Origin of the sequence: Stenotrophomonas sp. WED208 (genome assembly GCF_040984485.1) — a bacterium.
Taxonomy (GTDB): domain Bacteria; phylum Pseudomonadota; class Gammaproteobacteria; order Xanthomonadales; family Xanthomonadaceae; genus Stenotrophomonas; species Stenotrophomonas riyadhensis.
The window spans coordinates 3,045,225-3,158,139 of the sequence record NZ_JAZARB010000001.1 but is presented as its reverse complement, the minus strand read 5'-3'; the positions used below and the strand labels follow the sequence as shown (position 1 = coordinate 3,158,139).

The 112,915-nt window shown below is 66.7% G+C and carries 102 protein-coding genes and 3 tRNA genes (2 of these 105 only partly in view); 53 read left to right on the top strand and 52 right to left on the bottom strand.

Translation table 11 applies throughout. The features are described from left to right. Positions 1 to 463, top strand: partial view of an asparagine synthase B gene (gene asnB, locus VPH47_RS14300; protein WP_368851086.1) — the final stretch only. 1,229 nt of this gene lie to the left of the window's left edge; only the last 463 of its 1,692 coding nucleotides appear in the window; its start codon lies beyond the left edge, outside the window; the stop codon is at positions 461 to 463. Positions 464 to 563: 100 nt separating this feature from the next. Then, complete coding sequence (locus tag VPH47_RS14295; RefSeq protein ID WP_368851085.1) at positions 564 to 1,952, top strand: cation:proton antiporter; 1,389 nt, start codon at positions 564 to 566, stop codon at positions 1,950 to 1,952. A gap of 78 nt (positions 1,953 to 2,030) precedes the next feature. Here VPH47_RS14295 and VPH47_RS14290 read toward each other — a convergent pair whose 3' ends face one another. Next, positions 2,031 to 4,358, bottom strand: a complete 2,328-nt coding sequence (locus VPH47_RS14290; protein ID WP_368851083.1) for a penicillin acylase family protein — start codon at positions 4,356 to 4,358, stop codon at positions 2,031 to 2,033. A gap of 123 nt (positions 4,359 to 4,481) precedes the next feature. Between VPH47_RS14290 and bfr the strand changes: the two genes are divergently transcribed. After that, entirely contained in the window at positions 4,482 to 4,970 is a 489-nt protein-coding gene (gene bfr / locus VPH47_RS14285; RefSeq protein WP_368851082.1) for a bacterioferritin, read from the top strand. Between the two features lie 323 nt (positions 4,971 to 5,293). On the opposite strand, the gene parC is transcribed toward bfr, so the two are convergent. Beyond that, complete coding sequence (parC, locus tag VPH47_RS14280; RefSeq protein ID WP_110711726.1) at positions 5,294 to 7,537, bottom strand: DNA topoisomerase IV subunit A; 2,244 nt, start codon at positions 7,535 to 7,537, stop codon at positions 5,294 to 5,296. Between the two features lie 60 nt (positions 7,538 to 7,597). After that, on the bottom strand, positions 7,598 to 8,479 hold the full coding sequence (locus VPH47_RS14275) for a helix-turn-helix domain-containing protein (RefSeq protein WP_368851081.1): 882 nt from the start codon (positions 8,477 to 8,479) through the stop codon (positions 7,598 to 7,600). Positions 8,480 to 8,651: 172 nt separating this feature from the next. On the opposite strand from VPH47_RS14275, the gene emrR reads away from it, so the two are divergent. From emrR to emrB, 4 genes are read left to right on the top strand one after another with little or no spacing between them, the layout of a single operon-like run. Continuing rightward, positions 8,652 to 9,095, top strand: coding sequence for a multidrug efflux system transcriptional regulator EmrR (emrR, locus tag VPH47_RS14270; RefSeq protein ID WP_005415875.1), 444 nt, complete (start codon positions 8,652 to 8,654; stop codon positions 9,093 to 9,095). Next, the gene (gene emrC / locus VPH47_RS14265; protein ID WP_368851080.1) at positions 9,092 to 10,585 is read left to right on the top strand and encodes a multidrug efflux transporter outer membrane subunit EmrC; all 1,494 of its coding nucleotides are present in this window, start codon (positions 9,092 to 9,094) and stop codon (positions 10,583 to 10,585) included. Before emrR ends, emrC begins: the two co-directional genes overlap by 4 nt. Before the next feature lie 11 nt (positions 10,586 to 10,596). Further along, on the top strand, positions 10,597 to 11,775 hold the full coding sequence (gene emrA, locus VPH47_RS14260; RefSeq protein WP_014036529.1) for a multidrug efflux MFS transporter periplasmic adaptor subunit EmrA: 1,179 nt from the start codon (positions 10,597 to 10,599) through the stop codon (positions 11,773 to 11,775). A 7-nt stretch (positions 11,776 to 11,782) separates the two neighbouring features. Beyond that, on the top strand, positions 11,783 to 13,369 hold the full coding sequence (gene emrB / locus VPH47_RS14255) for a multidrug efflux MFS transporter permease subunit EmrB (protein ID WP_014036530.1): 1,587 nt from the start codon (positions 11,783 to 11,785) through the stop codon (positions 13,367 to 13,369). Between the two features lie 174 nt (positions 13,370 to 13,543). Here emrB and VPH47_RS14250 read toward each other — a convergent pair. Continuing rightward, positions 13,544 to 13,628 (bottom strand) — tRNA-Leu (locus VPH47_RS14250). A gap of 50 nt (positions 13,629 to 13,678) precedes the next feature. Further along, a complete protein-coding gene (locus VPH47_RS14245; RefSeq protein ID WP_180847693.1) occupies positions 13,679 to 14,578 on the bottom strand; it encodes a LysR family transcriptional regulator in 900 nt (299 codons plus the stop codon). 99 nt (positions 14,579 to 14,677) lie between these two features. Between VPH47_RS14245 and VPH47_RS14240 the strand changes: the two genes are divergently transcribed. Next, positions 14,678 to 15,424, top strand: coding sequence for a sulfite exporter TauE/SafE family protein (locus tag VPH47_RS14240; protein ID WP_368851079.1), 747 nt, complete (start codon positions 14,678 to 14,680; stop codon positions 15,422 to 15,424). Positions 15,425 to 15,480: 56 nt separating this feature from the next. Here VPH47_RS14240 and VPH47_RS14235 read toward each other — a convergent pair. After that, a tRNA-Leu gene (locus VPH47_RS14235) sits at positions 15,481 to 15,565 on the bottom strand. 204 nt (positions 15,566 to 15,769) lie between these two features. Further along, positions 15,770 to 15,854: transfer RNA gene (locus VPH47_RS14230), tRNA-Leu, on the bottom strand. A 128-nt stretch (positions 15,855 to 15,982) separates the two neighbouring features. On the opposite strand from VPH47_RS14230, the gene rnr reads away from it, so the two are divergent. From rnr to rlmB, 3 genes are all read left to right on the top strand, one after another. Continuing rightward, a complete protein-coding gene (gene rnr, locus VPH47_RS14225) occupies positions 15,983 to 18,448 on the top strand; it encodes a ribonuclease R (RefSeq protein WP_368851078.1) in 2,466 nt (821 codons plus the stop codon). A gap of 82 nt (positions 18,449 to 18,530) precedes the next feature. Further along, positions 18,531 to 19,013 (top strand): GFA family protein, encoded by a 483-nt coding sequence (locus tag VPH47_RS14220; protein WP_368851077.1) that lies wholly within the window; start codon positions 18,531 to 18,533, stop codon positions 19,011 to 19,013. Positions 19,014 to 19,167: 154 nt separating this feature from the next. After that, a complete protein-coding gene (rlmB, locus tag VPH47_RS14215; RefSeq protein ID WP_005408775.1) occupies positions 19,168 to 19,911 on the top strand; it encodes a 23S rRNA (guanosine(2251)-2'-O)-methyltransferase RlmB in 744 nt (247 codons plus the stop codon). A 76-nt stretch (positions 19,912 to 19,987) separates the two neighbouring features. Here the strand turns inward: rlmB and VPH47_RS14210 are convergent, their stop codons facing one another. From VPH47_RS14210 to VPH47_RS14200, 3 genes are read right to left on the bottom strand one after another with little or no spacing between them, the layout of a single operon-like run. Further along, entirely contained in the window at positions 19,988 to 21,427 is a 1,440-nt protein-coding gene (locus VPH47_RS14210; protein WP_153856904.1) for an efflux transporter outer membrane subunit, read from the bottom strand. Next, complete coding sequence (locus VPH47_RS14205; RefSeq protein WP_110711731.1) at positions 21,424 to 23,382, bottom strand: MacB family efflux pump subunit; 1,959 nt, start codon at positions 23,380 to 23,382, stop codon at positions 21,424 to 21,426. Before VPH47_RS14205 ends, VPH47_RS14210 begins: the two co-directional genes overlap by 4 nt. Continuing rightward, positions 23,379 to 24,620, bottom strand: a complete 1,242-nt coding sequence (locus VPH47_RS14200) for an efflux RND transporter periplasmic adaptor subunit (RefSeq protein ID WP_110711732.1) — start codon at positions 24,618 to 24,620, stop codon at positions 23,379 to 23,381. The genes VPH47_RS14205 and VPH47_RS14200 overlap by 4 nt, the downstream gene beginning before the upstream one ends. A 204-nt stretch (positions 24,621 to 24,824) precedes the next feature. Here VPH47_RS14200 and VPH47_RS14195 point away from each other — a divergent pair, with 204 nt between their 5' ends. The 4 genes from VPH47_RS14195 (at position 24,825) to VPH47_RS14180 (ending at position 30,836) form a co-directional block, all read left to right on the top strand. Beyond that, a complete protein-coding gene (locus VPH47_RS14195; protein WP_005408779.1) occupies positions 24,825 to 25,553 on the top strand; it encodes a response regulator in 729 nt (242 codons plus the stop codon). Positions 25,554 to 25,559: 6 nt separating this feature from the next. Then, positions 25,560 to 26,969: an ATP-binding protein gene (locus VPH47_RS14190; RefSeq protein ID WP_197610414.1), complete on the top strand. Its 1,410-nt coding sequence runs from the start codon at positions 25,560 to 25,562 to the stop codon at positions 26,967 to 26,969. 177 nt (positions 26,970 to 27,146) lie between these two features. Continuing rightward, the gene (locus tag VPH47_RS14185; RefSeq protein WP_368851076.1) at positions 27,147 to 30,173 is read left to right on the top strand and encodes a two-component regulator propeller domain-containing protein; all 3,027 of its coding nucleotides are present in this window, start codon (positions 27,147 to 27,149) and stop codon (positions 30,171 to 30,173) included. Between the two features lie 99 nt (positions 30,174 to 30,272). After that, entirely contained in the window at positions 30,273 to 30,836 is a 564-nt protein-coding gene (locus tag VPH47_RS14180; protein ID WP_368851075.1) for a hypothetical protein, read from the top strand. 305 nt (positions 30,837 to 31,141) lie between these two features. Here the strand turns inward: VPH47_RS14180 and rnt are convergent, their stop codons facing one another. The 11 genes from rnt to pstS (VPH47_RS14125) form a co-directional block, all read right to left on the bottom strand. Continuing rightward, positions 31,142 to 31,726, bottom strand: coding sequence for a ribonuclease T (gene rnt, locus VPH47_RS14175; RefSeq protein ID WP_005408782.1), 585 nt, complete (start codon positions 31,724 to 31,726; stop codon positions 31,142 to 31,144). 384 nt (positions 31,727 to 32,110) lie between these two features. Beyond that, a complete protein-coding gene (locus tag VPH47_RS14170) occupies positions 32,111 to 32,632 on the bottom strand; it encodes a DoxX family protein (protein ID WP_368851074.1) in 522 nt (173 codons plus the stop codon). Between the two features lie 24 nt (positions 32,633 to 32,656). Further along, a complete protein-coding gene (locus VPH47_RS14165; RefSeq protein WP_368851073.1) occupies positions 32,657 to 33,412 on the bottom strand; it encodes a DUF2063 domain-containing protein in 756 nt (251 codons plus the stop codon). After that, positions 33,405 to 34,280, bottom strand: a complete 876-nt coding sequence (locus VPH47_RS14160) for a DUF692 domain-containing protein (RefSeq protein ID WP_368851072.1) — start codon at positions 34,278 to 34,280, stop codon at positions 33,405 to 33,407. The genes VPH47_RS14165 and VPH47_RS14160 overlap by 8 nt, the downstream gene beginning before the upstream one ends. Further along, a complete protein-coding gene (locus VPH47_RS14155) occupies positions 34,267 to 34,623 on the bottom strand; it encodes a hypothetical protein (protein ID WP_368851071.1) in 357 nt (118 codons plus the stop codon). The genes VPH47_RS14160 and VPH47_RS14155 overlap by 14 nt, the downstream gene beginning before the upstream one ends. A 258-nt stretch (positions 34,624 to 34,881) precedes the next feature. Beyond that, on the bottom strand, positions 34,882 to 35,595 hold the full coding sequence (gene phoU / locus VPH47_RS14150) for a phosphate signaling complex protein PhoU (RefSeq protein WP_110711740.1): 714 nt from the start codon (positions 35,593 to 35,595) through the stop codon (positions 34,882 to 34,884). A gap of 91 nt (positions 35,596 to 35,686) precedes the next feature. Then, positions 35,687 to 36,517, bottom strand: a complete 831-nt coding sequence (pstB, locus tag VPH47_RS14145) for a phosphate ABC transporter ATP-binding protein PstB (protein WP_005408788.1) — start codon at positions 36,515 to 36,517, stop codon at positions 35,687 to 35,689. 19 nt (positions 36,518 to 36,536) lie between these two features. Next, positions 36,537 to 37,400 carry a phosphate ABC transporter permease PstA gene (pstA, locus tag VPH47_RS14140; protein WP_032127902.1) on the bottom strand — a complete coding sequence of 288 codons (864 nt, stop codon included), beginning with the start codon at positions 37,398 to 37,400 and terminating at the stop codon, positions 36,537 to 36,539. Further along, positions 37,400 to 38,368, bottom strand: a complete 969-nt coding sequence (gene pstC / locus VPH47_RS14135; RefSeq protein ID WP_049421601.1) for a phosphate ABC transporter permease subunit PstC — start codon at positions 38,366 to 38,368, stop codon at positions 37,400 to 37,402. The genes pstA and pstC overlap by 1 nt, the downstream gene beginning before the upstream one ends. A gap of 82 nt (positions 38,369 to 38,450) precedes the next feature. After that, a complete protein-coding gene (gene pstS, locus VPH47_RS14130; RefSeq protein ID WP_125895763.1) occupies positions 38,451 to 39,539 on the bottom strand; it encodes a phosphate ABC transporter substrate-binding protein PstS in 1,089 nt (362 codons plus the stop codon). Positions 39,540 to 40,116: 577 nt separating this feature from the next. Beyond that, positions 40,117 to 41,133 carry a phosphate ABC transporter substrate-binding protein PstS gene (gene pstS / locus VPH47_RS14125; protein WP_014646540.1) on the bottom strand — a complete coding sequence of 339 codons (1,017 nt, stop codon included), beginning with the start codon at positions 41,131 to 41,133 and terminating at the stop codon, positions 40,117 to 40,119. Between the two features lie 553 nt (positions 41,134 to 41,686). Here pstS (VPH47_RS14125) and VPH47_RS14120 point away from each other — a divergent pair. Then, a complete protein-coding gene (locus tag VPH47_RS14120) occupies positions 41,687 to 42,919 on the top strand; it encodes a porin (RefSeq protein WP_110711743.1) in 1,233 nt (410 codons plus the stop codon). Positions 42,920 to 43,000: 81 nt separating this feature from the next. Here the strand turns inward: VPH47_RS14120 and nth are convergent, their stop codons facing one another. The 3 genes from nth to VPH47_RS14105 are packed head-to-tail and all read right to left on the bottom strand — an operon-like array spanning position 43,001 to position 44,833. After that, complete coding sequence (nth, locus tag VPH47_RS14115) at positions 43,001 to 43,693, bottom strand: endonuclease III (RefSeq protein ID WP_110711744.1); 693 nt, start codon at positions 43,691 to 43,693, stop codon at positions 43,001 to 43,003. After that, the gene (locus tag VPH47_RS14110) at positions 43,693 to 44,046 is read right to left on the bottom strand and encodes a hypothetical protein (RefSeq protein WP_049399879.1); all 354 of its coding nucleotides are present in this window, start codon (positions 44,044 to 44,046) and stop codon (positions 43,693 to 43,695) included. The genes nth and VPH47_RS14110 overlap by 1 nt, the downstream gene beginning before the upstream one ends. A gap of 4 nt (positions 44,047 to 44,050) precedes the next feature. Beyond that, positions 44,051 to 44,833 (bottom strand): enoyl-CoA hydratase/isomerase family protein, encoded by a 783-nt coding sequence (locus tag VPH47_RS14105; protein ID WP_107432509.1) that lies wholly within the window; start codon positions 44,831 to 44,833, stop codon positions 44,051 to 44,053. 168 nt (positions 44,834 to 45,001) lie between these two features. Here VPH47_RS14105 and VPH47_RS14100 point away from each other — a divergent pair, with 168 nt between their 5' ends. The 3 genes from VPH47_RS14100 (at position 45,002) to VPH47_RS14090 (ending at position 47,542) form a co-directional block, all read left to right on the top strand. Then, positions 45,002 to 45,703 carry an FKBP-type peptidyl-prolyl cis-trans isomerase N-terminal domain-containing protein gene (locus VPH47_RS14100; RefSeq protein WP_005408797.1) on the top strand — a complete coding sequence of 234 codons (702 nt, stop codon included), beginning with the start codon at positions 45,002 to 45,004 and terminating at the stop codon, positions 45,701 to 45,703. A 136-nt stretch (positions 45,704 to 45,839) separates the two neighbouring features. Then, positions 45,840 to 46,643, top strand: coding sequence for a CoA pyrophosphatase (locus VPH47_RS14095; RefSeq protein ID WP_110711746.1), 804 nt, complete (start codon positions 45,840 to 45,842; stop codon positions 46,641 to 46,643). Continuing rightward, positions 46,640 to 47,542: a sulfurtransferase gene (locus VPH47_RS14090; protein ID WP_368851070.1), complete on the top strand. Its 903-nt coding sequence runs from the start codon at positions 46,640 to 46,642 to the stop codon at positions 47,540 to 47,542. The genes VPH47_RS14095 and VPH47_RS14090 overlap by 4 nt, the downstream gene beginning before the upstream one ends. Before the next feature lie 323 nt (positions 47,543 to 47,865). On the opposite strand, the gene VPH47_RS14085 is transcribed toward VPH47_RS14090, so the two are convergent. Then, positions 47,866 to 48,432, bottom strand: coding sequence for an N-acetylmuramoyl-L-alanine amidase (locus VPH47_RS14085; RefSeq protein WP_368851069.1), 567 nt, complete (start codon positions 48,430 to 48,432; stop codon positions 47,866 to 47,868). 72 nt (positions 48,433 to 48,504) lie between these two features. Between VPH47_RS14085 and VPH47_RS14080 the strand changes: the two genes are divergently transcribed. Then, the gene (locus VPH47_RS14080) at positions 48,505 to 49,032 is read left to right on the top strand and encodes an alpha/beta hydrolase (protein ID WP_014036558.1); all 528 of its coding nucleotides are present in this window, start codon (positions 48,505 to 48,507) and stop codon (positions 49,030 to 49,032) included. A 145-nt stretch (positions 49,033 to 49,177) separates the two neighbouring features. Then, a complete protein-coding gene (gene rlmKL / locus VPH47_RS14075; RefSeq protein WP_049423319.1) occupies positions 49,178 to 51,316 on the top strand; it encodes a bifunctional 23S rRNA (guanine(2069)-N(7))-methyltransferase RlmK/23S rRNA (guanine(2445)-N(2))-methyltransferase RlmL in 2,139 nt (712 codons plus the stop codon). Positions 51,317 to 51,436: 120 nt separating this feature from the next. Here the strand turns inward: rlmKL and VPH47_RS14070 are convergent, their stop codons facing one another. The 6 genes from VPH47_RS14070 to VPH47_RS14045 form a co-directional block, all read right to left on the bottom strand. Next, positions 51,437 to 51,766 carry a DUF3325 domain-containing protein gene (locus VPH47_RS14070; RefSeq protein WP_049463592.1) on the bottom strand — a complete coding sequence of 110 codons (330 nt, stop codon included), beginning with the start codon at positions 51,764 to 51,766 and terminating at the stop codon, positions 51,437 to 51,439. After that, entirely contained in the window at positions 51,763 to 53,400 is a 1,638-nt protein-coding gene (locus VPH47_RS14065; RefSeq protein WP_368851068.1) for a PepSY-associated TM helix domain-containing protein, read from the bottom strand. The genes VPH47_RS14070 and VPH47_RS14065 overlap by 4 nt, the downstream gene beginning before the upstream one ends. Further along, positions 53,397 to 53,711: a DUF3649 domain-containing protein gene (locus VPH47_RS14060; protein ID WP_164162308.1), complete on the bottom strand. Its 315-nt coding sequence runs from the start codon at positions 53,709 to 53,711 to the stop codon at positions 53,397 to 53,399. The genes VPH47_RS14065 and VPH47_RS14060 overlap by 4 nt, the downstream gene beginning before the upstream one ends. A 246-nt stretch (positions 53,712 to 53,957) precedes the next feature. Next, positions 53,958 to 55,244, bottom strand: a complete 1,287-nt coding sequence (locus VPH47_RS14055) for a DUF445 domain-containing protein (protein ID WP_368851067.1) — start codon at positions 55,242 to 55,244, stop codon at positions 53,958 to 53,960. Between the two features lie 118 nt (positions 55,245 to 55,362). Beyond that, a complete protein-coding gene (locus VPH47_RS14050) occupies positions 55,363 to 56,241 on the bottom strand; it encodes a plasmid replication/partition related protein (protein ID WP_153856915.1) in 879 nt (292 codons plus the stop codon). 63 nt (positions 56,242 to 56,304) lie between these two features. Next, a complete protein-coding gene (locus tag VPH47_RS14045) occupies positions 56,305 to 57,657 on the bottom strand; it encodes an aspartate aminotransferase family protein (protein ID WP_368851066.1) in 1,353 nt (450 codons plus the stop codon). Positions 57,658 to 57,761: 104 nt separating this feature from the next. Between VPH47_RS14045 and VPH47_RS14040 the strand changes: the two genes are divergently transcribed. Further along, positions 57,762 to 59,258 (top strand): aldehyde dehydrogenase, encoded by a 1,497-nt coding sequence (locus VPH47_RS14040; protein ID WP_368851065.1) that lies wholly within the window; start codon positions 57,762 to 57,764, stop codon positions 59,256 to 59,258. A 153-nt stretch (positions 59,259 to 59,411) separates the two neighbouring features. Here VPH47_RS14040 and VPH47_RS14035 read toward each other — a convergent pair whose 3' ends face one another. Continuing rightward, positions 59,412 to 60,053 (bottom strand): hypothetical protein, encoded by a 642-nt coding sequence (locus VPH47_RS14035; RefSeq protein ID WP_368851064.1) that lies wholly within the window; start codon positions 60,051 to 60,053, stop codon positions 59,412 to 59,414. A gap of 156 nt (positions 60,054 to 60,209) precedes the next feature. Between VPH47_RS14035 and VPH47_RS14030 the strand changes: the two genes are divergently transcribed. Next, positions 60,210 to 61,502, top strand: a complete 1,293-nt coding sequence (locus tag VPH47_RS14030) for an MFS transporter (RefSeq protein ID WP_180847697.1) — start codon at positions 60,210 to 60,212, stop codon at positions 61,500 to 61,502. On the opposite strand, the gene VPH47_RS14025 is transcribed toward VPH47_RS14030, so the two are convergent. The 3 genes from VPH47_RS14025 to VPH47_RS14015 form a co-directional block, all read right to left on the bottom strand. Beyond that, on the bottom strand, positions 61,483 to 61,944 hold the full coding sequence (locus VPH47_RS14025; RefSeq protein WP_004151683.1) for a bacteriohemerythrin: 462 nt from the start codon (positions 61,942 to 61,944) through the stop codon (positions 61,483 to 61,485). The two genes, VPH47_RS14030 and VPH47_RS14025, sit on opposite strands and share 20 nt — an antisense overlap. Positions 61,945 to 62,029: 85 nt before the next feature. Next, entirely contained in the window at positions 62,030 to 63,373 is a 1,344-nt protein-coding gene (locus VPH47_RS14020; RefSeq protein ID WP_368851063.1) for a diguanylate cyclase, read from the bottom strand. Positions 63,374 to 63,469: 96 nt separating this feature from the next. Next, positions 63,470 to 65,023 (bottom strand): MASE1 domain-containing protein, encoded by a 1,554-nt coding sequence (locus VPH47_RS14015; RefSeq protein ID WP_368851062.1) that lies wholly within the window; start codon positions 65,021 to 65,023, stop codon positions 63,470 to 63,472. Positions 65,024 to 65,262: 239 nt separating this feature from the next. Here VPH47_RS14015 and VPH47_RS14010 point away from each other — a divergent pair, with 239 nt between their 5' ends. Beyond that, a complete protein-coding gene (locus VPH47_RS14010) occupies positions 65,263 to 65,709 on the top strand; it encodes a hypothetical protein (RefSeq protein ID WP_368851061.1) in 447 nt (148 codons plus the stop codon). A 118-nt stretch (positions 65,710 to 65,827) separates the two neighbouring features. On the opposite strand, the gene VPH47_RS14005 is transcribed toward VPH47_RS14010, so the two are convergent. Both VPH47_RS14005 and VPH47_RS14000 read right to left on the bottom strand, forming a co-directional pair. After that, positions 65,828 to 67,438: an MASE1 domain-containing protein gene (locus VPH47_RS14005; protein WP_368851060.1), complete on the bottom strand. Its 1,611-nt coding sequence runs from the start codon at positions 67,436 to 67,438 to the stop codon at positions 65,828 to 65,830. A gap of 196 nt (positions 67,439 to 67,634) precedes the next feature. After that, a complete protein-coding gene (locus tag VPH47_RS14000) occupies positions 67,635 to 68,912 on the bottom strand; it encodes an NAD(P)/FAD-dependent oxidoreductase (protein ID WP_368851059.1) in 1,278 nt (425 codons plus the stop codon). Between the two features lie 161 nt (positions 68,913 to 69,073). Between VPH47_RS14000 and VPH47_RS13995 the strand changes: the two genes are divergently transcribed. From VPH47_RS13995 to VPH47_RS13985, 3 genes are all read left to right on the top strand, one after another. Continuing rightward, entirely contained in the window at positions 69,074 to 69,835 is a 762-nt protein-coding gene (locus VPH47_RS13995) for a gamma-glutamyl-gamma-aminobutyrate hydrolase family protein (protein ID WP_368851058.1), read from the top strand. Continuing rightward, on the top strand, positions 69,832 to 71,229 hold the full coding sequence (locus VPH47_RS13990; protein ID WP_099555094.1) for a glutamine synthetase family protein: 1,398 nt from the start codon (positions 69,832 to 69,834) through the stop codon (positions 71,227 to 71,229). Before VPH47_RS13995 ends, VPH47_RS13990 begins: the two co-directional genes overlap by 4 nt. 91 nt (positions 71,230 to 71,320) lie before the next feature. Then, positions 71,321 to 72,430, top strand: a complete 1,110-nt coding sequence (locus VPH47_RS13985) for a polyamine ABC transporter substrate-binding protein (protein WP_004151739.1) — start codon at positions 71,321 to 71,323, stop codon at positions 72,428 to 72,430. A 39-nt stretch (positions 72,431 to 72,469) separates the two neighbouring features. Here VPH47_RS13985 and VPH47_RS13980 read toward each other — a convergent pair whose 3' ends face one another. Then, on the bottom strand, positions 72,470 to 73,870 hold the full coding sequence (locus VPH47_RS13980) for a flavin-containing monooxygenase (protein ID WP_368851057.1): 1,401 nt from the start codon (positions 73,868 to 73,870) through the stop codon (positions 72,470 to 72,472). Positions 73,871 to 74,142: 272 nt separating this feature from the next. Here VPH47_RS13980 and VPH47_RS13975 point away from each other — a divergent pair, with 272 nt between their 5' ends. The 4 genes from VPH47_RS13975 to VPH47_RS13960 all read left to right on the top strand — a co-directional run bounded on the left by VPH47_RS13975 (position 74,143) and on the right by VPH47_RS13960 (position 78,495). Then, entirely contained in the window at positions 74,143 to 75,279 is a 1,137-nt protein-coding gene (locus VPH47_RS13975; protein WP_180837461.1) for an ABC transporter ATP-binding protein, read from the top strand. Next, positions 75,276 to 76,208 carry an ABC transporter permease subunit gene (locus VPH47_RS13970; RefSeq protein WP_032130238.1) on the top strand — a complete coding sequence of 311 codons (933 nt, stop codon included), beginning with the start codon at positions 75,276 to 75,278 and terminating at the stop codon, positions 76,206 to 76,208. Before VPH47_RS13975 ends, VPH47_RS13970 begins: the two co-directional genes overlap by 4 nt. Then, positions 76,205 to 77,047, top strand: coding sequence for an ABC transporter permease subunit (locus tag VPH47_RS13965; protein ID WP_049446123.1), 843 nt, complete (start codon positions 76,205 to 76,207; stop codon positions 77,045 to 77,047). The genes VPH47_RS13970 and VPH47_RS13965 overlap by 4 nt, the downstream gene beginning before the upstream one ends. An 83-nt stretch (positions 77,048 to 77,130) precedes the next feature. After that, a complete protein-coding gene (locus tag VPH47_RS13960; protein WP_368851056.1) occupies positions 77,131 to 78,495 on the top strand; it encodes an NAD-dependent succinate-semialdehyde dehydrogenase in 1,365 nt (454 codons plus the stop codon). Between the two features lie 74 nt (positions 78,496 to 78,569). Here the strand turns inward: VPH47_RS13960 and VPH47_RS13955 are convergent, their stop codons facing one another. The 7 genes from VPH47_RS13955 to VPH47_RS13925 all read right to left on the bottom strand — a co-directional run bounded on the left by VPH47_RS13955 (position 78,570) and on the right by VPH47_RS13925 (position 84,523). After that, positions 78,570 to 79,592 carry a magnesium and cobalt transport protein CorA gene (locus VPH47_RS13955; RefSeq protein WP_110711762.1) on the bottom strand — a complete coding sequence of 341 codons (1,023 nt, stop codon included), beginning with the start codon at positions 79,590 to 79,592 and terminating at the stop codon, positions 78,570 to 78,572. Between the two features lie 6 nt (positions 79,593 to 79,598). After that, positions 79,599 to 80,867 carry a DUF4105 domain-containing protein gene (locus tag VPH47_RS13950; protein ID WP_368851055.1) on the bottom strand — a complete coding sequence of 423 codons (1,269 nt, stop codon included), beginning with the start codon at positions 80,865 to 80,867 and terminating at the stop codon, positions 79,599 to 79,601. Further along, positions 80,864 to 81,745: an HlyC/CorC family transporter gene (locus tag VPH47_RS13945; protein ID WP_057495802.1), complete on the bottom strand. Its 882-nt coding sequence runs from the start codon at positions 81,743 to 81,745 to the stop codon at positions 80,864 to 80,866. Before VPH47_RS13945 ends, VPH47_RS13950 begins: the two co-directional genes overlap by 4 nt. A gap of 64 nt (positions 81,746 to 81,809) precedes the next feature. Continuing rightward, a complete protein-coding gene (locus tag VPH47_RS13940) occupies positions 81,810 to 82,367 on the bottom strand; it encodes a hypothetical protein (protein ID WP_368851054.1) in 558 nt (185 codons plus the stop codon). 27 nt (positions 82,368 to 82,394) lie between these two features. Beyond that, complete coding sequence (locus VPH47_RS13935; RefSeq protein WP_368851591.1) at positions 82,395 to 82,985, bottom strand: hypothetical protein; 591 nt, start codon at positions 82,983 to 82,985, stop codon at positions 82,395 to 82,397. Positions 82,986 to 83,054: 69 nt separating this feature from the next. Beyond that, on the bottom strand, positions 83,055 to 83,540 hold the full coding sequence (gene ybeY / locus VPH47_RS13930; RefSeq protein WP_110711766.1) for an rRNA maturation RNase YbeY: 486 nt from the start codon (positions 83,538 to 83,540) through the stop codon (positions 83,055 to 83,057). After that, positions 83,537 to 84,523, bottom strand: a complete 987-nt coding sequence (locus tag VPH47_RS13925) for a PhoH family protein (protein WP_005415936.1) — start codon at positions 84,521 to 84,523, stop codon at positions 83,537 to 83,539. Before VPH47_RS13925 ends, ybeY begins: the two co-directional genes overlap by 4 nt. 481 nt (positions 84,524 to 85,004) lie before the next feature. Here VPH47_RS13925 and VPH47_RS13920 point away from each other — a divergent pair, with 481 nt between their 5' ends. The 3 genes from VPH47_RS13920 to VPH47_RS13910 all read left to right on the top strand — a co-directional run bounded on the left by VPH47_RS13920 (position 85,005) and on the right by VPH47_RS13910 (position 88,014). Beyond that, positions 85,005 to 85,961, top strand: coding sequence for an HlyD family secretion protein (locus tag VPH47_RS13920; protein ID WP_110711768.1), 957 nt, complete (start codon positions 85,005 to 85,007; stop codon positions 85,959 to 85,961). Positions 85,962 to 86,026: 65 nt separating this feature from the next. After that, positions 86,027 to 86,905, top strand: a complete 879-nt coding sequence (locus VPH47_RS13915; RefSeq protein ID WP_368851053.1) for an ATP-binding cassette domain-containing protein — start codon at positions 86,027 to 86,029, stop codon at positions 86,903 to 86,905. Further along, positions 86,902 to 88,014 (top strand): ABC transporter permease, encoded by a 1,113-nt coding sequence (locus VPH47_RS13910; protein WP_049399908.1) that lies wholly within the window; start codon positions 86,902 to 86,904, stop codon positions 88,012 to 88,014. Before VPH47_RS13915 ends, VPH47_RS13910 begins: the two co-directional genes overlap by 4 nt. A gap of 48 nt (positions 88,015 to 88,062) precedes the next feature. Here the strand turns inward: VPH47_RS13910 and miaB are convergent, their stop codons facing one another. Next, the gene (gene miaB / locus VPH47_RS13905; RefSeq protein WP_049399909.1) at positions 88,063 to 89,481 is read right to left on the bottom strand and encodes a tRNA (N6-isopentenyl adenosine(37)-C2)-methylthiotransferase MiaB; all 1,419 of its coding nucleotides are present in this window, start codon (positions 89,479 to 89,481) and stop codon (positions 88,063 to 88,065) included. A 187-nt stretch (positions 89,482 to 89,668) separates the two neighbouring features. Beyond that, complete coding sequence (locus VPH47_RS13900; protein WP_197610450.1) at positions 89,669 to 90,289, bottom strand: glutathione S-transferase family protein; 621 nt, start codon at positions 90,287 to 90,289, stop codon at positions 89,669 to 89,671. A gap of 80 nt (positions 90,290 to 90,369) precedes the next feature. Between VPH47_RS13900 and VPH47_RS13895 the strand changes: the two genes are divergently transcribed. The 7 genes from VPH47_RS13895 (at position 90,370) to VPH47_RS13865 (ending at position 96,420) form a co-directional block, all read left to right on the top strand. After that, positions 90,370 to 91,338, top strand: a complete 969-nt coding sequence (locus VPH47_RS13895; RefSeq protein ID WP_164160582.1) for a YafY family protein — start codon at positions 90,370 to 90,372, stop codon at positions 91,336 to 91,338. Between the two features lie 46 nt (positions 91,339 to 91,384). Beyond that, entirely contained in the window at positions 91,385 to 92,305 is a 921-nt protein-coding gene (locus tag VPH47_RS13890) for a lytic transglycosylase domain-containing protein (protein ID WP_180854901.1), read from the top strand. Positions 92,306 to 92,491: 186 nt separating this feature from the next. Then, complete coding sequence (gene petA, locus VPH47_RS13885; protein WP_049423262.1) at positions 92,492 to 93,112, top strand: ubiquinol-cytochrome c reductase iron-sulfur subunit; 621 nt, start codon at positions 92,492 to 92,494, stop codon at positions 93,110 to 93,112. Beyond that, positions 93,112 to 94,371, top strand: a complete 1,260-nt coding sequence (locus tag VPH47_RS13880) for a cytochrome bc complex cytochrome b subunit (RefSeq protein ID WP_263469206.1) — start codon at positions 93,112 to 93,114, stop codon at positions 94,369 to 94,371. Before petA ends, VPH47_RS13880 begins: the two co-directional genes overlap by 1 nt. Next, positions 94,364 to 95,113: a cytochrome c1 gene (locus tag VPH47_RS13875; protein ID WP_049423258.1), complete on the top strand. Its 750-nt coding sequence runs from the start codon at positions 94,364 to 94,366 to the stop codon at positions 95,111 to 95,113. Before VPH47_RS13880 ends, VPH47_RS13875 begins: the two co-directional genes overlap by 8 nt. A gap of 134 nt (positions 95,114 to 95,247) precedes the next feature. Continuing rightward, complete coding sequence (locus VPH47_RS13870; RefSeq protein WP_005408842.1) at positions 95,248 to 95,883, top strand: glutathione S-transferase N-terminal domain-containing protein; 636 nt, start codon at positions 95,248 to 95,250, stop codon at positions 95,881 to 95,883. An 84-nt stretch (positions 95,884 to 95,967) separates the two neighbouring features. Then, entirely contained in the window at positions 95,968 to 96,420 is a 453-nt protein-coding gene (locus VPH47_RS13865; RefSeq protein ID WP_049399914.1) for a ClpXP protease specificity-enhancing factor, read from the top strand. A 118-nt stretch (positions 96,421 to 96,538) separates the two neighbouring features. On the opposite strand, the gene VPH47_RS13860 is transcribed toward VPH47_RS13865, so the two are convergent. From VPH47_RS13860 to VPH47_RS13845, 4 genes are all read right to left on the bottom strand, one after another. Continuing rightward, positions 96,539 to 96,889: a DUF3301 domain-containing protein gene (locus VPH47_RS13860; RefSeq protein WP_012510594.1), complete on the bottom strand. Its 351-nt coding sequence runs from the start codon at positions 96,887 to 96,889 to the stop codon at positions 96,539 to 96,541. A 67-nt stretch (positions 96,890 to 96,956) separates the two neighbouring features. Continuing rightward, positions 96,957 to 97,958 carry a DUF2272 domain-containing protein gene (locus tag VPH47_RS13855; RefSeq protein WP_110711775.1) on the bottom strand — a complete coding sequence of 334 codons (1,002 nt, stop codon included), beginning with the start codon at positions 97,956 to 97,958 and terminating at the stop codon, positions 96,957 to 96,959. A gap of 161 nt (positions 97,959 to 98,119) precedes the next feature. Then, positions 98,120 to 98,971: a carboxylating nicotinate-nucleotide diphosphorylase gene (nadC, locus tag VPH47_RS13850; RefSeq protein WP_153856938.1), complete on the bottom strand. Its 852-nt coding sequence runs from the start codon at positions 98,969 to 98,971 to the stop codon at positions 98,120 to 98,122. Further along, the gene (locus VPH47_RS13845; protein ID WP_005408847.1) at positions 98,968 to 99,237 is read right to left on the bottom strand and encodes a Trm112 family protein; all 270 of its coding nucleotides are present in this window, start codon (positions 99,235 to 99,237) and stop codon (positions 98,968 to 98,970) included. Before VPH47_RS13845 ends, nadC begins: the two co-directional genes overlap by 4 nt. A 58-nt stretch (positions 99,238 to 99,295) precedes the next feature. Between VPH47_RS13845 and purE the strand changes: the two genes are divergently transcribed. From purE to VPH47_RS13830, 3 genes are all read left to right on the top strand, one after another. After that, on the top strand, positions 99,296 to 99,799 hold the full coding sequence (gene purE, locus VPH47_RS13840) for a 5-(carboxyamino)imidazole ribonucleotide mutase (RefSeq protein ID WP_005412808.1): 504 nt from the start codon (positions 99,296 to 99,298) through the stop codon (positions 99,797 to 99,799). Then, a complete protein-coding gene (locus VPH47_RS13835; protein ID WP_368851052.1) occupies positions 99,796 to 100,944 on the top strand; it encodes a 5-(carboxyamino)imidazole ribonucleotide synthase in 1,149 nt (382 codons plus the stop codon). The genes purE and VPH47_RS13835 overlap by 4 nt, the downstream gene beginning before the upstream one ends. 125 nt (positions 100,945 to 101,069) lie before the next feature. Further along, complete coding sequence (locus tag VPH47_RS13830; RefSeq protein WP_019659022.1) at positions 101,070 to 101,411, top strand: carboxymuconolactone decarboxylase family protein; 342 nt, start codon at positions 101,070 to 101,072, stop codon at positions 101,409 to 101,411. Positions 101,412 to 101,522: 111 nt separating this feature from the next. On the opposite strand, the gene VPH47_RS13825 is transcribed toward VPH47_RS13830, so the two are convergent. Then, on the bottom strand, positions 101,523 to 102,101 hold the full coding sequence (locus VPH47_RS13825; protein ID WP_110714287.1) for a superoxide dismutase: 579 nt from the start codon (positions 102,099 to 102,101) through the stop codon (positions 101,523 to 101,525). A 121-nt stretch (positions 102,102 to 102,222) separates the two neighbouring features. Between VPH47_RS13825 and grxD the strand changes: the two genes are divergently transcribed. From grxD to VPH47_RS13780, 9 genes are all read left to right on the top strand, one after another. Further along, positions 102,223 to 102,543: a Grx4 family monothiol glutaredoxin gene (gene grxD, locus VPH47_RS13820; protein ID WP_005408852.1), complete on the top strand. Its 321-nt coding sequence runs from the start codon at positions 102,223 to 102,225 to the stop codon at positions 102,541 to 102,543. Continuing rightward, complete coding sequence (locus VPH47_RS13815) at positions 102,540 to 103,316, top strand: SDR family NAD(P)-dependent oxidoreductase (protein WP_110711778.1); 777 nt, start codon at positions 102,540 to 102,542, stop codon at positions 103,314 to 103,316. The genes grxD and VPH47_RS13815 overlap by 4 nt, the downstream gene beginning before the upstream one ends. A gap of 232 nt (positions 103,317 to 103,548) precedes the next feature. After that, the gene (locus VPH47_RS13810; RefSeq protein WP_368851051.1) at positions 103,549 to 106,794 is read left to right on the top strand and encodes a carboxypeptidase regulatory-like domain-containing protein; all 3,246 of its coding nucleotides are present in this window, start codon (positions 103,549 to 103,551) and stop codon (positions 106,792 to 106,794) included. 252 nt (positions 106,795 to 107,046) lie between these two features. Further along, positions 107,047 to 108,435: a nucleotide 5'-monophosphate nucleosidase PpnN gene (gene ppnN, locus VPH47_RS13805; RefSeq protein ID WP_005408855.1), complete on the top strand. Its 1,389-nt coding sequence runs from the start codon at positions 107,047 to 107,049 to the stop codon at positions 108,433 to 108,435. Positions 108,436 to 108,596: 161 nt separating this feature from the next. Continuing rightward, positions 108,597 to 109,109, top strand: a complete 513-nt coding sequence (locus VPH47_RS13800; protein ID WP_153856943.1) for a Tfp pilus assembly protein FimT/FimU — start codon at positions 108,597 to 108,599, stop codon at positions 109,107 to 109,109. Further along, the gene (pilV, locus tag VPH47_RS13795) at positions 109,106 to 109,582 is read left to right on the top strand and encodes a type IV pilus modification protein PilV (protein WP_153856944.1); all 477 of its coding nucleotides are present in this window, start codon (positions 109,106 to 109,108) and stop codon (positions 109,580 to 109,582) included. Before VPH47_RS13800 ends, pilV begins: the two co-directional genes overlap by 4 nt. Then, positions 109,579 to 110,730 carry a PilW family protein gene (locus tag VPH47_RS13790; protein WP_153856945.1) on the top strand — a complete coding sequence of 384 codons (1,152 nt, stop codon included), beginning with the start codon at positions 109,579 to 109,581 and terminating at the stop codon, positions 110,728 to 110,730. The genes pilV and VPH47_RS13790 overlap by 4 nt, the downstream gene beginning before the upstream one ends. A 20-nt stretch (positions 110,731 to 110,750) precedes the next feature. Continuing rightward, positions 110,751 to 111,266 (top strand): PilX N-terminal domain-containing pilus assembly protein, encoded by a 516-nt coding sequence (locus VPH47_RS13785; RefSeq protein WP_368851050.1) that lies wholly within the window; start codon positions 110,751 to 110,753, stop codon positions 111,264 to 111,266. Positions 111,267 to 111,275: 9 nt separating this feature from the next. Continuing rightward, positions 111,276 to 112,915: the 5' end (the start) of a pilus assembly protein gene (locus VPH47_RS13780; RefSeq protein WP_368851049.1), read on the top strand. Its footprint extends 2,053 nt past the window's final position; 1,640 of the gene's 3,693 nt are visible here — the first part of the coding sequence; its start codon is at positions 111,276 to 111,278; the stop codon falls past the right edge of the window.

Here is a 112,915-nt window from a genome sequence, read left to right as displayed (position 1 = left end):
CCGTGAGTTCCTCGATGTGGCGATGCGCTTCGATGCCGCGCACAAGATGGTAGGTGCCGGCTTTGGTGGCCGCCGCATCGAGAAGGCGGTGCTGCGCGAGGCGTTCGACGGCTACCTGCCGGACAGCATCCTGTGGCGGCAGAAGGAACAGTTTAGCGATGGCGTCGGCTACGGCTGGATCGATGGGCTGAAGGCGCATGCCGAAGCCCAGGTGAGCGACCGCGTACTGGCGGCGGCCGACAAGCGCTTCCCGCACAACCCGCCGCAGACCAAGGAGGCGTACTACTACCGCCACCTGTTCGAGCAGTTCTTCCCCAGCCGCGCAGCGGCCGAGACAGTGCCGGGCGGCAAGTCGATCGCCTGTTCGTCGCCGGCCGCCATTGCCTGGGATGCCAGCTTCGCTGCAGCTGCAGATCCGTCGGGTCGCGCGATCGCCGGGGTGCACGCGCGGGCACTGGCCTAAGCGCCAAAAAGGGGACGGAGGGGATTAAGTCGTTTGTGGCACAAACGACTTAATCCCCTCCGTCCCCTTTTCCGTATCATCGCCCCCTGCACATTGGGGAATGTTCATGGACGTACAGACCGGGGGCCGGGCGCCGCCGATCAAGTGGGGATGGCGCTACCTGGCCTGGGCCGGGGTGCCGTTGCTGGCCGGCGTGCTGCTGGCGCGATATGCCGGGCCGGCGGCGCCTGCGGCGGTTGCCCGTGCCACCGCCGCCGCTGAAGGCGGCTGGGCTCAGCACCTGACGTCTCCGCTGGGCCTGTTCCTTCTGCAGTTGCTGGTGCTGCTGCTGGTGGCCAAGGGCGCGGGTGCGCTGCTCAAGCGCTTTGGACAACCGGCGGTGATCGGCGAGATGGCCGCTGGCCTGATGATGGGGCCGCTGGTGCTCGGCAGCCTGCTGCCGCAACTGCATGGTGCGTTGTTCCCGGCCAGCTCGCTGGGGCCGCTGGGCATGCTCAGCCAGCTGGGCGTGCTGATGTTCCTGCTGGTGGCCGGTGCCGAGCTGGACCTGGCGGCGCTGCGTGGCCGCCGGCGCTTCGCCTTCACGGTCAGCCATGCCGGCATTGCAGTGCCGTTCGTTCTCGGCGTGGCCCTCGCGATCTGGCTGTATCCGCAGCACGGCCCACAGGGTGTGGGCTTCACCGCATTCGCGTTGTTCGTCGGCATCTCCATGAGCATCACGGCCTTCCCCGTGCTGCTGCGCATCCTTGCCGATCGTGGCATCACACAGACGCCACTGGGGCAGACCGCGATCGCCTGCGCGGCATTGGGCGATGCCACCGCCTGGTGCCTGCTGGCGCTGATCGTGGCCGCTGCCCAGGCCAGCGGCTGGTTGCCGGCCAGCCTCAACCTGCTGTGCGTGGTCGTATTCGTGGCGCTGATGCTGGGGCTGGTGAAGCCGTGGTTTGCCCGCCAGCAGATCGCGCCGGGCCGTGAGGGACGTTGGCTGCTGGGCATCCTGCTGTTGTCGCTGGCCAGTGCGCTGGTCACCGAGATGCTGGGCATCCACGCACTGTTCGGTGCATTCGCTGCGGGCGTCGCGGTATCGTCCAACGCGCAGTTGCGCGACCTGCTGATGGCCCGCGTCGAACCGTTCGCGGTGACCCTGCTGCTGCCACTGTTCTTCGCCATGACTGGCCTGCGCATGCGCGCCGATGCGCTGCAGGCCAGCGACATCGTGTTGTGCGTGGCGGTGATCGCGGTGGCCACGACGGGCAAGCTGCTGGGCACCTTCAGTGCCGCGCGCAGTGCCGGCATGCCCACGCGCGAGGCATGGCGGCTGGGCGCACTGATGAACACCCGTGGCCTGATGGAGCTGATCGTGCTCAACCTGGGTTACGAGCTGGGCCTGCTCGGCGACCGCCTGTTCGCGGTGCTGGTGATCATGGCGCTGGTGACCACGGCGATGACCGGGCCGCTGCTGAACCTGATCGAGCGGCGCAGGGGCTGAGTGCTGGACGGCATCCATGCAGGTGTGGAGGTGGGGTCAGATCCCTTTTCCTCTGGAAAAGGGATCTGACCCCGTCCGTCAACGGGCCGGCACCAGCGTCATCGTGTGCTGCGCCTTGCCGGGCAGGAACGGTGTCGGCCGCCCATGCACCCAGTCCTCGTGGCCGGCGCCCCAGTAGGGAGACAGCGGATGGCCGCTCTGGCCGCCGGGCATGTGCACGATGCCGTCGGCCTCGTGGCCGGGCGAGACCACCATGCGCTCGGAGGCGCCGAAGTTCGGCGTCTGCACGCGCGGCATGTCGCGGTCGCCGGGCAGGCGGTCGGCCGGCATGCACAGCCAGCGCTTGGCGATGTCCGGCAGTGCCCGCGCGATGGGATGACAGATCGCCGCGGTATTGCGTTCGCCCCAGCTGCGCTTGGCCAGCGGTCCCTGCTTGGCCAGCTCACTCTCGGTGCGGTGTGCCGCGTCGATCAGCAGCGCATCCCAGCTGTCGAAGGCGGCTGGCAGCAGATTGGCCGGACGCTGTTGCAGCATCGGCCAGGCCACACCTTCCAGCTGCGTCAGGCGCGGGTCCAGGTAGTCATCGCCCAGCTGCGCGTTGGCCGGTGCCAGCAGCGCATCGGACAGGGTCTCCATCACCTGGGTGCGGAATTCACGCACCACCCGGTAGCTCACCGAACTGGCCGAGGCGCGCCCACCCCACTGGTGACTGACCGCCTCCAGCCGCTTCAGGGCCGGGTCGTCGCTGTGCTCCAGCACATCGTGCAACAGCACCCACCAGCGCTGCAGGAACACCGCACGATCATCGAGCTGGATCGCCAGCAGGTCGTGCTCGTCGAAGCGCTCCTGGATTGCCAGCAGGTCGCGGATCTGCCGCGCCCGGGCACCAAGGTCATAGCCGCCGTTGCCGACGCTGGCCAGTGCCTCGCCGTCGAGGACGCGACCGTTGGCGGTCCACAGGCGATGGTTGGGGGGATCGATCAGTGCCGGCGAGGCATCGCTGCGGATCGGCCACGGTGCGCAGTCCTGGTTGTTGGCGGCAGTGAAGCCGGCCGGCGCACAGCCGGGGCCGCGGTCAGGGCGGGCACCGATCAGCCGCCAGGCAATGCGGCCGCTGCGGTCGCCGACCACCAGGTTCTGCGCGGGAATGCCGGCGCGGTCGGCGAAGTGCAGTGCACCGTCCAGGTCACCGGCGCGGGCCAGATCAGCGAAGTCCAGGCGCACGGCGCCGGGCAGGTGTGCGACCCAGCGCAGCGCATCGCCACTGCCATCGGCATGGGTATGCAGGATCGGCCCCCAGGCGGTTTCGCGTACCGGGAACAGCACGTCGGCCTGGCCAGCCACGGCGATGCGTTCTTCGTGCACGGTCATCGCGGCGTTGGCCGGTTCCGTGCGGTAGTCCGCCGTGTCGATGTAGCTGTTGGTGAAGCCCCAGGCGACGTGGCCGTTGCTGCCGACGATCACTGCCGGCAGGCCGGGCAGCGAGAAGCCGGTGACATCGACCTGGCCGCCGGCGGCCTGCGGGTCGGGGTAGCGCAGGCGCACGCGGAACCACAGGCCGGGTGCACGCAGGCCCAGGTGCATGTCGTCGGCGACGATCGCGCGGCCGTCGGCGGTAAGTGCACCGGCCACCGCGAAGTTGTTGCTGCCGATGACGTCGGCCTCTTCCTGCTCAGTGCCCGTTTTCCCCTTCAAAGTGCGCAGATCGAGCTGGCTGGCATCGGGCAGGGCGGCGTTGCCGGTGGGTTCGCCGAACAGCGGTGCATCCCATTCGGTGCCGTCGTGGGCGATCAGCGCGTACAGCGCCGGCGGCACCACTGCGCGGATGCGGCTCAGTGCAAGCTCGGTCTGGTTGTTCGGGTCCTGCAGGTCGGCGTACATGGCCAGCCCAGCCAGCACGCTGTCGCTGGCCTGCCACGGTTGTGGCGATTGCCGCAGCAGCAGGTAGGCCCACGGGCGCACGGCGAGATCGGCCAGGCCCTCGTTGACGCCATCCACGTAGGCGCGCACCGCTTCGCCGTTGTCGCCCAGTGCGGCCTGCAGATTCGCCTCGGTGCGTGCGCGCAGGCGATGCACGCGCATGCGCTTGTCAGCATCGATGGCCTTCGGCCCGAACAGCGCCGACAGCTCGCCGGCGGCACTGCGGCGCATCAGGTCCATCTCGAAATAACGTTCCTGCGCGTGTACGCGGCCGAGCGCACGCATCGCGTCGGCCTGGCTGCCGGCGGTAATGGTGACCACGCCTAGGGCATCGCGCTCGATGGTGACTGGCTTGGCCAGCCCCGGCAGCGCATGCTCGCCGTCCAGGTCGGCCAGGCTGCCGCGCAGCAGCAGCCATAGCACCAGGACGGTGACCAGCGCGATGGCGATCAACACGCCCAGCACCCAACGCCATGTACGTCGCATCGCACGTCCTTTCCGAACTCGTGGGCTGATTGTAGCCGCAGGCGCAACTGCGACTGATTCCGATTAGATCACCGTATTTTGAAATGCGGCACCCTATGTCACATCGATTCACAGGAGCCCCCCATGAAAGGCAACCCGGACGTCATCGCCTGCCTGAAGGAACTGCTGCGCGGCGAGCTTGCTGCCCGCGACCAGTACTTCATCCATTCCCGCCGCTACGAGGACCAGGGCCTGTTCGCGCTGTACGAACGCCTGAACCACGAGATGGAAGAGGAAACCCAGCACGCCGATGCGCTGCTGCGCCGGATCCTGTTCCTCGGCGGCGACCCGGACATGCGCCCGCATGCCACCGAGCCGGGCAAGACCGTGGAGGAGATGCTGCAGAAGGATCTCGATACTGAATACGCGGTTCGGAACAATCTCGCCGCCGGCATGAAGCTGTGCGAAGAGAAGGGTGACTACGTGAGCCGCGACATCCTGCTGGCGCAGCTGAAGGACACCGAAGAAGACCACGCCTGGTGGCTGGAGCAGCAGCTGGGCCTGATCAAGCGCATCGGCCTGGAGCTGTACCAGCTGAGCAAGATCGACGGCAACGGCGCTCCGGCGCAATGAGCCGCAGGTGGCGCCGGGCCATGCCCGGTGACCACCCGGTAGAGCCGACCGCTGGTCGGCTGCTCTGCAAAAAGCAGCCGACCAGCGGTCGGCTCTACCAGAAGAAGCACAGCGTTCTGTCGCCCGCCAGCACCGGAGCATCGCCAGCCAGCCTTCGCCCGCCAGCCGCTCCACCGCCCGCCAGCCGACAACGAAAAAGCCGGGGAATGCCCCGGCTTTTTCGTGTCCGGGGTCGGATCCGTTTTCGACGAAAACGGCTCTGACCCCTCGCCATGAATGGGTCAGAGCCCTTTCCCATGGAAAGGGATCCGACCCCGCACCCCTCACTCCACCGACAACCCTTCCACCTTCTGCCAGCCGCGCGGCAGCAGGTGGCCGCGGGTGGCGCGGGCGCCGAGGTAGGCGTCGAGCTCGTTGAACTTCAGGCCCATGGTGCGCTGGCCGGCGCGGACCTGCAGGGTCTGCCCCGGGCTGATCGCCACGATGGCCACCACGCGTTCGGTGGCGAGCTTGGCCTTCGGGATCTCGATGATCTTGTTGCCCTTGCCCTTGTCCAGTTCCGGCAGGTCGTTGGCGGCAATCGCCAGCAGGTTGCCGGAGCTGGTCACTGCCACGATGCGGTCGGTGGCGACGTTGGCGACCACCGACGGGGTCAGCACCGACGAACCCGCCGACAGGTTCAGCATCGCCTTGCCGGCCTTGTTGCGGCCGATCAGGTTCTCGAAGCGGGTGACGAAGCCGTAGCCGTGGGTGGAGGCCAGCACGAAGCGGGCATCCGGCTCGGCACTGGCCAGGGTGACGAAGCTGGTGCCCGCTGCCGGCGAGAAGCGGCCGGTCAACGGTTCACCATTGCCGCGCGCCGAAGGCAGGGTATGCACCGGCGTCGAGTAGGCGCGGCCCTCGCTGTCGAGGAACGCGACCTGCTGCGTGCTGCGCGCACGCACTGCGCCCTGCAGGGCGTCACCATCACGGTAGGACAGGGCGGACGCATCGACGTCGTGGCCCTTGGCGGCGCGGATCCAGCCCTTCTCCGACAGCACGACGGTCATCGGCTCGCTCGGCACCAGCTCGGTCTCGTCGATGGCCTGCGCGGCCTGGCGCTGCACCAGCGGCGAACGGCGTGCATCGCCGAACTTCTTGGCATCGGCGGTCAGTTCGTCGCGGATCAGCTTCTTCAGCTTGGCCTTGCTGTCGAGGATGCCGAGGATCTTCTCGCGCTCCTTGGCCAGCTCGTCCTGCTCGCCACGGATCTTCATCTCCTCCAGGCGGGCCAGCTGCTTCAGCTTGGTTTCCAGGATGTACTCGGCCTGGTCGTCGGACAGGCCGAAGCGCGCGATCAGCGCCGCCTTCGGTTCGTCCTCGGTACGGATGATGTGGATCACCTCGTCCAGGTTGAGGAACGCGACCAGCAGGCCTTCCAACAGGTGCAGGCGGCGCTCGACCTTCTGCAGGCGGTGCTGCAGGCGGCGGGTGACGGTGTTGCTGCGGAAGGTCAGCCATTCGCTGAGCAGCATCTTCAGGTTCTTCACCTGCGGACGCCCGTCCAGCCCGATCACGTTGAGGTTGACGCGGTAGCTGCGTTCCATGTCCGTGGTCGCGAACAGGTGGCCCATCAGCTGCTCGGCGTCGACGCGGTTGGAGCGCGGCACCAGCACCACGCGCACCGGGTTGGCGTGGTCGGATTCATCGCGGATGTCTTCCAGCCAGGGCAGCTTCTTGGCGCGCATCTGCGCGGCGATCTGCTCGATCACCTTCGACGGCGACACCTGGAACGGCAGCGCGGTGACCACGATGTTGTTGGCTTCCTTGGTGAAGGTCGCACGCGCACGCACGCTGCCGTTGCCGGTCTCGTACATCGTGCGCAGGTCGTTGGCTGCGGTGATGATCTCGGCGCTGGACGGATAGTCCGGGCCCTGCACGTGCTCGCACAGATCGCGCACGCTGGCCTCGGGGTTGTCCAGCAGGTGCAGCAGCGCGCTGACAATCTCGTTGAGATTGTGCGGCGGCACGTCGGTGGCCATGCCCACGGCGATGCCGGTGGTGCCGTTGAGCAGCAGGTGCGGCAGGCGTGCCGGCATCCAGGTCGGCTCCTGCAGGGTGCCGTCGAAGTTCGGTGCCCAGTCGGTGGTGCCCTGGCCCAGTTCGCCCAGCAGCACCTCGGCGATCGGGGTCAGCTTGGATTCGGTGTAACGCATCGCCGCGAACGACTTCGGGTCGTCGCTGGAGCCGAAGTTGCCCTGGCCCTCGATCAGCGGGTAACGGTACGAGAACGGCTGCGCCATCAGCACCAGCGCCTCGTAGCACGCGCTGTCGCCGTGCGGGTGGTACTTACCGATGACGTCACCGACGGTGCGCGCGGACTTCTTCGGCTTGGACGCGGCATTCAGGCCCAGCTCGCTCATCGAATAGATGATGCGGCGCTGCACCGGCTTCAGGCCGTCGCCGATGAACGGCAGGGCGCGGTCCAGGACCACGTACATCGAGTAGTCGAGGTAGGCGCGTTCGGCGTACTCGCGCAGCGGCAGTTGTTCGAATCCGTGGAACACGGGGCGGGCAAGTTCGGTCATGCGGCGTTGTTACCTGTTGTCGGGAGGCGGCGACGGCGGTCGCCGCTCGCAATCCTGTGATTATCCGGATGCGGCGGGGGATGCCAAGCCACGTGCAGGGTCCAGCCCGGTTTCCAGGCCGTGTCCGGCCCGTGCCAGGTAGCGCCCCGGTGGCAGCCCGAAGTGGCGGCGGAACACGGTGACGAAGGCGCTGGCGCTGCTGAAGCCCAGCGCGTGGGCGATGTCGGCCACGCTGCGGCCGTCGGTCAGCTGGCGCAGGGCCTCGGACAGGCGGGCCTGCTGTCGCCACTGGGCGAAGCTGAGGGTGGTCTCGTCGCGGAAGTGACGGGTCAGGCTGCGCGGCGAGAGGCCGGCCCAATGCGCCCATTCGGCCAGGCTGCGTTCGTCGGAGGGGTCGGCCAGCAGCTGCGAGGCGATCTTCAGCAGGCGCCGGTCGTGCGGCATCGGTAGATGCATGCGCTGGCGCGGCGCGGCGCGGATCTCATCCAGCAGTACGTCAATGATGTGCTGCCGCTCGGGCGTGGTGTCATAGCCGAGCGGCCACTCGCAGATGCGGTCGGCCAGCGCCTGCGCCAGCTTGGACAGGCCCAGTACGCAGGGGTCGGCGGGCAGGGTGGCGCAGGCCGGTGCGGCCAGCGCCATGCCCCAGCCGCGCAGCGGGCCGTCGAGGGTGACCGTATGCGGCTCCAGTGGCGGCATCCAGCCGGCCGAGCCCGGCGCCAGCGACCAGGTGCCGTGCGAGGTGCGGGTGGTCAACAGGCCGCGTTCGACGCAGATCAGCTGGGCACGCTGATGGTGGTGCCAGTCCACCTCACGGGCCAGCCCCTGCTGGCTGTCGAAGCGGAAGGCGATGACCGGCGGGCCGTCATTGCGCTCGAACCAGTCCAGTGCGTCATCCCTGAGCAGGCGCTTGGGAACCTGAATTTCTGCCTTGTTCATCATGTCCACTGGCTGAAATGTGTCATCCATTGGCTGGATTGTACTACCGGGCCACCTGACCAGATCATTAAGGTAGGCGCCTTCATTGATCCAGCCCGCTGCTGCAACACAGCATTCGATGCCAGATCGAATATTTCCATTGAGAAATATTTTTTTTGGAAGAGAATGCTCCCCCATGATCTGTCCTGCAACCACTCCCCCCAGCTTCGGCCTGCTGCTGCGCCAGGTGCGCGACGGCCTGGTCCGCCAACTCGATGCGTCCATGGCTGAAGAAGATCTGGGTATCGGCTTCACTCACTACATCGGGCTGAAGGTGCTTTCCAACATGGCCCCGTGTACTGCCAACGAGCTGGCCCAGGCCATCGACCAGGTGCCCAGCGCGGTAACCCGCCTGCTGGACAAGCTGGAAGCCCTGGGCTGCGTCCGCCGCGAACCGCATGCGCAGGACCGGCGCGCACTGCAGATCGTGCTGACCGATGAAGGCCGCGCGCTGTGGGCGCGGTTGAAGCTGCGCGGCGACGCGGTGATGGATTACGCGCTACGCGATCTTTCCGCCGATGAGCGCACGCTGCTGCTGTCCCTCCTTACCCGAATCCGCGATTCACTGACGACCCCATGAACCCGATCCCGCATTCCACTCTTCGCCGGTCCGGGCGCGCGCTGCTGGTATCAGCGCTGGCCCTGGCCCTGGCCGCCTGCGCCAGCAGTCGTGGCCTCAATCCGCAGGGCCACGTGCTTGACGTGGACAGCCTGCACAGCGAACGCACCCTGGCCGACACCGACCTGAGCGCCGCCGGCTTCCCGGCGCAGGACTGGTGGAAGGCGCTGGGCGATGCGCAGCTGGACGCGCTGGTCGCCGAGGGCCTGGCGGGCCACCCGAGCCTGGATGCCGCCGATGCGCGCCTGCGCCAGGCCCAGGCCCAGGTCGGCACCGCACGGGCCGATGAGCTGCCCAGCCTGTCGGTGTCCGGTGGCTATACCGGCCTGCGCCTGCCCGAGTCGATGGTCGGCAGCGAGATGGGTGGCCGCTATGGCGGCAGCAGCCAGGTCGCCTTCGACTTCAGCTACGGCGTGGACCTGTGGGGCGGCAAGCGCGCCGCTTGGGAAGCCGCCGTGGATGGCGCGCATGCCGCCACCGTCGAAGCCCAGGCCGCACGCCTGAACCTGTCTACCGGCATTACCCAGGCCTATGCCGATCTGGCTTACGCGTGGCAGCTCAATGACGTGGCCGAGGAAGAACTGACCCGCTCGCAGAAGTCGCTGCAGCTGACCCGCCAGCGCCGCGGCGCCGGCATCGACAGCGATCTGCAGGTGCGCCAGGCCGAGGCCCGCGTGCCGGCCGCGCAGCAGCAGGTGCTGGCCGCACAGCAGCGCATCGATGCCGCCCGCACCGCGCTGGCCGCCCTGGTCGGCAAGGGTCCGGACCGTGGCCTGTCGATCCAGCGCCCGCAGCCGTTGAACCCGATGGCATTGCAGCTGCCGGGCGTGCTGCCCAGCGAACTGCTGGGCCGTCGCCCCGACATCGTTGCCGCACGCTGGCGCGTTGAAGCGGCCGACAAGCAGATCAAGGTTGCGAAGACCAAGTTCTACCCGAGCTTCAACCTGACCGCGCTGGCCGGCGTGGTCGCCCCGAACGTGGGTGACCTGCTGAAGAGCAGCTCCACCTTCGCCTACATCGGCCCGGCGCTGAGCCTGCCGATCTTCGAAGGCGGCAAGCTGCGCGCCAACCTGGCCAACACCGACGCGCAGTACGACCTGGCCGTGGCCAATTACAACCAGGCCGTGCTCGACGCGCTGCGCGATGTCGCCGACCAGGTCAACGCGGTGCGCTCGCTGGCACAGCAGGCGCATGCGCAGCAGCAGGCAGTGGACACCGCACGTTCGGCCTTCGACCTGGCCCAGCAGCGCTACCGCGCCGGCATCGGCAGCTACCTGGACGTGCTGACCGCGCAGTCCACCCTGCTGCAATCGCAGCAGCAGCTGGCCGGCCTGCAGTCGCAGCAGGTGCAGACCTCGGTGCGCCTGAGCAAGGCACTGGGCGGTGGTTTCCAGCCCGCTGACGCCGACCGCGCACCGATTGCCTCCCATTCCGATTCCTCGCATTCCTGAAGACGCCCGCCATGAGCCAGACCCAAGACACCGCGGCCCCGGCCGCCCCCAACCGCCGCGGCAACCTGCTGCGCGGCCTGTTCGTGATCGTCGTGCTGCTGCTTGCCGCACTGGCGCTGTGGTACTTCATGTTCGGCCGTTGGTTCGAAGAGACCGACGATGCCTACGTGCAGGGCAACCAGGTGCAGATCACCCCGCTGGTGGCCGGTACCGTGGTCGCCATCAACGCCGATGACGGCATGCGCGTGGAGCGCGGCCAGCTGCTGGTGCAGCTGGACCCGTCCGACACGTCGGTGGCGCTGCAGCAGGCCGAAGCCAACCTGGCCAAGACCGTGCGCCAGACCCGTGGCCTGTACCGCAGCGTGGAAGGCGCGCAGGCGGACTTGAACGCCCGCCAGGTGACCCTGAAGCGCGTGCGCGACGACTTCGCCCGCCGCAAGGACCTGGCCGCCACCGGCGCCATCTCCAACGAAGAACTGGCCCATGCCCGCGATGAGCTGGCCGCCGCCGAAGCGGCCGTGGCCGGTTCGCGCGAGACCGTCGAGCGCAACCGCGCACTGGTCGACGACACCGTGATCGCCACCCAGCCGGACGTGCAGGCCGCTGCTGCGCAGCTGCGCCAGGCCTTCCTCAACAACGCCCGCGCCGGCATCGTCGCGCCGGTCACCGGCTACGTCGCCCGTCGTTCGGTGCAGGTGGGCCAGCGCGTGCAGCCGGGCAATGCCCTGATGGCCGTGGTGCCGACCGAGCAGATGTGGGTCGAGGCCAACTTCAAGGAAACCCAGCTGCGCCACATGCGCCTGGGCCAGGAAGTGGAGCTGAAGTCGGACCTGTACGCCGGTGACGTGAAGTACAAGGGCCGCATCCAGAGCCTGGGCCTGGGCACCGGCTCGGCGTTCTCGCTGCTGCCGGCGCAGAACGCCAGCGGCAACTGGATCAAGATCGTGCAGCGCGTGCCGGTGCGCATCGCCATCGATGCCAAGCAGCTGGCCGAACACCCGCTGCGCATCGGCCTGTCGATGAAGGCGGAAGTGAGCCTGCGCGACCAGAAGGGTGAAGTGCTGCCGAGCACCCCGGCCAAGGGCACGGTGTTCGACACCGACGTGTATGCCAAGCAGCTGCATGATGCCGATGAGGTGATCCACACGATCATCCAGGGCAACCTGCCGCAGCAGGCGAAGGTGGGCTGAGGTCGCCATGTCCGCACAAGCTCCAGCCGCGCCCGGTGCTCCGGGCGCCCCGGCGGCGCCGGGTGCGGCCTCCGGGTTCCTGCCGCCCAGCGTCGCCCTGTGCACCGTGGGCCTGGCGATGGCGTCGTTCATGCAGGTGCTCGACACCACCATCGCCAACGTCTCGCTGCCGACCATCGCCGGTAACCTCGGCGCCAGTTCGCAGCAGGCGACCTGGGTCATCACCTCGTTCGCGGTCAGCACGGCCATCGCGCTGCCGCTGACCGGCTGGCTCAGCCGCCGCTTCGGCGAACGCAAGCTGTTCGTCTGGGCCACGCTGGCCTTCGTCATCACCTCGCTGCTGTGCGGCCTGGCGCAGAGCATGGGCATGCTGGTCCTGTCGCGTGCGCTGCAGGGTTTCGTGGCCGGCCCGATGTACCCGATCACGCAGTCGCTGCTGGTTTCGATCTATCCGCGCGAGAAACGCGGACAGGCCTTGGCGCTGCTGGCGATGATCACGGTGGTAGCGCCCATCTGCGGTCCGATCCTCGGTGGCTGGATCACCGACAACTACAGCTGGGAATGGATCTTCCTGATCAACGTGCCACTGGGCATCTTCGCCGCGCTGGTGGTGGGCAACCAGCTGAAGGGGCGCCCGGAGCAGATCGAGAAGCCGAAGATGGACTACGTCGGCCTGATCACCCTGGTGATCGGCGTCGGTGCGCTGCAGCTGGTGCTCGATCTGGGCAACGACGAGGACTGGTTCTCGTCGATGAAGATCGTGGTGCTGGCCTGCGTGGCGGTGGTGACGCTGACGGTGTTCCTGATCTGGGAACTGACCGACAAGGATCCGATCGTCGACCTGAAGCTGTTCCGTCATCGCAACTTCCGCGCCGGCACGCTGGCGATGGTGGTGGCCTATGCGGCGTTCTTCAGTGTGGCCCTGCTGATTCCGCAGTGGTTGCAGCGTGACATGGGCTATACCGCGATCTGGGCGGGCCTGGCGACGGCGCCGATCGGCATCCTGCCGGTGATCATGACCCCGTTCGTGGGCAAGTATGCCTCGCGCTTCGACATGCGCATGCTGGCCACGGTCGCGTTCATCGTGTTGTCGATGACCAGCTTCCTGCGTTCGAACTTCAACCTGCAGGTGGACTACATGCACGTGGCCGGCGTACAGCTGATCATGGGCATCGGCGTCGCGCTGTTCTTCATGCCGGTGCTGCAGATCCTGCTGTCGGACCTGGATGGGCGCGAGATCGCGGCGGGCTCCGGCCTGGCCACGTTCCTGCGTACGCTGGGCGGCAGTTTCGCAGCGTCGCTGACGACGTGGCTGTGGGCGCGGCGCACCCAGGTGCACCATGCCGACCTGACCGAGCATATCTCGGCCTATCAGCCGGGCATGCAGGACCAGGTCACGGCGATGGGGCAGGGCGACCTGCAGCACGGCGCAGCGGTACTGAACAACATGATCAACCACCAGGCATCGCAGATGGGCTTCAACGACATCTTCTTCCTGCTGGGCTGGATCTTCCTGGCGATCATCGCGTTCCTGTGGCTGGCCAAGCCGCCGTTCGGCGCGGGCGCGGGTGCGGCCGCCGGTGGCGGACACTAAAACTCCCTGGAAACACGTGCTGTATTTTGACCCCGCCGCAAGGCGGGGTTTTTGTTTGTGTGCTCAGGCGTCGACGGAGTGCATCCATGTGTGGATGGGCGTCGCCATCGCGTTGACGCTGCAAACCCCGGAAACGAAAAAACCCGCTTTCGCGGGTTTGATCATCTTGAGTCGTGGTGCCCAGGAGAGGACTCGAACCTCCACGGTTTTACCCGCTAGTACCTGAAACTAGTGCGTCTACCAATTCCGCCACCTGGGCGACTCAGGAGATGAATTGTGCGGTACGGCAGAGGATGTGTCAACAACATTTCACACCTTTTTCTGCGGCTGCACGCCCAGGTGAAGCAGCAGGCTACGCATTGCCGATGACAACTGCGCCCATTCGGCAAAACAGGCGCACAGGCGACGCTGTGCCCACGCATCGGCGAGCGGTACGGCGACGGTGTGCGTACCGCGCCGATGCTGGCGGGCGATGGTCCGCGGCACGATGCCGACACCAATGCCGTGGCCGACCATGATGCACACACCTTCGAAGGTCTTCATGCGGATGCGCACGTCCAGGCGGTGCCCGATGTCGCGCGCCTGGTCTTCGATGTAGGTCTGCAGTGCATTGCCATCGGCCAGGGCAACGAAGGTCTCGCCGGCAACATCGGTGAAGGCCACGCTGCGCCGCGATGCGAAGCGGTGGTCTGCGGGCAACAGCATCACCAGCGGATCTTCGGCGACCCCATGCTGCTGCAGACCGGCAGCGTCGACGGCGTCGCTGATGATGCCGGCCTCGGCCTGGCCAGCACTGATCGCACGCACGACTTCAGGGCTGGTGCGCTCCAGCAGTTCCACGTGCAGGCGCGGGCGTTCGGCCAGCCATGGCGCGAGCCGCGAGGGCAGGTAGTTGGTCAGCGCTGCGGTGTTGGCATACAGATGCAGGGTGCCGCGCGCACCCTGCGCGAACGCCTGTAGTTCACCGCGCAGCTGTGCCTGCTGCTGCAGGATCAAGCGTGCATGGTGGGCGAGGGCGGCACCGGCTTCGGTCAGGCTGACGCCGCGCGGATGACGGTTGAGCAGCGCAGTGCCGGCATCGGCTTCGATCGTGCGCAGGCGTTCGCTGGCTGAAGCCAGTGCCAGGTTTGCCTGTGCTGCACCGGCCGTGATGCTGCCCGCCTCGGCAATCGCCAGGAACAGGCGCAGGTCGGCGATATCCATCCGCATGTGATGCCCTCATCGCAACGCCTGTGCCTTCGGATCAGCCGAAGGCGAGGCCGGGAAGACCGCATTGTGCGCCGAGCGGTAGCTCGATCCAATGAAGGCATGAATGAATCGATGTACTTCTACGTGCTGCTGGTGGTGGTGTTCGTGCTGGCCGGCGTGGTCAAGGGCGTGACCGGCATGGGGTTGCCGACGGTGGCGATGGGCCTGCTGGGCAGCACGCTGTCGCCGGTGGCGGCGGCGTCGATGCTGTTCATCCCGACCTTCGTCACCAATGCATGGCAGTTGTTGTCCGGCCCCTCACTGGGCCATATCGTGCGGCGCCTGTGGCCGATGATGCTGGCAGTGGTAGTGGTGACGCTGGGCTCGGCAGCGCTGCTGGTGCGGGTCGATCGCACCTGGTCGCGCGTGGCTTTGGGCGTGGCGCTGGTGGTCTACGCGGCGTATGCGCTGCTCGCGCCGGTGTTCCGCGTGCCGCAGCGTCGCGAGCGTTGGCTGGGGCCGCTGGTGGGTGCGCTGTCGGGCGTGGTGACCGGGGCCACCGGCGTGTTCGTGATGCCGGCGGTGCCGTACCTGCAGTCGCTGGGGTTGCAGCGCGAGGAGCTGGTGCAGGCGCTGGGACTGGCGTTCACTGTGTCGACGATATCGCTGACCACTGGCCTGGTGCTGCACGGCGCATTCGGCATCCAGCAGTTGGGGCTGAGTGCGCTCGCGGTGCTGCCGGCGCTGCTGGGCATGTGGCTGGGCCAGGTGATCCGGCAGCGCATCAGTGCGCGGGTGTTCCGGGTCTGCTTCCTGGGATTCCTGCTGCTGCTCGGGTTGGAGCTGGTGCTGCGACCGCTGTTCTGATGCCGGATTCCGGGCATGAAAAAACCCGCTTTCGCGGGTTTTTCTCATTCTCGACGTGGTGCCCAGGAGAGGACTCGAACCTCCACGGTTTTACCCGCTAGTACCTGAAACTAGTGCGTCTACCAATTCCGCCACCTGGGCGTCGAGGAGCGAGATTATGGGGTGTTGTTACGGGGGTGTCAACACTTCTTGCAGATCCGGGGTCGAATCCCGTTTCGCCTGCGAAACGGGTTCTGACCCCATGGGGCTCGCGTTGGTGTCAGAGCCTTTTCCTGTGGGAAGGGATCCGCCCCGCGCCGAATTGCAGGCAAAAAAAATCCCCGCCGAAGCGAGGAGTTTTTTCGTTGGTGCCCAGGAGAGGACTCGAACCTCCACGGTTTTACCCGCTAGTACCTGAAACTAGTGCGTCTACCAATTCCGCCACCTGGGCGTTCCAGAGGCGCAATTGTGAAGATGAATCCGCAGGCTGTCAACGACTTCCTGAATATTTTTCATGCAAGGCCTTCAAGACTGCCGCTGACCCGTCATGCACACCGTCAGCGGCTACCATGTAGGGCGATGACTACCAAAAAACCAAGCAAGGGCGGGAGCACCTCCCGCAGCCAGGCCCCGAAGAAGGGCGCCAAGGCGGGCACGGCCCGCACCACCAAGCCGGGCAAGCCGTTGCCGGGCTGGTTCCCCGAATTGAACGAAGGCGGTGCACCGCCGCGTGGCCGCAAGGCCCGCAGCGCCGATGCCGCCGCCCCGGGCCCGGCCCCGGGCCGCAAGCTGCCGCCGACCGGCAAGGTGATCGACGATCCCTATGCCGCCCGCGAAGCCGAAAAATACGAACAGCCCATCGCCAGCCGCGAGGCCATCCTGGCCCTGCTGGAGCGATGCGAAGGGCCTCAGACCGCTGAAGAACTCGGCGCGCGCCTGGGCCTGACCGCGCCGGACCGGGCCGAGGCGCTGTCGCGCCGGCTCGGTGCCATGGTCCGTGACGGCCAGCTGGTGCAGAACCGTCGCGGCGGTTTCGCCCCGATCCAGACCCTGAACCTGGTCACCGGCGTGGTGATCGCCAACCCGGAAGGGTTCGGTTTCCTGCGTCCGGTCGAGGGTGGTGAGGACCTGTTCCTGCCGCCATATGAGATGCGCAAGGTCATGCACGGCGACAAGGTGCTGGCCCGCGTGACCGGCATCGATCACCGTGGCCGTCGCGAAGGCAGCATCGCCCGCGTGCTCGAACGCGGCATGACCCGCCTGATCGGCCGCTTCAGCATCGAGATGGGCATCAACTATGTGGTGCCCGACGACAAGCGCGTGCAGCGCAACGTGCAGGTACCGCCGGACCAGACCGGTGGTGCACGCGACGGCCAGCTGGTGGTCTGCGAACTGACCCAGGCGCCGGACAGCCGCCGTCCGCCGATCGGCCGCATCATCGCCGTGCTCGGCGACAAGCTGACCGCGTCGCTGGTGGTGGAGACCGCCATCCACGGCCACGAGCTGCCGTTCGAGTTCCCGCAGGAGGTGCTGGACGAAGCGGCTTCGGTGCCGCTGGTGGTCGAGCCGGCGATGATTGGCGACCGCGTCGACCTGCGCAGCACGCCGCTGGTCACCATCGACGGTGAAGATGCCAAGGACTTCGACGACGCGGTGTACTGCGAGCCGAATGCCGAGGGTTTCCGCCTGGTGGTGGCGATCGCCGATGTCTCGAACTACGTGCGCCCCGGTACGCCGCTGGACGAAGAGGCGCAGAAGCGCGCCACCTCGGTGTACTTCCCGGGCTTCGTGGTGCCGATGCTGCCGGAGACACTGTCCAACGGCATCTGCTCGCTGATGCCGAAAGTCGACCGCATGTGCTTTGTCTGCGACATGCAGATCGACCGCGACGGCCTGGTCACGCATTCGCGCTTCTACGAAGCGGTGATGAACTCGCACGCGCGCCTGACCTACACCCAGGTGTGGAAGGCGGTGGGCGAGGACGATGCCGATACCAAGGCCTGGATGGGCGACCTGCTGCCGCAGGTGCAGCGCCTGCACCAGCTGTACAAGGTGCTGTCCAAGGCACGCGCCAAGCGCGGTGCCATCGAGTTCGAAAGCAGTGAAGTACGTTTCGTGCTGGACAACCGCGGTGAAGTCACCCAGGCCGGCATGCTGGTGCGCAACGACGCACACAAGCTGATCGAGGAATGCATGATCGCGGCCAACGTCGAGGCGGCCAGGTACCTGCTGTCGCGCCATGTGCCGGCGCCGTACCGCATCCACGAGAAGCCGCCGGAAACCAAGTACGCCGACCTGCTGGAATTCCTCAAGGAGTTCAAGCTGAGCCTGCCGCCGTGGTCCAAGGTACGCCCGGGCGATTACACCAAGCTGCTGAAGAAGATCCGCGACCGCCCCGATGCCACGCTGCTGGAATCGGTGCTGCTGCGCAGCCAGAGCCTGGCGATCTACAGCCCGGAAAACCACGGTCACTTCGGCCTGGCGCTGGAGGCGTACGCGCACTTCACCTCGCCGATCCGTCGCTACCCTGACCTGCTGGTGCACCGCGCGATCAAGCACGCGCTGTCCGGCAAGCCGCTGGACAAGTTCACCTACAACGCGCGCGAAATGGCAGCCCTGGCGCTGCAGTGTTCCGAGCGTGAGCGTCGTGCCGACGAGGCCGAGCGCGAAGTCGACGAGCGCTACCGCGCGGCGTGGATGGAAAAGCACGTGGGCGGCCAGTTCGATGGCGTGATCAGCGGCGTGACCAGCTTCGGCCTGTTCGTGGAACTGGACGAGTCGAAGGTGCAGGGCCTGGTCCATGTGACCCAGCTGCCGCAGGACTATTACAAGTTCGATGCCACCCGCAAGACGCTGACCGGCGAACGCCGCGGCAGCAGCTACCGGCTGGGCGACCGCGTGCGCATCCTGGTGCTGAAGGCCAGCATGGAAGAACGCAAGATCGACTTCCGCCTGGTCGAGCACAAGGGTGAGGATGAGGGCGATGGCCTGCCGCCGCTGCCCGAGCGTGGCAAGCCGGCCAAGCGCGCGAAAAAGCAGTACTGAAAGGTGTGCCGACCAACGGTCGGCACCCACCTCACCCGGTAGGTGTCAACCTTGGTTGGCACGACGTTACGGAGGACCGCAGATGCAGGGCCAACCCGAATACAGCGGCGGCTGCCAGTGCGGCGCGATCCGCTTCCAGGCGCGAGGCGAGCTGACCGATAGCTCGATCTGCCATTGCCGGATGTGCCAGAAGGCCTTCGGTGCCTATTACGCGCCGCTGGTATCCGTGCGCGGCGTGCAGTTCAGCTGGACCCGCGGCCAGCCGCGCTATTTCCAGTCGTCCAACGTGGTGCGGCGTGGCTTCTGCGCCGACTGCGGCACACCCCTGACCTACGAAGCCCCGGATGGCGTGGCCGTGGCCGCCGGTGCCTTCGACGAGCCGGAACGCCTGCCACCGACCATCCAGTACGGGGTGGAGCGCAAGTTGCCGTTCGTCGACAGTTTGTCCAGCCTGCCGGCGCGACATACCGAGGAAGACGTCGCGGCGCTGGAGTTCCTGGCCACCATCGTGTCCCACCAGCACCCGGACCACGACACCCCGCACTGGCCGCCGCGCAGCCGATAACACACCTGTAGCGCCGAGCCTACGCTCGGCTGGCGGGTTGCCGCTGCCTGAACCAAGGGCAGCCGATCGCAGGCCCGGCTCCCCAGAGGGCCGGCCGCAGCGCCCGGCCCGCCGATGCTCTACCATAGCCACCCCCTTTCCGGTCCCCGCCCGCATGAGCAAGAACAGCCAGTGGATTGTCGGCGTCAACGCCGTCGCTTCCTCCATCGAGAACGACGCCGAGAACGTCCGCGAAGTGCTGGTCGAGGCCGGTGCGAAGAACCCGCGCCTGACCGAGATCGAGGAAAACGCCCGCCGCAAGGGCATCGACGTGCGCAAGGTGAACAGCCAGGCGCTGGACGGTGTCGGCGGTTCGGTACGCCACCAGGGCGTGGCCGCGCGCTATGCCGCCGCCCGCACCTACAGCGAGAACGAGCTGGAAGGCCTGGTCACCGCGGCCGAGGGCAAGGCCCTGCTGCTGGTGCTGGATGAGGTGCAGGACCCGCACAATCTCGGTGCCTGCCTGCGCTCGGCAGCTGCCGCCGGCGCGACTGCCGTGATCATCCCCAAGGACAAGTCGGCCACGGTCAATGCCACCGTGCGCAAGACCTCGGCCGGTGCCGCCGACCTCATCCCGGTGGTGGCGGTGACCAACCTGTCGCGCTGCCTGAAGGACCTGCAGAAGCAGGGCGTGTGGATCTACGGCCTGGCCGGCGAAGCCACCGCCTCGCTGTACCAGCTGGACCTGAAGGGCAACATCGCGCTGGTGCTGGGCGGCGAAGCCGATGGCCTGCGCCGCCTGACCCGCGAGAACTGCGATGGCCTGGTCAAGATCCCGATGCCGGGCGAGATCGAGAGCCTGAACGTCTCCGTCGCCGCCGGCGTCAGCCTGTTCGAGGCCGTGCGCCAGCGCGGTTGATCGGCAGCAGGGGCCGTGTCGACCAAGGTCGACACCTACCGGGTAGTCGCCAACCTTGCTTGGCGCTCCTAAAGCCTCACCCCGCGCTGCCGCCCAGTGCCTTGAACAGGGTCACGTCGTTGTTCAGCTGGCCCTGGCGCACGCGCGCCAGCGACAGCTCGGCATCGCGCCGGGTCTGCTGCGCTTCCAGCCAGGTGCGCAGATCGGTGGCGCCCACGCGGTAGCGCACTTCCTGCGCGCGTTCCACTTCCACCGCTTCGTCGTACGAGGCCTGCGAGGCCGCTACCTGGCGCGCCAGCTGCTCGCGTGCCGACAGCGCGTTGTCCACTTCCGACAGCGCGGTGTACAGCGTCTTGCGGAAGTTGGTGGCGGCGATCTGGTAGGCGGTGCCGGCAATATCGGTATCCAGCTGCGCACGCTGCAGGTTGAGGAACGGCAGTGACAGGCCGGCGCCCAGCGTGGCTACCGGGTTGCGCAGCACATCGCCCAGCGAGGTCGCGCTGGAACCGAGGCTGCCGGTCAGGCTCAGCGCCGGGTAGTACTGGGTGGCGGTGACCTTGATGGTCTTCAGGCTGTTGCGCAGGCGCAGTTCGGCCGCGCGCAGGTCGGGACGGCGACCGAGCAGGTCGGTCGGCAGGCCCTCTGCGATGCTGGGGCTGCGTGCACCCAGCAGGTCCTGCGGTTCGTCCTGCTGCGGCCAGGGCGTGCCGTCCAGCAGCACGGTCAGTGCGTTGCGTACTTCCACCCGCTGCTGCTCCAGTGCGCTCTGCGAAGACCGCTGCGACTGCAGGTTCTGCAGCGCCTGGCGTACTTCCAGGCGCGATACCGCACCGGCGTCGAAGCGTGCCTGCACCAGTTCGCGGGTGCGTTCCAGGCGCTCCAGGTTGGCCTGGCCGGTGGCAATCGACTGGTTGAGGTAAGCCAGCGTCCAGTACTGGGTGATGGTGTCGCTGATCACCAGCAGCGCGGTGTTCTGCCGGTCTTCCTCGCTGGCCTCGGCTTCCCAGCGGGCGATGTCGCGCTGGGTGCGCAGGCGGCCCCACAGGTCCACTTCCCAGCCCAGCGAGACGCCGGTGGAATAGCTGCGGCGCCAGTCGTCGGCCTGGTCGGTGGCGCGGCTGGCATTGCCGCTGACGCCGGACGACGAAGGCTGTGGCCACAGCGCGTTGCTGGCCAGTCCGGCCTGCAGGCGCGAACGCTGCACGGCCAGGCCAGCGGCGGCAAGATCGCTGTTGGCGGCCAGCGCCTGCGCCACCAGACGGTCGAGACGCTCATCGCCGAAACCGGTCCACCAGGTGTCCTGGCGGATGTCGCGGCCCGGAGTATCCAGGCTGCTGCGCGGATCGTCGGCGGGCGCATTGAGGGTGGCGTCGCCACGACCGTAGGTCGCCGCCACGTCGGGGTCCTGCACCGGATAGCGGCCCATCGATGCGCAGCCGGACAGGGCGAGCAGAACGGCACCGGCCAGCAGCAGGCGCGAGGGGGCAGGGAAGGTCAGTCGGGTCATCATCTTCATTCGCGGGCCAGGGCCTCCACCGGGTCGAGCTGCGCGGCGTTGCGCGCAGGCAGGAAGCCGAACGCCACGCCGATCAGGGTCGAGCAGGCGAACGCGGCAACGATCGAGGCCGTGGAGAACAGCACCTGGAAGTCGCTGGCGAAGCGCCCGATCATCGAGCCCAGTAGCAGGGCCAGGCCGATGCCGAGCACGCCGCCAAGCAGGCAGACCAGCACCGCCTCGATCAGGAACTGCTGGCGGATATCACTCTGCCGTGCACCCACGGCCATGCGCACGCCGATCTCGCGGGTACGCTCGGTGACCGAGACCAGCATGATGTTCATCACGCCGATGCCGCCGACCAGCAGCGCGATGGCGGCGATGGCGCCGATCAGCAGCGTCATCGTGCGCGTGGTCTGTTCGATGGTCTGGCGGATTTCGGCGCTGTTGCTGAGGAAGAAATCTTCGGTGCCATGGCGCATGGTCAACAGGCGGGTGATCGCTTCCTGTGCGGCATCCATCGGCGTGTCGTCGTCCACGCGCACGGTGATGCTGGACACGTGGCTCTGGCCGAGCATGCGCGACATCACCGTGGTGTACGGCACCCACACGCTGAGGCTGGTGCTGCCGCCGAAACCGAAACTCTGGCGCTTGGCCACGCCGACCACGCGTGCCGGCACATTGCCGAGCAGGATCACCTGGCCGACCGGGTCGACATCGGGGAAGAACTGGGTCTGGGTGTTCTCATCGATCACCGCCACCTGGCCCAGGCCCTTCACCGCATCGCTATCGAAGAAGCTGCCGCTGAGCAGGGTCACGCCCTTGACCCGGAAGAACTGCTCGCCGACGCCGCTGACCTGGGCGGTGGAGGACTGGTTGCGGTAGCGGGCGGTGACCGAGGTCGACACGCTGGGGGTGGCGCTGTCCACGTAGCTCTGCTTTGCCAGTGCATCGGCGTCGCTGGCCTTGAGCGTCTGTACCCGCGCCGAGCGCATGTCGCCGAAACCACGGCCGGGATAGACGTCGATGGTGTTGGTGCCGAGCGCGCTGATGTTCTGCAGGATCTGTTGTTGCGAGCCATTGCCCAGCGCCACCACCGAGACCACCGAGGCGATGCCGATGATGATGCCGAGCATGGTCAGGAAGGTGCGCAGCCGATGTGCGTTCATCGCCAGCAGCGCCATCCGGAACGCTTCGGTGAAGCGGTCGCGTGCGGCCCGCCAGCTGTTGCCGCGGGCGACGCCGGTGCTGGCCTCGCGCTGCGCACGGTAGGTCGGCGCATTCGGGTTGGCGCGATCAGCGATGATCTCGCCGTCGCGGATCTCGATGATGCGCTGCGCGTGTTCGGCCACGCTCATGTCGTGGGTGACGATGATGATGGTATGGCCTTCGGCGTGCAGCTCACCGAGGATCGCCATCACTTCCTCGCCGGATTTCGTATCGAGCGCGCCGGTTGGTTCGTCGGCCAGGATCACCTCGCCGCCGTTCATCAGGGCACGGGCGATCGACACGCGCTGCTGCTGGCCACCGGACAACTGCCCCGGCTTGTGGTGCATGCGATCGCTCAGGCCCAGCCGCTGCAGCAGCTGTTCGGCACGCGCGTTGCGCACTGCGCCCGGGCTGCCGGCATACACCGCCGGCACCTCTACGTTGCCGCGCGCGTCCAGGTCGCCGAGCAGGTGGTAGCGCTGGAAGATGAAGCCGAAATGCTCGCGGCGCAGTTCGGCCAGCTCGTCCGGCGCCATCTTTCCGGTCTCGCGGCCGGCCACCTGGTAGCTGCCGCGGGTAGGGCGGTCGAGGCAGCCGAGGATGTTCATCAGCGTCGACTTGCCCGAACCGGACTGGCCGACGATGGCCACCATCTCACCGGCGTGGATGTCGAGATTGACGTCGCGCAGCACGGCGATCACATCATCGCCGGCCGGGAATTCGCGTCGCAGGTCGCGCAGGCGCAGCAGCGGCGCCGTCGTGCTCATCGGCGCCCCATGCCCGGGCCGCCAACCCGCATCTGCATGCCGCCACGGTTGCCGCCGGCGGCGCTGGCACCGGCCGCACCGGCTTCGCCGACCACCACGCGCTCGCCTTCCTTCAGCCCCGACAGGATCTCGGCCGAGGCGCCGTTGTTGATGCCCACGGTCACCTTGCGCGGCTGCGGCTGGCCCTTGTCGTCCAGCACCCGCACCATGCGCTCGTCGCCACGGCGCTTCGGTCCCAACGCCACTGCCGGCACCATCAGCACGCCCTTGGCCTGCTTCAGCAGCACCGAGACCTGCGCGGTCATGTCGATGCGCAGCGTGCCATCCGGGTTTTCCACATCGAACAGTGCGTTGTAGTAGACCGCGCTGCTGGAGCTGGAACTGGAAGAGCTGCTGGAACTGGACGAGTTTTCATTGGCGATCGAGGCCGGCGCCGGATTGATCTGGCGCAGCGTGGCGTGGTACTTGCGGTCCGGATCGCCCAGCGTGGTGAAGTACACCGGCATGCCTGCCTTGATCTTGACCACGTCGGCCTCGGAGATCTCGGCATTGACCGTGACCACGTCCAGCCGCGCCAGCATGACGATGGTCGGTGCGGTCTGGTTGGCGTTCACGGTGCGACCTTCCTCGGCCACCACCGCCACCACAGTGCCGTCCATCGGCGCCACGATGCGGGTGTAGGCCAGGTTGGCGCGGGCGGTGCCCAGTTCGGTTTCGCGGCCCTTGATCTGTGCCTCGTAGGACTGCAGCTGGGCACGGGCGGTCTTCAGCTGCGCCTCGGCGGCATCGTATTCCTGGCGCGAGGTGGCCTCGGCGGCCAGCATCTGCTGCTGGCGCGCGAACTCCAGTTCGGCCTGGCGCAGGGTGGCCTGCTGGACGGCGCGCTGGGCGGTGACCTGGTCCAGCGAGGCCTGCGCGTTGAGCACCTGGTTCTGCTGGGTGGTGGCGTCGATCTCGGCGATCAGGTCACCTTCCTTCACGGTGTCGCCCAGTTGAACTTTCAGCGACTTGATCTGGCCCGAGGCCTGCGCACCGACGCTGACCAGCTTGTAGGCGTCGATCACGCCGGTGGCTTCCACGGTCTGCTCGATGTCGCCGCGGCTGACCGGCGTGGTCGCTACAGCCGGGGCAGCGGGTTTGCGCAGCAGCCACCAGGCGGCCACGGCAACGATCAGGGCAAGCAGGGCGATCAGTATCAGGCGACCCCGGCGGGTCGCAGGCAGCAGGCGGAACGTCACGTCGTGGCTTCACTCTCGGGGCCGCGGCGGCGGCGTTGGTGGGCATTGTGAAGACCGGGCGATGGGCGGCTCAATCCTCGGGGTATGTCTCTATGTAACACTGTCGGTGAATACGCGTAACCACAGGTATCCCGCCCATGGCTGGATACACTGGTACGCATTGCCCCGGATGCGGTTCAGCTGCCGACACGGGATGATCGCGACATGGAGACTGAAAACACGATGCATCGACTGCTGATCGTCGACGACGACAACGACATCCGCACCCTGCTGGCCGAACAGCTCGGCCGTGCCGGCTACCAGGTAAGCACGGCCGCAGACGGCACCGCCATGCGCCAGCTGCTGGACCGCGAACACGTGGACCTGATCGTGCTCGACCTCAACCTGCCGCGCGAGGATGGCCTGACCCTGTGCCGCGACCTGCGCGCGCGCTCGAACACGCCGGTGATCATGCTGACTGCGCGTGCCGAGCCGATCGACCGCGTGCTGGGCCTGGAAATGGGCGCCGATGACTACCTGGCCAAGCCGTTCGAACCGCGCGAGCTGCTGGCGCGCATCCGCAACGTGCTGCGCCGGACCGAGGCGCTGCCGGCCAACCTGGAGCCGCTGGCGGTGCGCCGTGCGCGTTTCTCGCGCTGGGTGTTCGACCTGGAGCATCGCCACCTGGTCGATCCGGACGATCGCGTGGTGGTGCTGTCCGGCGCCGAGTTCCGCCTGCTGCGGGTGTTCATCGCCCATGCCAACAAGGTGCTGTCGCGCGAGCAGCTGGTCGCGCTCAGCAGCGGCCGCAACTACGAGGCGCAGGACCGTGCCATCGATCTGCAGGTCAGCCGGCTGCGCAACAAGCTGGGCGACGACGGTGGCCCGGACGGACTGATCAAGACCGTGCGCAACGAAGGCTATGTGCTGGCCTCCTCGGTGAACCTGGAATAAGCCGCGATGAAGCGCCTGCGTCATTTCCTGTCCTCGATGGTCGGGCGGTTGTTCGTGATCCTGCTGCTGGGCATGAGCGTGGCCGCGATCGGCGCGACCATGCTGGCTACCTCCAAACGCCAGCAGGAGTTCGAGCGGCAGAACCTGAACCGCATCGCCGACCGCCTGCAGGGTTACGTCAACCTGCTCGACGGCAATCCCGAACTGCGCGAGCGCCTGCTGGAGGTTGGCGGGCCGAGCGTGCGCGCGCTGCAGCCAGGTGCACGCCTGGGGCGGGCCGATACGGCGTTGATGGAAGTGCTGGATGACCGGCCTGGCCCGGTCGCACGCGCGCATGTGCATTTTGCTTCGTTCCGCTCCTGCATTCCCAAGCTGCAGGACCTGCTGCCCCCGCCGCCACCGGGGCATCGCAAGCATCCGCGCGAACGTGATCCGGCGTTCATCCCGCCCAAGTGCCGTGCGGTCGACGTGACCCTCAACGACGGCACGCTGCTGAAGCTGGCGCTGGATTCGCCTGCGGTGGCACACAACGGCATCCTGGCCGTGGACCCGTGGTTCCTGACCCTGCTGGTGCTGGCGATCGCGGTGCTGGCCTACATCGTCGCGCGCATGGCCAGCGCGCCGCTGCAGGAACTGGCGGCCGCTGCCGAGGATCTCGGCGATGACCTGCAGCGTGATCCCTTGCCACTGCGCGGGCCGCGCGAGGTGCAGCGTGCCGCCGAAGCCTTCAATGCCATGCAGCACCGCCTGCAGCGGCACCTGGCCGAGCGTACGCAGATGCTGGCGGCGATCACCCATGACCTGCAGACCCCGCTGACCCGCCTGCGCCTGCGCCTGGAGAACGTCAGCGATGAAGCGCTGCGCGAGCGCCTGATCGGCGATCTGGCGGCAATGCAGGCGCTGGTGCGCGAAGGCCTGGAGCTGGCCCGCAGCGCCGAAAGCGCCGAGCAGCGTGCCGCGCTGGACCTGGATTCACTGCTGGAGAGCATCGTTGAAGACGCCGCCGAGGGCGGTGCCGATGTCGTCTTCGAGGGCGGTACCGGCGCGGTGTTGATGCTGCGCCCATTGGCCATGCATCGCCTGTTCTCCAACCTGGTGGACAACGCGGTGATGTACGCCTACCGGGTGCGGGTGCGGGTGGAACGCGGCGGTGGCACGATCACCGTGATGGTGTCGGACGATGGTCCCGGGCTGGCGGAGGATCAGTTGGAGGCGGTGTTCGACCCGTTCGTGCGGGTGGAAACTTCGCGCTCGCGGGAAACCGGCGGTGCCGGGCTGGGCCTCACCATCGCCCGCGCACTGGCCGAGAAGGACGGCGCCCGCCTGTGGCTGCGCAACCGTGCCGAAGGCGGACTGGAGGCGGTGGTGCAGTGGCCAGCCAGCGCGCAGGTGGTGCCGCCGGGCCGGGCTGGCTGAGGCTGACGGCCTGGCAACGGTGACGCCCGGGCCGGGGTTTGGCCTATCATCTGCGCAACTCCCCAGTTTCCCGTCGATGAGCCAGCCCGTTCCCGCCGGCACGCCGTTCCGCGCTGCCCGGCCGTTCCCGCACGCTGCCTGGCCTGGCAGCCGCGTCTGGCCACCGCCGCTGCACTGATGGGCGGACAGGGGGGCAACCGGCGCTGGGTGGAGTGCCACGTATCAGGATTCAGGCGGGTGCTGCGGCAGGGGCTGCTGTGGCTGCTGCTGGCGCTTGCGCTGCCGCTGGCCGCACAGGACGGTGCGCCCCCGCTGCGCGACTACGCCATCGATGTGTGGACATCGCGCAACGGTCTGCCACACAACTCGCTGCGTGACATCGCGCAGACGCCGGAGGGCCACCTGTGGTTCGCCACCTGGGAAGGCCTGGTGCGTTACAACGGCCTGGATTTCACCGTGTTCGACCGCAGTACCCGCCCGGGCCTGCGCGACAACGGCATCGGCGCGCTGTTCGTCGACCGCCAGGGCGGGCTGTGGATCAGTGATTCGCGCGGCAATGTCAGCCATCGTGGCAATGACGGCCAGTGGCGGGTCTGGGAGCACCAGGCCGATACCCCGCAGGTGCTGATCCAGTCCATGCAGATGGACAGCCGGGGGCGCCTGTGGCTGCTGTACGAAGGCAAGGGACTGGGTTACCTGGTGCCCGACAAGGGCATGGTCTACCAGGCGCCGCCGGCTGACCTGCCGATGGCGATGAGCTTCACCAAGCTGGTGGTCGATGCGCAGGACCGGGTCTGGGTCGGCACCCTTGACGGGCTGGTGCTGCGCAACAACGACGGCGTGCTCAAGCGCGCACCGGCTGCATGGGGCCTGGGTGCGGGCAGCGGCCTGTCGTGGCCGTACCGCGCGCCGGATGGCGCGTTGTGGATCGTGGCCGGCGAACGCCTGTACCGGGTGGAGGACGATCAGCTGGTGCTGGTGCACCGCCTGCCGGGCCAGCTGCACATGACCTCGATGCTGCAGGATCGCCATGGTGACCTGTGGCTGGGCACCGAGAACCAGGGCCTGCTGCGCATCTCCGCACATGGGCTGGAGCGGCTGCCGGCCGGCCTCAACCTGCCGGGCGGGCGCGTGGTCAGCCTGCGCGAGGATGCCGAAGGCAGCATCTGGGTGGGCGCCAATGGCGGCCTGTACCGCCTGCGCGAAACGCTGTTCAGCAGCTACACCGAACGCGACGGTCTCAGCGGCGACTACGTGCGCACCGTGTTCGAGGACCGCGACCGCCAGCTGTGGGTGGGCAGTGCCAGCGGCCTCGACCTGCAGACGCCCGATGGCCGCTTCCGTGCCGTGCCACTGCACAACCGCGGCGGCAAGGCGCCATCGGTGCTGAGCCTGGCGCAGGGGGCTGATGGAGACCTGTGGGTGGGGACCTTCGGCGACGGTGTCTACCGCCTCGGTCGCGACGGCAGCCTGCGCCACAACTATGCGGTCGCCGATGGCATGCCGGGCGGCAACATCCGGGCGATCAGCGTCGATCCGCAGGGCGGCGTCTGGGCCGGCACTCAGAAGGGCGTGGTCCGCATCGAGGGTGATCGCGTGCAGGTATCGAACGTCCCGGGCATGCCCGGTGGCCTGATCACCGCGCTTGAGCATGACCATCAGGGCAACCTGTGGATCGGCACCATCGAAGGCATCCGCGTACTGCGCGGCGACCGCGTGCAGGCGATTGACCTGGCCCCGATGGGCGGTGGCCGCAGCGTGTTCGGCTTCCACCAGCTGGGCGACGCAATGTGGATCAGCAGCGACCGTGGCCTGTATCGCTGGCAGGATGGAACGCTGGCGCGGGTTGGTCTGGAGCAGGGCATGCCGGTGGACACGGTGTTCCAGCTGGTGCCGGACCGCCTGGGCAACGTCTGGATCAGCAGCAACCGCGGCGTGCTGCGCACCGACATGGCCACGCTCAACGCCGTGGCAGATGGCCGCACGCCGCGGGTGGTGGTGGAGCGCTACAACGAGATCGACGGCATGGCCAATGCACAGGCCAATGGCAGCTCCAGCCCATCGGCGATCCTGCGCCAGGACGGCACGTTCTGGGTGGTGACCGCCGGTGGCCTGAGCACCGTCGATCCGCAGCGCCTGCAGCGCTTCCGCGAGCGTCTTTCACCGCCGGCAGCGATTGAAAGCGTGCAGGTGGATGGCGCACCGGTGCATTGGGAGGGCCCGGACCGCAACTACATTCCCGGCGGCCGCCGCTTGACGGTGAGCTATGTCGGCCTGAGCTACCTGATGTCTGACCGGATCCGCTACCGCACGCGGCTGGACGGCCTGGATGCGGGGTGGGTCGAACGCGGTCCGCAGCGCAGCGTGGAGTTCGTCGGCCTGCCGCCGGGCGACTACACCCTGCACGTGGCGGCGGCTCATCCGGGTGGCAGCTGGGGCCAGCAGGAAGCGGTATGGAGCTTCACCGTGGAGCCGTTCTGGTGGCAGCGACGCAGCGTGCAGGTGCTGGGTGGACTGCTGCTGCTGGCCGGGCTGGTGGCGCTGTACCGCCTGCTGCTGCAGCAGCTGAAGGCCAGCAACCTGCGCCTGGCACGGCGCGTGGACGAGGCGACCTTCGACCTGCAGGCCAAGACCGTGCACCTGCAGGCGCTGAACCAGGAAAAGACCGAACTGGCCGAGCGCCTCGCACGCCAGTCCGAGGCATTCGAACGGCAGGCCCGCGAGGATGCACTGACTGGCCTGGCCAACCGCCGTGCCTTCGATGAGACCCTGGCGCGCGACTTCGCGCGTTCGCAGCGCAGCGGTCATCCGCTGTGCCTGGTGGTGCTGGATATCGACCACTTCAAGGACGTCAACGACCGCCACAGCCACAGCATCGGTGATGCCGTGCTGGTGCAGGTGGCACGGTTGATCGCTGCCGCCAGCCGCGACTCGGACCTGCCGGCGCGGACCGGCGGCGAAGAGTTCGCGCTGCTGCTCAACGACACCCGCCTGGAGGAAGCCGCACAGCTGTGCGCGCGCCTGCGCGGCCTGTTCCACGACCATCCCGACTGGGCCGGGGTGGACGGACTGCGCGTGACCTTCAGCGCGGGCCTGGTGGAACTGGATGCCGACGACCGCACCCCGGCACTGCTGTACCAGCGCGCAGACCGCGCGCTGTACCGCGCCAAGAGCGATGGCCGGGATCGCACGAGCATTGGTTGAAGATGATCTTCCGGGCGGCCCGTATTGAATGCGCGTGGAGTTTCCTTTTCCCAGTCCCTAAGCTTCTGAGTGCTGGTCCTTGCTCAAACGGGAATCTCCATGTCCGCACCTCATCGCGTCGCACGCATCCTGTTTCCTTCAGAAGAAGCCAATGGTGCGAGGATCGGTGGGAACCTGCCCCAGTGTCTTGAAGGATTGACGGAGCTGGAGGGCTACAGCTTCTACGCCACCTTCGAGAACCCGAACGATTCCAGCCAGTTCATTTCTGTCTGCGTTCCGGAGAGCTTCGATGATCTGTTGCGGGCAAACATCTATCCGGACTGCTGCGTCAAGGTCTTCCAGCATCCACCATCAATGGAAGGTGCCGGGGCAGGACATGCGTTACCCGGCTATCAGCGCGCGAGAATTGGGTCTTACGAGTTTGTTGAAGCGCAGTTTTTCGAGTTCCTGACCTGCAGCAAAGAACCTCTTCTGCTTCAGGAAGAGCCCTACTACGAAACCGCACTGCTGCGGGATGGTTTCCGGTTTCTGATGCAGATGGACGAGTTCTACTATCCGGATGGACTGATCGAAGGAAATGTCGTTTTCGGCTTCGGAGGGCTATACCTGTACGCCCACGAATCAACTGGCGAAGTGATTGCCGGATTTTGGCAGTACTCCTGAAGGGGGCATGGCGACTGGCTGTGCCGACCAACGGTCGGCATCCACAAGAGAAGTGACCCACCACAGCGGTGATCGGCAGCCCGCAACGAGCGCAGCGACCCGCTGTTGCTTCCGCTTTTTCTGATCTTTCCGTGGCGGCCAGCAACCTGTCGAAGGCCGGGCAGGGTGGGTTCGCGGGGGTATCCGCGCCATGGATGGCGCGGCTAAGCCCCAGGGAAGGGTTCACGGCGTCCCCCGCGAACCCACCTTGCCCGGCCCAACCGATGATTCGCTTCACGCCACGAGGGGCTCCGCCCTTGGCCGCTTCACCGCGGCCAGGCGTTGGCGATCGTGCAGAACAACCGTGCCGTCTGCTCGGTGTCATACACCGCGCTGTGTGCCTCGTTCGCGTCCCAGCCCAGCCCGGCGGCCGTGGCCGCACGCGCCAGCACGGTCTGCCCGTAGGCGATACCGGCCAGGGTCACCGTGTCGAACACGCTGAACGGATGGAACGGATTGCGCTTGTGGCCGGTGCGCGCCACCGCCGCGTTGACGAAACCGAGGTCGAAGTGAGCGTTGTGACCGACCAGGATCGCGCGCTGGCAGCCGTACTTCTTCATTGCCGCACGCACCGGGGTGAAGATGTGGTCCAGCGCCGCCTTTTCTTCCTTGGCCAGCCGGAACGGGTGGTCGAGGATGATGCCGGTCACTTCCAGTGATTTCGGATCGATCTCCAGGCCCTCGGCCGGCACCACGTGGGCGCTGGCGGTCTGGCCGGGGTAGAGCAGGCCGTTCTCGTCCATCTCGATCGGCACGGCGGCGATTTCCAGCAGTGCGTTGCGCTGGCTGTCGAAGCCGCCGGTTTCCACGTCCACTACCACCGGCAGGAAGCCGCGGAAGCGTTGTGACATCGCGCGCTGCGCCTGGGGGACTGCGGAATCGTGAGCGGCGGCAGGTGCGGGGGTGGGGTCAGTCATGCGTGAATTCTAGCAGAGCGACCCTGAGCGCCCGGCCAGCCCTCGGTGCATGCGTTCCCTGCGCGGGCGTGTGTCGACCAAGGTCGACACCTACCGGGGCACCGCGCGCTCAGGATTCCGGTAGGTGCCAACCTTGGTTGGCCCACGGTGCGCCGACCAGGGGTTGGCGATTACCGGACTGCTGGCCGCGCAGGCGTGGCCGAGGGAGACCACCGCGCCAGCCACGCATCCACGCTCAGCCTACCGGGCACCGCGCGCTCAGGATTCCGGTAGGTGCCCACCTTGGTTGGCACGGTGCGCGCCGACCAAGGTCGGCATCTACCTGACTGCTGGCCGCGCAGGCGTGGCCGAGGGAGACCACCGCGCCAGCCACGCATCCACACTCAGCCTGCCGGCACCGGTGAAAATCAGCGGCAGCAGCATCGCCATGAACAGCACCGGCAGCTTGAAGTTGCCGAAGCCCTGGTCGCTGATCGCATAGCCCATGGCCAGGTCGGCCAGCGAGTTCCACTCCATCGGCCAATGCACCGCATAGGTGGCCACCACGGTCAGCACCAGCAGGCTCGCGGCGGCGAAACGGGTGCCGAACCCGACCAGCAGGCAGGCCGCGCCGATCAGCTCGAACCAGGTGGCAAGCTGCCAGTTCAGCGCGGCCGGCAGCTGGTCGAACGGGAACGGGAAGGCGTCCTGCAGGTCGGCGAACCAGTTCTGGCCGTGCAGCTTTTCGCGGCCGGATTCGAAGTACTCCCAGGCCAGCAGCAGGCGCAGGCCAAGCGGCGCCAACCAGGGGGCGAGGCGGTCCAGCTGGCCACGCGCGGTGGCCAGGGTCGGAAGGTTCATCAGGGGATCTCCGCGAATGAGGTGTCAGGGAGGGGCGGTGAGCGGGCCGATCACGCCGGCCTGCAGGAACTGCCGCAGCAGCGCGGCACCGGGTTCGGCCAGCGCATCCTCGGCCAGCCCGTGTGCACTGGCCAGCTGCTGCAGGTAGGTATGTCCTTCCAGCCCAGGCTGTTCGCCGATGCTGGACAGCAGGTACACCGCCAGCGGGCTGAGCACGGCGAAGCGCACTTCGCCGTCAGCCTCACGGCGCACCAGCAGGCCGGTCGGTTCGGTGGGCGGCTGCGTCGGTGCATCCTCGGCGCCCAGCCGGTGCACCGGCCACTGGTACAGCAGCGGCCGCGCCAGCGGCGAGCGTTGCAGTGGCACCCGCAGCGGATCGATCTCACCCCGCACCGGCAGCGGCTCGGCAGGAAGCTGGTACAGCGCGGTTTCCACCCACTCGTAGTGGGCCAGCTCGGCCAGCGCCGGGTGCGGCAGCTGCGGCTGTGCCTGCAGCCACTGCACGAACTCGGCGGCCAGTTCGGTGAACAGCGGTGTCTGGCAGCGATGGGTGGCGAAGTAGTGGCGCACCAGCGCGCTCCAGGCGGGCTCGCCGAGCAGGCGCACGCAGACCGGGAAGCCGTTGCTCAACAGGCCGAGCAGGTTGTTGAACAGCAGCCGCTGGTACACCGCCACCCGGCGTGGTTCCAGGCCGGCGGGTGCGGCCACCGCCTGCGGATCGCGCAGATGTGCGGTGAATGCATGCTGCTGCGCGCGCAGGGTGCCGGGAGCGTCAGTCATGTGCAGTCCCCGCGTGCGTCGCCTGCAGGCGGCGGATGGTCTGCAGTTCGCCCTGCAGTTCGGCGTACGGGGGGAAGTTGAAATCGCGCTCGAGCAGGGTCGGACGCGCGCCGATGCGCGCATAGGTGCGCGCCAGCAGTTCCCAGACCGGGTCGATCACCGCGCTGCCATGGGTGTCGATCTTCAGGTCCGGTGCCTCGTCCAGGTGCCCGGCAACGTGCAGGCAGACGATGCGCTCTGCGGGTAGTCCGGCGATGAAGCTGTCGGCATCGTAGCCGTGGTTGCAGGCGTTGACGTAGACGTTGTTGACGTCCAGCAGCAGATCGCAGTCGGCTTCGGCAAGAACCGCATTGGTGAAGGCCAGTTCGTCCATCGCCGGTTCCGGTGCCAGGTAGTAGGACACGTTTTCCACCGCGATGCGGCGACCCAGCAGGTCCTGCACACGGGTGATGCGCGCGGCGGTATGGCGCACCGCTTCGTCGGTGAACGGAATCGGCAGCAGGTCGTACAGGTGGCCATCGTCGCTGCAGTAGCTCAGGTGCTCGCTGTACAGCGGCACGCGGTGCTTTTCGAGGAACTGGCCGACCTGCTCCAGCAGCTCGATGTCCAGTGGTGCGCTGCCGCCCAGTGACAGTGACAGGCCATGGCAGCTCAGTGGATGGCGCTGTGCCAGTTCGGCCAGTGCGTCACCGGCGGGACCACCGACGTTGATCCAGTTCTCCGGTGCGCATTCGAGGAAGTCGAAGTCGCCGGCCGGTGCATCACGCAGATCCTGCAGCAGCGCCCGGCGCAGGCCCAACCCGGCGGCCGCCGCGCGAAGCGGCGACCGCAGGTGGACAACGCTGGCGCGGACGTCAGTGCTTGCCACCGCACTTGCCTTCGCCACACTTGCCCTCGGCCGACTTCTTGTCGCCGCTCTTGGCCTTGGCGCCGGCCGCAGCACCGGCGGCCTTGCCCTTGTCGGCGCCGCACTTGCCTTCGGCACTCTTGCCGTCGGCACCACATTTGCCTTCGGCGTGCTTGGTCGCGTCCGCGGCCATCTTGGTGTCCGCTGCCTTGGCATCGGTGCTGGCCTTGGCAGCCTGGCCGGCGACCAGATAGCCCTGGGCGAGGTCGCTCATGCTCAGGGCCGAGGCACTGGCGGTCATGCCCAGGCCGGCGGCCAGGGCGGTAGCAGTCAGCAGGGACAGGGTCTTGTTGGAACTGCTCATCGGTCGTGCTCCTGGGTGGTGTGGGCGGGTGCCCGGGTCGCCGGCAGGGGTGCCGGTGGAAACGATGGTGCAGCGATCCTACTCAACGAATCCTCGCCAAGACCTCAAATTTTCGTGAGGTTTGTTACAGAAGCATCCGGAAGGTCTGCACCGGGCAAGCCCGGCGCCCACAATGCGGGGGAAACACCCCAAAAAAGAAGGCCGCTGTCACCAGGACAGCGGCCACCGTGGAGTCGACTCCGGTGTTGCAGTGCAGCGTCAGGGCTGGCCGGTGCTGGAGGTCTCGTCGCGCTTTTCACGCGGCGGCAGCGGCTGCTCACCGTGCACCAGGAACCACACGTTCTCGGCGATGTTGGTGGCGTGGTCGCCCACGCGCTCCAGGTTCTTGGCCATGAACAGCAGGTGCGTGCAGGGGGTGATGTTGCGCGGGTCTTCCATCATGTAGGTCAGCAGCTCGCGGAACAGCGCGGTGTACTGCGCGTCCAGGCGGGCGTCGTCCTCGCGCAGCGCCAGTGCGGCATCGGCATCGTTGTCGCGGTAGGCGGCAATGGCACGACGGACCTGCTGCGCGGCCAGGCGGCCGAGCGCCCGCAGGCCCTGGATCTGCGGCAGCGGCGGTACCTTGCCCAGCGCGATCGAGCGCTTGGCGACGTTGGCGGCGTAGTCACCGATGCGCTCGATGTCGGCCGGGATGCGCAGGCCCGCCAGGATCTCGCGCAGGTCGCGTGCCATCGGGCCACGCAGCGCCAGGCGCATCACGTCGTGGCTGATCTGCTGTTCCAGCGCATCGATCGCCTCGTCGTTGGCGATGATGCGATGGGCGGCGTTCTCGTCGCGCTTCTCGATCACGTCCATCGCCGCTTCGAGCTGGGCGACGGCCATCTCGCCCATGCGCACGATTTCGGCCACCAGGCGCTGCTGCTCTTCGTCGTAGCTCTTGACGATGTGGTCGTTGGGAAGATTCATGTTCATTCCACTCTGTAGAGTCGAGCCATGCCCGACTGACGTTATCCGTAGAGTCGAGCCACGCTCGACTGACGTTAGCTGTAACTCGACTGGCGCTTCAGCCGAAGCGACCGGTGATGTAATCCTCGGTCTGCCGCTGCGACGGCTGCGAGAAGATCACTTCGGTGCGGTCGTGCTCGATCAGGTCGCCCAGGTACATGAAGGCGGTGTAGTCGGACACGCGCGCGGCCTGCTGCATGTTGTGGGTGACGATGACGATGGTGTACTCGTGCTTGAGCTCTTCCACCAGCTGCTCGATGCGGCTGGTCGAGATCGGATCCAGCGCTGAGGTCGGCTCGTCCAGCAGCAGCACCGACGGGCGCAGGGCCACGGCGCGGGCGATGCACAGACGCTGCTGCTGGCCACCGGACAGGCCCAGCGCGCTCTGGCCCAGCTTGTCCTTCACTTCGTCCCACAGCGCGCCCTGGCGCAGCGCCTGCTCGACGCGGTCGGCCATGTCGGCCTTGCTCAGCTTCTCGTGGTGGCGGATGCCGTAGGCCACGTTCTCGAAGATGGTCATCGGGAACGGCACCGGCTTCTGGAACACCATGCCGACCTTGCTGCGCAGGCGGTTCATCGGGTACTTCGGCGACAGGATGTTCTCGCCGTCCAGCAGCACTTCGCCGCGCGCCTCCAGCTTCGGGTACAGCGCGTAGATGCGGTTGAAGATGCGCAGCAGGGTCGACTTGCCGCAGCCGGAGGGGCCGATCAGCGCGGTCACGCGCTTTTCCGGGATCTCCAGGTTGATGCCCTTCAGGGCATGGAACTTGTCGTAGTAGAAGTCCAGTCCACGCGCAGCCAGCTTCACCGGCGACGGCGTGTGCAGGCTCTCGTGCGAGGACGGCACGGCGATGCGCTGCATCGGCACGGCGTTGGAAAGGTCGTTCATGGCGTTATCCACGGAAAGGTCAGTCATGGGAGATACGGTTGCGCAGCAGGATGCCGCGGGCGGCAAGGCTGACCAGCAACACGAAGACAGTCAGCACCAGGGCACCGGCCCAGGCCAGCACCTGCCAGGATTCATACGGGCTGCCGGCGAACTGGTTCATCACCACCGGCACCGAGGCCATCGGCTGGAAGATGTTGTTGTTCCAGTACTGGTTGCCGAAGGCAGTGAACAGCAGCGGTGCGGTCTCGCCGGAGATGCGGGCCAGCGCCAGCAGGATGCCGGTGATGATGCCGGCCGACGCACTGCGGTACAGCACCTGCACGATCACCTTCCACTGCGGGATGCCCAGCGACAGGGCCGCTTCGCGCATCTGCGAGGGCACCAGGCGCAGCATTTCGTCGGTGGTGCGAACCACCACCGGCAGCACGATGAAGGCCAGCGACAGCGCACCGGCGAACGCCGAGAAGTTGCCGCCGGTCTGCATCACGTACAGCGTGTAGACGAACAGGCCAAGCACGATGGACGGCGCCGACAGCAGGATGTCGTTGACGAAGCGGACCACGGTGCCGGCCTTGCGGGCGTTGCCGTACTCGGCCAGCCAGGTGCCGGCCAGCACGCCCAGCGGGGTGCCGATGCCGATCGCCAGCGCACACATCACAGCACTGCCGAAGAAGGCGTTGGCGAGACCGCCTTCCTGCATCGGCGGCGGCGTCATCTTGGTGAACAGATCCCAGTTGATGCCGGCCAGGCCCTTCGAGGCCAGGGTGAACAGGATCCAGCCCAGGAAGAACAGGCCGAACAGGGCGGTGGCACAGGAGGCGGTGATCGCAACGACGTTGCCGATGCGACGGCGCAGGTACAGCGAATCAGCGGTGGTGGACATCAGTTGCCCTCCTTGCGGGACAGGCGCATCAGCATCAGGCGGGCGATGGCCAGCACCACGAAGGTGACGATGAAGAGGACGAAGCCGAGCAGCAGCAGGGCCGAGCGGTAGGTTTCAGTGGCTTCGCCGAAATCGTTGGCGATCAGCGCGGCGATGGTGGTGCCCGGTTCCAGCAGCGACGGCGACAGGCGCACGCTGTTGCCGATCACGAAGGCCACCGCCATGGTCTCGCCGAGGGCGCGGCCGAGGCCGAGGAAGATGCCACCGATTACCGCCGAGCGGGTGTAGGGCAGGACGATGTCCCAGCTCACTTCCCACTTGGTGGAACCCAGCGCGTAGGCCGATTCCTTCAGGCGGGTCGGCACGGTCAGGAACACTTCGCGCATCACCGAGGAGATGAACGGAATGACCATGATGGCCAGCACGAAACCGGCAGTGAGCATGCCGATGCCCAGCGGCGGGCCCTGGAACAGCGGGCCGATGATCGGCATCTCGCCCAGGGTTTCGTTGAGGAACGGAGTGACGTACTCGGTCATCACCGGCACCAGCACGAACAGGCCCCACATGCCGTAGATGATCGAAGGAATGCCCGCCAGCAGTTCGATGGCGGTACCGACCGGGCCACGCAGCCAGCGCGGCGCGACTTCGGTGAGGAAGAAGGCGATGCCGAAGCTGACCGGCACGGCGATGACCATCGCGATGAGCGCGGTGACCAGGGTGCCGTAGATCGGAGCGAGGGCGCCGAACTTGTTTTCGACCGGATTCCAGTCGGCGGAGAAGAAGAAGCTCAGGCCCTGCATCTGCAGGGCATGGCGGCCGCCCCACAGCATGGACAGCGCGGCGCAGGCCAGGGCGATCAGGACGAAGATGACGGTGCCGACCAGCACCCATCGGAACAGTTTGTCGTTGCGGGCATCACGCGCATCACGCGTGGACGGGGCGGCTACAGGCTGGGCGATGGCATTCATGGGGACGGCAGGGCCAGGAAGGGGCGGGGCGGCACGGCGTGGAAGAGGCGGTGCCCGCGCGGGGCGGGCACCGTCGTGTCCATCACTTCAGGTCGGTCGCCCAGTAGGCCTCGATCTGCTTGACCAGTTCGGCCGGCAGCGGCACGTAGTGCAGCTCGTTGGCCTGGGCCTGGCCGTTTTCGAAGGCCCACTTGAAGAAGGCCAGGGTGTCCTGGTTGCGCTTGGCGTCCTTCGGCTGCTTCTGCATCAGCATGAAGTTGGTGGCAGTGATCGGCCACGCCTGCTCGCCCGGAGCGTTGGTGATGACCAGGTTGAAGTCCTTGGCGCTGGCCCAGTCGGCGCTGGCAGCCGCGGCGGCGAAGGTTTCCGCGCTCGGCTCGACCCAGTTGCCGGCCGCGTTCTGCATGGCGGTGTACGGCATGCCGTTCTGCAGCGCGTAGGCCAGTTCGACGTAGCCGATCGAGCCCTTGATCTGCTTCACGTAGGAAGCGACGCCTTCATTGCCCTTGCCACCGACGCCGTCCGGCCACTGCACCGAGGTGCCTTCGCCGACCTTGCTCTTCCATTCCGGGCTGACCTTGGACAGGTAGTTGGAGAAGTTGAAGGTGGTGCCCGAGCCGTCCGAACGGTGGACCAGGGTGATCTTGCCGTCCGGCAGCTTCACGCCCGGGTTGGCGGCGACGATGGCCGGGTCGTTCCAGGTCTTGACCTTGCCCAGGAAGATGTCCGCCAGCAGGGCGCCGCTCAGGCGCAGCTTGCCGGTTTCCAGGCCTTCGATGTTGACCACCGGCACCACGCCGCCGATGGCGGACGGGAACTGGGCCAGGCCGGCCTGGGCCAGCTCTTCGCTGCTCAGCGGCTTGTCGGAGGAGCCGAAGTCGACGGTGCCGGCCTTGATCTGGGCGATGCCGCCACCGGAGCCGATCGACTGGTAGTTGATCTTGGCGCCGGTGCTGGTGTTGTAGTCAGCCGACCACTTGGAGACCAGCGGGAAGATGAAGGACGCGCCCGCGCCGGACACTTCGGCGGTCACCTTGGCACCGGCAGCGGCCGGGGCGGCGGCACCGTCGGCAGCCGGCTGCTGCGCGGCCTGCTTGTCGCCACCGCAGGCCGACAGGCCCAGGGCGATGGCCAGGGAAAGGGCGGCAAGGCCGGCCGAGTGCAGTTTCATGGTCACTCCATAGCGGGGAAGAGCCGACGTCGTCGGCGGATGCGGCTATGAAATGATGTTTTTGTTACAGCCGTATTACGACCATGACAGAGGTGTCCTGGATCACGTTCTGACAAGGGTTTCACGGGGTTGGCCTCCATCCGGAAGCTCCCCGGAGACCCCGGATCTGCGCACCGATATGACGGCCGGCGCAAGGTACAGCAGAGCCCACGCTCGGCTGCGCGCGAGGCCAGGCCAGAAGCAGCCGAGCATGGGCTCGGCTCTACAAACACTGCTGCCTTTGCTCCTGCCTTCCATGACCCCATCGCGCCCCCGATGAACTGTCCAGAGTCGGCGCAGGGCCCAGCCCGGGACCGTTCGCGCCATGGATGGCGCGATCGAGCCCCCATGGACGGGTTTACGGCGTGTCCCGGGCTGGGCCCTGCGCCGACTCCGGGCAGTAGATTGGAAGCGCAGCGCTCTTCACGACCAATCCCCCAAAAACAAGAAGAGCGCGAGATCTCGAGGATCTCGCGCCCGGGGTGGGATCGGCGGGGGAGAGAGGACCCGCCGATCCCGTTCCTGCGGGGGAACGCGCTTACTTCAGGTTCTGCGACCAGTAGGTCTCGATCTGGCGGACCAGGCTGTCCGGCAGCGGCACGTAGTCCAGCTGGCGGGCCTGGGCGTCGCCGCTCTTGTAGACCCAGCGGAAGAACTCCTGGGTGGCCTTGCCGTTGGCAGCGTTCTTCGGCTTCTTGTGCACCAGGATGAAGTTGGTGGCGGTGATCGGCCAGGACTCGGCGCCCGGGGCGTTGGTCATCACCAGGTAGAAGTCCTTGGCGCTGGCCCAGTCGGCGCTGGCAGCGGCGGCGGCGAACGACGCATCGCTCGGCTGCACGAAGCGGCCGGCGGCATTCTTCATCGCGGTGTACGACAGCTTGTTCTGCAGTGCGTAGGACAGTTCGACGTAGCCGATGCCGCCCTTGATCTGCTTCACGTAGGCAGCAACGCCTTCGTTGCCCTTGCCACCGATGCCGGCCGGCCACTGGACCGAGGTGCCTTCACCGACCGAGCTCTTCCACTCCGGGCTGACCTTGGACAGGTAGTTGACGAAGTTGAAGGTGGTGCCCGAACCATCCGAGCGGTGCACGACGGTGATCTTGGCGCTCGGCAGGGTCACGCCCGGGTTCAGTGCGGCGATGGCCGGGTCGTTCCAGGTCTTGATCTTGCCCAGGAAGATGTTGGCCAGCACGGTGCCGTCCAGCTTCAGTGCGCCCGGGGCGATGCCGGCCACGTTGACGACCGGCACCACGCCGCCGATCACCGACGGGAACTGCGCCAGGCCCGAAGCGGCCAGTTCTTCCGGCTTCAGCGGAGCATCGGAGGAGCCGAAATCAACGGTCTTGGCCTTGATCTGGGCGATACCACCGCCGGAACCGATCGACTGGTAGTTGACCTTGTTGCTGGTGGCGGCGTTGTAGTCGGCCGACCACTTCGACATCACCGGGTAGATGAACGAGGCGCCCGCGCCGGTGATTTCAGCGGCGTTGGCGGCGAACACGGACGACGCTGCGAAGACGGCAACGGCAACGCGCGACTTGAAGGCGTGGATCACGGGGTGGCTCCTGGGTTGATTGGGATGCGGGGTTACCCGCCCGGCGCACATTCCATAACGGTTCGATGACAGCGCAGGGACCGTTGTATGACGCAACCGTTACAGTGCTGCCCGGCGCCCGCACAGCCAGGGGCGTGAAGGTTCTGAGTGCTGCGGGCAACGTGTTGACCAATGCACCGGAGACGGACGTGGCCCGGTTGCGATCACGTTCTATATGTCGCTGATGGCCTGCCCAGTGTGGTCGTCAATGCCATCCTGGCCTGGCATTCCGCAGTGATGCTGCGTCATCCACACGAAACCATCGATGCAGGTGAGAGCGTCGCGGCGGTCGGTCCGGGCCGAGACGCTGATACATGACGCCATATGCCGCAAGGGATCGACAAGCATGTGCCCGCAAATGAGTCGTACGCATGACCGCACGAAGAAATCTGTGGTTGGTGCTCAGGTTGTCATTCGGCTGTCATGGTTTTAACGGAATGTTCGCAAAACGCTTGACCGGCCTGCCGGCGTGGCGTTCTGCCCAAGCCATTCCAACCCTCTGGAGAAATCCAAAATGCGTTCCCATTTGCTCGCCGCCGCGGTCGTTGCAAGCCTCGGTCTGGTTTCCGCCGACGCCTTCGCAGCCCCCGCCAGCACGGGCGTATCCCAGGCACAGCTGCAGCAGCTGCAGGCACAGATCGCTGCGCTGCAGGCCCAGGTCCAGCAGTTGCAGAACGATTCGCAGGCGCTGCAGGCGCAGTCCGATGCGCAGTCCGAAGTGAACATCACCCAGGCACAGGCTCTGGAAGGTGCGCAGAAGACCCAGACCAGCGTCGACAAGCTGGCCAAGCTGGTCAATGACAACAAGATCGGCGGTCGCATGTTCTTCGACCTGACCAACATCGACAAGACCAGCAACGGCAAGGACACCGCCGCCAGCGGCACCGGCCTGGACGTCAAGCGCTTCTACCTGACCGTCGACCACAAGTTCAACGACATCTGGTCGGCGAACCTGACCACCGACTTCCAGTACAGCTCGGCCATCGGCAACACCGAACTGTTCGTCAAGAAGGCCTACGTGCAGGGCAGCTTCGACCCGGCCTTCAACCTGCGCGTCGGTGCCGCCGACATGCCGTGGATTCCGTATGTCGAGAAGTTCTATGGCATGCGCTATGTCGAGAACACCCTGACCGACCGCCTGAAGTACGGCAACTCGTCCGACTGGGGCCTGCATGGCTTCGGCAACCTGGGCAACAACTTCAACTACGCGGTCTCGGTCGTGTCCGGCGCCGGCTACAAGAACCCGACCCGCAGCAAGGGCATGGACGTGGAAGGCCGCGTGGCCTACACCCCGAACGAGAACTTCGTGGTCGCCGTCGGTGGCTACAGCGGCAAGCTGGGCAAGGAAACCGACATCCAGAGCGCCGAGAACACCTACACCCGCGCCAACGCGATGGTCGCCTACGCCAGCAGCGACTTCCGCGTCGGTGGCGAGTACTTCCAGGCCAAGAACCTCAACAACGTGATGACCGTTGCCACCGACAAGACCAGCGGCTGGTCGGTGTGGGGCAGCGTGCGCGTCACCGACGGCGGCATCAACGTGTTCGGTCGTTACGATGACACCGACGTCAGCAAGACCCTGGACCCGACCCTGAGCGACAAGTATTGGAACGTCGGCGTCGAGTTCCCGGTCATGAAGAACCTCAAGCTGTCGACCGTGTACAAGTACACGCACCTGGCCAACGCCGGCGACAAGAAGAACGACAAGACCAAGGAGTTCGGCGTCTGGGGCGACCTGTCGTTCTGATCTCCTGAAGCACCCTTGTCTACAAACGAAGACGGCGGGCCTTGTGCCCGCCGTCTTCGTTTCGTCACAACACGAACGCCGTCACGCCTCGGCCGGGGTCTTTTCCTTGAACCGGCACAGGTCGGCGATCACGCAGCCCGGGCAATCCGGCTTGCGCGCCTTGCACACATAACGTCCGTGCAGGATCAGCCAGTGATGCGCGTCGAGCAGGAACTCGGCCGGAATCACCTTCACCAGTTTGTCTTCCACTTCGCGCACATTCTTGCCCGGGGCCAGGCCGGTGCGGTTGGAGACGCGGAAGATATGCGTGTCCACCGCCATCACCGGTTCGCCGAAGGCCGTGTTGAGCACCACGTTGGCAGTCTTGCGGCCGACACCGGGCAGGGCTTCCAGTGCTTCGCGGTCGCGCGGTACTTCGCCGCCGTACTTCTGCAGCAGGATCGCGCAGGTGGCAATCACGTTCTTCGCCTTGGCGTTGAACAGGCCGATGGTGGCGATGTACTGCTTCAGGCCGTCTTCGCCCAGGGCGAGGATCTTCGCCGGCGTGTTGGCCACCGGGAACAAACGGCGCGTGGCCTTGTTGACGCCGACGTCGGTGGCCTGCGCCGACAACGCGACCGCCACCAGCAGTTCGAACGGCGAGCTGTACTCCAGTTCGGTCTTCGGGTGCGGATTGAGTTCGCGCAGACGGGTGAACATTTCCACCACATCGGCGCGCGGCATCACGCCGCCACGGCGCGCCGGTGCACGCGCGGTTTTCTTCGCAGTGGCCATTACTGCTCCTTGCCGGTGGCGCGGGCCTTGGCCCGGGCGAGGATGGCGGCGGCGGCCGGGGGCAGGGCGGGCTTCACGTCCGGCGCCGGGGCCGGCGTGCGTCGCGCATCGCGTTCGGCCTCGCGGCGGGCCAGGCGCACGGCACGGGCACGGTAGCGTTCGCGTGCGGCCCAGGCCGCGTGCAGCTGCTGCTGCGCCTGCTGCAGGCGTCGTGGAAGGTCCGGGTGGCCGGGCAGCAGCTGTTCGTCGCCGGCACGGGCGACGTAGTCCATCAGTCCGGCCTGCAGGGCGCCATCGAGATCGTCTGCCTGGACCCGGGCGAACAGCTGCGCGGGGTTGGGTCGGGATGCCATGGCGTCAGCGGTTCTGGAAGGCCGGTGGGCGGCGCTGCAGGAAGGCGCTGGTGCCCTCGCGCATGTCTTCGGTGGCGAACAGCAGGCCGAACTGCGCGCTTTCGTACTCCAGCCCAGCCTCCAGGCTGCATTCGCCGCCCACGTGTACCGCGTCGAGCAGCCCACGCAGGGCCAGCGGGGCCGAGCGTGCCAGCTGGCGGGCGATGTCCTGCACACGGTTGTCCAGCGCGTCGGCCGGCACCACCTCGTTGACGATGCCCAGTTCCAGCGCACGCGCGGCGTTGATCGGTGCACCCAGCAGGCACAGCTCCAGGGTGGCGGCGCGGCCGCACAGGCGCAGCAGGCGCTGGCTGCCACCGAAGCCGGGAATCAGGCCGAGGTTGATCTCCGGCTGCCCGACCTTGGCCGTATCGGCAGCAATGCGCAGATGGCAGGCCATCGCCAGCTCCAGCCCGCCGCCCAGGGCGAAGCCGTTCACGCGCGCGATCACCGGCTTGGGCATGCGTTCGATCTGGCGCATCAGGGCCTGGCCCAGCAGCGAGAAATCACGTCCCTGAACCGCGCTGAGAGTGTTCATCTCGGCGATGTCGGCACCGGCCACGAAGGCCTTAGGGCCGGCACCGGTCAGCACCACCACACGCACCTCCGGGTCGGCGGCGGCGGCGCTGAACGCCTCGGCCAGCGCCTGCAGGGTCGCGGCATTCAAGGCGTTGAGCTTGTCCGGGCGCTGGACGGTCACGGTGCGGATGGCGCCGTCGTCGGCGACGGCGATCAGGGCATCGGCCACGGGGAAAACTCCTGAAACGTTAAAAAAAAGTGAGATTGAACTCCGCGAACGCAGACGGGTCTTAGCCTGCATCGTGAGTAGCGGTTACACGTTGTGCCCGTTATCCTAACCCGTCGCCTCAGGGCGGCGCAGAACGTCCCTGAGTTACCACCCCTGGAGAACTGTTTGATGAAGTTGCGTTCTATCGCGGTCGCCGTCGCGGCCCTGGCCCTGACGGGCAATGCCTTCGCCCAGGACGTCTCGTCCGAAAAGGGCAAGCTGAGCTACTACTTCGGTTACGACTACGGCAACAACCTGGCGGAGCTGACCGGTCGTGGTGAGCAGCTGGACATCAACTCGGTGGTGAAGGGCCTGCAGGACGCCTACGCCAAGAAGCAGCCGGCGATCACCGCCGAGCAGCTGAAGCCGGCCGTTGAAGCCTTCCAGAAGCGCGAGCAGGGCCGTGCCCAGGCTGCCAAGGCCGAGTACGAAAAGGCTGCTGCCGAAAACAAGACCAAGAGCGATCAGTTCATCGCGGCAAACAAGGCCAAGGCCGGCGTGCAGTCCCTGCCGAGCGGCGTCCAGTACCGCGTGATCGAAGCCGGCAAGGGCGCCAAGCCGACCCAGGCCAGCACCGTGCAGCTGGAAGTGGCCGGTCCGTTCCCGTACGGCCAGCGCCCGACCGAAGCCCGCCCGGCCCAGCAGATTCCGTCGATCAAGGTCAGCGAAGTCGAAATGAAGGCCATGCGCGAGACCCTGCTGCAGATGCCGGCTGGCTCTAAGTGGGAAGTCACGCTGCCGCCGGACCAGGCCTACGGTGCCGACCCGCGCACCCCGTTCCCGCCGAACGTGGCTGTGCAGTTCGAGATCAAGCTGGTCAGCGTCAAGTAAATCGAAGCCGTAAACGAAACGCGCCGGTGATCCCACCGGCGCGTTTTTGTTTGCGCGGAGCGCGACGCTGCCACGCACCGCAGAATGACCCCGCGCAAATTCAGCCCGATCGCGCTACTGTTGCCGAGTGCAAACAATGGAAGAAACGGCGCGTGTTGTCGCAAGTCCCTGCATCGGAGTGTGCACGCTGGATCCAGGCCGGCAATGCACCGGCTGCGGGCGGCACATCGATGAAATCGCACGGTGGTCGTCGATGAGCAACGACGAGCGCAGCCGCATCCTGCATCGCGTGCAACCGCTGCGCCAACAACTGCAGCAATCACTGCGCGGTTCGCTGGCCGACCACGAACGCTTGATGCGCGCGCTGCATCCATTGGCCGAGCCGCCGGCCGGCGACGGTTGGAACCGCAGTGAACTGATCGATCTGCTGCCGCCCGGGCCACCCGTGGAAGCCGCCGTGCTGGCGGGCATCGTGCCGCGCGCCAACGGTGCGCAGGTGATTCTTACCCGGCGCACCGAAACCCTGCGCACCCATGGTGGCCAGGTCGGTTTCCCCGGTGGCCGCACCGAACCCGATGACCGCGATGCGTTGGCTGCTGCACTGCGCGAGAGCCAGGAGGAAATCGCATTGGCGCCCGGCCAGGTGCAGGCGCTGGGCTATCTCGATCCCTTCGTGACGATCACCGGCTACCGGGTCACGCCGGTGGTGGCCGTGGTCGATCCGGATTTCGTACCGGTGCCACAGCCCAGTGAAGTGGCCGAAGTGTTTGAAGTGCCGCTCGATTACCTGATGGCAGCCGATAACCTGCACCAGGTCGAAATCAATCATCGCGGCCGCGTCCGCCACGTCCTCGAATATGGCTGGCCCGGCCAGCGCATCTGGGGCGCCACCGCCGCCATCCTCTACAACCTGCGTCGCCGCCTGGAGCAAGTGCAATGAAGCCGATCGATCCGCCGTGGACCACCCTGGTCGATGTCGCCACCCTGGCCGCTGCATTGGGCGAGGGCGTTCGCGTGGTCGACGCACGTGCTACTGCCAGTACCGCCGTACGCGTGGTCGATGCACGTTCCTCGCTGGCCGATCCGCAGGCGGGTATCGGCCAGTATCTGGCGGGGCATGTTCCGGGCGCGGTGTATGCCGACCTCAATCGGGACCTGTCGGATCTGACCCGCAGTGGCCACGGCCGTCACCCGCTGCCGGACAGCGATGCCTTCGCCGCGAAACTGGGCCAGTGGGGCATCGGTCCCGACACCCAGGTGGTGGTCTACGACGGCAGCGATGGCAGCATGGCCGCCGCGCGCCTGTGGTGGCTGCTGCGCCTGATCGGGCACAGCAAGGTGGCCGTGCTCGACGGCGGCATCGCCGCCTGGCAGGCCGCCGGTCACACGCTGGCAACCGGGCAGGGCGAAGTCACCGCGCTGCCAACTTACCCGGGCCGTTTCGACACCACCCAGATCGCCAATGCCGATGAGATCAGCGCACGTCTGAAGCACGCGCCGGGCTGGCTGGTCGACGCACGCGCGGGTGAACGCTTCCGTGGCGAAGTGGAGCCGCTGGATCCGGTCGCCGGCCACGTGCCGGGCGCGGTCAACCGCCCGTTCGCATTGAACGTACTCGACGGCCACCTGCGCGACCCACAGGAGCTACGGGCCGAACTGCAGGGCGTGATCGGCAACCGCGATCCACAGCAGGTGGTGCTGATGTGCGGCTCCGGCGTGACCGCCTGCCACCTGCTGCTGGCGATGGAAACGGCGGGCCTCTCCGGCGCGCGCATCTACGCCGATTCGTGGAGCGGTTGGGTGAGCGACAGCAGCCGCCCCGTGGCCAGCGGCGCCTGAGCCGCGCGGGGTCGGATCCGTTTTCCAACGGAAAACGGCTATGACCCCATCAACTGAAAATCCGGGTCAGAGCCCGTTGCGTAGCCACGGGATCCGACCCCGTGTCGACCAAGGTCGACACCCACCAACAGCAGCAGAGATCTGTCGAAGGCGGGGTGGGTCCGGTTGCGGGGGCGTGAGCCGCATGGATGCGGCGACCGAGCTTACATGGACGTACTTGCAGCGCCCCCCGCAACCGGACCCACCCCGCCTCCCCTCAGGAAGTCAGCTTCTGCTGTTGCTCTGGCTTCGGCTTCGGCAGGTGCAGGGCGCAGCCCTGCCGCTTACCCAACCGGCTGCAACGGCACCTTCGCCAGAATCCGCTCCCACGGGAACAGCGGCCCCGGATCACGCTTGCGTGCCACCATCAGCGCCGGGTCATCGCTGGCCGGCACCTGCTCCAGGTCCAGCTGGTCATGCCCGGCAATCCGCCGCAGCGACGGATAGCGCACCACCAGCGCCTGCAGCAGCCGTTCCAGCGCCTGCAGCTGTGCCTCGGTGTAGGGCTCGTACATCGCCTGCTGGCGGCTGTCGAACCAGTGCGGGTAGCGGCCGGTGTTGACCAGCTCGATGCCCAGCGTATGCGCGTTCATGCCGCGCACGTGGTGGGCCACCCGTTCCGGTGCCACGTACTGCACCACGCTGCCATCGCGGTCGATGTAGAAGTGGCCGCTGTTGCCGGCGCCGCTGTCATACAGCACGCGCTCGCCGTACTCGCGGGCCATCGCCAGATCGGGCAGCTCGGTGCAGTGGATCACCACCATCTCCAGCGTGGCGGGCGCGCGCAGCGGCAGGCGGTCTTCATAGGGCAGGGGCTGCAGCTGCAGGCCGGGCAGGAGCGGGTTGGGCATCTGGCGATGCTAGCATTGCGGCATGAACCTGCCTTCCCTTTCCTCATCGGCCCGCTCGCACGGAGCACGCGCATGAGCCGCGGCCACTGCATCCTCTCGCATGGTTTCGAGAGCGGCCCGGAAGCGACCAAGGTCACCGCGCTGGCCGACGTGGCGCAGCGACTGGGCTGGACCCATGAGCGTCCGGACTACACCGACCTGGACGCGATGAGCGAGGTCAGCCGGGTGGGCGATGTGCCGACCCGGCTGCGCCGCCTGGTCGAACGCACCGCCATCGCTGCCCGACAGGGCCCGGTGGTGCTGGCCGGCTCCAGCCTGGGTGCCTACATCTCTGCCATCGCCTCGCTGCAGGTGCCGGTGGCCGGCCTGTTCCTGATGGTGCCGCCGACCACCATGGGCCCGATGCCGGCGTTGGACGCCGCCGCCGTGCCGACCACCGTGGTCCAGGCCTGGCATGACGATGTGGTGCCGGCCGCTGGAGTGATCGCCTGGGCCCAGGCGCGTTCGGCGCAGCTGCTGCTGGTCGACGACGGCCACCGCCTGGAGCACCACGTGGAGGCCTCCGCGCAGGCCTTCGAGCGCCTGCTGCGGCAACTGTGAAGCCCGGGCGCACGGCGCGCCCGCCCGCATTGACTACAATGGCAGCCCCGCCGCCCCCGGCGCGGGCCTGCTGGCCGTGCCTACGGCCCTCCTTTCCGACTGGCCCGGCCCCTGTGCCGCGCCCGACCACCTGCGAACCGATCCCGTGAAATTCTTCGTCTCCTGCGCCAAGGGCCTGGAATACCTGCTTGCCGATGAACTGTCGGCCCTGGGCCTTGGCAAGGCCACTGCCACCATTGCCGGCGTCAATGCCGAGGGCGAACTGGAGCAGGCGCTGCGGATCGTGATGTGGTCGCGCCTGGCCAGCCGCGTGTTGTGGCCGATCGACGAGTTCGACTGCCCGGACGAGCAGGCCCTGTACGACGGCGTGCGTGCGCTGCCGTGGCACGAACACATCAAGCCGGAGATGACCCTGGCGGTGGACGCGCACGTGTCCGGCGACAAGATCACCCACGCCCGCTTCGCCGCGCAGCGGATCAAGGACGCCATCGTCGACCGCATGCGTGATGAAGGCCTGGAGCGCCCGTCGGTCAACACCGACCTGCCGGATGTGCGCGTCAACCTGTCACTGCGCAAAGGCCGTGCCTCGCTGTCGATCGACCTCGGCGGCGGCCCGTTGCATCGCCGTGGCTGGCGCGGCGCCGCCCACGAGGCACCGCTGAAGGAAAACCTGGCCGCCGCGCTGCTGCTGCGCGCGCAGTGGCCGCGCCTGCACGCTGCCGGTGGCGGCCTGCTGGACCCGATGTGCGGCAGCGGCACGCTGCTGATTGAAGGCGCGCTGATGGCCGCCGACGTTGCTCCCGGCCTGATGCGCCATGGCAGCCTGCCGCCGAGCCGCTGGCTGGGCTTCGACAAGGCGGCCTGGAAGAGCATCCAGAGCGAGGCGCGTGACCGCGAAGCGGCTGGCCTGGCCGCGCTGAAGCCGGTCATCCACGGCAGCGACATCGACCCGACCGCGATCCAGGCGGCACGCGAGAATGCCGAGGTGGCTGGTGTCGCCCACGCGATCCGCTTCACCCGCGCCGATGTGGCCGACCTGGCCGCGCCGGAGCAGGAGATCGGTGCGGTGGTCTGCAACCCGCCGTACGACGAGCGCCTGGCCGCTGATCCGGCGCTGTACCGCGCGCTCGGCAATGCCCTGCAGAAGGCGGTGCCGCAGTGGCGCGCCAGCCTGCTGTGCGGCAACGACGAACTGGCCTTTGCCACCGGCCTGCGTGCAGGCAAGAAGTACCAGATGTTCAACGGTGCGCTGGAATGCGCGCTGATCGTCTGCGACCCGATCGCCGTGCCGGGCCGCGACCCGGCGCAGCCGCGCGAACTGAGCGAAGGCGCGCAGATGGTGGCCAACCGCCTGCGCAAGAACCTGAAGAAGTTCAAGAGCTGGCGCGCCCGCGAGGACATCACCTGCTTCCGCGCCTACGACGCCGATCTGCCGGAGTACGCGGCGGCCATCGATGTCTACGAGGAAGACGGTGGCAAGCGCCGCACCTTCCTGCATGTGCAGGAATACGCTGCACCGGCGGCGATTCCGGAGAACGACGTACGCCGCCGCCGCAACGAGCTGCTGGCGGCCGCGCGCGAAGTATTCGGCGTGCCGCCGGAACAGGTGTCGATGAAGTCGCGCGAGCGCGGCAAGGGCGGCAGCAAGTACGGCCGCTTCGAGCAGCGTGACGAGTTCATCGTGGTGCGCGAGAACAACGCGCTGCTGCAGGTGAACCTGTTCGACTACCTGGACACGGGTCTGTTCCTCGACCACCGCCCGCTGCGCCGGATGATGGCCGAGCAGGCGCGTGGCAAGCGTTTCCTCAACCTGTTCTGCTACACCGGCGTGGCCAGTGTGCAGGCGGCGGTGGCCGGTGCCGCCAGCACCACCAGCGTCGATCTGTCGGCCACTTACCTGCAGTGGTGCTACGACAACCTGGCGTTGAACGGGCAGGGTGGCAACCAGCACCTGCTGGTGCAGGCCGATGCGATGGCGTGGCTGGAAGGCGACCGTGGCCAGTACGACGTGATCTTCTGCGATCCGCCGACGTTCTCCAACTCCGCGCGTGCCGACGACTTCGACGTGCAGCGCGAACAACTGAAGCTGCTGCGCGCGGCGGTGGCACGGCTGGCACCGGGTGGCGTGCTGTACTTCTCCAACAACTTCCGCCGCTTCAAGCTGGAAGAGAACGCCATCGCCGAATTCGCCCAGTGCCGCGAGATCACCGCACGCACCATCGGCCCGGACTTCGAGCGCAACGCGCGCATCCACCGCGCGTGGGAACTGAAGCGGTTGGGGTAAGCCGATGCCCGGGGTCGGATCCCCTGCGCGAAGCGCAGGGGCTCTGACCCCATCCGGATCTACGTACCCGGGGTCAGAGCCCTTGCGCTGCGCGCAAGGGATCCGACCCCGGTGGCTCTGCTACAGCAACGCCACCAGCAGCCCGGCCACGGGCAGCGCGATCGCCAGCGGCGCGATCCATTTCGGCCGGTACGGGTACAACCCGAACGACAACGCCACGCCGCCGACGGTCATCACGCCCAGCCACAGCACCGGGCCCATCGCCCAGCCGTGGTCGACCACGCACAGTGCGAACGCTACCGCCAGCAGTACCCAGCCCAGCACCCGCCACTGCGTGCGCCGTGCCGGGGTGGCTGCAGCCTTGCCGTGCAGATCGTGCTGGTGCTTCTCCATCGCCAGCGACAACGCGGTGAACGCAGAGAACGACAAGGTCAACGCCAGCAGCATCATGCGCTGGCCTCCGCTTCGGCGGTTTCCACAGCGTCCACCGGGGCCTTGGGTGCCGCTGCGGCGGCAGCACGCTTCTTCTTCTCGGCTGCAGACAGCGGTGGCGTCCAGCGCTGCATGCGCCAGCCGCACAGCGCCAGCATCGCGCCGAACGCGATCATCGACAGATCGAAGCCCGCCAGCACCCAGTCGCCGTTGCGCAGGGTGATGCCCAGGTGCGCATGCGTGGTCAGTGCATTGACCACCGGCACCAGCGCGAACGCAGCCGCACCGAGGTACAGCTGCCAGGCCCACATCATCCGCTTGGGCCAGATGAAGGCGGCCAGCAGTGCCGCACCCCAGGCGTAGAAGAACACGTTGGCCTCGGCGCTGGAGCGCTCGGCGATGTCCAGCGGCAGCAGGCGGTTGCCCCAGAAGTAGGCGGCGAAGGCGATCGGCAGGCCGGCCACGGTGCCGATGTTCAGCGCATCGACCAGGCGCAGGCCGAAGCCGATGCGGCCACTCTTGGCGTGCTTGGGCCGTTCCTTCACTGCCCACAGCACCACGCCGCTGGCCACCATCAGGCAGCCGACCAGGCCGGACAGGAAGAACAGTGCGCGCAGGCCCCAGTCGGCGAAGCGCGCCAGGTGCAGGCCGTACAGCACGCCGCGGGTGGCGGTGGCGCCACCGGAAGGCGGTGTTTCTTCCAGCAGCGCACCCGTGATCATGTTGTAGCGCACGGCCGGAGTGTCGGTGGACAGGCGCTTGCCGTCGCGCTGGCGGATGTCGATCACCGCATTGGCCGCGCCCGGATTGGACACGGTGAAGCCGGCCACCTCCACGCCGTGCCAATGCGCGCGTGCGCTGTCCAGCAGCTGTGCGATCGGCAGCGGGGTGGCGCGGCCTTCGGCCGCCGCGGTCACCTCCGGCATGCCGCCGAAGGCCTCGAAGAAGAACTTGTCCTCGTCCTGCGGGTAGGCCACCTTCACGCCCCACGGCAGGTACATGATCATCAGCGTGACGATGCCGGTGTAGGTGATCATCGCGTGGTAGGGCAGGGCCATCACCGCGCTGACGTTGTGGAAATCCAGCCAGGAACGCAGGCCCTTGTCTTTGCGGAAGGTGAAGAAGTCCTTGAAGATTTTCTTGTGGGTGATGACACCGGTGATGATCGCCACCAGCATGAACATCGCGCAGAAGCCGACCAGATAGCGGGCCCACAGCACCGGGATGTAGTGCAGGTCGAAGTGCAGGCGGTAGAAGAAATCACCGCCGCGGGTCTCGCGCGCTTTCAGTGCCTGGCCGGTGTTCGGGTCCAGCGTGGCATCACCGAAGCCACCACGGCGGCCACGGCTGGGATCGGCCAGTTCCGGTGGCAACCGCCAGAACATCTGCATGGCCGGGTTGCGCGGCTGCGGCAGGGTGACGAACCAGTTCTCGGCCTGCGCGGCGTTGGCCTGCAGGTAGTCCACCGCGCGCTGTGCGGCGACGTCGATGCTGACGTTGCTGGACGGCAGTTCCGGACGCATCCAGCGGCTGATTTCCTCGCGGTAGTAGCTGGCCGTGCCGGCCATGAAGATCAGCAGCAGCAACCAGCCAACCAGCAGGCCGGTCCAGGTGTGCAGCCAGGCCATCGACTGGCGGAACCCGTTCTTCATGCCCAGGCCCCCAGCAGGCGCGCAATGACGGCCATCAGCAGCGCGGGCGCGAGGATACCGACCCAGGCGCGCAGCGCGCTGCGGGTGGCGAATGCCCACAGTGCCGCACAGGCGGCGACCAGGATGGCCAGCAGCATGCCGGTCAGCACGGTCTGGCCACGTGCGCCAGGCAGGGCCACGGCGCAGAACACGCTGGTCACCGAGGCCAGCGCGTAACCGCCGAAGATCGCGGCCAACGAGCGTGACAGCACGCCCCAGCGCGGGTTGGAGAAAAAGGTGCGGGGGCTGGCGGTTGCGGGCGAGCGGTCCACGGCATTCCTGCAGGTAGGAGAGGGGATGGAACGCGTCCGCGGCCCCCTTGCGCCCTGCGCATGTCGCCCAGCGTGTCCCATCGACGAAGCACGGCCCGCGCAGACGGGCAGTCCAGAGGTCGGGGATGTACACGGGCGATGGGTGCGTCTTCCGCACCCGATTGGCTAAGCGTACAACCGATCAGTAAATGATAGGCATTCGCATTTTATGAATCAAGCGTGATGATCCGAAGGGCGCGCTGAGGCCTAGAACCTGAACACCACCGTCGCCGCATGCAGCAGCAGACCGATCAGCCCGCCCACCAGGGTGCCGTTGAAGCGGATGAACTGCAGGTCGCGGCCCACGCTCAGTTCCAGCTGCTCGACCAGGTGCCGTTCGTCCCAGCTTTTCACGGTCTGCGCGATATGCGTGGTCACGCCTTCGCGCAGGCGGCCGGTCAGACGCTGGGCGCCCTCCAGCAGGTGCTGGTTGAGGGCCTCGCGCAGGGCCGGGTCGGCCTGCAGGCTGCTGCCCAGCGAGGCGAGGCTGCGCTGCAGGTGGCCGACCAGCGCCGAGTCCTCGCGCTGCAGGTCCGCGCGCAGGCTGGCATGGATGCGCGCCCACAGCCCCTGCACGTACTCCTGCAGGGCGGGGTGATCGATCATTTCCTGTTTGAGCTGTTCGATGCGCTCGGCCAGGGCCGGGTCCTCGCGCAGGCGCTGCACGTAGTTCTGCAGCCAGCTCTCGTAGTCCTGGCGCAGCGGATGCTGCGGCTCGGCCAGTACCTGCTGCAGTTCTTCCAGCACCGCCCGCGCCAGGCGTTCGGCCAGGCTGTCGCCGATCTCATCGATCGGCTTGATCCAGTTCACCGTGCTCGACAGCGTCGGCCATTCGCGCTGGATATAACGCACGATCAGCTGCGAGGCGCGTTCCTTCACCTCCGGCTGCTCCAGCCAGCGCCCCAGCCGCTGCAGGCCTTCGTCCAGCACGCGCTGGTGGCGCCCGTCGGCGGTCAGCAGGGCCAGCAGCTCACCGGCGGTGGCGGCGGCATTCCACTGCCGCAGCTGCTGCACCACGAAGGTGTGCAGCTGCCGGCGCACCGCGGTTTCGTCAAAAAAGTCCAGAGCCTGCAGGGCCCAGCCGCGGGCCATGTCGGCCAGCATCCGCGACCGTGCAGGGTCGGCCAGCCAACTGCCGAGACGGCTGGCCGGGTCGAATACCTGCAGCTTTGCCAGCAGCACACCCGGCTCCAGGAACTGGTCGCGCACGAACAGGGCCAGGCTGTCGCCGATGCGTTCCTTGCTGCGCGGGATGATCGCGGTATGCGGGATCGGCAGGCCCATCGGCCGCCGGAACAGGGCAACGACCGCGAACCAGTCGGCCAGTGCGCCCACGGCTGCGGCCTCGCAGAACGCCGAAACCCAGGCCCAGATGCCGCGCTCGCCCTGCCAGTGGCTGACCGCGAAACCGGCCAGCATCAACAGCAGCAGTCCCAGCGCGAGGGCTTTCAGGCGCTGCAGCTGAGCGCGGCGCGGATCGTTGGCAGGCGTCATGCCGGAAGTCTACCTGCCAGCGGATGAGCACCGGGTAGTGCCGACCGCTGGCCGGCATCCGCAACGCACCCGGAACGTTCATGGGGTTGCCGGCCAGCGGCCGGCACTACCCGCTGGTTCAGAGCGCTTCGAGCTGCTTGCGCAACGCAGCCAGCTGCGCGCGCAGGGTGTCGTTCTCGCGGGTCAGCGCGACCACGCGGCGGCGCAGCGCCGGCGCATCCTCGCCCAGCTGCTCCAGTGCCGACAGCACCTCGGCGTCGCGGCTGGCGATCTGCTCTTCGTCCGCTTCCTCGAAGTCCATCTCGGCTGCTTCCGGCTTCGGTGCACGCGGCTTGCGCTTGGACTCGCGCACGCGCTTGGCGGCCTGCTTCAGCTCATCCTTGCCACCGGCGGCAGCGGCGCGCTGCTCATCTTCCGGCAGGTCGGCCACGGCAGCGGCAGCGCTGATCGAGATCACGCCGGCCTTCACCGCTTCCACCACCTCGGCCGCGGCCTGGGCGTGGATGCGTTCGATCATGCCGACCTGGCTGGTGCTCAGCTTGGCCTCGCGGGCCAGCTCGGCGCGGCTGATCTTCGGTGCCGGTTCCCACGGCGGGCTGTCTTCACCCGCGTCCTCGACGGCTTCGGCAGTGCCGTCGCTCTCGCGCTGCAGCTGCGCCTGCTCGATCTGCTTGCGGGCGGCCAGGATGTCGCGCTTGCGCAGCGCCAGCACGCCGCGCTGGAAATCGGATACGCTGCGGCGGCCCAGGTGCTGTTCGATCATCCACAGGTGCACGTCTTCCATGCTCTGGAAGCGGGTGTTCTGCACGGTATTGAACGGCAGGCCATGCTTCTGGCAGATGCCGAAACGGTTGTGGCCATCGACCAGCACATCACCCCACAGCACCAGCGCATCGCGGCAGCCTTCGGCCAGGATGCTGCGCTCCAGCGCGTCATGTTCGTCCGCGGTCAGCGGGTCGATGTAGGCCTTGAGTTCTTCTTTGACGACGATATCCATGGGCACGGCAGCGAGCAGGAGCGGAACCGCCCATTGTACCCGCTCGCCATCGCCGGCCCGGGCTCAGGCGGTGGCCCGGATCATCTCGCCCAGGGTGCCGGTGATCTGGTCGATCTGTGCCTTGTCCACGATCAGCGGCGGCGACAGCGCGATGATGTCGCCGGTGCAGCGCACCAGCAGCCGGCCGTCGTGGAAGCAGCGCCGGAACACTTCGTAGCCGCGGCTGCCGGGGGCATCGCGGCGCGGTGCCAGCTCGACCGCGCCGACCAGCCCGAAGTTGCGGATGTCGATCACGTTGGGCAGGCCCTGCAGCGCATGCAGGCGTTCCTGCCAGTATTCGCCCAGCTCGATGGCACGCTCGAACAGGCGCTCCTCGGCATAGACCTCCAGCGTGGCCAGCGCCGCCGCACAGGCCAGCGGATGCCCCGAGTAGGTATAGCCATGGAGCAGCTCGATGGCCTGTGGCGGTGCCTGCATCAGGGTTGCATGCACGGCGTCGCTGGCCAGCACGCCACCCAGCGGTACCGCGCCGTTGCTGACCGCCTTGGCGAAGGTCAGCAGGTCCGGAGTGACTCCGAAGCGCTGCGCGGCGAAGGGCATGCCGACCCGGCCGAAGCCGGTGATGACCTCGTCGAACACCAGCAGGATGCCGTGGTGGTCGCACAGCTCGCGCAGGCGTTGCAGGTAGCCGGGCGCGGGCAGGATCACCCCGGCCGAACCGGCAATGGGCTCGACGAACACCGCCGCGATGGTCGAGGCGTCGTGCAGCGCGATCAGCCGTTCCAGGTCGTCGGCCAGCTCGGCGCCCTGGCGCGGCAGGCCCCTGCTGAACGCATTGCGCGGCAGGTCCAGGGTATGCCGCAGGTAGTCCACGCCGCCCAGCTGCAGGCCGAACGCCCTGCGGTTGTTGGGCAGTCCACCCAGTGCCATGCCGCCGAAGCCCACTCCGTGGTAGGCCTTCTCGCGGCTGATGAAGCGGGTGCGCTGGCCCTCGCCACGCTGGCGGTGGTAGGCCAGCACGATTTTCATCGCGGTATCCACCGCCTCCGAGCCGGAGCTGGTGAAGAACACATGGTTGAGCGGGGCAGGCGCCAGTGTGGCCAGCCGCTGCGCCAGCGCGAAGGCCGGCGGCGAGCCCATCTGGAAGGCCGGCGAATAGTCGAGCGTGCGTGCCTGCTCGACGATGGCGTCGACGATGCGCGGGCGGGCGTGGCCGGCGTTGCAGCACCACAGGCCGGCGGTGCCGTCGAGGATCTGGCGGCCGTCAACGTCCTCGTAGTGCATGCCTTCGGCGCGTACCAGCATGCGCGGCGCGGCCTTGTACTGGCGGTTGGCGGTGAACGGCATCCAGTACGCGTCCAGTGACTCGGGGCGCTGGGTGGCCAGGTCGTGCAGGTCGCTTTCGGGACGCTTCATGCCAGCTCCATCGGGTCCGATGCGATGAATGTAGCGCAGCCGCGTCACGGTGGAGTCGCGGCGGTCCCGGTATAACCAAGGCTCGTTGACCGCTGGAGCTTCCCATGGCCGATTTCCCCAACCGCAGCCACTGGCAGGCGCTGTCCCTTCAGCTCTCGATGCCGGGCCAGGCCTTCATCGATGGCCGTTATGTCGATGCCGCCAGCGGCGCCCGCTTCGACTGCATCAGCCCGATCGATGGTCGCGTGCTGGGCGCGGTTGCCGACTGCGACGCGCAGGATGTCGAACGCGCGGTACTGGCCGCGCGGCGCAGCTTCGAGGCGGGTCACTGGTCGCAGGCGAGCCCGGCGCATCGCAAGCGCGTGTTGCTGGCGCTGGCCGCGCTGGTGGAGAAGCACGCCGATGAGCTGGCGCTGCTGGAAACCCTGGACATGGGCAAGCCGGTACGTGACGCGCGCCGTATCGACCTGCCCGGTGTGGTGCGCTGCCTGAGCTGGACCGCCGAAGCAGTGGACAAACTGTATGGCGAGATCGCGCCGACTGGCCCGCACGAACTCGGACTGGTCACCCGCGAGGCCGCGGGCGTGGTGGCGGCCATCGTGCCGTGGAATTTCCCGTTGCTGATGGCCTGCTGGAAGATCGCGCCGGCACTGGCGATGGGCAATTCGGTGGTGCTCAAGCCTTCCGAGCGGTCGCCGCTGAGTGCGCTGCGGCTTGCGGCGCTGGCCGCCGAGGCGGGCCTGCCGGAGGGCGTGCTGAACGTGCTGCCGGGCCATGGCGCGCGCGTTGGCGAACCGCTGGCCCTGCACATGGACGTGGATGTGTTGGCGTTCACCGGTTCCACTGCCACCGGCGCGAAGCTGCTGGAGTATTCCGGGCGATCCAACCTCAAGCGGGTCTGGCTGGAATGCGGCGGCAAGAGCCCGCACGTGGTGTTCGCCGACGCTCCCGATCTGGACGCGGCGGCCAAGGCCGTGGCGCAGGGCATCTTCTTCAACCAGGGCGAAGTCTGTACCGCCGGGTCGCGCTTGCTGGTGCAGCGCTCGATCCGTGAGGATTTCGTGCACCAGGTGGTTGCTTATGGCCAGCACATGCAGCCGCAGCATCCGCTGGACGCCGACGCGCCGATGGGCGCGCTGGTGGACGCTGTGCATCTGGACAAGGTGATGCGGGATATCGCACGCGCCGAAGCTGAAGGTGCCCGCCTGCTGCTGGGCGGTCATCGCGCCGAGGTGGAGGCGGGTGGCTGCTATGTGCAGCCGACGGTGTTCGACCAGGTGCGCCCGGGGCAGGCCTTGGCGCGCGAGGAAGTGTTCGGGCCGGTGCTGGCGGTGCTTGGCTTTGACGACGAGGCCGAAGCGGTGCGCCTGGCCAACGACAGCCGATACGGACTGGCCGCCGGACTCTGGACACGCGATCTGGGCCGCGCGCATCGGGTTGCGCGCCAGCTGCGCGCCGGCAGCGTCTGGGTGAACGGCTGGGATGGCGGCGACATGACCGCACCGTTTGGTGGTTACAAGCAGTCCGGCAACGGCCGGGACAAATCGCTGCACGCCTTCGACAAGTACAGCGAAATCAAGGCCACCTGGATCCAGTTGTAACAACGTGGCTGCTTGACCGCTGTTCGCTCTTTGTAGAGTCGAGCCATGCTCGACTGCTTTTCGTTCTTCGGTAGAGCCGAGCCATGCTCGGCTGCTTCTCGCGAAGAGCAGTCGAGCATGGCTCGACTCTACAGAAGGCAGACAGCTGTCGAGCTACCGGCAGCGGGCACTCACCTGCAGCACTGCCGCACGCAACATGTCGCGGTCGGCGTCTTCGACGGCATTCTGGAAGTAATCCATGTCCTGCCGGCCCAGTTCGCACGGGTCGACGATGTAGCCCGGCGGCCAAAGCCCCAGCAGCTGCGCTACGCCATGCACGATCTGCTCCGGCGTCATCTGCCGGCGGATCCGGAAGTAATTGCGGCGCGGCGCGAATGCCGGGTGTATCTCGCGGCGACCAATAAGGCGCGGAGCGACACCCGCAGCGCTGATGCCGTCGCCACCGTCGATGCCGCCCGCCGGGAGGCCCAGGATCAGCGGCGCCGCAACGGCCGTTTCCTCTGCGGCTGGTAGGGGGGAATCTGTCTGGGCAGCCGGGGCAGGACGTGGCATCACCGACGCGGACGGACGCGTCACCGGTGCGGAGCGCAGGGTAGGCTGTAGAGGCGCCAGCGTCGGCGGTTCCGGTGGCAGCCAGCGCAGCGAGATCCTTGCGTCGTCGTCACTGCGCAGCATGATCCTGCCGCTGCCCAGCAGCCACAGCGCCATCAATCCATGCACCAGCAGTACCACCAGCCACGCCGCCATGCGCGGCAGCTTCGGCGAATCGGACCACGACAGCGTGACTGCATCCATCGGCAAAGCATCCATGCAGGGACCGGTGGCGCAGCCTAGCCGGACGCCCGAAAAATTTCGTTGGCATCGGTGTCGGCTGAAACCATCGCCCCGTGCGGCCACCAGCCCGTGGCAGAATCGGGCGATCCGCCGTTACCCGTGTTGCCGATGTCGACGATCACCGCTGCCGCGCCGCCCGTGAATTCCCCCCGCCGTGTCCTGCTGGCCAGCCTGATCGGCACCACCATCGAATTCTTCGATTTCTACATCTACGCCACGGCCGCGGTGCTGGTGTTCCCACACCTGTTCTTCCCGGACAGCAGCGAACAGGCGGCCCTGTTGCAGTCACTGGCGACCTTCGCGGTGGCGTTCATCGCGCGGCCGGTCGGCTCGGCGGTGTTCGGCCATTTCGGCGACCGCATCGGCCGCAAGGCCACCCTGGTCGCCGCGTTGCTGACCATGGGCCTGTCCACGGTGCTGATCGGTTTGCTGCCGACCCACGCGCAGATCGGGCTGTGGGCCCCGGCGTTGCTGGCGCTGTGCCGCTTCGGCCAGGGCCTGGGGCTGGGCGGCGAGTGGGGTGGGGCAGTGCTGCTGGCCACCGAGAACGCACCGCCGGGCAAACGTGCCTGGTACGGCATGTTCCCGCAGCTGGGTGCGCCGCTCGGCTTCCTGCTGTCGGCCGGCATTTTCCTGGTGCTCGGCCGCTGCCTGAGCCAGGATGACTTCCTGCAGTGGGGCTGGCGTATCCCGTTCGTGGCCAGCGCACTGCTGGTCGGCCTTGGCCTGTGGGTGCGCCTGAACATCCACGAGACGCCGGACTTCAAGAAGGCGCTGGAGCGCAAGGCGCCGGTGCGGCTGCCGATGTGGACGGTACTGCGTGACCACCCGGTACCGATGCTGCTCGGCACGCTGGGTGCGTTCGCCACCTTCGTGCTGTTCTACCTGATGACGGTGTTCAGCCTCGGCCACGGCACCGCGGTGCTGGGCTACAGCCGCGAGCAGTTCCTGCTGATGCAGATGGCCGGCATGCTGTTCTTCGCGCTGGGCATCCCACTGTCGGCGCGCTATGGCGACCGTTGGGGCACGCGGCGCACGATGATTGTCGCCAGCGTACTGATCGTCGGCTTCGGTGTGCTGTTCGCGCCGCTGTTCCAGCCGCACAGCCCGTGGCTGGTCACGGCCTTCCTGTGCCTGGGCCTGTTCCTGATGGGTCTGACCTACGGCCCCTGTGGCACCTTCCTGGCCGAGATCTATCCGGTGGAGGTGCGTTACACCGGCGCCTCGCTGTCATTCAATCTGGCCGGCATTCTCGGTGCGGCACCGGCGCCGTACCTGGCCACCTGGCTGGCCGAACGCTTCGGCCTGGTCGCGGTCGGCTACTACCTGTGCCTGACTGCGGTGGCGACACTGTGCGCGCTGGTGGCACTGCACCGGCGCGCCCTGCGGCTCAACCAAAGAAGCGCTTGAGCGTACGCCCCAGCCAACCGCCGCCCTGGTGCTCGCGGGCGAACTGGTTCAGGTGCGCCTTGACCTGTTCGGCATAAGCCTGGTCGTCGCCGCGGATGTGGTTGAACAGCCAGCGCGAGAGCATGGTGCGCAGCTCGTCGCTGATGTCCTCGCCGGCCTGGAAGCGCATGCGGTATTCCGATACCCGCTTGATGAAGACCTCATGCACGCGCTTGTGCGCGGCACAGAACGGGTAGCCCGCTTCTTCCATCAGCTCTTCTTCGAACGCGAAGTGCGACATGGTGTAGTCCACCACCTCGTCGATCACTTCACCCACCGCCGCGCGCTGCATGCTGGCCTGGGCCACGTGCAGGTGGTTGAGCATCTCGATGATGCGGCGATGTTGCTGATCGATCACATCGATGCCGATGTTCAGATCGTCCTGCCAGACCAGTAATGCCATCCCCGGCTCCCCTTCATGCGTATGTCGGGGCCGACTGTAGATCCGCCACGCGGTGGTGGCGTTGATCTGGATCAAAGCGCGCCGGTCAGGGCAGGGCAGGCTCGCGCGGGCGCAGCGGGCTGGCCACGGTGGTGCAGCTGACCCGGTTGCGGCCGCCAGCCTTGGCCAGGTACAGCTGGCGATCGGCCTCGGAGATCAGCCGGTGCAGCGCATCACGCTGCGGGCGCAGGCAGCACAGGCCGATGCTGACCGTCATGCGAAGCGTCGCGGTGCCAATGTCCACTTCCAGTGCGGCGATGCGCTGGCGCAGCTCCTCGAAGTACTGCAGTGCCTCGCCCTGTTCCATGTCCGGCACCAGCAGGCAGAACTCCTCGCCACCGAAGCGTGCGATCAGGTCCTGGCTGCGTGCATGCGCGGCCACCGCACCGGCCACCGCACGCAGCGCATCGTCGCCGGCTTCGTGGCCATGGGTATCGTTGATGTGCTTGAAGTGGTCGATGTCGATCATCGCCACCGCCGCGCACTGGCCATGCAGCTGCAGCTGCGGCAGCTGGCGCTGGCTCTGTTCCAGGAAGCAGCGGCGGTTGGGCAGGCCGGTAAGGAAGTCTCGGGTGGCCAGATCCTGCAGGGTGCCGATCAGTTCCAGCTGGTCCACGTTCTGCGAGACCCGGCAGAAGAATTCCTCGCGCGAGAATGGCTTGCGCAGGAAGTCGTTGGCACCGTTCTTCAGGAAGCGCGGGATCAGCGAAGCGTCGGTGTTGCCGGAGATACCGATCACCGCCACCTTGTCGCGCGAGCGCAGGGTGCGCAGGCGGCGGGTGAATTCCACGCCCTGCATGCCGGGCATTTCCTGGTCGACCACCGCCAGGCGGATCGCCGGATGCGCCTCGATCGCGGCCAGGCCCTCGTTGCCATCGGCCGCTTCGTGCACCTCATGGCCGTACATGCGCAGCAGGGCGGCGGCATAGCCGCGCGCGGACGGGGAATCGTCCACCACCAGCGCCGCGATGCGGCGGTTGCGTTCCAGCCGTTGCACCAGCCACACCAGGTAGTCGATGCTGCCGGGGGTGTTCTTCAGTACGTAGTCGATGATCTGCTGCTGCAGCACGCGCTTGCGCAGGTCCTCGTCGTACACGCCGCTGACCACCACGGTCGGCAGGTCGCGCTTGAGGAAGAACTCGACCACCGCATCGCGGTCGCCGTCGGCCAGCACCAACCCGGTCAGCACCAGGAACCAGCCGCCATCCTCGCTCAGCAGGCGATCGGCCTCGGCCAGGGTGGAGGCGATCACCACCGGCAGTTCCAGGCGTTGCTCGATGGCCTCGCGCAGCATGCCGGTGAAGGCACGGGAGTTTTCGACCAGCAGGATCCGCTGCGGCAGCGGATCGGCCAGGTCGCCATCGACGGCGGCCTGCGGCAGGACGGGCATGATGCGGTGGCTCACGAGGGAGGGGCTCGGCACGGATAGCGGCGGTTTCGGGTGTAACTTTAGCGGCGAACGTTGCGCGCCGGGCCAGATCCCGTGTCAGGCCGCCGCTGGCGAGGCGTGGGTGATCGATTCATGCAGGACCAGTCGCAGCCGATTGCCCCGGCAGTGGACCGTCCCGCCGTAGGCAAGCATCCGTCCGGCCAGACGCTCGACGGCCTGTTGGGTGGTGTGTGTCGACAGCGTGCAATTACGGTCGAGCAGGCTCACGACGGCAACGATGCCGCGACGTCCGCCCGCGCGGCCACTTCGGGCGCGCACGCAGACCTGCCCGGTCTCCAGCTCCAGCAGCAGCGACACCGCCTCGATCAGGGAGCGGTAAATGGCCAGTTGCAGATCCACGGTCAGCAGGCAGGGGTTGCCCGCCAGCCTGGGCGGAATGACGCGGTGCGTGTTGTTCCAGATTCCGCATGCACCACCGGCTTGCAGGGCGATGTACAGCCCCACCTGCTCCAGTCCGGTGGGATAGACCAGGCTGGCCTGCTCACGGAACAGCCGTGAGTGCACGGATGAAGCGTGTTGCAGGCTGTTCGCCACTGCATGATGGCCCTGCGATTTGAGCCAGCTGACCATTTCAACGAGCGAGCTGTCCATACCGTCGCCCAGATGCTTCAGATGGGCGGCCCGTTCACGCAGCTCCCGCTCGCTGGTCTGGTGGGAACTGCGTGCCAGGCGTAGCGTCGTTTCTTCGGCCAGGCCGCGGGACCGGGCGCGCTGATGGTGGTAGCTGATGCTGGACCCGAGCGCGAGCAGCGCGACACTCATCACCGCCATGTTCTGCTGGGTGGCGAACGTGCCCAAGTCAAATGAGGAAGGCAGGCCGGTACTGGGCGTTGCACCGTGCAGGGGGAGGTTCAGCAACGGAATCGCGACGGCCGCGCCGCGCCACCCGTGCATGAAGGTCAGTGCGATGGCGGGCAGGGCGGCCAGCAGCACCATGTGCGTCCGCGTCGTGTGGGCGCCGGCGCTTGTCAATTGCATGCACAGGCCCAGCACCAACATCACCAGGATCGCCGAGGCGGTAGGGGCGACAAAGCGGTCGGTCCAATCGGTATCGGTCTGCCGTCGCGACCAGAGGAATGCCAACGGCACCAGGGTGATGATGGCGGCGAAGTGACCAAAGATCGTCCGGTCGACCGCGTCCAGCAGATTGCTCGGCGGTGGGTTCGACCATAGAACATATGAAATACCCAGGTTGAGAGCCGGGACGAACAGCGCCGTGCAGAAGGACAGCGACAGCAGCCAGAGACCGGTGGCTGCACCGGATGGCATTCTCATCCGATGCAGGTAGACCACCAGCATCGCCATCGGCATCAACAGTGTCGACGCCAGGATGACCCAGTCCAGGCCATAGGTATCGATCATGGGGATGCGCAGCGTCGCGAAATAGATGTATTCGCCCAGCAGCAGGTAGGGCCACAAGCGGGGCGGGACGATGAGCAGTGCTGCTGCCCGGATGCCTGCGGGCAGGAAGAACTGATCCAGCGAGAACTGACGCGATATGAGGCAGCTGGCAGCATAGGTGGCGGCCAGCACAAGACCGACCGGACGGATCCGGAAGCTCAGTTCAATTGCCCTCTTGAATCTGTCCAAAAACAAGCCTCCTTTGCTCCCGCTCAGCCACCGCTGGCCCGCTACAGGACACTATCCAATAGATCGTCGCAGGCGCAATCAGCACCCTCCTTCTTCTGCAGATGACATGGTGCGGCAGGGGGGCAGAGGGGACGAATGGAACTAAATCGTCCGGATTATCCATCAATCACTTTGTTGTGGCGGGAAGACGCTACTATCGTCTCGAGGTTGTTTGCTCTCATTCCGACCAGGAGGTCATTGTGCGATCCATATTTGTTGGTGTTGTAACCGGGGCAACATTGTTCGCCGCAGCTCCGGTATTCGCGGGTGATAAAGGGGGCGGTGACTACCACGGCAGTCCCTTGGCAAGTGCCGCAATTTCGAAGGCAGGCCTAGGTGAGACCAACCCTGCCGCCGCAGACATCAGCGCCGATCCCGCTTGGCAGGTGTATGCCTTCCAACGCGATGGCATGGTCTACCTGCAGGTCAACGATCTGACTGGGCAGGTGAAGCTGATCATCGGCAATGCCGCTGGTGCGTACTTTGCATTGCCTGCCGGCAAGTCCGCAGCACTTGTTTCGCTTCCCGGTCAGCGACTCACTGTCCCATCCACTGCAAAGCGTTCCGAGGTGTATCGTGCGCAGGACGTGGTACTGGTGCGGTATGCCACCGCGGATGGCGACATCTGGTCTGTCGAAACACCGTAGCGCCCGGACCGGAGGGCTTGAGGCGTGCGAGCGATCAAAACCGCTTGCACGTTTCCGCGACCACGCTCAGGGGGGGCAAATGCCTGCTATCGAAACAGAAGTCAGTAGACCTTGTCGTTCAAGCCTGAGCGCGTGAGGGACCCGCTTCGAGTCCCGAAAGGCTGTTCCGGGCATCTGATGAAAAAGCATCCAGAGGAGCGGCTGTACCCGTTTCCTTCATTGCCAGCACGATGCGATTTCGGTTGCATTTCAGTGTGCCGCCGTAGGCAAGCGTCCTGCCGGCCAGTCGTTCCATCGCGGCGGCGACGGTTGTGTCCGAGAGGCGTTGATGTTGATCCAGCAGTGACACCGCCATCAGGATTCCACGATGCGAACCCGTACGACCGCAACGCGCCCGCACGTGGATCTGTCCCGTCTCACCCTGGATCAGCAGTGACACCGCATCTATCACAGTGCGGTAGGCAGCAAGCTGCAGCCCGACACTGAGTTGACAGGGGTCGCCAAGCAACGACGGATTGGCGACGCGAGCCGTTTTTTCCCATGCTTCGCGAACGCCTCCTGCTCGGAGGGCAACATAAAGGCCGAGCTGCTCCAGGGCGGTTGGATAAATCATGCTTGTCTGCTCGCGGAACTGGCGCGAATGAATCGACGCCACATGTACAAGGCTCTCCGCAATCGCATGATGGCCTTGTGCAGTAAGCCAGTTGATCACCTCGTCAAGCGCATGATCTATGCCATCCCCAAGCTTCCGCAGATGCAACGCGCGTTCGCGGAGATCCAGCTCACTGGCGACATGGGAGCTCCGAGCAAGTCTGATGGCATTTTTCTCGCCGACCTCCCGCAGTCGATAACGGTGATAGTAGTGAGTGATCCGGGAGCCCAGTATGAGCAGTGCTGCGCCCGTGACGGCCATGATCTGCTGGGTCGCGAACGATGCAGGATCGAATGACTCAGGGTGAGACGAGGGTGTTGTCAGACCGATAATCATGTTCAGGGTCGGCACGCCGATGGCGGCGCCCCGCCACCCATACACGCATGTGAGAAGAACGGCGGGAAGCGCCATGAGGAGTTGCAGGGATACTTTTGTCGTCACTGCATCAGCAGGTACGTCCGCAGCCAAAAGGCCGAACACGACCATCAGCGCAAGCGCTCCCGCCATCTGTGCGATATCCCGTTTCCGGACCTGCACTTCAGCCTTGCCTCGCGACCACAGCAGCACAAGCGGCGCAAACGTGAGTATGCCGATGAAGTCACCTACTACCAGGCGGACGATTCCGGTCAACAGCGGAAAAGCGGGAGGTGTTGGCCAGAGGAAATTCGCCAGAAGCAGGTTGATCAGTGTGACGGAAACTGCAGCGAAGGCGGCAATCGAGATGAGCCAGGCGTTCTTTACTGCCGAAATTACATTGCGATGGAGATAGACGATCGTCATTACAACCGGCATCTGGAACACCGAGCCGAGAATGACCCATGTCAGCCCGTACCGATCGATCATCGGCACCCGCATCTGTGCGAAATAGGCGTACTCGCCCAGCAGGAGATAGGGCCAAAGCCGAGGAGGACAGAGCAGTACCGCAGCCACGCGTACACCAGCGGGCAGATAGAACTGATCAAGGGACAACTGGCGGGTGGCCCAACAGGCAACGGCATACAGCACAGCCAAGGCAAGTCCTGCCGGATGGATGCGCAACTTCAGCTGCAGGCCTTCATTCCACCAATTCAATCGCACTACCCCTTCACAGTACGTTCCCTGTCAGCATCCATTCGCCGCGGGACCCGGTTCTTACCGACGGTATCGACACGCGTTCGATTATGCAATCACTGCAGCGCAGCGCCGGGCAAGTGAGAAAATCATCACATGAATTCCCGTGGCGACGGGTTTCACAGTTTCCGAGGCAGCTGATTCAGGGTGATCCCTGATCAACTCACCACAACGCATCCCGCAGCTTGTACCACGACATCGCTGCCACCAGCAGCGGCATCCGCAGCAGCCGCCCACCAGGGAAGGGCGCGTGCCGCAGGCGCTGGAACACGTCCAGGCGCTCGCTCTGGCCGGCAATGGCAGCGGCGATTACCTCGCCGGCCAGCCCGGCGGCGGCCACGCCATGCCCCGAGAACCCTTGCGCGAAGTACAGATTGCCGTCCAGCCGGCCCCAATGCGGGGCGCGGTTGCGGGTGATGTCCACATAGCCGCCCCAGACCTGGTCCAGTGCCACGTCGGCCAACTGCGGGAACACCTCATGCATGCGCCGCTGCATCACCCCGCGCAGGCCCGGCGGTGGCAGCGCCGAATAACTGGCGCGGCCGCCGAACAGCAGGCGGTGGTCGTGGCTGAGGCGGAAATAGTCCAGTGCCCATGCGGTATCGGCCACGGCCATGTTGTTGCCGATCAGGGCACGGGCGCGCTCGGCACCCAGCGGCGCGCTGGCGCCGATATAGGTGCCGACCGGCATGATCCGCCGCTCCAGCTCGGGCAGCAGGCCCTGCAGCCACGCATTGCCGGCCACCACCAGGTGTGCGGCGCGTACGCTGCCCAGGGCGGTATGCAGGGCAGGCTGCGGTCCGCGCTGCACGCGGGTTACCGCCGAATTCTCGTGGATCACCACGCCGGCCGCGCGCGCTGCATCGGCCAACCCGCGCGCATAGGCCAGCGGCTGCAGGTGCGCGCTGAGCGGGTCGAACATCGCGGCGCGGTAGCGTGGGCTGTCCAGCTGCGCGCGCAGGGCATCGCGGTCCCACCACTGCATGGGGTAGTCGTAGTGGCGCTGCAGGTGCTCGCAGTTGGCCTGCAGGTCACGCTCATGGCGCTCGCGGATGGCGACGCTGGCGTGGCCTTCCACCCAATGGCAATCGATGCCGTGACGATCGATGCGGGTGCGCATCGCCCGCACCGCGTCGCGTGACCAGTCGAACAGGTGGCGCGCATCATCGCGTCCGAGCTGCCGTTCCAGCTCGTCCACCTCGCAGCCGTAGCCGACCAGCGCCTGTCCTCCATTGCGGCCGGACGCGCCCCAGCCGATCCGCTGCGCTTCCAGCAGCACCACGCGCTGGCCACGGGCGGCCAGTTCCAGCGCGGCGGTCAGGCCGGTATAGCCCGCGCCGAGCACCGCGACATCGGCCTGCACATTGCCCTGCAGCGAGGGGAGTGCGGGCGGCTCGGGCAGGCTGGCGGCGTACCAGCTGGGCGGGAAGGCGGCGCTCATCGCAGGCCTTGCGGGCGCAGTACGGACGGGCGGAGCGGGGGAGTGCGATCAGCGTTCACGCGCTTAGTTTCGCCGATGCGTGACGGCCATGGTGTGACGGCGACGACTTGCCGCGTTCGCCGGGCGACGGGTAACGTGTCGGCACGCCAAGGAGTTTTCCCATGCGCCGCCTGCCCTGGGTGGGCCTGCCCACCGACAGCACCGTGCTCGGCCATCACCGCTTTGCGGTGGCCGGCGAGAAGTACGTGCGCGCGCTGGCCGAGGCCGCCGGAGTGACCCCGGTGGTACTGCCGAGCCTGCAGCCGCCATTGCCGGCTGGCGACTGGCTGCAGGGGCTCGATGGCCTGCTGTTGACCGGCGCGGTCAGCAATATCGAACCGCAGCACTATGAGGGCGGCCGCAACTGGCCAGGCAATCCGCACGACCCGGCCCGGGATGCCAACGCCTTTGCGCTGCTGCGCGAAGCGCTGGCGTTGGACCTGCCGGTGCTGGCGATCTGCCGCGGCTTCCAGGAATTGAACGTCGCGCTGGGTGGCAGCCTGCATCCGCAGGTGCATGCGGTGCCTGGCCTGGCCGACCACCGCGAAGACCCGCAGGCGCCGGTGGAGGTGCAGTACGGGCCGGCCCACGCGGTCACCCTGGCCGCTGATGGCTGGTTGGCGCGGTGGAGCGGCAGTGACCGGACGCAGGTCAATTCGGTACACGGGCAGGGTATCGCCCGCCTGGCGCGGGGGCTGCAGGTCGAAGCCGTGGCCGACGATGGCCTGGTCGAGGCGGCACGCAGCCTGCACCATGATTTCGTGCTCGGCGTACAGTGGCACCCGGAGTGGCGTGTCATGGATTCGCCGTTCTATCACGCTATTTTCCGTGCGTTCGGCCAAGCTTGCCGGCAGCACCAACAGAACCGACTGGATTCCCGATGAGTTCCCGAACGCGCCCGCGCAAGACGGCTACGCCCCCCGCACCGCAGGAAAGCAGTCTGCTGCGTTGGCTGAAGGAGCGGCGTATCACCGAGGTCGAATGCCTGGTGCCGGACATCACCGGCAACGCGCGCGGCAAGATCATTCCTGCCGACAAGTTCTCGCACGACTACGGTACGCGGCTGCCCGAGGGCATTTTCGCCACCACCGTCACCGGCGAGTTCCCTGACGATTACTACGAGCTGACCTCGCCGTCGGACTCGGACATGATGCTGCGCCCCGATCCGGACACGGTGCGCATGGTGCCATGGGCGGCAGACGCCACCGCGCAGGTCATCCACGATTGCTACACCAAGAATGGCGAGCCCCACGAGCTGGCACCGCGCAACGTGCTGCGCCGCGTGCTTGCGGCCTACGCCGAGCTGGGCCTGCGCCCGGTGGTGGCGCCGGAGCTGGAGTTCTTCCTGGTGCAGAAGAACACCGACCCGGACTTCCCGCTGCTGCCACCGGCCGGCCGCTCCGGGCGCCCGGAAACCGCGCGGCAGTCGTACTCGATCGACGCGGTCAACGAATTCGACCCGATCCTCGACCTGATGTACGACTACGCCGATGCGATGAAGCTGGACGTGGACACGCTGATCCACGAATCCGGCGCGGCACAGCTGGAGGTCAACTTCACCCACGCCGATGCGATGGACCTGGCCGACCAGGTGTTCCTGTTCAAGCGCACCATGCGCGAGGCGGCGATGCGCCACGGGGTGTATGCCACGTTCCTGGCCAAACCGATGGAAAACGAGCCGGGTAGTGCCATGCACATCCACCAGAGCCTGGTGCGGGTGAGCGACGGCAGCAACGTGTTCGCCGGCGAGACCGATGCCGAAGGCGAGTTCAGCCCGGTGTTCGGCCACTACCTGGGCGGCCTGCAGAAATACGTGCCGCAGGCGATGGCCTTCTTCGCGCCGAACGTGAATTCCTATCGCCGGCTGGTGTTCGGCGAGGTCTCGCCGAGCAACGTGCACTGGGGCTATGACAACCGCACCTGCGGGCTGCGCGTGCCGCTGGACACGCCGGAAAACATGCGCGTGGAAAGCCGCTTCGCCGGTTCCGATGCCAACCCGTACCTGGCGATGGCCGCGACACTGGCCTGCGGCCTGCTCGGCATCCGTGAGCGGCTGGCACCGGATGCACCGGTGACCGGCAGTGCCAAGGAACTGGGCTACAACCTGCCGCGCTCGCTGGGCGAAGCGCTGGACGGCCTGGAGCAGTGCAGCGAGCTGCAGGCCCTGCTGGGTGAGCGCTTCTGCCGCGCCTACATCTCGGTCAAGCGCAAGGAATACGAGACCTTTTTCCGCGTCATCAGCTCGTGGGAGCGCGAGTTCCTGCTGCTGAACGTCTGAGCACCTGGAATAGAAAAATCCGCCGCCGGGGGGTAGGCTGGCACCCGTCGCCGGCCCCGCCGGCCCCCCTTTCCGCATTCTGGAGCACCCGATGAAGCTGCGTATCCTCACGCTCGGCCTGGCCTCCGCCATGCTTGCCGCCTGCAGCGGTGGCAACGGCGGCGCGCAGGACAGCCAGGTCCTGAACGTCTACAACTACAGCGATTACATCGCCGAGGACACCATCCCGACCTTCGAGAAGGAGAGCGGCATCAAGGTGACCTACGATGTGTTCGACAGCGACGAGATGGTCGAGACCAAGCTGCTGGCCGGCAACAGCGGCTATGACGTGGTGGTGCCGACCCTGAACTTCTTCGGCCGCCAGATCCAGGCCGGCGTGTTCCTGCCGCTGGACAAGAGCAAGATCCCGAACCTGGCCAATCTGGACCCGGCGGTGATGAAGCGCATCGCCACCCAGGATCCGGGCAACCAGTACGGCGTGCCGTACATGATCGGCACCACCGGCATCGGCTACAACGTGGAGATGCTGAAGCAGCGCTTCGGCGGCAGCACCGACATCGCCAACAGCTGGGACCTGGTGTTCAAGCCGGAGAACATCAGCAAGATGAAGGACTGCGGCGTCACCATCCTGGACACGCCGGCGGACATGATCCCGATCGCGCTGCATTACCTGGGCCTGGACCCGCACAGCGGCGACCCGGCCGAGCTGCAGAAGGCGGCCGACCTGCTGAAGTCGATCCGCCCGTACGTGCAGAACTTCCACTCCTCGCAGTACGTGGGTTCGCTGGCCAACGGCGGTACCTGCCTGGTAGTCGGCTGGTCGGGTGACATCATCCAGGCCCGCGACCGTGCCGAGGAAGCCAGCAATGGCGTGCACGTGGCCTATTCGATCCCGAAGGAAGGCGCCCCGCAGTGGTTCGACATGCTGGCGATCCCGAAGGATGCCAAGCATCCGGAAGCCGCGTACGCGTTCATCAACTACCTGCTGCAGCCGAAGGTTGCCGCGGCCAACACCAACTTCATCCACTACGCCAACCCGGTGCCGACCGCGACCCCGCTGGTGGATGAGGCGATCCGTACCGACCCGACCATCTACCCGCCGGCCGACGTGGCCGAGAAGATGTTCACGTACTCGATCAACACGCCGGAGACCGACAAGCTCTACACCCGGCTGTGGACCGAAGTGAAGACCGGCCGTTAAGCCGGTCTGGCGCCGCCGGGCCATGCCCGGCGGATTGCTTCATCCTTGGCCGGGCGCGGTACCGCCGCCCTGGCCAAGGTGCCGCAGGATCGCTGGCAACAGGTCGCGTGCATCGCGACCGCCGTTGCACAGGAACGATGAACTCATCCGCTGCAGGTTGTGCATGCCGATGAAGAACAGCCCCGGATGCGGTGAAACGCCGAACTCGCCGAGCGGATAGCCATGCGCGTCCAGCACGCCCTGCACATCGAGCCAGGGCCATTCGGCGACGAAGCCGGTGGCCAGCACCACCGAACGGATGCCTTCCGTCTGCAGATCCAGTTCACGCGGGGCGGCGTCCGGCTCCCAATGCAGATAGACCTCGTCGGGAATGTAGCGGGCATCGTCGGTGCGTGGTTCGGGGCGCGTGGCGTAGTACGCGCTGGCCAGCGAATCGAGATAGGCATATTCGGTCCGTGTCGCCTCGATCGCGGTGCGCAGCTGCGGGCGCACATCGGCGAAGCGGGCGACGTTTCCATCGAAGCCCTGCAACCGGCCCAGCAACCTGATGCCTGCGCGGTGCATCGCCAGCAGGCTGATCGAGCTGCCCAGGCCGGCACGCCCCTTGCCGGAAATCAGCGGGAACTCCGCGGTGCGGGCCTTGCGCAGCGCATCCGGTTCTCCGGCCAGGACGGCGGCCGCTTCACTCACATGCTGGTGGATACGCCCAGCCATGTCCCACCAGGTCATCGAGTCCTTGCCGCGCAGCCGGCGGGTATGCGAATGCCGCTGGGCCAGTGACCAGTACACGCTGCGACCGCTGTCGCGCAGGTCCTGGGCGATCTGCGCGCCGGACTGGCCGCCACCGATGATCAGCACGGCGCCATCGGGCAGCTGGCGGGGGCTGCGGTAGTCGCCGGAGTGCAGCGCCGTCAGACCCGGTGCGGGCGCGAAGGGGACCCGGGGCATCCGCGCGCGGCGGTACTCACCGGTCGCGACTACCACCGCGCGGGCGTGGATCTGCCCCTGGCTGCTGTCGATGGCATAGCCTCCGGGCCCAGGTGCGACCCGATGTACCCCGCATCCCTCGCTGATCGGCAACGAGCGTTCGTCGGCATAATCGCGCAGCCGCCGGATCACCTCCGGGGCCCCCATGAAGCCTTCCGGGTCGTCACCCGCATAGGCATGGCCGTGCAGGGCCATCGTCGCGTTGGCGGTGTTGGTCTGGAACGAATCCCAGCGCCGCTGCCAGCTGGCGCCCACGGTTTCGGCCTCCAGCACGCGATGCTCGACGCCGGCTTCCTGCAGGAGCGCGCTGAGGGACAGCCCGGCCTGGCCGGCGCCGATGATGACCAGCGGCAGCCTTGCAGGCAGGGAGCCCGGCAGGCGGGGCGGGAAAGGGGAGGGGCTGTCCGGGGAAGTCACCAGAATGGGTCCATGCAAGGGCTTGATCCGGGCCATTGCGCGGGGAATGCCCCGGGCCTTCAACAGATCCGGTTCTGAAAAACGTTGCAGATCGGGCCGTCGCCGGTGCTGTCTGGCCGGGACGGCGGCATGGAGGACCGGGCAGCCCTGGCCTTGGAGCGGACAGGCCACTCTGGCGGGGGAAAACCGACACCCTTCGGGGCCTCGAAGCCGGCCAGCGGCCGCTTCCGCCTGCCGCCGTCATATCCCCTGCGGCCCCCGGCCGTTAGAATGGCGGCCGCTGTCCACCGCCCGCTCCCGGAGCCCCCATGCCCGTTGAAGCCCAGCCGGTAGCCACCGTCGTCGACACGACCGGTGCGCCCGGCTATCTCTCCATTCGTGACCTGCGCAAGGAATTCGACGGTTTCGTCGCCGTTGACGACGTCAATCTGGACGTGCGCAAGGGCGAGATCTTTGCCCTGCTCGGTGGCTCCGGCAGTGGCAAATCGACCCTGCTTCGCTGCCTGGGTGGCTTCGAGACGCCCACCAAGGGCAGCATCACCCTCGATGGCCAGCGCCTGGACGCGCTGCCGCCGTACCAGCGGCCGGTCAACATGATGTTCCAGTCCTATGCCCTGTTCCCGCACATGACGGTCGAGCAGAACATTGCCTTCGGCCTGAAGCAGGATGGCCTGGGCAAGGACGCGATCAACAAGCGCGTCGGCGAAATGCTGGACCTGGTGCAGATGGGCCACCTCGGCAAGCGAAAGCCGCACCAGCTGTCCGGCGGCCAGCAGCAGCGCGTGGCGCTGGCGCGGTCGCTGGCCAAGGGGCCGAAGCTGCTGCTGTTGGACGAGCCGATGGGCGCGCTGGACAAGAAGCTCCGCTCGCAGATGCAGCTGGAACTGGTCAGCATCATCGAGTCGTCGGGCGTGACCTGCGTGATGGTCACCCACGACCAGGAAGAAGCGATGACCATGGCCACCCGCATCGCGGTGATGGATGCCGGCTGGATCCAGCAGGTCGGCAAGCCGGATGAGGTCTACGAGCAGCCGGCCAACCGCTTCGTCGCCGAGTTCATCGGTTCGGTCAACCTGTTCGACGGGGTGATCGACGAGGACCTGCCGGAGTACGTGACCGTACGCTCGCCGCTGTTCCCGGCGCCGATCTACATCGCCCATGGCATCACCGGCTATGAAGGGCAGCCGGTCGCGTTCGCGCTGCGCCCGGAGAAGGTGATGATCGGCAAGGACGAGCCGGAAGGGCACACCAACAAGGCACAGGGCGTGATCGAGGACATCGCCTACTTCGGCAGCCACTCGGTCTACCACGTGCGCCTGCCCAGCGGTGCCAAGGTACTGGCCAACTTCGCCAACTCGCAGCGCTGGGCCAGTGATGGCCTGACCTGGGGCGACGAGGTGTGGGTGCACTGGCGCGACAACGACGGCGTGGTGCTGACCTCATGAGCGTCGCCGGCCTGAAGCGCTGGCTGCCGGGGCTGCGTGCCACGGTGATCGGCATTCCGTACCTGTGGCTGCTGCTGTTCTTCGCAGTGCCGTTCCTGATCGTGCTGATGATCAGCTTCTCGCTCAGCCGGGTCGGCTCGCCGCCGTACACCTGGCTGCTGCAGTACGCCGATGGCGGCTTCTCGCTGAAGCTGAACCTGGAAAACTACCTGGCGCTGTTCCGCGATTCGATCTATGCGCAGGCGTTCCTGAGCTCGATCAAGATCGCGGCGATCTCGACCTTCCTGACCCTGCTGATCGGCTACCCGATGGCCTATGCCATCGCCCGCCTGTCGCCGGCCGCGCGCAACGTGGCGATGATGCTGGTGGTGCTGCCGTCGTGGACCTCGTTCCTGATCCGCGTGTATGCATGGAAGGCGATCCTGGACCGCAACGGCCTGCTCGACCAGTTCCTGCAGTTCACCGGCCTGCAGTCGCTGATGACCAGCATGGGCCTGCCCAAGCTGCAGCTGATCGATACCCCGACCGCCGCCTATATCGGCATCGTCTACTGCTATCTGCCGTTCATGGTGCTGCCGCTGTACGCCAACCTGGTCAAGCATGACCACCGCCTGCTGGAAGCCGCCTACGACCTTGGTGCCAAGCCGTGGCAGGCGTTCCTGCGCATCACCCTGCCGTTGTCCAAGGCGGGCATCATCGCCGGTTGCATGCTGGTGATGATTCCGGCCATTGGTGAATTCGTGATCCCGGAAATGCTGGGTGGCTCGGAGACGCTGATGGTGGGCCGCCAGCTGTGGAACGAGTTCTTCAACAACCGCAACTGGCCGGGCGCCTCGGCGATGGCGGTGGCGATGATCCTGTTGCTGCTGGTGCCGATCCTGCTGTTCAACCGTTCCCAGCAGCGCCTGCTGGAAGGGAAGCAGGCATGAGCCCGCGTACCGCCAAGGGCCTGGGGCTGGGCGTGCTGCTGCTCGGCTTCGCCTTCCTGTACCTGCCGATCCTGCTGTTGATGTTCTATTCGTTCAACAGCTCGCGGCTGGCAATGGTCTGGGCTGGGTTCTCCACCCGTGCCTACAGCGACCTGTTCGCCGACCGCGCGCTGATGGATGCGATGTGGACCAGCCTGGTGGTGGCGTTCTGGACTGCCTGCACGGCCACCGTGCTGGGCACGCTGGCGGCGATGGTCATGACCCGCTTCAAGCGCTTCCGCGGCAAGCCGCTGTTCGGCGCGCTGGTCACCGCGCCGCTGGTGATGCCGGATGTGATCCTGGGCTTCTCGTTGATGGCGCTGCTGGCCTCGATGGGCGCGATTCCCGGCTTCCCGGCGCGCGGCCTGACCACCATCTGGATCGCCCACGTCACCTTCACCCTGTGCTTCGTCACCGTGGTGGTGTCCTCGCGGCTGCAGGAAATGGACCTGTCGCTGGAAGAGGCGGCGATGGACCTGGGCGCAAGCCGGTTGACTGTGTTCGGTCGCATCACCCTGCCGATCATCGCACCGGCGCTGGTGGCGGGCTGGCTGCTGGCGTTCACCCTGTCGCTGGATGACGTGGTGGTGGCCAGCTTCGTGGCCACGCCGGGCTCGACCACGCTGCCGATGAAGGTGTTCGCCTCGGTGCGCATGGGCATCAGCCCGAAGATCAATGCGCTGGCCACGCTGCTGGTGTCGGCGGTCTCGATCGCCGCGGTGATCGGCTGGTACATCAACGCCCGCGCCGAGAAACGGCGCCAGCGCGACCTGCAGCTGGCGCGGCAGGAAAACGGCTGAGCACACGGTCCGTCGACAGTGCCGGCAACATCCGGCTCACGGGCAACCGCGCACAATGGGGATCTTCCAGATGGAGATCCCCCATGACCGTCGAGATCGTCGACCCGGCCACTGGCCTGGTGACCTACCGCCATGAACTGATGGGTGCTGCCGACATCGAGCAGCGCCTGCAGGCTGCTGCCGATGCCTTCCCCGGCTGGGCTGATCACTCGTTGCAGGATCGCGGTGCCATCCTGCGCCGGATCGCCGCGCAACTACGCACGCGCCGTGACGATCTGCAGCAGGCGATGACCCATGAGATGGGCAAGCTCAAGGCCGAAGCGCTGGCCGAGGTCGACAAGTGCGCGGCCGCCTGCGAGTACTACGCCGACCATGCTGCCGACTACCTGAAGCCGCAGCTGATCGATACCGAAGCACAGCGCAGCTATGTGCGCTACGAGCCGATCGGCTGTGTGTTCGCGGTGATGCCGTGGAATTTCCCGATCTGGCAGGTGTTCCGTTTCCTCGCGCCGGCGTTCATGGCAGGCAACGTGGCCCTGCTCAAGCACGCCAGCAACGTGCCGCAGTGCGCCGACCTGATCCTGGCGGTGTGCCGTGACGGTGGCCTGCCCGACGGCGTGTTCGATGTGTTGCACATCGACAACGAGCAGGCCGCCGAGGTGCTGCGCGACACACGGGTGAAGGCGGTGACACTGACCGGCAGCGAGCGGGCAGGGCGCTCGATCGCTTCCAATGCCGGCGGCCAGCTGAAGAAATCGGTGATGGAGCTGGGCGGCAGCGATGCCTTCGTGGTGCTCGACGATGCCGACCTCGACAAGACCGTGGCGGCGGCGGTGAAGTCGCGCTTCGACAACAGCGGGCAGACCTGCATCGCGGCCAAGCGCTTCATCGTGGTCGATGCGGTGGCCGATGACTTCACCCGGCGCTTCGTTGAAGCCGCGGGTGAGCGTCAGTACGGCGATCCCAATGAACGTGGCACCACGCTGGCGCCGATGGCGCGCGCGGACCTGCGCGACGAACTGCACAAGCAGGTGCAGGCCAGCGTGGCCAAGGGCGCGCGGGTACTGCTGGGTGGTGAGCCGATTGCGGGTACACATGCCGGCTATCCGGCCACCGTGCTCGATCAGGTCGGCCCGGGCATGCCGGCCTACGACGAGGAGCTGTTCGGGCCGGTGGCTGCGGTGATCCGTGTCGCTGACGAGGCCGAGGCACTGCGCGTGGCCAATGACACCCGCTTCGGCCTGGGCGGCAGCGTGTGGACGCGCGATCCGGTGCGCGGCGAACGTTTCGCCCAGCGCATGGAATGCGGTGCCGCGTTCGTCAACGCCATCGTCAAGAGCGACGCGCGGCTGCCGTTCGGTGGCAGCAAGCAGTCCGGCTTCGGTCGGGAGCTGGCCGACCACGGCATCCATGAGTTCATGAACATCAAGACCGTCTACGTGGCTTGATTCCGAACGGTAGTGCCGGCCGCTGGCCGGCATTGCCTGGTTGCCGGCCAGCGGCCGGCACTACCCAAAGCGGGCTACAACCACTTCGCGCGCTTGAACAACCGGTACAACCCCACGCATACACCGCCTACACCGATGATCATCATCGGGTACGACCACGGTTCGCTCAGCTCGGGCATGTGGCTGAAGTTCATGCCGTACCAGCTGGTGATCAGCGTCGGCGCCGCCAGCAGTGCGGCCCATGCACCCAGGCGCTTGACCGTCTCGCCCTGCGCCAGCGTCACCAGCGACAGGTTCACGCTCAGTGCGGTGCCCAGCATCTCGCGCAGGGTGTCGATCACATCGCTGATGCGTACCGCATGGTCGTGCACATCGCGCACGTAGAGCTTCACTTCATCGGGAATCAGGTCGCCCTGGTAGCGGCGCAGCTGCGCCAGCACATCCTGCAGCGGCGCCACCGCCATCCGCATCTTGTTCAGTTCGCGCTTGAGCTCGTACAGCCGCACCACCGTGCTGCGCTTGTAGTTGTCGGCGAAGATGTCCTTTTCCAGCAGGTCCAGGGTGTCGCGGAAGCGGTGCACGATGGGCAGGTAGTTGTCGACCACGAAGTCGGTCACCGCGTACAGGCAGTACGACGGGCCCATCTTCAGCAGCTGCGGCTCGCGCTCCACCCGTGCACGTACCGGCGCGTAGGACAGCGACGCGCCGTGGCGCACCGTCACCAGGAAGCGCGGGCCGAGGAAGGCGTGGGTTTCGCCGTACTGGATGCGTTCGTCGACCATCTGTGCGGTGGTTACCACCACGAACAGCGAATTGCCGTAGGTCTCGACCTTGGGACGCTGGTGCGCGTTGCGCGCGTCCTCGATGGCCAGGTCGTGCAGGCAGAATTCTTCCTGCAGTTTCAGCAGCACATCGTCGTTGGGGTCGTACAGACCGACCCAGACGAAGCCGTTGCCACTGGCAATGACATCGCTGATGGCATCCAGGCTGATGTCGTGGCGTTTGCCCTCGTCATCGTAGTGGACGCAGTTGATGACGCAGGCGGGGTTGGCCGAGGCAGGGGCGGAAGCGGAGGCGGGCAGTGACATGCCCGCCATCGTGCGTCAGTGCCGTGTTTCGGACAAGTGAGGAGCGCGCCCCAGCACCCACGCCAGCGCGACGTGGACGGGCAGCAGCAGCACGATCCACTGCACGTTGTACTGTGCCTGCAGGCTCAGCCAGTGCAGCACCAGCGCGGCCACCGCCTGTACCGCCAGCAGCCACAGCACGATCCTGAACATGCGGCCTGGCACGCGCCGGCGCAGCAGGCTGATCGCACCCGGCAGCAGCAGCACGGCCAACGGCGAAAGCAGCAGCAGGTTGCGGTTGGCCCAGGCGGCGTAGTGGGTGCTGAAGCCCCACAGGAACACCAGCAGGCTGCCGGCGATGGCACACAGCAGCCAGAACGGCAGGGCCAGCCCGGCCAGCAGGCGCGGGCGGCTGCGCAGCGCCAGTACGCCGGCGGCCACGATCAGCCCGAGCAGCAGCCACGGCCACCAACGGCGTGCGAACTCCTTCGGCTCCGGATCGATGCGGTGCGGCAGCAGCTCCTGTTCGGACTGCACCAGCGGCCGGCCATCGCTGTTGCGTGCCTGGCGCAGTGCGTCGGCCAGGCGCATCGGCACGAAGGCTTCCTGCCAGCGCGACAGCGGCTGGTCGGCGAACGGGCCGAGGCCGACGTCGAAGCCGAGCCACATCCACGGTGCCGGCGAGGCCAGCCGCACCGATTCACTGCGGTAGGTATTGCCGCGCGAGCGCCCCGACAGCTGCGACTGCAGGCCGCCGCCCAGTGCCTTGTCCACCGTGTCGCGCACCATCGTGGCGCAGTTGGCGGTGTAGTAATCGTAGTGGTAGCGCGCGTTCTCCGGCTTGGCCCGCTCGGCCAGGTCGGCGGCCAGTGCGCGCGCCTGGTCGGGGCGCAGGTCCAGCCACTGCACGCTGGCGCCACGGCCGGTCTCGTCGTAGTACGACAGGTCCTGCTGCAGCGGCAGCGCCACCAGGTAATACATCATGTCGCCGCGCACGAAGCGGCTGATGAAATCATCCTCGGACGGATCGAAGTAGCCGAAGTTGTACGAGGTCGCTTCGCCGCTGACCGGATCGATCACGACGATGGCGTCGTGGCCGAAACGCTCGAAGAACACCGTGCCCGGCTGCATGGTCACCACCCCGATGCGCGGGGCGGGGACCTCGGCGCTGGCGGCAGGCGCAGCAGGCGTGGGTGTGGCTGCCACCGGCTGCGCGAAGGCAGCCAGCGGCAGGACCGAGGCCAGCACGCACAGTGCCAGCCACAGCGTCAGGCGCAGTGCCAGGAGGGGGCCACCGCGCTTCAAGCGTCGTCCTGCGCGTCCGGCGGCAGCACGGTCACGTGGAAGGCCTGGACCCGGCGCGCATCGGCGCGGGCCACGCGGAACATGAAGCGGTCCAGCGCCAGCTCGTCACCGACTTCCGGCAGGTGGCCCACGGCCTCGGTGACCAGGCCACCGATGGTGTCGTAGTCCTCGTCGGAGAAGGTGGCACCGAAGCGTTCGTTGAAGTCGCCGATCGGGGTCAGCGCGTCGACCACGTACTGGCCGTCGGACTGGATGGCGATCTGCGCGGACGGATCCTCGGCCTCGTCATGCTCGTCGTCGATCTCGCCGACGATCTGTTCCAGCACGTCCTCGATGGTGACCAGGCCGGCGACGCCGCCGTACTCGTCGACCACGATGGCCATGTGGTTGCGTGACAGGCGGAATTCCTTGAGAAGCACGTTGAGCTTCTTCGCCTCCGGGATCAGCACCGCCGGGCGCAGCAGTTCGCGCACGTTGGCCGGGCCGTTGTCGGCGACCACGCCGCGCAGCAGGTCCTTGGCCAGCAGGATGCCAAGGATGTCGTCCTTGTTCTCGCCGTGCACCGGGAAGCGCGAATGGCCGGATTCGACCACCTGCTTCATCAGTTCCAGGAAGGGCGCTTCGACCGGCAGCGAGACCATCTGCGAGCGTGAGATCATCACGTCGCCCACGGTCAACTCGGCCACCGAAATGGCGCCTTCCATCATCTTCAGGGTATCGGCGGCGATCAGACCCTCTTCCTGCGCGGTGTGCAGGACAGCGACCAGCTCGTCGCGGGTGTGGGGTTCGCCGGAGAAGGCGGAGGTCAGGCGTTCAAGCCAGCCGCGCTTCTTTTCACTGGGCTCCGCAGGGGAGCTACTACTGTCGTCTTCTGACATCTCTGGAAAAAAGGCACCCGGCAGGCCGGGCGTTGGCCCAAGTCTAGCAGGATGTGACGGCCTGTCAGTGACTGCCGCTGGCCGTGGCGGGAGGGGCCGGAGGGGCCTCTTCCTCGGGCAGGTCCAGGCTGTAGGTGCAGCCGGCCAGGGTCTTGCCGGGGTGGGAGGCCACGGTGGAGACGCTGAGGATGATCGACTCGATCTGGGCCTCGCCGGTCTTCGGGTCGGTCACATCGCGGCTGACCAGCTCGCGCCCGGCCATGAACTTGCCGTCCTGGTCGTAGCCGGTCTCCAGTTCCAGCCGTTTGGCCAGAGGCCGAGGATCGGCCTGGTCGAGGACTGCCATGATGCTGGCACCGGCCACCGCCACCCGCTCGCTGACCGTGCCGAATACGGTGATCGGCTGGGCCAGGCGGTACTCGCTCATGAACTGGTTGCCCTGCGGCAACGGTTGCAGGCCCTGGGCCACGGCCTTCAACGGGTCGGCCAGCAGTGGGGCGAGCGCAGCGTACTCGGCCACGCCCTGGCGGCATTCGATCAGCGCGGGCAGATCAAGACGGGAGGCGAAGGCCTGCGGGGCGGCAAGGACACACAGCAGGGGCAGGCAGCAGCGCAGCGACACGGGCGGACTCCGCAGGCGGGCCGGACATCATAACGGCGACGGGCGCGGGATCTCTGCTTTGCTGCCGCGGCGGTTGCGGGTCAGCAGGGCGCGCACTGCCATCACCGGCAGGGTAAGAAGCACTGCCTTCATCGCGGTGTGCAGCACGGTGATCAGCCCGAGCGCCACCGACTGCAGCAGGCCCTCGTGTTCGAGCCAGGGCGCCAGTGCCGGCTCGGCGGCCTTTGCCAGCGGCATGTACATCGCGCAGAGGGCGTACAACAGCCAGAGCGAGGCAGTTGACGCATGGAAGAACGGCAAGGTGGCTGCCGAGCGCCGCAGACGCTGCTGGACCGCCACCCGCCAGGCCACCGGCGCGGTGAACGCGCCGATGAACATCAGTAACAGTGCGCTCGTCACCAGGCCCATCGTGGTGCTGGTGCCGTGCCGATGCTGCAGCAGGTGCGGCCCGATCATGCTGATCGCCAGGCTGGCAATGACGCACGCCGGTGACAGCAGCGCCAGCGTGCGCAGCAGCCAGTGCTGCCCGCTGGGGTCGCCCGCGCTGACGCGGCGCACCAGGCGCGCGCCGAGGATCAACACCGCTGCAAGCCCGAGGCCGCCGATCAGCAACGACACCCCACCGTTCCCGAACATCATCCCTGTTCTCCCGAAATCCGTTGGGCGAGCATAGCCTCCGGAACAGCGTCAGCGCTCTCCGGCGTACGGGTCGGCGATGCCGAGCTCGGCCAGGATCTCGCGCTCGAGCTGTTCCATGGCCTCCGCTTCCTTGTCGTCCTCGTGGTCCCAGCCGAGCAGGTGCAGCACGCCGTGCACGGTCAGGTGCGCGTAGTGAGCGTTGAGCGCCTTGCCCTGTTCGTCGGCCTCCCGCGCCACGACCGGTGCACAGATCACCAGGTCGCCCAGCAGCGGGAACTTCACGCCCTTGGGCAGGCCTTCCGGCACTTCGGCCGGGAAGCTGAGCACGTTGGTGGCGTAGTCCTTGCCGCGGTAATGGCGGTTCAGCGACTGCCCTTCCTTGCTATCGACCACGCGGATGGCCAGGTCGGCCTCGCGGATGCGGCCCTTCAGTGCGGCGGCCACCCACTTGCGGAAGCTGACTGCCGCCGGCAGGCCGGTACGCGGCAGGGCATAACTGACGGCGACGTCCAGTCGCACGGGACCACGGGTCATGGAGTTGCTCCAGGTTGGATCTGATGCAGGTCGCGGCGGTCGTACGCGCTCACGATACGCGCCACCAGCGGGTGGCGGACCACGTCGCGGGACTCGAAGAAGGTGAAGCTGACGCCCTCGACCTCGCGCAGCACATCGATGGCATCGCGCAGGCCGGACTTCACATGCTTGGGCAGGTCGGTCTGGGTCAGGTCGCCGGTGACCACTGCGGTGGAGCCGTAGCCCAGGCGGGTCAGGAACATCTTCATCTGTTCGATGGTGGTGTTCTGTGCTTCGTCCAGGATCACGAAGGCATCGTTGAGCGTGCGGCCGCGCATGTAGGCCAGCGGCGCGATCTCGATGACGTTCTTCTCCAGCAGCTTGACCACCTTCTCCACGCCCATCATTTCGTACAGGGCGTCGTACAACGGTCGCAGGTAGGGGTCGACCTTCTGGCTCAGGTCACCGGGCAGGAAGCCGAGCTTCTCGCCGGCCTCCACCGCCGGGCGCACCAGGATCAGGCGCTGCACCCGTGATTCATTCAGGGCTTCGACCGCGCTGGCCACGGCCAGGAAAGTCTTGCCGGTGCCGGCCGGGCCGATACCGAAGTTGATGTCGTGGGTGGCGATCTGGTGCAGGTAGCGGCCCTGGTTGGCGCCGCGACCGCGCACCGTGCCGCGCTTGACCTTGATTGCCACGTCCTGCGCTTCGTAGGAGCGCTCGGCGATCTGCTCGACATTGGCCTGCGCCAGGCGCAGGTGGATGGCGTGGTTGTCGAAGGTCGTTTCGCCGGCTTCGGCGTACAGCGCTTCAACCAGCTTCTGCGCCTCGACGATGGCTTCGTTGGGCCCGCTGATGCGGAACACGAAGCCACGGTTGGCGATCTCCACGCCGAGCTTCAGCTCGATCTGGCGCAGGTGCCCGTCGAAGGGGCCGCACAGGTTGGCCAGTCGCTCGTTGTCTTCCGGCGACAGGGTGAAGTCTCGATGATCGATGCTTTTCATTGCTTGGGGTGGGGCGGATGCCTTCCACCGCAGTGTATTCAGGGAGGACAAGGGTAGCGCGCGTGCGGGGCACACGGCCAGCAGACGGTCGATACAGCGTTTTCCACACCCCGTGTGGACGGGGCACGCGGAAACCTGTGGATAGATCTTCGCAGTGCTTGTGCCACAAGGCCCATGAGGTCCTGGTGAAAAAAGCGTCATGGTCGCCCGTCGCTACGGCGGCACTGCCACGGGGGCCTGCACGGGGGCGTTCATCGTGATGGCAGTGCAGGTTTCGTTGCCGGGCGAGCAACAAAGCCACGTCCTGCCGGATTTCCACAGCAGTTGTGGAATGATGCCGAATCAACCTGTGGATAGGTGGTGCGGAGCCTTGCAGCCAAAGGCTTGCCCATACGCGGTGAAAAAAACGCCAGGGCTGATCGGAATCATTGAGGGTGCACGGGGCACATGGCACCGTGTCGCCGTCGCAGGAGGGGATGGCATGGGCATCGGCAACGGGATGCGTGGAATCGGACTGGCGGGCATCGGCCTGCTGGCGGGGTGTGGGCAGTCAACGCCGACTGCGCTGGGCACGCTGGAATGGGACCGGATCACCGTGCCGGCGCCGGCAGCCGAAGTGATTGCAGCGGTGGAGGTGCGGGAGGGCCAGCAGGTCAAGGCCGGTGCCGTGCTGATGCAGCTGGACCCGGCGCGGGGAGACGCGCAGTTCGCCGCAGCAGAGGCTGACACGGCCCGTGCGCAGGCGCAGCTGGAAGAGCTGAAGATCGGCCCACGCCAGGAGCAGATCGCCCAGGCCCAGGCGCAACTGGCCGCGTTGCGCGCACAGGCTGCCGAAGCAAGTGCCTACTACCGACGCGTGCAGCCCCTGGCGCGCCAACGCCTGATCGCCGCCGCCGAGCTGGACCGCGCACGCGCCGCCGCCGGCAATGCCGAGGCCAGCGTACGTGCCGCCGAGCAGGCCTGGCTGGAACTGGTGCACGGCAGCCGCGCGCAGGATATCGCCCAGGGCCAGGCGGCCGCCGACGCCGCACGGGCACAGCAGGTGGTACAGGGCGTGAACCTGCAGAAGCTGCAGTTGCGCGCACCGCGCGATGGGGTGGTCGATGCATTGCCCTACCGGCAGGGTGACCAGGCACCGATCGGTGCGCCGCTGGCAGTGATGCTGGTCGGCGAGCGCCCCTATGCGCGTGTCTACCTGCCGCAACCGCTGCGTCTGCAGGTCAAGGTCGGGCAGGCCGCGCAGATACAGCTGGAAGGCGGCAACACCGTGCTGAAGGGGCATGTACGTGCGATCCGTAGCGAACCATCGTTCACGCCGTACTACGCACTGACCGGCGATGACGTCGAACGGCTGAGTTATCTGGCCGAGATCGAAGTGGATGTGGCCGCCGACATGCAGAAGCTTCCGGCCGGGCTGCCGGTGCAGGTGCGCTTCTGAACACCGGCGAGGACATCGCGGTCCACGCACGCGGGCTGACGCGCCGCTTCGGTGATCTTCTGGCCGTGGACAACGTCGACCTGACCGTGCCGCGCGGACAGGTATACGGGTTTCTGGGCCCGAACGGGTCCGGCAAGTCGACCACCATCCGCATGCTGTGCGGCCTGCTGGAACCCAGCGCAGGGCAGATCGAGGTGCTGGGCCTGGCCGTGCCCGAGCAGGCAGAGGCATTGCGCCGACGCATCGGCTACATGACCCAGCGCTTCTCGTTGTATGAAGATCTGTCGGTGCGCGAGAACCTGGAGTTCCTCGCTGCCATCCAGGACCTGCCGCGCTTGCAGGCCCGGCAGCGGGTCGACACGCTGCTGCAGCAGTACCGGCTGCAGGACCGCCAACCACAACTGGCCGGCACGCTCAGTGGTGGGCAGAAGCAACGCCTGGCCCTGGCCGGTGCCGTGGTGCATTCGCCTGAACTGCTGTTCCTGGACGAGCCGACCAGTGCGGTCGACCCCGAATCGCGCCGCGATTTCTGGGAGGCCCTGTTCGAACTGGCTGATGCCGGCACCACGGTGCTGGTATCGACCCACTACATGGACGAGGCCGAGCGCTGCCACCGGCTGGCGATTCTCGATCGTGGCGCACTGGTGGCCGACGGCACGCCGGACGAACTGTGTGCACAGCTGCAAGGCCGCACGTTGCAGGTCACGTCAGTGCAACCGCGTCAGGCCAGCCGCGCGCTGGCCGCATTGCCTGGCGTGCTGAGCGTGGCGCAGATCGGCACTCAGCTGCGCTTGCTGTGCAGTGAGGAGATGGCAGATGTTGCCGAGCTGCGCCGTGCACTGGCCGGTGCCGATCCGCAGGCCAGCATTGAGGCGGTGGCACCGAACCTGGAAGACGTGTTCGTGGCGGCCACCCGCGGCCGTGGCCGGGAGCCGGCAGCATGAACCTGCGCCGCCTGTGGGCGATCATGCTCAAGGAGCTGCGGCAGCTGCGCCGCGACCGCATCACGCTGGCGATGATCGTTGGCATTCCGGTGATGCAGCTGCTGCTGTTCGGCTACGCGATCAATCTCAACCTGCGCCATCTCAACGCCGGTGTCGCCGACCAGGCCAACAGCGCGGCGTCACGCGCGCTGGTGCAGGACATGGTTGCCACCGGCGTGATCACGCCGCGCAGCGAAGCCTATACGCCCGATCAGCTGATGCAGGCGCTGCGCCGAGGCGAAATCAGTGTCGGCATCGTGGTGCCGGCGGACTTCGAGCGGCGCCGTTTCGATGGCCGTGAGGCAGTGCAGGTACTCGTCGATGGCAGCGACACCGTTGTACAGAGCGCAGCGATCCAGCTGGCACAGGTGCCGCTGGATACGCGCCCGACCAGCAACACGCGGCCGCTGCGCGAAGGCAGCATCGCTGGTGGTCCGATCAGCGTGACCAGCTTCTACAACCCGCAGCGGCGTTCGGCGGTGAACATCGTGCCGGGCCTGATCGGGGTGATCCTGACCATGACCCTGGTGATGTTCACGGCCGTAGCTGTGGTGCGCGAACGTGAGCGCGGCAACATGGAACTGCTGATCGCCACACCGGTGTCGCGCAGCGAACTGATGGTCGGCAAGGTGCTGCCCTATGCGGCCATCGGTCTGCTGCAGACCACGCTGGTATTGGTGCTGGGCACCTGGCTGTTCCAGGTGCCGATCCGCGGCAGCCTGCTGGACATCTATCTGGCCGCGGTGCTGCTGGTGCTGGCCAACCTGGCGCTGGGCCTGCTGATCTCCACTCGCGCGCGCTCGCAGTTCCAGGCGATGCAGATGACGCTGTTCCTGTTCCTGCCGTCGATCCTGCTGTCGGGCTTCATGTTCCCGTTCGCCGGCATGCCGCGGCCGGTGCAGTGGCTGGCCGAAGTGTTGCCGCTGACCCACTTCCTGCGCCTGGTGCGCGGCATCATGCTGCGCGGCGCCTCGCTGTGGGAGCTGTGGCACGATGCGCTGGCGCTGCTGGCCTTCATCGTGGTGATGATGACCCTGGCCATCCTGCGTTTCCGCAAGCGCCTGGATTGAGGCCAACAGGCCGGGGTCGGATCCCCGCAGGGGCTCCGACCCCGGGATTTACTCCGCCACCACCCGCGCGCGCAGCGAATTGGTCAGCGCTTCGGTGATCACCACGTCCACGAACTGGCCGATCAACCGCGCCGGCGCCGGGAAGTTCACCGAACGCATGTTTTCGGTCTTGCCGGTCAGTTCGTTCGGGTTCTTCCGCGAAGGACCCTCCACCAGCACCGTCTGCACGGTACCGACCATCTTCTCGGAGATGCCGGCGGCGTGTGCATTGATGCGCTCCTGCAGGCGCGACAGACGCGCGTGCTTCTCGGCATCGCTGATCGTGTCCTCCAGGTCCGCAGCCGGCGTACCCGGGCGACGCGAATAGATGAAGGAGAAGCTGTGGTCGAAGCCGATGTCCTCGATCAGCTTCATGGTCTTCTCGAAATCGGCATCGGTCTCGCCGGGGAAGCCAACGATGAAGTCCGAGCTGATCGAGATGTCCGGGCGCACCGCGCGCAGCTTGCGGATCTTCGACTTGAATTCCAGTGCGGTGTAGCCACGCTTCATCGCCGACAGCACGCGGTCGCTGCCGGCCTGCACCGGCAGGTGCAGGAAGTTGGCCAGCTGCGGCACGTCGCGGAACGCATCGATCAGCGAATCGCTGAACTCCAGCGGGTGCGAGGTGGTGAAGCGGATGCGGCCGACGCCGTCGATCTCGGCGATGGTGCGGATCAGCAGGCCGAGGTCGGCGAACTCGCCGTCGCCATACGGGCCACGATAGGCGTTGACGTTCTGGCCGAGCAGGTTGATCTCACGCACGCCCTGTGCAGCCAGCTGCGCCACCTCCACCACCACGTCCTCGAACGGGCGGCTGACTTCGGTGCCGCGGGTGTAGGGCACCACGCAGAACGAGCAGTACTTGGAACAGCCTTCCATGATCGACACGAACGCCGACGCACCTTCGGCGCGTGGCTCGGGCAGGCGGTCGAACTTCTCGATCTCGGGGAAGCTGATGTCCACCTGCGGGCGCTTCTGCTCGCGCCGTGCACGGATCAGTTCCGGCAGGCGGTGCAGGGTCTGCGGGCCGAACACCAGGTCGACGAACGGCGCGCGCTTGATGATTGCCTCGCCTTCCTGCGAAGCGACGCAGCCGCCCACGCCGATGATGACCTCGCGGCCCTTGTTCTTCAGGCCCTTCCACACGCCCAGCTGGCTGAACACCTTCTCCTGCGCCTTCTCGCGGATGGAGCAGGTATTGACCAGGATGACGTCGGCGTCGTCCGGGCTGTCGGTCAGTTCCAGGCCATCGCTGGCGGCAAGCACGTCGGCCATCTTGGCCGAGTCGTACTCGTTCATCTGGCAACCGTGGGTCTTGATGTACAGCTTGCCCTTGACCTGGTCGGGCTTGCGCGGACCAGCGGGCAGGGCAACGAGCGGGGTACCGCCCGGCGTGGCGGGCGGAAAGACGTCTGGCGTCCCGGTCATGGCGCTTAATCCATTCGGGTGGCGGGAAAGCGGGCAATTCTACCCGCATCCTGCGCCACCCGCCGCGCCTGCGTAGAGTCGGGCCCACGCTCGGCTGCTCCTCCATCACCTGCGTGGCAGCCTGGCAGGGCCTGGCTCTGCTGAAACCCAAGCCGAGCGTGGGCTCGGCTCTACAAGGGGGTGCTGCTTACGCCGCTACCAGCTCCGCATCGATCTGCCGTGAACGCTCGAACGCGGTCATCGCGCCGATCCGGGCGACGTAGTCCTTGGTGGCCGGGGCCAGCTGCAGCAGGCCGAAATCACTGGTCCAGAACAGCGCATTGCCCCACAGCACGTCGGCGGCGCTCATCGTCTCGCCGAGCAGGTACGGCCCCTGCGCCAGCTGGGCCTCGACCACCTGCAGCACAGTCTCCGCGTCGTTGTAGGGCGACATCAGGCGCGGCGGCGGCTCGCGATGCATCGCCTTGTCGATCATCGCCGGCTCGAAACAGGCGCCGTAGAAGGCCATCCAGCGCAGGTAGGGGCCGCGCAGGGCGTCGCCGATCGGCGGGGCCAGCCCGGCTTCCGGGTACAGGTCGGCCAGGTACAGGTAGATCGCCACCTGTTCGGTCACCAGTGCGCCGTTGTGGACGATGGCCGGCACCTTGCCCATCGGGTTGATGGCCAGGTAGGCCGGGGCCAGGTTGGCGCCGGCCTTCAGGTCCAGCACCTGCATGTGGTAGTCGGCACCCAGCGCTTCGAGCAGGGCCACGGCGCCGCTCGAGCGCGAACGGGCGGCGTGGTACAGGGTGATCTGGCGTGAGGTCATGGCATTGCTCCTTGCGGTGGGTGGTGAACTGGCGTCCATCCTGGGGCACTATTGCGGACGACTTCTGTCCTCGATCCTTCATGCGCCATACCGCCCACCGACTACTGCGTCTGATCGCCCTGCTGCAGGCCCGTCGGCAGTGGTCGGGGGCCGATCTGGCCGACCGCATGGGCGTGGACCGGCGCAGCATCCGCCGTGACATCGAGCGGCTGCGTGAGCTGGGTTACCCCGTGCAGGCCTCGGCCGGGGTCGGCGGTGGCTATCAGCTCGGCGCCGGCGCACCGGTGCTGCCGATGCTCCTTGACGAGGAGGAGGCGACCACCCTGGCCATCGCCCTGCGCGCCGCCTCGGCCACCGTCGCTGGCATCGACGACACCGCGCGGGGCCTGCTGTCCAAGCTCGACCCGCTGGTGCCGACCCGTCGCCGCCAGCAGGCCGGCGAGGTGCACGCCGCTACCGCCACCCTGTCCGAGCTGCCGGCCACCGATGCGCGCCTGCTCGGACGGCTGGCCCAGCATTGCCGGCAGGCTTCGCGCTTGGCTTTCGAGTACCGCAGCGCGCAGGACGCGGTCACCCAACGCGAGGTCGAGGCCCAGCACCTGGTCAACTACGGCCGGCGCTGGTACCTGCTGGCCTGGGATCTGGGCCGGCAGGACTGGCGTACCCTGCGCGTGGACCGGATGGGAACGGTGCGGGTATGTGCCGAGCCGGGCATGCACCGGCGCACCCCGGCGCCACCGGACGTGATGGTGCGGCAGGCGGTCAGCCAGGCCCCGTTCGCGCTGCAGGCGATCCTCCGCCTGGCCGGCAGCTACGCGGAGCTGGAAGGACGCATCCCGCCCTGGTGCGGCGTGCTGGAAGCCGATGGCGCGGACCATTGCCTGCTGCGGATGGGGGCCGAAAGCCGCGGCATGATGCTGGCGCAGATCCTGAGCCTGGACCGGCTGCCGGTGGCGCTGTGGACCACGCCGCCCGGCCTGCGTGACGAACTGGCCCAACGCCTGGCAGGGTTGGGCCAGCTGCTGGCTGTGCCGCCGGTCACAGCCTGAGCCGCATCGCTTGGCAAGTTCCGGCGAAGCTGGGACACTCGCCGCCATGAAGGGGATACTGGGGACAACGGCGATCATCATCGCTGCGCTGGCCGCTGCGCCGGCCAGCGCCGGAACCCTGTACAAGTGCCAGGGCCCTGACGGCGTCACCAGTTATGTGAGCAAGCGGGTGGCCGGTGCGCGCTGCAGCACCATCAGCTACAGCCGTGACACCCGTCCGGCGCCGCGCCCGGTAGTGGCCGCGCCCAGGCCGGCGCCGACCACGGTGGCCAGCATCGAACGCAATCCGGTGGCCGTTGCCGCCGGTGCCGCAGCGCCGGCAACGGTCGCGCCTGCGTCCGTACCCGCATCCGCACCCGCGCAGCCGGTCGCGTCGCGCGCCGGTCGCATGGTCAGCGGCCAGGTCTATTCCTTCATGAAGGACGGCGTGCGCCACTACACCAGTGCGCGCCCGACCCAGGTGGCCAACCTCGGTCCGGTACGGACCATCCGCTACAGTTTCATGGAGCGTTGCTACGCCTGCGGCGTCAATCCGCGCGTGGACTTCGGCACGGTGCGCCTGAACACCACGGCTTTCCAGGGCGAGATCAGCTCGGCCGCGCGCGAGTTCGGCGTGGAAGAGGCCGTGGTGCGCGCGATCATCCACGCCGAGTCGGCCTACAACCCGACCGCGCTCAGCCGCGCGGGTGCGCAGGGCCTGATGCAGCTGATGCCGCCAACCGCTGCCCGCTTCGGGGTCAGTGACTCCTACGACGCCGGGCAGAACATCCGTGGCGGCGTGCAGTATCTTGCATGGCTGCTGAAACGCTTCAATGGCGACCTGACCCTGGCGGCGGCGGGCTACAACGCCGGCGAAGGTGCGGTCGATCGCCACGGCGGCGTGCCGCCCTACAGCGAGACGCAGTACTACGTGCGCCGGGTCGGGCAGCTGGCGGAGCGTTACCGCACCGCATTGACGCACCAGTAGTGCCGGCCGCTGGGCAATGGCCGGTACCGACCGGCCGCTGGCCGGCAACCCCGCAATCAATGTTGTTGCAATGCGTTGTGTGGCGCGCGACGGTTCAGCTACACTCGACCGTGATTCAATGCGGCTCTGGCCCCCACCGGATCCGCTGGCAGCCTTAAAGCTACCTAATCAATATCGGAGTGCCGGATGGCCAACGATGGGGTACACGATCCAGTCAACACCGGACGTCGGCGTTTTCTTTCTGCCACCACAGCCGTGGTGGGCGCCGTCGGCGTCGGATTCACCGCAGTTCCTTTCATCAAATCCTGGAATCCCAGTGCCCGCGCCAAGCTTGCCGGCGCACCGGTGGTGGCCGACATCAGCGCCCTGCAGGAAGGCCAACGCCTGATCGTGGAATGGCGTGGCCAGCCGATCTGGATCGTCAAACGGTCCAAGGCGATCCTCGATGCGCTGCACGGGCTGGACGGCCGTCTCAAGGACCCCGAGTCCGGCGAGAAGGACCAGCAGCCGGAGTACGTGCTGAAGCAGAACCCCGAGCTGCGCTCGATCAAGCCGGAGATCTCCGTGCTGGTCGGGCTGTGCACGCACCTGGGCTGCTCGCCGGAAATGGTCGCCGAGATCCGGCCCGAGCCCTACGATCCGCAGTGGAAGGGCGGTTACTTCTGCCCGTGCCACAAGTCGCGCTTCGACATGTCCGGCCGCGTCTTCAAGGACGTGCCGGCGCCGATCAACCTGAAGGTGCCCGCGCACCACTACCAGGACGACAACACCATCATCATCGGTGTTGATCCGCAGGGGGCTGCCTGATGGCCAATATCCTCAGCCGTACCGCCAGCGGCGTCGCCGACTGGGTCAATGCCCGCGCGCCGGGCCTGATGCCGGTCTACCGCAAGCACGTCACCGAGTATTACGCGCCGAAGAACTTCAACATCTGGTACTACTTCGGTTCGCTGGCGCTGCTGGTGCTGGTCAACCAGATCGTCACCGGCATCTTCCTGACGATGCACTACAAGACCAACGCCGCCGAGGCGTTCGGCTCCATCGAATACATCATGCGTGATGTGGAGTGGGGCTGGCTGATCCGCTACATGCATTCGACGGGCGCCTCGCTGTTCTTCATCGTGGTCTACCTGCACATGTTCCGCGGCCTGCTGTACGGCAGTTACCAGAAGCCGCGCGAGCTGGTGTGGATCCTCGGCATGCTGATCTACCTGGTGCTGATGGCCGAAGCCTTCATGGGCTACGTGCTGCCATGGGGCCAGATGTCGTTCTGGGGCGCCAAGGTCATCATCTCGCTGTTCGGCGCGATACCGGTGATCGGCAACGGCCTGACCGAATGGATCATGGGCGACTACCTGCCCAGTGACGCCACGCTCAATCGCTTCTTCGCGCTGCACGTCATCGCGCTGCCGCTGGTGCTGCTGTTGCTGGTGGTACTGCACCTGGGTGCGCTGCACGAAGTGGGGTCGAACAACCCGGATGGCGTGGAGATCAAGAAGGGGCCGAAGGGCAACCGCTGGTCGCCGAACGCGCCGGCCGACGGCATTCCGTTCCACCCGTACTACACGCTCAAGGATGGCGTCGGCGCCGGCTTCCTGCTGATCATCGCCGCCTTCATCATCTTCTTCGCGCCCGGTTTCGGCGGCCTGTTCCTGGAGCACGACAATTTCACCGAGGCCAACCGCCTGGTGACCCCGGAGCACATCAAGCCGGTCTGGTACTACACGCCGTACTACGCGATGTTGCGCGTGGTACCGAACAAGCTGGGCGGCGTGCTGGTGATGTTCTCGGCCATCGCGATCCTGTTCCTGGTGCCATGGCTGGACAAGGCGCGGGTGAAGTCGGTGCGCTACCGCGGCTGGATCTCGAAGATGATGCTGGGCGTACTGGCGGTGTGCTTCGTCTGGCTGGGCGTGATCGGCTCCGGCCCGGGTACCGACGTGCACGAGACCTACATCGGGCGGGTGCTGACCTTCCTGTACTTCGCGTTCTTCATCACCATGCCGCTATGGACAAGGTTGGACAAGACCAAGCCGGTACCGGAGAGGGTGACCACGCATGACTGAGCGCTGGATGGTCCGACTGGCCCTGGCGGCCACCCTGATGCTGGGCAGTTTCCTGGCCTCCGCCGCCGAGGGCGGTGCCAAGCTGCTGCAGGCCGGCAACGACCTCGGTGACCGCGCCTCGCTGCAGCGCGGCGCACAGCTGTACATGAACTACTGCTCCGGCTGCCATGCGCTGAAGTACCTGCGCTATTCGCGGATGGCGCAGGACCTGGGGCTGACCGAAGAAGAGGTGATGAACAACCTCAACTTCACCGGCTCGGCGATCGGCGACCCGATCCCGGTGGCGATGCCCAAGGAGAACGCCGAGAAGTGGTTCGGCAAGATGCCGCCGGACCTCAGCCTGATTTCGCGCGTGCGTGGCAGTGACTGGGTCTACACCTATCTCAAGTCGTTCTACCTGGATACCAGCCGGCCGCTGGGCTGGAACAACGCGTTGTTCGCGAACGCCTCCATGCCCAACCCGCTGTGGGAAATGCAGGGCCTGCAGCATGCCGTGCATGGCAAGCCCGAGGCCCCCGGCATGGACCCGCCGGTGACTGGCCTGCGCATCGAAACGCCCGGTTCGGTGGATGCCGGCCAGTACGACCAGGCCGTGCGGGACATCACCAACTTCCTCGAATACGCCGGCGAACCGGCCGCGCTCAAGCGCCAGCAGCTGGGCGTGTGGGTGATCCTGTTCCTGGCCCTGTTGACCTTCCTGCTGTACCTGCTGAAGAAGGAATACTGGAAGGACGTTCACTGATTCTGCCGCCGACCATCGCATGGGCCTATTGGCTTTTGTGATGGTCGGTTGCACACTCGGGGAGGAGTCGACCGCTGGCACGGTGCCGGCGGCGCCGATGCGGCAGGCGGTCTCCTGTCGTGGGAGAGCCTTTGATGGCGGCGAGCGTACGCATGCGCAATACACTGACGCTGTTTTCCTCGAACGACGATGTGCTGTGCCACCGTGTACGTCTGGTGCTGGCGGCGAAAGGGGTCACGTTCGACTTCGTTCCGGTCGATCCGCAGAACCCGCCTGAAGACCTGATCGATCTCAATCCGTACCACTCGGTGCCGACCCTGGTCGAGCGCGAGCTGGTGCTGTACGCGGCGTCGGTGGTCAGCGAATACTTGGACGAGCGCTATCCGCATCCGCCACTGATGCCGGTCGATCCGCTGTCGCGTGCACGGATCCGCCTGGCCATGCTGCGCATCGAGCACGACTGGGTACCGCAGGTGCAGGCCATCCAGCTGGGCAACAAGACCCAGGCCGAGGCCGGCCGCAAGCGCCTGAAGGAGCTGCTGACCGCCTCGCTGCCGCTGTTCAAGGCCAGCAAGTTCTTCCTCAACCCGGAAATGAGCCTGGCCGACTGCGCGATGGCGCCGATCATCTGGCGCCTGCAGTCGCTGGACGTGCCGCTGCCGAAGGACGGCAAGGCGATCGAGGACTACGGCAACCGCATCTTCCGCCATCCCGGTTTCGTCCGCAGCCTGACCGATCAGGAAAAGAAACTGCGCGATCTGCCGGTCTGATCCGGCCCCGCATTACCCGTCTGCACGCCGACCGGCGTGCAGGCGATCCGCCCCGGCGGGGCGCCGGGCGCGTACACTTCACGCATGACCGAAGACTTCTTCCACATGACCAGCCACCGCCCGTACCTGCTGCGGGCGCTGGTGGAATGGATCAACGACAACCAGCTGACCCCGCACATCCTGGTCGACGCCGGCGTCCCCGGCGTGCAGGTCCCGCCTTCGGCGGTCAAGGATGGCCGGGTTGTGCTCAACATCGCCGAACGTGCTGTCGTACGGTTGATGATCGACAACGAGATGGTGAGCTTCTCGGCGCGCTTCTCCGGTACCAGCTACCCGGTGCAGGTGCCGATCAGCGCCGTGCTGGCCGTCTATGCCCGCGAGACAGGGCAGGGCATGGCGTTGCCGGACGACATTCCGGGCAGCGAAACCGCGCCGACCAGCGATGAGCTGCTGCATGACGAAGGCACGCCGCCGGACGATACGCCGCCGGCCAGTCCGCCGCCGAAGGGCCGCCCGAACCTGCGCGTGGTCAAGTAATCCTTCCGACGCCGCCCCGATGGGCGGCGTTTTTCATCTGATGGCTTAGCGGTGGATGCCGCCGTTGGTCGGCACGCCGCTGCCGCTGCGCGCGCCGGGCATGGCCCGGCGCTACCGCCTAGATGTCCTCGGCATCGTCCACATCCGCGCGGATCTGGCTGATCCGCGCCGCGCCCGGGCCAGTGAACGAGATCAACTGGTCGCCGCGCAGCACCATGCGGCCCACGTGGCGATCGATGCCATCGTAGGAATACTCGAACTTGAACGTGCGCTCGAAACCGAGCCGTCCATCCTCGCCACGCGACAGGCGCAGGCCGGTGGCGTGCACCGCCTGGTCCAGCCACTGCACATCGGCGGCGCGGCAGGCATTGCGGCCCAGCTCGACCGCGCGCTCGGCGGCCGAACGTGCGGCGTTCCAGAAGAAGTAGATGATTCCGCCGGCAATCAGCAACAGCAGCAGGGTGGGCATGGCGTCAGCCGTCAGGTGTCGATCCGGCAAAGATGGCGGCGAACGTGCGCTGGATCAAGCGCTGGATTCACCGCCGCGGCTGCGGTTCGCTGGATACCGGCTGCGCGGGCACGATGACCGGTTGCGGTGCCGGGGCGGGCTGCATCGGCGTCGCAGTGGGCGAGGGCATCACCAGGGGGGCCGTAGCGGTCAACTGCAGCAGCGCCGCCCAGTCCTGGCGGTTGAAGCTGCATTCGTCCTCGCGGCCCGGCGTGCAGCTGGGGTCGATGCCGGTGCTGTTGCGTTCGCGCGCGGGCGGCAGCTTGATCAGCCCGGTGCGGTCCAGCGGCAGCAGCCGCATCGCTACGGTGTTCATCACGTTGCCGCCGACCAGGTACAGGGTCTGGTCGCCGCCAAGATTGGCCGCTACCACCACTTCGCAATGTGATTTCCAGTGGCCCACCGAGCCATTGCCCAGTGCCTGCACCAGCCCGCTGTAGCTGAGCGTGGTGCTGCGGTCGCGCAGGAAGCACAGCAGGTCGCCGGGCGCAGGTTTGGCCGTGGCGGGGTCGACCAGCCGGTACGGCACGCCCGAGGGGCCGCCCTGGTACGCGGCACGGATGTAGTCGATGTGGCGTGGCGACGTGTTGAAGCCGGGAACGCCGGACTGCACCATCACCCAGGAAATGAACGCGGCCGACCACGGGTTGTCGATCAGGAAGGCGCGGCAGTCGCTGTCGGTGTAGCGCGTGCCCAGCGGTGCCAGGCAACTGCTGGCGCCCGCAATGCTGCCCATTGCGTTGAGCGTGCCGCTGTTGCGCCAGTAGCCGGCCACGCGCTGCCAGGCGATCAGCCCGTTGTCGGCCAAGTGATCGCTTTCGGCTTCGGTGACGCTGAGACTGGCGGCGCGGCCATCGCGATCGATGAAGGGGCGGAACCACAACCGGTGCTCGTTGCAGGCAGTATTGCGGATGGCCACCGCCAAGGGACTCAGGCCGAAGCGGGGCGGCACATCGCAGGCTTCAGCGGCTGCGGCGGACAGGGGGGCTGCCGCGAGCAGCAGGCAGGCAGGCAAGAGCATCCGGCGCATGCGCGGCTCCTGTGGGGGATGCCGGCAGCGTCGCAGAGGACGGCGTGGCCGAGCCGTGAAGGCGAACGGATCCTGTAGAGCCGAGCCATGCTTGAGATTGGGGTCAGATCCCTTTTCCGGAGGAAAAGGGATCTGACCCCAGCCCCGAGGTCCCGCGCGCCTCAGCGCGGCGGCGGGCCCAGCTTCAGCGACAGATCGATGGCCTGCACATGCTTGGTCAGGCCGCCGATGGAGATGCAGTCCACGCCGTCCTCGGCGATCGAACGCAGGCCGCCCAGGCCCACGCTGCCGGACACTTCCAGTGGAATGCGGCCCGCCGTGATGCGCACCGCCTCGCGGCGCAGGTCGGGGCTGAAGTCATCCAGAAGGATGCGTTCGCAACCCGCCTCCAGCGCCTGGCGCAGCTGCGCCAGATCCTCGACCTCGACCACCAGCGGCAGCGCGGGCCACTGCCGGCGCGCGCCTGCCACCGCGGCGGCCAGCGAACCGGCAGCACGGATGTGGTTTTCCTTCAGCATCACCGTGTCGTACAGGCCGAAGCGATGGTTCTCGCCACCGCCGCAGCGCACCGCGTACTTCTGCGCCAGGCGCAGGCCGGGCAGGGTCTTGCGGGTGTCGAGGATGCGCGTGCCGGTGCCGGCCACGGCCGCCACATAGCGTGCGGTGGTGGTGGCGGTGCCGGACAGCGTCTGCAGGAAGTTCAGCGAGGTGCGTTCGGCGCTGACCAGGCTGCGGCTGCGGCCGTGCAGCAGGGCCAGCACGGTGCCTGCGGTGACCGCGTCGCCTTCGGATACCTGCCAGTCGATGCGCACGTCCGGGTCGAGCGCACGATGGGTGGCGTCGAACCAGGGGCGGCCGGCGATCACCCCGTCCTGCTTGCACAGCAGGTAGGCGCTGTCGGCCTGGTCGGGCAGCAGGGCGGCGGTGACGTCACCGCTGCCCAGGTCCTCGGCCAGCGCACGCGCGACATCGGCGGCGACAACGGCCGCATCCGGCGTCGGCAGCGTGCTCATGCGGCCGGGAAGTCGGCGATCTGGGCGGTGGGGATGGCTTCCTCGGCCAGCAGCACCGGAATGCCGTCGTCGACGCGGAACACCTGCTTGCGGTCGCGGGTGACCAGCGCTTCGCGCAGCGGCTGCGCCAGCGGGTTGCCATCGGCCTTGTTCACCGCGCCGGCGGAAATGGCCTTGTTGAGGGCTTCCAGGCCCTTGCCATCCAGCAGGGACAGGGGCTGGCGGGTGTCCGGCGACACCAGCAGGTCGAGCAGCTTGCGATCCATGGTTCTTCGTCTTGCGTGGAAGACGGCTAGAATACGTCTTTAAGGCAGGTGACGGCCAATGACCCCCAACCCGATCGCGCCGCTTGTCGGCATCGTCATGGGTTCCCGTTCCGACTGGGAAACCATGCAGCACGCCGCCCAGAAGCTTGAAGCCCTGGGTGTTCCGTTCGAAGTGAAGGTGGTGTCCGCGCATCGGACGCCGGATGTGTTGTTCAGTTACGCCGAGCAGGCAGGCCCGCGTGGCCTGCGCGCGATCATCGCCGGTGCCGGCGGGGCCGCGCACCTGCCGGGCATGATCGCCGCCAAGACCGCCGTGCCGGTGCTGGGCGTGCCGGTGCAGTCCAAGGCCCTGAACGGCATGGATTCGCTGCTGTCGATCGTGCAGATGCCGGCCGGCATCCCGGTCGCCACCTTTGCCATCGGCAATGCCGGCGCTTCCAACGCCGCGCTGTTTGCCGCCGCGATGCTGGCCAGTGACCAGCCGGCGATCGGCCAGGCGCTCGACGCGTTCCGCGCACGCCAGACCGAAGACGTGATGGCCCACGACGATCCGCGCCAATGAGCCTGACCGTCGGCATCCTGGGCGGCGGCCAGCTCGCCCGCATGATGGTACTGGCCGGTGCACCGCTGGGACTGCGCTTCGAACTGTACGACCCGGCGGCCGACGCCTGCAGCGGCCCGCTGGCGCCGCTCACCGTCGGTGCCTTCGATGACCGCCAGGCGCTGGCGGACTTTGCCGCCAAGGTCGACGTGGTCACCTTCGATTTCGAGAACGTGCCGGCCGACAGCGCGCAGTTCCTGGCCGACCGCGTGCCGGTCTATCCGCCGCCGGCCGCACTGGCCGTGGCCCAGGACCGGCTGAGCGAGAAGACCCTGTTCCAGCAGCTGGGCATTCCGCTGCCGGCCTTTGCCGACATCCGCAGCCGTGAGGAGCTGGCCGCGAAGGCCGCCGAGTTCGGTCTGCCGTGCATCCTCAAGACCCGCCGCCTCGGTTACGACGGCAAGGGTCAGTTCCGCCTGCGCAGCGAAGTCGACATCGATGCTGCGTGGGATGCGCTGGGTGCGCAGGTCGAGCGTACCGGTCTGATCCTGGAAGGCTTCGTGGCCTTCCAGCGTGAGGTCAGCGTGGTCGCCGTGCGCGGCCGTGATGGCAGCTTCGAGGCCTGGCCGGTCACCGGCAACTGGCATGTCGATGGCGTGCTGTCGGCCAGCGTGGCCCCGGCCGTGCTGTCCGACGCCGAGCAGCAGGCCGCGATCGGCTATGCCCGTCGCGTCGCCGAGCACCTGCAGTACGTCGGTGTGTTCGCGCTTGAGCTGTTCTGCCGTGATGGCGAGCTGCTGGCCAATGAGATGGCGCCGCGCGTGCACAACTCCGGCCACTGGACCATCGAAGGCAGCGAGACCTCGCAGTTCGAGAACCACCTGCGTGCCGTGCTGGGCCTGCCGCTGGGCAGCACCCGCATGCTCGGCCATGCCTGCATGCTGAACTGGCTGGGCGCGATGCCGGACCCGGCGCCGGTGCTGGCCCAGGCCAGCGGGCATTGGCATGACTATGGCAAGGAGCCGCGCGAAGGCCGCAAGGTGGGGCATGCCACGCTGCGCGATGATGATGCTGCTGCACTGGCCGACGCGCTGGACCAGGTGGGCCTGGAACTGGACCGACAGGCCCAGGTGGCACCGGCGGTGCACGCGCTGCGAAACCGCTGAACGCGGGTGTGCCGGCGTGCTGCCGGCACACCCCTGTATGGCTGCAACGGTGTGGCGCACCGGTGCAGCCATCGGCGCAACATTCCCGGTGGTAGCGTGGAGCTCCTTTCAGAGGAGTCACGACCATGCTCGACTGGAATGCCTACCGCAAGGAACTGAAGGGCCGCATCGGCGAGATCGGCAAGCTCTCGCCGGATACGGTCAAGGGCTATGCCACGCTGGCCAATGCGGGCGCGCAGACCAACCATCTTGATGCCAAGACCCGCGAGCTGATCGCGCTGGCGGTGGCGGTGACCACCCGCTGTGACGGCTGCATCACCGTGCACGTGGACGCGGCGCTGAAGCATGGCGCCAGCCGCGAGGAAATCGCCGAGGCGCTCGGTGTGGCGGTGTCGCTCAATGCCGGCGCGGCGCTGGTGTATTCGGCACGGGTCATGGACGCCGTGGCCGCGCACGAGAACGCGTGAAGCTCTGTTCTGTTTCCCGGTAGTGCCGGCCGCTGGCCGGCAGATTAGCCATCTCTGTACACCGATGGGGATGCCGGCCAGCGGCCGGCACTACCCCGTGGCCGAGCCCCCTCAGCGCAGCTGGCTCTCGGCGAATTCCCAGTTGACCATCTGCCAGAACGCGTCCAGATAGCGCGCGCGATCATTCTGGTAGTCGGTGTAGTAGGCGTGTTCCCAGACGTCGCAGCACAGCAGTGGCGTGCTCTCGCCGGTCAGCGGGGTGCCGGCATTGCGGGTGGCCTGCAGGCCCAGCTGCCCGCCCGGATGCTGCACCAGCCACACCCAGCCCGAGCCGAACAGGCCCAGTGCGGTGCGGTTGAACTCCTCGCGCAGGCGCTGCACGTCGCCGAACTGGCGCTTGACCAGCTCGCCCAGCCGCCCCTGCGGCTCACCGCCGCCGCGCGGACGCAGGCACTGCCAGTAGAAGCCGTGATTCCAGGCCTGGGCGGCAGCATCGAACAGCTTGCCCTGGGCGTGACGGACGATCTCTTCCAGTGACGCTTCTTCCCACTCGGTGCCGAGGATGCCGGCATTGACCGCATCCACGTAGGCGCGGTGATGGCGGCCGTGGTGCAGCTCCAGGGTCTGTGCGGACAGATGCGGCTGCAGGGAGCCGGGAAGGTAGGGAAGGGCAGGCAATTCGACAGGCATGGACAGGTTCGTGGCCAGAGGGGCGGCGGCAGCCGGTTCCATCGGCTTACAATGGCGGCTACCGTGGGCAGTCTAGCCGACCACCGCGGTCGGTTTGTCCGGCGAAGCAAGGAGTGAGGTTGTGGCGGTAATGCAGCAAATCCAGGCCGAGGTCGATCGTTACCCGCTCGTGCTGTTCATGAAGGGCACCCCGCAATACCCGATGTGCGGCTTCTCAAGCCGCGCCGTACAGGCGTTGATGGCGGCCGGCGCTGTCACCCTGCGCACCGTCAACGTGCTGGAAGAACCCGAGATCCGCGCCAACCTGCCGCGATTCTCCAACCTGCCGACGTTCCCGCAGCTGTTCATCAATGGTGAGTTGATCGGCGGCTGCGACATCGTGCTGGAGCTGTTCGAAGCCGGCGAGCTCAAGCGCATCGTCGAAGAGGCAACCCAGGGATGAGCGCCTGGCCATCGACGTCACCGACCGACGGGGCGCTCGATGGCCGCCCGTTGCAGGATCGCGTGGTGCTGGTCGCCGGCGCTGGTGGCGGATTGGGCAGTGCAGCGGCAGTGGCCGCTGCGGCTGCCGGGGCCACCGTGGTCCTGCTGGGCCGCAAGCCGCGCCGCCTGGACCGTGTCTACGCCCAGGTCCAGGCTGTCGGCCCGGAACCCCTGCTGTACCCGTTGGACCTGGAAGGCGCAGGCCCCGACGACTATGCCGAACTGGCCCAGGCCCTGCAGCGCGAGCTCGGGCGGCTGGACGGTCTGCTGGTCTGTGCCGCCCATTTCCCGGGCCTGACTCCGTTTGAACTGGCCGACCCGGCCAGTTTCGCCCGCGCGGTGCACGTGACCCTGACCGCGCCGGCCTGGCTGGCCCAGGCCTGCCTGCCGCTGCTGCGGCAGCGCGAGGATGCGGCGATGGTGTTTGCAGTGGATGCGCCCGAGCGGGTCGGACAGGCCTATTGGGGGGGGTATGGCGTGGCCCAGCATGGCCTGCGCGGCCTGATCACCAGCCTGCACGACGAACTTGGCCGCAGCCCGGTACGGGTCAGTGGCCTGTACCCCGGCCCGCTGCGCACGGCGCTGCGCGCCCGTGCCTATTCCGTCGACCAGGACCCGGCCGCCCAAGGCCCGGAGGCCGCCGCCGCTGCGGCCGTGACCCTGCTGTCCAGCGCCGGGCATGCCTGGCGGGGCCGGATTCTCGACGCCAGTGAGGCGCCTCTGTCGGAATGAGGCCGGGGGAAAGGCGGAGTGAAGAACCCGTCACGATTGCGTTGCGATCCGGTGCCGTTTGTCGCACAACCGTCACATTGATGGCGTAGCGTGTTAATCTAGTGTTAACCGTTATGGCTGCCTTCAGCCAAGCGGTAGGGAACCCCAGATAACTCTCCGACCAGCCACCCGCAGGGCTGTTTGGATGCGCTTTTTTTCCGCCATCGCCAACTCGCATCGAGGCTACCGAAAAATGACCCACCCACTCCGGATGTCCAAGCTTACCCTTGGTCTCGTGGCCGCACTCGCCGCCGCTCCCGCCTTCGCCCAGAGCACCTCTGCCGGTGTCGGCGGCCAGGTGATGTCCGCCGCAGGCCAGCCGGTCGCCGGCGCTGAAGTCACCATCACCCACACCGAGTCGGGCACTGTTTCGCGTGCCACCACCGATGCGTCGGGTCGATACAACGCGCGCGGCCTGCGCGTGGGTGGTCCGTACACCATCACCATCACCAAGTCCGGTGAAGGCACCAAGACCGAAGAGGGTGTCTTCCTGAACCTGAATCAGGTCAACACCGTCAACGCCAGCCTGGGCGGTGATCTGGCTGCCACCAACCTGGACGCGGTGAACGTCGTCGCCACCGCGGGCGGCCTGGACCTGTTCAGCGCCAACAAGATGGGCACCGGCACCAACGTGACCCGCGAAACGATGGACGCGTTGCCGTCGGCCAACCGTAACATCCAGGACTACATCCGCCTGGACCCGCGCATCTCGCAGGTCAGCAAGGCTGACGGCGCGATCTCGGCCGGTGGCCAGAACACCCGTTACAACGCCATCCGCATCGACGGCATCAGCGCCTCCGATCCGTTTGGCCTGGGCTCCAACAACCTGCCGACCGAGCGTCAGCCGGTGTCGATGGACGCCATCCAGGAAATCAACATCGACCTGGCCAACTACGACACCACCATTGCTGGTGGCACCGGTGCGGTGATCAACGCCGTGACCAAGTCGGGTACCAATGAGTTCCACGGTACCGTGTACGGCTCGTACCGCGACAAGGACATGATCCGTTCGCGCCTGGAAGGTGACACGTCCGACTTCAATGGCTTCAAGGACGAGAAGACCTACGGCATGACCCTGGGTGGTCCGATCCTCAAGGACAAGCTGTTCTTCTTCACCAACTACGAAAAGTATGAGCGTAGCGGCGGCGGCGTGAGCCTCGGCGACAGCCCCTACAACAAGCCGAACGGCATCAGCGACGCCGACATCGCCCGCGTCCAGAAGCGCATGTCCGATCTGGGTTACCCGGTCGGTGGCATCGGCGCGCTGGACAACAAGACGACGATCGAAGAGTACGCGATCAAGCTCGACTGGAACATCAACGAGAACCACCGTGCGGCCCTGCGCTACAACAAGATGAAGCAGGACGTCGTCCGCTTCCCGCAGGTCAACACCAGCGCCATCTCGCTGAGCGACTTCTGGTACACCCAGCCGACCGAATACGAAACCTGGATGGGTGAACTGTTCAGCGACTGGTCCGAGAACTTCTCGACCGAGTTCAAGGTTTCGCACAAGGACTACTCGTCCAACCGCGTGGCTGCCTCGCACCTGCCGCAGATCCGCGTGCGCTTCGGCAATAACTCGCTGTACCTGGGTACCGAGCAGAACACCCATACCAATATCGTTGAGTCGAAGGAGCTGAGCGCCTTTGGTGCCGGTACCTGGTACATCGGTGACCACACCGTCAAGTTCGGTTTCGATTACACCGACAACGACCTGATGAACTTCTACGGCCGTAATCTGTACGGCGCGTACGAATTCGCCAGCCTCGATGCGTTCGAATCCGGTACCCCGTCGGCGTACCAGGTGCGCGTCCCGCGTGCTGGCGGCAGCGTTAACGACATTCCGGCCAAGTTCCACCTGAAGAACACCGGCCTGTTCATCCAGGACACCTGGGCGATCAACTACAACCTGAGCCTGATGTTCGGCGTCCGTATCGACATGCCGGACTTCAGCACCCAGCGCCTGTATAACCCGCGCATCGAGCAGCTGTACGGCTTCAACAACACCCAGCTGGTCGACAAGAAGCTGTTCCAGCCGCGCGTTGGCTTCAACTACACCTTCGATAGCGACCGTCCGACCCAGCTGCGCGGTGGCGTGGGCCTGTTCGGCGGTGCTGCACCGAACGTGTGGCTGGCGGGTGCCTACCAGAACACCGGTCTGAACTATTCCGAGTACAACCTGACCCGCAACCCGGGTGGCTTCAGCTTCGACGCCGACAACCCGTTCATCCCGAACCCGTCGCTGGCTTCGGCTCGCCAGAACGTCGACCTGATCGCTCCGGGCACCCGCCTGCCGTCGGTCTGGAAGGCCAACCTGGCCTTCGACCACGAGCTGCCGTGGTATGGCATCGTCGCATCGGCTGAAGTGCTGTTCACCAAGGTCAAGGATGGTCTGTACTTCGACCGTCTGGACGTCATGACCCCGAATGCCAAGCGTTCGGTCGGCCAGGATGGTCGTGCGCTGTACTGGAACGACTACGGCATGAACGGTGCCAACGCAGGCCCGAACGGCATGCAGGCTGGCCAGAAGAACGGTCGTGCCTGTGCGGCGACCGATCTGACCTGCCCGGGTGACCGCGTCAACCGTCCGGGTGACATCGGTGACGTGATCCTGCTGCGCAATACCGACAAGGGTCGTGGTTCGCAGGCTACCTTCTCGCTGGCCAAGCCGCTGACCGAGAACTGGGGCTGGTCGCTGGGTTACACCTATACCCAGTCCAAGGAAGTGAGCCCGCTGTCCAGCTCGCAGAACACCTCGAACTGGAACAACACGCTGAGCCTGAACGCCAACGACAACGTTGCGTACAACTCGCGCTACGCGATCAAGGACCGCATCACCGGCACCCTGGAGTGGAAGCACAACTTCTTCGGTGACAACGCCACCCGCGTCGGCCTGTTCTACGAAGGCCGCTCGGGCCGTCCGTACAGCTACGTCTACTACAACGACGTGAACGGTGACGGTGCCGGTACCAACGACCTGTTCTACGTGCCGAAGGGCCCGGGTGACGTGATCTTCACCGGCGGTGCCGACATGGAGAAGAAGTTCTTCGATTGGCTGGCGCAGAATCCGGAGCTCGATGCCTACCGTGGCAGCGTGGTCCCGGCCAACGCGCACCGCGCCAAGTGGGTCAACAGCTTCGACGTCCGTATCAGCCAGGAGTTCCCGGGCTTCGTGAAGGGTCACAAGGGTGAAGTCGCCCTGGACATCATGAATGTCGGCAACCTGCTGAACAAGAAGTGGGGCCTGATCGACGACTACGGCTTCTACGCCACCCGTCGCGTTGCCAACTACTCGGGTATCGACCCGGCTACTGGCAAGTACCTCTACAACTTCACTGGCCGTACCGACAATTCCTCGATCCAGGAAAACAACAACGACAAGGGCAACACCGCCGTGTCGCGTTGGTCGATGCAGCTGACCGTGAAGTACAAGTTCTGATCCATCAGAGCCTGAAGCAGTAAGTGAAAACGGCCGGGGAAACCCGGCCGTTTTCCGTTCAGTCGAAAGTCCTTGCAGGTCACCTGGCATCGGCGTAGCATCCAGAAATGTGCGCGGTGCCAACGCCGCCGATGCGGTCCCGGACAGGCGAACGCGGGAAGCACACATCCAACGGTCGGGCTTCCCGGCCGTTTTGCTTTTTAAGGGGGCGGCAGTACAGTCGGAAACCTTGAAGGAAGCGAAAAATTGGACATGACCACGAACGAAAAATCAGCCCGTGCACTGCCGGTGCAGGACGCGCGGATCTACCCGCGCGGCGGGCTGGATGTGCTGTCGCGAGCCGAAGTGGCACGCCTGCGCGATGCCTCTGCCGGCGGCATGCATGAGCTGCTGCGCCGCTGCGCGCTGGCCGTGCTGACCAGCGGCAGTGCCTCTGACGATCCGCGCGCGGCGCGCGATCTGTATCCCGATTTCGACATCCAGGTGGCGCAGCAGGATCGCGGCGTGCGCATCGACCTGGTCAATGCACCGGCGATGGCTTTTGTCGATGGCGAAATCATCCGCGGCGTCGCCGAACTGCTGTTCGCCGTGGTGCGCGACCTGGCCTATATGGCCATCGAGATGGGCCCGGCCTACGCGGCCGAGCTGGAGTCGTCCGAGGGCATCACCAACGCAGTGTTCGGCCTGCTGCGCAATGCGCGCATCCTCAACCCGGGCGACCCGAACCTGGTGGTGTGCTGGGGCGGCCACTCGATCTCGCGCGACGAGTACCTGTACACCAAGCAGGTGGGTTATGAGCTGGGCCTGCGCGGCCTCGACATCTGCACCGGCTGCGGCCCAGGCGCGATGAAGGGCCCGATGAAGGGCGCCACCATTGCCCACGCCAAGCAGCGCCGCACCGTGACGCGCTACATCGGCCTGACCGAGCCGGGCATCATCGCCGCCGAGTCGCCGAACCCGATCGTCAACCACCTGGTGATCATGCCGGACATCGAGAAGCGCCTTGAGGCCTTCGTCCGCATCGGCCACGGCATCATCGTGTTCGCCGGTGGCGTCGGCACCGCCGAGGAAATCCTGTACCTGCTCGGCATCTTGCTGCGCGAGGAAAACAAGGACCTGCCGTTCCCGCTGATCCTGACCGGCCCGACCGTGGCGGCGCCGTACTTCGAGCAGATCGATCGCTTCATCCGCCTGACCCTGGGCGATGCTGCAGCCGAGCGCTACGAGATCATCATCGGCGACCCGGTGGCGGTGGCCAAGAAGATGGCCAACGGTATCAAGCGCGTTCGCGAGCATCGCCTGGCACAGAAGGACTCGTTCTTCTTCAACTGGTCGATCGAGATTCCGTGGGAGTACCAGCAGCCGTTCGTGCCGACCCACGAGGCAATGGCCGCGCTGGACCTGCACCACGGGCGTGCGCCGCACGCGCTGGCAGCCGACCTGCGCCGGGCGTTCTCGGGCATCGTCGCCGGTAACGTGAAGGAGGACGGCATGCGCCGCATCGAGCAGTTCGGGCCGTTCCAGATCCATGGCGACCCGGACATGATGCAAGCCCTGGACGCATTGCTGCGCGCCTTCGTCGAGCAGCGTCGGATGAAGATCTCCGGCGAATACCAGCCCTGCTACCAGGTGCTGGCCTGAGCCTGCGCCGGCGCGATGGGGATCGCGCCGGGGCGGGCAGGGGAGGGCGGGTCGTCAAGGCTTTGACGCCCGTCGCCCCGGATTGACCGTTCATCCTGCCGCCGCTTGCCGGTGGCAGGACGATGGCCCATCGTGGCCATCAACACGCTGGGGAGCGTCCAATGTCTTTGCGCCGGCCAAACGGCTTCACACTGGTTGAACTGATGGTGGCGCTGATCGTGCTGGCAGTGCTGGCCACCATTGCGTTTCCCAGCTTCCAGAGCACGATCCGCTCCAATCGGGTCGTCTCTGCCCACAATGAACTGATCGGCCTGCTCAACCTTGCGCGCAGTGATGCCATACGCAACAACCGCGGCGGCGGCGTGTGCGGCAGCAGCGATGGCACGCGCTGCGACGGAAAGTGGGACAAGGGCATGATGGCCTTCAGCGATACCTCCGGCAACGGCGATTTCGACAATGGCGAAACCGTGCTGCGTTTCAACCAGATCAACCCAGGCCTGGTCGTGGCCGGGCCGCAGACGCTGGTGGCCTTCGATGCGCGCGGCCGTCGCCGTGCGGCAGGCGATCAGGTCATTACCCTGCGCCCCGACAAGTGTGGCAAGGATCCGATGATGAGCACGATCACCATCAATGCCTCGGGCCAGGTCAACAGTACGAAGGGGCCTTGCCCATGAAGCATCCGTCATTCCATGCCGCGCGCCAGCAGGGGGGCTTCAGCCTGCTGGAGGTACTCATTGCGATCGTGGTCCTGGCGTTTGGCCTGCTCGGCTTCGCGCTGCTGCAGACCATGAACGTGCGCTACGTGCAGAGTGCGAATTACCGTACCCAGGCGACCAATCTGGCCTATGACCTGACCGAGCAGATGCGCAGCAACCGCTACCAGTCGGCCTGGTACGCCAATGCGAGTTTCACCTCGGGGAGCCGGACCGCCGCCGGGGTCTGTGCGCCGACCACCGCGGCCGTCAGCATCGCGCAGAACATCACCGACTGGCAGTGCCGGGTGGTCAAGGCGCTCGGTGACAACGCCGCAGCCACCGTGACCGTCAACAACGGTGTGGCGACCGTGGCCATCAGCTGGGCCGATGAACGCTGGAACCCGAAAAGCCCGGATACGCCGACCACCTTCGCCCTGCAGACCCAGCTATGAATGCATCGCTTTCCACGTCCGCCCGGCAGGCGGGTCTGTCGCTGATCGAGTTGATGATCGCCATGGTCATCGGCCTGGTGCTGATGCTGGGGGTCATCCAGATCTTCATCGCTTCCCAGTCAGCATCGCGGTTGTCCGAAGGTGTTGCGCGTGCACAGGAAAACGGTCGGTTCGCGCTGGACTTCCTCGAGCGTGACATCCGCATGGCCGGCCATCTGGGCTGCGTCAATGACCAGGCACACGTGACGAAGGGGCAGGGAGAGCCGCATTACAATCTCGGTGCGGTGTCCGGAAGCGGCAATCCGTTGGATTTCAGCGTGGCGGTGCAGGGCTATGAAGCACCTGATACCGGGCCGGGCACCCAGCTGGAGGTAGGCAAGGGTTCGCTCCCTGCCAACCTGCCGACCGCAATCGCCAAGCTTTCGCCGGCGCCGATGCCGGGCAGCGACATCCTGGTGCTGCGGTTCCTTGCTCCCGAGGGTGTGCCGGTACTGGCCGTGAATGGTTCGGTTCTGACCGTCGACGCCGCACGCTGGCAGCGACTGACCGAAGGCGGTGTCTCCGCTCCGACCCTGTTTGGTGTTTCCAGTTGTGATGCGGTGGACATCTTCAAGGGGACAACCGCCGCCGGAACCATCACGGCCACGGGGGTCAGCCTGTCGCGGCACGCACCGCAGCCTGCGCCGACGATGGTCTATCGCGCCGAATCACTGGTGTACTACGTGGGCCAGGGGGTGAGTGGTCCGGGGCTTCGCCGCGCCCGGGCGGATGCCAGTGGCGCCTACACCATCAATGAAGAACTGGTTGAAGGCATCGAGAACATGCAGTTGCTGTTCGGTCTGGATACCACTGCCAGCATCGCGCCGGGCTCATCACCGGTGGGCAACATCACGCGCCTGCAGACTGCTTCGACGGTCACCACCCAGACGGACGCGACCGGCGCCGGCCAGTGGCTGCGGGTCGGTCAGGTGCGCGTGGGCCTCATCGCGCGCAGCGCCTCACCGGCAAGCGCAGGCAAACCGACCGATGCGGCAGCCAAGCTGGGTGTGCTGGGGGTTACCTACAGCCAGGATGGTGTGACCGACGGGCGCTACCGGACCGCTTACGAAGTCAGCATCGCGCTGCGCAACCGACTGTACGGGAATTGATCATGAGCCGATCACCAACCATGCGTCACCGGGCCAACCGCCCGCCCATGCTGCCCCGGCGGCAGGAGGGAGCGGTGTTGTACGTGGCGCTGATCATGCTGCTGCTGCTGGCACTGATCGGCATCGCGGGCATGCAGGTCGCGGGCATGCAGGAGAAGATGGCCTCCAACTATCGCGCAGTGAATCGTTCCTTCCAGAACGCGGAAGGCGTGGTGCGCAATGCAGAGCGCGCGGCGGAGGCGATCGCCAACCGCACCGATGTGCCGACGGGCAGCGTGCTGGCGTCGGGCGATATCAGCTACGACTGCGAGGACCGTTTCGACCCCGTGCAGTGGGGGCGTTCGCAGGTGATTACCGCCGTGCCGAAAGTGAGCGTTCGCCGCATCGACAAGTGCGGTGGCCCGGGTGGCAACGCCCTGGATGAGGGGCAGGCCGATGACAGCGCGACGTACACCTACCAGATAACCGCGTTCGCGGCCGATGACCCTGCCAATGCAACGTCATCGTCGGTGATCGATACCATTTTCAAGCTTTGAGGGCGCGGCATGGCTACGCGTAGATTCAAGTGGATTGCAGCGGCGTCGGCCGTAGGGTTGGCCGGCCTGGGCGTGGTTGCCTACAACCTGACCGCAGCCCAGGCCCAGGGGTTGCTGGCACAGGCGCCGTTGAACAACCAGGTGCAGACGCCACCCGCGTTCATCATGGCGGTGGACGACTCGGGGTCGATGACCTTCCAGACCCAGTTCCCCGGGCAGGATGGTGCCGGCTGCGCGAGCGGCGGCAGCTTCTTCGATCGGAATGGCAATCTGAATGTGGGCGTCGGCACCTGCAACTACTACTACGTGCTGCCCGGCCCAGTCATCGGCAACGGCTACTATGCGATCCCGCAGCTGGATTCACTGGGATTTGCCCGCTCGCCTACCTACAACCCGACCTACTTCAATCCGGAGGTGAAGTATGAGCCTTGGATCGATGGCACGGGCAAGCCCTACGATGAAGCCAATCCGACGTCGACCCTGATTGATCCGCGAGGTTCGACAAGGGTGGCGTTGGCTGCCAACTATTTCAACGATACGTCGCGGATCCTGAGCGGCATGGTGATCCCGAAGGGGACCACCTACTACGATGGCTCGACCAAGACTGCCAAGCAGGACGTAACCTGGAGCGGGACGTCGAACATCTACGTCCAGTACTGGCCGGCGGCCTTCTTCCTGCCGTGGACGAACGACAAGGATCCCTACCCCCAGCGCGAAGACAAGGCTGGTGTGTATTCCGGTGTGACCCGGGTCAAGATCGACAATGCCTGTGGCAGTGGCTGTGCGATGTGGAAGTACACGATCACCGACAGCAATACCGATGCGCTGCAGAATTTCGCCAACTGGTACTCTTTCTACGGCAACCGCAACCGCGCGATGATCGCTGGCATGACCCGGTCGCTGGCAGGCATCAATAATCTGCGGGTCGGCTATTTCCGCATCAACGAGTACACCAGCTACAACAGCACAAGCAAGCGGCTGACGATGCGTGACCTCGCGCAGCCGGACGCCAAGCTAGCCCTGTATTCGGACATGATTGGACTCTCGGCGAAGAATGGCACCCCGAATCGCTGGGCTGTCGATGCCGCTGCACTGCAGTTCACCCGCACCGACAAGGACGCGCCGGTGAAGCTGGCCTGCCAGAAGAATGCGGTGATGCTGTTCACCGACGGCTTCAGCAACGGGGGAGGGCCGACCACCGCCAAGAACGCCGATGGCGGAATGGGCATTCCGTTCAGTGATTCCAACTTCAACACCATGGCGGACATCGTCAGCCAGTACTACGTCAATCAGGGCGGCAAGCCCCCGCTGCGCCCCGATCTGCAGGCGGGCCAGGTGCCTGTTGTGCAGGCCTGCAAGGCTGGAAATCCCGACAAGCGACTGGATTGCCAGACCAACCTGCACCTGAACTTCTATGGTGTCACGCTGGGTGCCCGGGGCACGCTGTTCAACCCGGACCTGGACCAGGATCCGTTCACCGACTCCTCGATCTACTCGAACTGGCCTGCCTCAACGGATGACAACCGCAGTACGGTTGACGACATCTGGCATGCCGCCGTCAATACCCGCGGTGAGTACATCAATGCCCGTACGCCGGCCGAGATCACCACGGCGATGCGTCGCGTGCTGTCGGCAGTGACCAGCGGTTC

Excerpts from the sequence above, each read along its gene's own strand:
- rnt (WP_005408782.1), bottom strand. The coding sequence starts at position 31,726 with ATGTCACAACGCTTCCGCGGCTTCCTGCCGGTGGTAGTGGACGTGGAA.
- VPH47_RS14080 (WP_014036558.1), top strand. The coding sequence starts at position 48,505 with ATGAGCCGCGGCCACTGCATCCTCTCGCATGGTTTCGAGAGCGGCCCG.
- VPH47_RS13990 (WP_099555094.1), top strand. The coding sequence starts at position 69,832 with ATGAGTTCCCGAACGCGCCCGCGCAAGACGGCTACGCCCCCCGCACCG.
- VPH47_RS13975 (WP_180837461.1), top strand. The coding sequence starts at position 74,143 with ATGCCCGTTGAAGCCCAGCCGGTAGCCACCGTCGTCGACACGACCGGT.
- VPH47_RS14100 (WP_005408797.1), top strand. The coding sequence starts at position 45,002 with ATGAAGTTGCGTTCTATCGCGGTCGCCGTCGCGGCCCTGGCCCTGACG.
- pstS (WP_125895763.1), bottom strand. The coding sequence starts at position 39,539 with ATGAAACTGCACTCGGCCGGCCTTGCCGCCCTTTCCCTGGCCATCGCC.
- emrA (WP_014036529.1), top strand. The coding sequence starts at position 10,597 with ATGAGCCAGACCCAAGACACCGCGGCCCCGGCCGCCCCCAACCGCCGC.
- VPH47_RS13925 (WP_005415936.1), bottom strand. The coding sequence starts at position 84,523 with ATGAAAAGCATCGATCATCGAGACTTCACCCTGTCGCCGGAAGACAAC.
- VPH47_RS13995 (WP_368851058.1), top strand. The coding sequence starts at position 69,074 with ATGCGCCGCCTGCCCTGGGTGGGCCTGCCCACCGACAGCACCGTGCTC.
- VPH47_RS14180 (WP_368851075.1), top strand. The coding sequence starts at position 30,273 with ATGTCCGCACCTCATCGCGTCGCACGCATCCTGTTTCCTTCAGAAGAA.
- VPH47_RS13980 (WP_368851057.1), bottom strand. The coding sequence starts at position 73,870 with ATGGCCCGGATCAAGCCCTTGCATGGACCCATTCTGGTGACTTCCCCG.
- VPH47_RS13825 (WP_110714287.1), bottom strand. The coding sequence starts at position 102,101 with ATGCCTGTCGAATTGCCTGCCCTTCCCTACCTTCCCGGCTCCCTGCAG.
- VPH47_RS14195 (WP_005408779.1), top strand. The coding sequence starts at position 24,825 with ATGGAGACTGAAAACACGATGCATCGACTGCTGATCGTCGACGACGAC.
- VPH47_RS14245 (WP_180847693.1), bottom strand. The coding sequence starts at position 14,578 with ATGCGGATGGATATCGCCGACCTGCGCCTGTTCCTGGCGATTGCCGAG.
- petA (WP_049423262.1), top strand. The coding sequence starts at position 92,492 with ATGGCCAACGATGGGGTACACGATCCAGTCAACACCGGACGTCGGCGT.
- VPH47_RS13970 (WP_032130238.1), top strand. The coding sequence starts at position 75,276 with ATGAGCGTCGCCGGCCTGAAGCGCTGGCTGCCGGGGCTGCGTGCCACG.
- VPH47_RS13855 (WP_110711775.1), bottom strand. The coding sequence starts at position 97,958 with ATGCGCCGGATGCTCTTGCCTGCCTGCCTGCTGCTCGCGGCAGCCCCC.
- emrC (WP_368851080.1), top strand. The coding sequence starts at position 9,092 with ATGAACCCGATCCCGCATTCCACTCTTCGCCGGTCCGGGCGCGCGCTG.
- VPH47_RS14165 (WP_368851073.1), bottom strand. The coding sequence starts at position 33,412 with ATGACTGACGCTCCCGGCACCCTGCGCGCGCAGCAGCATGCATTCACC.
- ppnN (WP_005408855.1), top strand. The coding sequence starts at position 107,047 with ATGACCACGAACGAAAAATCAGCCCGTGCACTGCCGGTGCAGGACGCG.
- VPH47_RS14085 (WP_368851069.1), bottom strand. The coding sequence starts at position 48,432 with ATGCCCAACCCGCTCCTGCCCGGCCTGCAGCTGCAGCCCCTGCCCTAT.
- VPH47_RS14220 (WP_368851077.1), top strand. The coding sequence starts at position 18,531 with ATGCAGGGCCAACCCGAATACAGCGGCGGCTGCCAGTGCGGCGCGATC.
- VPH47_RS14185 (WP_368851076.1), top strand. The coding sequence starts at position 27,147 with ATGGGCGGACAGGGGGGCAACCGGCGCTGGGTGGAGTGCCACGTATCA.
- VPH47_RS14045 (WP_368851066.1), bottom strand. The coding sequence starts at position 57,657 with ATGAAGCGTCCCGAAAGCGACCTGCACGACCTGGCCACCCAGCGCCCC.
- parC (WP_110711726.1), bottom strand. The coding sequence starts at position 7,537 with ATGACCGAACTTGCCCGCCCCGTGTTCCACGGATTCGAACAACTGCCG.
- phoU (WP_110711740.1), bottom strand. The coding sequence starts at position 35,595 with ATGAACATGAATCTTCCCAACGACCACATCGTCAAGAGCTACGACGAA.
- VPH47_RS14120 (WP_110711743.1), top strand. The coding sequence starts at position 41,687 with ATGCGTTCCCATTTGCTCGCCGCCGCGGTCGTTGCAAGCCTCGGTCTG.
- VPH47_RS13890 (WP_180854901.1), top strand. The coding sequence starts at position 91,385 with ATGAAGGGGATACTGGGGACAACGGCGATCATCATCGCTGCGCTGGCC.
- VPH47_RS13945 (WP_057495802.1), bottom strand. The coding sequence starts at position 81,745 with ATGTCAGAAGACGACAGTAGTAGCTCCCCTGCGGAGCCCAGTGAAAAG.
- VPH47_RS13845 (WP_005408847.1), bottom strand. The coding sequence starts at position 99,237 with ATGGATCGCAAGCTGCTCGACCTGCTGGTGTCGCCGGACACCCGCCAG.
- VPH47_RS14000 (WP_368851059.1), bottom strand. The coding sequence starts at position 68,912 with ATGAGCGCCGCCTTCCCGCCCAGCTGGTACGCCGCCAGCCTGCCCGAG.
- VPH47_RS13880 (WP_263469206.1), top strand. The coding sequence starts at position 93,112 with ATGGCCAATATCCTCAGCCGTACCGCCAGCGGCGTCGCCGACTGGGTC.
- emrB (WP_014036530.1), top strand. The coding sequence starts at position 11,783 with ATGTCCGCACAAGCTCCAGCCGCGCCCGGTGCTCCGGGCGCCCCGGCG.
- VPH47_RS13785 (WP_368851050.1), top strand. The coding sequence starts at position 110,751 with ATGCGTCACCGGGCCAACCGCCCGCCCATGCTGCCCCGGCGGCAGGAG.
- VPH47_RS14025 (WP_004151683.1), bottom strand. The coding sequence starts at position 61,944 with ATGGCATTACTGGTCTGGCAGGACGATCTGAACATCGGCATCGATGTG.
- VPH47_RS14040 (WP_368851065.1), top strand. The coding sequence starts at position 57,762 with ATGGCCGATTTCCCCAACCGCAGCCACTGGCAGGCGCTGTCCCTTCAG.
- VPH47_RS13955 (WP_110711762.1), bottom strand. The coding sequence starts at position 79,592 with ATGGCGGGCATGTCACTGCCCGCCTCCGCTTCCGCCCCTGCCTCGGCC.
- VPH47_RS14240 (WP_368851079.1), top strand. The coding sequence starts at position 14,678 with ATGAATGAATCGATGTACTTCTACGTGCTGCTGGTGGTGGTGTTCGTG.
- VPH47_RS14155 (WP_368851071.1), bottom strand. The coding sequence starts at position 34,623 with ATGAGCAGTTCCAACAAGACCCTGTCCCTGCTGACTGCTACCGCCCTG.
- VPH47_RS13920 (WP_110711768.1), top strand. The coding sequence starts at position 85,005 with ATGGGCATCGGCAACGGGATGCGTGGAATCGGACTGGCGGGCATCGGC.
- pilV (WP_153856944.1), top strand. The coding sequence starts at position 109,106 with ATGAAGCATCCGTCATTCCATGCCGCGCGCCAGCAGGGGGGCTTCAGC.
- nadC (WP_153856938.1), bottom strand. The coding sequence starts at position 98,971 with ATGAGCACGCTGCCGACGCCGGATGCGGCCGTTGTCGCCGCCGATGTC.
- VPH47_RS14050 (WP_153856915.1), bottom strand. The coding sequence starts at position 56,241 with ATGGATATCGTCGTCAAAGAAGAACTCAAGGCCTACATCGACCCGCTG.
- ybeY (WP_110711766.1), bottom strand. The coding sequence starts at position 83,540 with ATGACCCGTGGTCCCGTGCGACTGGACGTCGCCGTCAGTTATGCCCTG.
- VPH47_RS14090 (WP_368851070.1), top strand. The coding sequence starts at position 46,640 with ATGAAGCCGATCGATCCGCCGTGGACCACCCTGGTCGATGTCGCCACC.
- emrR (WP_005415875.1), top strand. The coding sequence starts at position 8,652 with ATGATCTGTCCTGCAACCACTCCCCCCAGCTTCGGCCTGCTGCTGCGC.
- VPH47_RS13875 (WP_049423258.1), top strand. The coding sequence starts at position 94,364 with ATGACTGAGCGCTGGATGGTCCGACTGGCCCTGGCGGCCACCCTGATG.
- VPH47_RS14295 (WP_368851085.1), top strand. The coding sequence starts at position 564 with ATGTTCATGGACGTACAGACCGGGGGCCGGGCGCCGCCGATCAAGTGG.
- VPH47_RS13965 (WP_049446123.1), top strand. The coding sequence starts at position 76,205 with ATGAGCCCGCGTACCGCCAAGGGCCTGGGGCTGGGCGTGCTGCTGCTC.
- pstA (WP_032127902.1), bottom strand. The coding sequence starts at position 37,400 with ATGTCCACCACCGCTGATTCGCTGTACCTGCGCCGTCGCATCGGCAAC.
- VPH47_RS14275 (WP_368851081.1), bottom strand. The coding sequence starts at position 8,479 with ATGATGAACAAGGCAGAAATTCAGGTTCCCAAGCGCCTGCTCAGGGAT.
- VPH47_RS13865 (WP_049399914.1), top strand. The coding sequence starts at position 95,968 with ATGACCGAAGACTTCTTCCACATGACCAGCCACCGCCCGTACCTGCTG.
- rlmB (WP_005408775.1), top strand. The coding sequence starts at position 19,168 with ATGAGCAAGAACAGCCAGTGGATTGTCGGCGTCAACGCCGTCGCTTCC.
- pstB (WP_005408788.1), bottom strand. The coding sequence starts at position 36,517 with ATGAACGACCTTTCCAACGCCGTGCCGATGCAGCGCATCGCCGTGCCG.
- VPH47_RS14020 (WP_368851063.1), bottom strand. The coding sequence starts at position 63,373 with ATGCCCGTCCTGCCGCAGGCCGCCGTCGATGGCGACCTGGCCGATCCG.
- VPH47_RS14190 (WP_197610414.1), top strand. The coding sequence starts at position 25,560 with ATGAAGCGCCTGCGTCATTTCCTGTCCTCGATGGTCGGGCGGTTGTTC.
- VPH47_RS13800 (WP_153856943.1), top strand. The coding sequence starts at position 108,597 with ATGTCTTTGCGCCGGCCAAACGGCTTCACACTGGTTGAACTGATGGTG.
- VPH47_RS13910 (WP_049399908.1), top strand. The coding sequence starts at position 86,902 with ATGAACCTGCGCCGCCTGTGGGCGATCATGCTCAAGGAGCTGCGGCAG.
- VPH47_RS13810 (WP_368851051.1), top strand. The coding sequence starts at position 103,549 with ATGACCCACCCACTCCGGATGTCCAAGCTTACCCTTGGTCTCGTGGCC.
- purE (WP_005412808.1), top strand. The coding sequence starts at position 99,296 with ATGACCCCCAACCCGATCGCGCCGCTTGTCGGCATCGTCATGGGTTCC.
- VPH47_RS13960 (WP_368851056.1), top strand. The coding sequence starts at position 77,131 with ATGACCGTCGAGATCGTCGACCCGGCCACTGGCCTGGTGACCTACCGC.
- VPH47_RS13830 (WP_019659022.1), top strand. The coding sequence starts at position 101,070 with ATGCTCGACTGGAATGCCTACCGCAAGGAACTGAAGGGCCGCATCGGC.
- rnr (WP_368851078.1), top strand. The coding sequence starts at position 15,983 with ATGACTACCAAAAAACCAAGCAAGGGCGGGAGCACCTCCCGCAGCCAG.
- VPH47_RS14065 (WP_368851068.1), bottom strand. The coding sequence starts at position 53,400 with ATGAAGAACGGGTTCCGCCAGTCGATGGCCTGGCTGCACACCTGGACC.
- VPH47_RS13900 (WP_197610450.1), bottom strand. The coding sequence starts at position 90,289 with ATGACCTCACGCCAGATCACCCTGTACCACGCCGCCCGTTCGCGCTCG.
- VPH47_RS14055 (WP_368851067.1), bottom strand. The coding sequence starts at position 55,244 with ATGACGCCTGCCAACGATCCGCGCCGCGCTCAGCTGCAGCGCCTGAAA.
- VPH47_RS14095 (WP_110711746.1), top strand. The coding sequence starts at position 45,840 with ATGGAAGAAACGGCGCGTGTTGTCGCAAGTCCCTGCATCGGAGTGTGC.
- bfr (WP_368851082.1), top strand. The coding sequence starts at position 4,482 with ATGAAAGGCAACCCGGACGTCATCGCCTGCCTGAAGGAACTGCTGCGC.
- VPH47_RS14290 (WP_368851083.1), bottom strand. The coding sequence starts at position 4,358 with ATGCGACGTACATGGCGTTGGGTGCTGGGCGTGTTGATCGCCATCGCG.
- nth (WP_110711744.1), bottom strand. The coding sequence starts at position 43,693 with ATGGCCACTGCGAAGAAAACCGCGCGTGCACCGGCGCGCCGTGGCGGC.
- miaB (WP_049399909.1), bottom strand. The coding sequence starts at position 89,481 with ATGACCGGGACGCCAGACGTCTTTCCGCCCGCCACGCCGGGCGGTACC.
- VPH47_RS13870 (WP_005408842.1), top strand. The coding sequence starts at position 95,248 with ATGGCGGCGAGCGTACGCATGCGCAATACACTGACGCTGTTTTCCTCG.
- VPH47_RS14205 (WP_110711731.1), bottom strand. The coding sequence starts at position 23,382 with ATGAGCACGACGGCGCCGCTGCTGCGCCTGCGCGACCTGCGACGCGAA.
- VPH47_RS14070 (WP_049463592.1), bottom strand. The coding sequence starts at position 51,766 with ATGATGCTGCTGGCGTTGACCTTGTCGTTCTCTGCGTTCACCGCGTTG.
- VPH47_RS13895 (WP_164160582.1), top strand. The coding sequence starts at position 90,370 with ATGCGCCATACCGCCCACCGACTACTGCGTCTGATCGCCCTGCTGCAG.
- VPH47_RS13835 (WP_368851052.1), top strand. The coding sequence starts at position 99,796 with ATGAGCCTGACCGTCGGCATCCTGGGCGGCGGCCAGCTCGCCCGCATG.
- VPH47_RS13790 (WP_153856945.1), top strand. The coding sequence starts at position 109,579 with ATGAATGCATCGCTTTCCACGTCCGCCCGGCAGGCGGGTCTGTCGCTG.
- VPH47_RS14035 (WP_368851064.1), bottom strand. The coding sequence starts at position 60,053 with ATGGATGCAGTCACGCTGTCGTGGTCCGATTCGCCGAAGCTGCCGCGC.
- VPH47_RS14210 (WP_153856904.1), bottom strand. The coding sequence starts at position 21,427 with ATGAAGATGATGACCCGACTGACCTTCCCTGCCCCCTCGCGCCTGCTG.
- VPH47_RS14110 (WP_049399879.1), bottom strand. The coding sequence starts at position 44,046 with ATGGCATCCCGACCCAACCCCGCGCAGCTGTTCGCCCGGGTCCAGGCA.
- VPH47_RS13985 (WP_004151739.1), top strand. The coding sequence starts at position 71,321 with ATGAAGCTGCGTATCCTCACGCTCGGCCTGGCCTCCGCCATGCTTGCC.
- pstC (WP_049421601.1), bottom strand. The coding sequence starts at position 38,368 with ATGAATGCCATCGCCCAGCCTGTAGCCGCCCCGTCCACGCGTGATGCG.
- VPH47_RS13815 (WP_110711778.1), top strand. The coding sequence starts at position 102,540 with ATGAGCGCCTGGCCATCGACGTCACCGACCGACGGGGCGCTCGATGGC.
- VPH47_RS13860 (WP_012510594.1), bottom strand. The coding sequence starts at position 96,889 with ATGCCCACCCTGCTGCTGTTGCTGATTGCCGGCGGAATCATCTACTTC.
- VPH47_RS14170 (WP_368851074.1), bottom strand. The coding sequence starts at position 32,632 with ATGAACCTTCCGACCCTGGCCACCGCGCGTGGCCAGCTGGACCGCCTC.